At 46.0% G+C, this 115,343-nt stretch carries 82 protein-coding genes, 1 tRNA gene and 3 pseudogenes (1 of these 86 only partly in view); 57 read left to right on the top strand and 29 right to left on the bottom strand.

Annotated elements, in window-relative coordinates:
* Window positions 1–67: 67 nt before the first annotated feature.
* The 19 genes and pseudogenes from MUB35_RS05005 to MUB35_RS04915 all read right to left on the bottom strand — a co-directional run bounded on the left by MUB35_RS05005 (window position 68) and on the right by MUB35_RS04915 (window position 12,485).
* Window positions 68–1,249 (bottom strand): HAMP domain-containing sensor histidine kinase, encoded by a 1,182-nt coding sequence (locus MUB35_RS05005; protein ID WP_005334857.1) that lies wholly within the window; start codon window positions 1,247–1,249, stop codon window positions 68–70.
* On the bottom strand, window positions 1,237–1,911 hold the full coding sequence (locus tag MUB35_RS05000; RefSeq protein WP_005334858.1) for a response regulator transcription factor: 675 nt from the start codon (window positions 1,909–1,911) through the stop codon (window positions 1,237–1,239). The genes MUB35_RS05005 and MUB35_RS05000 overlap by 13 nt, the downstream gene beginning before the upstream one ends.
* A gap of 176 nt (window positions 1,912–2,087) precedes the next feature.
* A pseudogene (locus MUB35_RS04995) lies at window positions 2,088–2,195 on the bottom strand (TnpV protein); the annotation flags it as partial.
* A 150-nt stretch (window positions 2,196–2,345) separates the two neighbouring features.
* Window positions 2,346–2,882, bottom strand: a complete 537-nt coding sequence (locus MUB35_RS04990; protein WP_117528505.1) for a GNAT family N-acetyltransferase — start codon at window positions 2,880–2,882, stop codon at window positions 2,346–2,348.
* Window positions 2,851–3,387, bottom strand: coding sequence for a dihydrofolate reductase (locus tag MUB35_RS04985; RefSeq protein WP_117528506.1), 537 nt, complete (start codon window positions 3,385–3,387; stop codon window positions 2,851–2,853). The genes MUB35_RS04990 and MUB35_RS04985 overlap by 32 nt, the downstream gene beginning before the upstream one ends.
* 38 nt (window positions 3,388–3,425) lie before the next feature.
* Window positions 3,426–3,956, bottom strand: coding sequence for a GNAT family N-acetyltransferase (locus tag MUB35_RS04980; RefSeq protein WP_117528507.1), 531 nt, complete (start codon window positions 3,954–3,956; stop codon window positions 3,426–3,428).
* Window positions 3,957–3,986: 30 nt separating this feature from the next.
* Window positions 3,987–4,379: pseudogene (locus tag MUB35_RS04975) on the bottom strand (pyridoxamine 5'-phosphate oxidase family protein).
* A gap of 67 nt (window positions 4,380–4,446) precedes the next feature.
* Window positions 4,447–4,944, bottom strand: a complete 498-nt coding sequence (gene queF, locus MUB35_RS04970; protein ID WP_055214233.1) for a preQ(1) synthase — start codon at window positions 4,942–4,944, stop codon at window positions 4,447–4,449.
* A gap of 14 nt (window positions 4,945–4,958) precedes the next feature.
* Window positions 4,959–5,639 carry a 7-cyano-7-deazaguanine synthase QueC gene (gene queC, locus MUB35_RS04965; RefSeq protein ID WP_117528508.1) on the bottom strand — a complete coding sequence of 227 codons (681 nt, stop codon included), beginning with the start codon at window positions 5,637–5,639 and terminating at the stop codon, window positions 4,959–4,961.
* Window positions 5,602–6,225 (bottom strand): GTP cyclohydrolase I, encoded by a 624-nt coding sequence (folE, locus tag MUB35_RS04960; RefSeq protein ID WP_117836027.1) that lies wholly within the window; start codon window positions 6,223–6,225, stop codon window positions 5,602–5,604. The genes queC and folE overlap by 38 nt, the downstream gene beginning before the upstream one ends.
* Before the next feature lies 1 nt (window position 6,226).
* A complete protein-coding gene (gene queE / locus MUB35_RS04955; RefSeq protein WP_117836026.1) occupies window positions 6,227–6,895 on the bottom strand; it encodes a putative 7-carboxy-7-deazaguanine synthase QueE in 669 nt (222 codons plus the stop codon).
* A 35-nt stretch (window positions 6,896–6,930) separates the two neighbouring features.
* Window positions 6,931–7,350 carry a 6-carboxytetrahydropterin synthase QueD gene (gene queD, locus MUB35_RS04950; protein WP_117529282.1) on the bottom strand — a complete coding sequence of 140 codons (420 nt, stop codon included), beginning with the start codon at window positions 7,348–7,350 and terminating at the stop codon, window positions 6,931–6,933.
* Between the two features lie 282 nt (window positions 7,351–7,632).
* A complete protein-coding gene (locus tag MUB35_RS04945) occupies window positions 7,633–8,037 on the bottom strand; it encodes a hypothetical protein (protein ID WP_005334861.1) in 405 nt (134 codons plus the stop codon).
* 7 nt (window positions 8,038–8,044) lie between these two features.
* Window positions 8,045–8,341 (bottom strand): hypothetical protein, encoded by a 297-nt coding sequence (locus MUB35_RS04940; protein ID WP_005334864.1) that lies wholly within the window; start codon window positions 8,339–8,341, stop codon window positions 8,045–8,047.
* Between the two features lie 9 nt (window positions 8,342–8,350).
* Window positions 8,351–9,349 carry a DUF6017 domain-containing protein gene (locus MUB35_RS04935; RefSeq protein ID WP_117947869.1) on the bottom strand — a complete coding sequence of 333 codons (999 nt, stop codon included), beginning with the start codon at window positions 9,347–9,349 and terminating at the stop codon, window positions 8,351–8,353.
* Window positions 9,350–9,427: 78 nt separating this feature from the next.
* A complete protein-coding gene (locus MUB35_RS04930) occupies window positions 9,428–10,330 on the bottom strand; it encodes a ParB/RepB/Spo0J family partition protein (protein ID WP_118031502.1) in 903 nt (300 codons plus the stop codon).
* On the bottom strand, window positions 10,320–11,105 hold the full coding sequence (locus tag MUB35_RS04925) for a ParA family protein (RefSeq protein WP_005334870.1): 786 nt from the start codon (window positions 11,103–11,105) through the stop codon (window positions 10,320–10,322). Before MUB35_RS04925 ends, MUB35_RS04930 begins: the two co-directional genes overlap by 11 nt.
* 14 nt (window positions 11,106–11,119) lie before the next feature.
* A complete protein-coding gene (locus MUB35_RS04920) occupies window positions 11,120–12,085 on the bottom strand; it encodes a ParB/RepB/Spo0J family partition protein (protein WP_118031503.1) in 966 nt (321 codons plus the stop codon).
* Window positions 12,086–12,411: 326 nt separating this feature from the next.
* Window positions 12,412–12,485, bottom strand: a tRNA-Arg gene (locus tag MUB35_RS04915).
* Window positions 12,486–13,025: 540 nt separating this feature from the next.
* Here MUB35_RS04915 and MUB35_RS04910 point away from each other — a divergent pair.
* Window positions 13,026–15,368, top strand: a complete 2,343-nt coding sequence (locus tag MUB35_RS04910) for an InlB B-repeat-containing protein (RefSeq protein ID WP_186971192.1) — start codon at window positions 13,026–13,028, stop codon at window positions 15,366–15,368.
* A 70-nt stretch (window positions 15,369–15,438) separates the two neighbouring features.
* Here the strand turns inward: MUB35_RS04910 and MUB35_RS04905 are convergent, their stop codons facing one another.
* From MUB35_RS04905 to MUB35_RS04895, 3 genes are all read right to left on the bottom strand, one after another.
* Entirely contained in the window at window positions 15,439–17,190 is a 1,752-nt protein-coding gene (locus tag MUB35_RS04905) for an ammonium transporter (RefSeq protein WP_033143937.1), read from the bottom strand.
* Between the two features lie 214 nt (window positions 17,191–17,404).
* Window positions 17,405–18,820: an amidophosphoribosyltransferase gene (gene purF / locus MUB35_RS04900; RefSeq protein ID WP_033143936.1), complete on the bottom strand. Its 1,416-nt coding sequence runs from the start codon at window positions 18,818–18,820 to the stop codon at window positions 17,405–17,407.
* Between the two features lie 12 nt (window positions 18,821–18,832).
* Window positions 18,833–20,932 carry a glutamine synthetase III family protein gene (locus MUB35_RS04895; RefSeq protein ID WP_103731562.1) on the bottom strand — a complete coding sequence of 700 codons (2,100 nt, stop codon included), beginning with the start codon at window positions 20,930–20,932 and terminating at the stop codon, window positions 18,833–18,835.
* A gap of 500 nt (window positions 20,933–21,432) precedes the next feature.
* Here MUB35_RS04895 and MUB35_RS04890 point away from each other — a divergent pair, with 500 nt between their 5' ends.
* The 5 genes from MUB35_RS04890 to MUB35_RS04870 all read left to right on the top strand — a co-directional run bounded on the left by MUB35_RS04890 (window position 21,433) and on the right by MUB35_RS04870 (window position 30,412).
* Window positions 21,433–22,434 (top strand): Rpn family recombination-promoting nuclease/putative transposase, encoded by a 1,002-nt coding sequence (locus MUB35_RS04890; protein WP_244783581.1) that lies wholly within the window; start codon window positions 21,433–21,435, stop codon window positions 22,432–22,434.
* A 92-nt stretch (window positions 22,435–22,526) separates the two neighbouring features.
* A complete protein-coding gene (locus tag MUB35_RS04885) occupies window positions 22,527–22,727 on the top strand; it encodes a hypothetical protein (protein WP_148392044.1) in 201 nt (66 codons plus the stop codon).
* Between the two features lie 37 nt (window positions 22,728–22,764).
* Complete coding sequence (locus MUB35_RS04880; RefSeq protein ID WP_186971033.1) at window positions 22,765–24,396, top strand: CTP synthase; 1,632 nt, start codon at window positions 22,765–22,767, stop codon at window positions 24,394–24,396.
* Window positions 24,383–28,924, top strand: a complete 4,542-nt coding sequence (gene gltB, locus MUB35_RS04875; RefSeq protein WP_186971032.1) for a glutamate synthase large subunit — start codon at window positions 24,383–24,385, stop codon at window positions 28,922–28,924. The genes MUB35_RS04880 and gltB overlap by 14 nt, the downstream gene beginning before the upstream one ends.
* A gap of 3 nt (window positions 28,925–28,927) precedes the next feature.
* Window positions 28,928–30,412 (top strand): glutamate synthase subunit beta, encoded by a 1,485-nt coding sequence (locus MUB35_RS04870; protein WP_033140690.1) that lies wholly within the window; start codon window positions 28,928–28,930, stop codon window positions 30,410–30,412.
* A gap of 149 nt (window positions 30,413–30,561) precedes the next feature.
* On the opposite strand, the gene MUB35_RS04865 is transcribed toward MUB35_RS04870, so the two are convergent.
* Entirely contained in the window at window positions 30,562–31,827 is a 1,266-nt protein-coding gene (locus MUB35_RS04865) for a uroporphyrinogen decarboxylase family protein (protein WP_054353127.1), read from the bottom strand.
* Between the two features lie 210 nt (window positions 31,828–32,037).
* Between MUB35_RS04865 and recQ the strand changes: the two genes are divergently transcribed.
* From recQ to MUB35_RS04740, 25 genes are all read left to right on the top strand, one after another.
* The gene (gene recQ, locus MUB35_RS04860) at window positions 32,038–34,356 is read left to right on the top strand and encodes a DNA helicase RecQ (protein WP_186971031.1); all 2,319 of its coding nucleotides are present in this window, start codon (window positions 32,038–32,040) and stop codon (window positions 34,354–34,356) included.
* A 349-nt stretch (window positions 34,357–34,705) separates the two neighbouring features.
* A complete protein-coding gene (locus tag MUB35_RS04855) occupies window positions 34,706–35,140 on the top strand; it encodes a prepilin-type N-terminal cleavage/methylation domain-containing protein (RefSeq protein WP_054353128.1) in 435 nt (144 codons plus the stop codon).
* Between the two features lie 181 nt (window positions 35,141–35,321).
* A complete protein-coding gene (locus MUB35_RS04850) occupies window positions 35,322–35,636 on the top strand; it encodes a hypothetical protein (protein ID WP_033140688.1) in 315 nt (104 codons plus the stop codon).
* Window positions 35,637–35,803: 167 nt separating this feature from the next.
* Complete coding sequence (locus tag MUB35_RS04845; protein ID WP_033140687.1) at window positions 35,804–36,583, top strand: prepilin peptidase; 780 nt, start codon at window positions 35,804–35,806, stop codon at window positions 36,581–36,583.
* A 15-nt stretch (window positions 36,584–36,598) separates the two neighbouring features.
* A complete protein-coding gene (locus tag MUB35_RS04840; protein WP_033140686.1) occupies window positions 36,599–37,798 on the top strand; it encodes a type II secretion system F family protein in 1,200 nt (399 codons plus the stop codon).
* 14 nt (window positions 37,799–37,812) lie between these two features.
* The gene (locus tag MUB35_RS04835; RefSeq protein ID WP_033140685.1) at window positions 37,813–39,291 is read left to right on the top strand and encodes a hypothetical protein; all 1,479 of its coding nucleotides are present in this window, start codon (window positions 37,813–37,815) and stop codon (window positions 39,289–39,291) included.
* A complete protein-coding gene (locus tag MUB35_RS04830; protein ID WP_033140684.1) occupies window positions 39,288–39,989 on the top strand; it encodes a hypothetical protein in 702 nt (233 codons plus the stop codon). The genes MUB35_RS04835 and MUB35_RS04830 overlap by 4 nt, the downstream gene beginning before the upstream one ends.
* 11 nt (window positions 39,990–40,000) lie before the next feature.
* A complete protein-coding gene (locus MUB35_RS04825; RefSeq protein ID WP_207727852.1) occupies window positions 40,001–41,686 on the top strand; it encodes a GspE/PulE family protein in 1,686 nt (561 codons plus the stop codon).
* An 11-nt stretch (window positions 41,687–41,697) separates the two neighbouring features.
* Window positions 41,698–42,762 carry a type IV pilus twitching motility protein PilT gene (locus tag MUB35_RS04820; RefSeq protein ID WP_278247694.1) on the top strand — a complete coding sequence of 355 codons (1,065 nt, stop codon included), beginning with the start codon at window positions 41,698–41,700 and terminating at the stop codon, window positions 42,760–42,762.
* A 94-nt stretch (window positions 42,763–42,856) separates the two neighbouring features.
* Window positions 42,857–54,841, top strand: coding sequence for a prepilin-type N-terminal cleavage/methylation domain-containing protein (locus MUB35_RS04815; protein ID WP_033140683.1), 11,985 nt, complete (start codon window positions 42,857–42,859; stop codon window positions 54,839–54,841).
* Between the two features lie 24 nt (window positions 54,842–54,865).
* Complete coding sequence (locus MUB35_RS04810) at window positions 54,866–55,534, top strand: hypothetical protein (RefSeq protein WP_033140682.1); 669 nt, start codon at window positions 54,866–54,868, stop codon at window positions 55,532–55,534.
* A complete protein-coding gene (locus MUB35_RS04805; protein WP_033140681.1) occupies window positions 55,497–55,868 on the top strand; it encodes a hypothetical protein in 372 nt (123 codons plus the stop codon). Before MUB35_RS04810 ends, MUB35_RS04805 begins: the two co-directional genes overlap by 38 nt.
* Window positions 55,869–56,102: 234 nt before the next feature.
* On the top strand, window positions 56,103–57,080 hold the full coding sequence (locus MUB35_RS04800) for a hypothetical protein (RefSeq protein ID WP_244783582.1): 978 nt from the start codon (window positions 56,103–56,105) through the stop codon (window positions 57,078–57,080).
* Window positions 57,081–57,286: 206 nt separating this feature from the next.
* A complete protein-coding gene (glnA, locus tag MUB35_RS04795; RefSeq protein ID WP_033140679.1) occupies window positions 57,287–58,618 on the top strand; it encodes a type I glutamate--ammonia ligase in 1,332 nt (443 codons plus the stop codon).
* A gap of 18 nt (window positions 58,619–58,636) precedes the next feature.
* On the top strand, window positions 58,637–59,188 hold the full coding sequence (locus MUB35_RS04790; RefSeq protein ID WP_033140678.1) for an ANTAR domain-containing response regulator: 552 nt from the start codon (window positions 58,637–58,639) through the stop codon (window positions 59,186–59,188).
* 47 nt (window positions 59,189–59,235) lie between these two features.
* Complete coding sequence (locus MUB35_RS04785) at window positions 59,236–60,450, top strand: LL-diaminopimelate aminotransferase (RefSeq protein WP_033140677.1); 1,215 nt, start codon at window positions 59,236–59,238, stop codon at window positions 60,448–60,450.
* An 84-nt stretch (window positions 60,451–60,534) separates the two neighbouring features.
* Window positions 60,535–61,866 (top strand): aspartate--tRNA(Asn) ligase, encoded by a 1,332-nt coding sequence (gene aspS, locus MUB35_RS04780; protein WP_033140676.1) that lies wholly within the window; start codon window positions 60,535–60,537, stop codon window positions 61,864–61,866.
* 18 nt (window positions 61,867–61,884) lie between these two features.
* On the top strand, window positions 61,885–62,181 hold the full coding sequence (gene gatC, locus MUB35_RS04775) for an Asp-tRNA(Asn)/Glu-tRNA(Gln) amidotransferase subunit GatC (RefSeq protein WP_033140675.1): 297 nt from the start codon (window positions 61,885–61,887) through the stop codon (window positions 62,179–62,181).
* A gap of 13 nt (window positions 62,182–62,194) precedes the next feature.
* Complete coding sequence (gene gatA, locus MUB35_RS04770) at window positions 62,195–63,664, top strand: Asp-tRNA(Asn)/Glu-tRNA(Gln) amidotransferase subunit GatA (RefSeq protein WP_033140674.1); 1,470 nt, start codon at window positions 62,195–62,197, stop codon at window positions 63,662–63,664.
* The gene (gene gatB / locus MUB35_RS04765) at window positions 63,664–65,130 is read left to right on the top strand and encodes an Asp-tRNA(Asn)/Glu-tRNA(Gln) amidotransferase subunit GatB (RefSeq protein WP_033140673.1); all 1,467 of its coding nucleotides are present in this window, start codon (window positions 63,664–63,666) and stop codon (window positions 65,128–65,130) included. Before gatA ends, gatB begins: the two co-directional genes overlap by 1 nt.
* A gap of 156 nt (window positions 65,131–65,286) precedes the next feature.
* A complete protein-coding gene (locus tag MUB35_RS04760) occupies window positions 65,287–66,069 on the top strand; it encodes a hypothetical protein (protein ID WP_033140672.1) in 783 nt (260 codons plus the stop codon).
* A 15-nt stretch (window positions 66,070–66,084) separates the two neighbouring features.
* On the top strand, window positions 66,085–66,750 hold the full coding sequence (locus tag MUB35_RS04755; protein ID WP_033140671.1) for an MBL fold metallo-hydrolase: 666 nt from the start codon (window positions 66,085–66,087) through the stop codon (window positions 66,748–66,750).
* 136 nt (window positions 66,751–66,886) lie between these two features.
* Window positions 66,887–68,758, top strand: a complete 1,872-nt coding sequence (gene ftsH, locus MUB35_RS04750) for an ATP-dependent zinc metalloprotease FtsH (RefSeq protein WP_033140670.1) — start codon at window positions 66,887–66,889, stop codon at window positions 68,756–68,758.
* Between the two features lie 23 nt (window positions 68,759–68,781).
* The gene (locus tag MUB35_RS04745) at window positions 68,782–69,123 is read left to right on the top strand and encodes a nucleotidyltransferase domain-containing protein (RefSeq protein ID WP_103732289.1); all 342 of its coding nucleotides are present in this window, start codon (window positions 68,782–68,784) and stop codon (window positions 69,121–69,123) included.
* Window positions 69,110–69,520 (top strand): HEPN domain-containing protein, encoded by a 411-nt coding sequence (locus tag MUB35_RS04740; protein ID WP_033140669.1) that lies wholly within the window; start codon window positions 69,110–69,112, stop codon window positions 69,518–69,520. Before MUB35_RS04745 ends, MUB35_RS04740 begins: the two co-directional genes overlap by 14 nt.
* A 151-nt stretch (window positions 69,521–69,671) precedes the next feature.
* Here MUB35_RS04740 and MUB35_RS04735 read toward each other — a convergent pair whose 3' ends face one another.
* Window positions 69,672–71,003 carry a uracil-xanthine permease family protein gene (locus MUB35_RS04735; RefSeq protein WP_103732288.1) on the bottom strand — a complete coding sequence of 444 codons (1,332 nt, stop codon included), beginning with the start codon at window positions 71,001–71,003 and terminating at the stop codon, window positions 69,672–69,674.
* A 287-nt stretch (window positions 71,004–71,290) separates the two neighbouring features.
* Between MUB35_RS04735 and MUB35_RS04730 the strand changes: the two genes are divergently transcribed.
* The gene (locus MUB35_RS04730) at window positions 71,291–72,247 is read left to right on the top strand and encodes a 3'-5' exonuclease (RefSeq protein WP_033140667.1); all 957 of its coding nucleotides are present in this window, start codon (window positions 71,291–71,293) and stop codon (window positions 72,245–72,247) included.
* A gap of 75 nt (window positions 72,248–72,322) precedes the next feature.
* Here the strand turns inward: MUB35_RS04730 and MUB35_RS04725 are convergent, their stop codons facing one another.
* Complete coding sequence (locus MUB35_RS04725) at window positions 72,323–73,840, bottom strand: response regulator (protein ID WP_186971030.1); 1,518 nt, start codon at window positions 73,838–73,840, stop codon at window positions 72,323–72,325.
* A gap of 20 nt (window positions 73,841–73,860) precedes the next feature.
* Complete coding sequence (locus MUB35_RS04720) at window positions 73,861–75,603, bottom strand: cache domain-containing sensor histidine kinase (protein WP_103732287.1); 1,743 nt, start codon at window positions 75,601–75,603, stop codon at window positions 73,861–73,863.
* 294 nt (window positions 75,604–75,897) lie between these two features.
* On the opposite strand from MUB35_RS04720, the gene MUB35_RS04715 reads away from it, so the two are divergent.
* The 6 genes from MUB35_RS04715 to MUB35_RS04690 all read left to right on the top strand — a co-directional run bounded on the left by MUB35_RS04715 (window position 75,898) and on the right by MUB35_RS04690 (window position 86,591).
* Window positions 75,898–77,226: an ABC transporter substrate-binding protein gene (locus MUB35_RS04715; RefSeq protein WP_033140665.1), complete on the top strand. Its 1,329-nt coding sequence runs from the start codon at window positions 75,898–75,900 to the stop codon at window positions 77,224–77,226.
* Between the two features lie 82 nt (window positions 77,227–77,308).
* The gene (locus tag MUB35_RS04710; protein ID WP_033140664.1) at window positions 77,309–78,196 is read left to right on the top strand and encodes a carbohydrate ABC transporter permease; all 888 of its coding nucleotides are present in this window, start codon (window positions 77,309–77,311) and stop codon (window positions 78,194–78,196) included.
* Window positions 78,197–79,039, top strand: coding sequence for a carbohydrate ABC transporter permease (locus MUB35_RS04705; protein ID WP_018595299.1), 843 nt, complete (start codon window positions 78,197–78,199; stop codon window positions 79,037–79,039).
* Between the two features lie 4 nt (window positions 79,040–79,043).
* Entirely contained in the window at window positions 79,044–81,383 is a 2,340-nt protein-coding gene (locus MUB35_RS04700) for a glycoside hydrolase family 65 protein (RefSeq protein WP_186971029.1), read from the top strand.
* Window positions 81,370–82,239, top strand: coding sequence for an HAD family hydrolase (locus MUB35_RS04695; RefSeq protein WP_186971028.1), 870 nt, complete (start codon window positions 81,370–81,372; stop codon window positions 82,237–82,239). Before MUB35_RS04700 ends, MUB35_RS04695 begins: the two co-directional genes overlap by 14 nt.
* 26 nt (window positions 82,240–82,265) lie before the next feature.
* The gene (locus MUB35_RS04690) at window positions 82,266–86,591 is read left to right on the top strand and encodes a discoidin domain-containing protein (RefSeq protein WP_186971027.1); all 4,326 of its coding nucleotides are present in this window, start codon (window positions 82,266–82,268) and stop codon (window positions 86,589–86,591) included.
* A 60-nt stretch (window positions 86,592–86,651) separates the two neighbouring features.
* On the opposite strand, the gene MUB35_RS04685 is transcribed toward MUB35_RS04690, so the two are convergent.
* The gene (locus tag MUB35_RS04685; protein WP_186971026.1) at window positions 86,652–88,250 is read right to left on the bottom strand and encodes a D-alanyl-D-alanine carboxypeptidase family protein; all 1,599 of its coding nucleotides are present in this window, start codon (window positions 88,248–88,250) and stop codon (window positions 86,652–86,654) included.
* Between the two features lie 181 nt (window positions 88,251–88,431).
* Between MUB35_RS04685 and MUB35_RS04680 the strand changes: the two genes are divergently transcribed.
* The 18 genes from MUB35_RS04680 to rsmA all read left to right on the top strand — a co-directional run bounded on the left by MUB35_RS04680 (window position 88,432) and on the right by rsmA (window position 113,704).
* Window positions 88,432–88,809 (top strand): GntR family transcriptional regulator, encoded by a 378-nt coding sequence (locus MUB35_RS04680; RefSeq protein WP_186971025.1) that lies wholly within the window; start codon window positions 88,432–88,434, stop codon window positions 88,807–88,809.
* Window positions 88,806–89,687: an ABC transporter ATP-binding protein gene (locus tag MUB35_RS04675; RefSeq protein WP_186971024.1), complete on the top strand. Its 882-nt coding sequence runs from the start codon at window positions 88,806–88,808 to the stop codon at window positions 89,685–89,687. The genes MUB35_RS04680 and MUB35_RS04675 overlap by 4 nt, the downstream gene beginning before the upstream one ends.
* Window positions 89,688–89,689: 2 nt before the next feature.
* Entirely contained in the window at window positions 89,690–90,352 is a 663-nt protein-coding gene (locus tag MUB35_RS04670; protein WP_186971023.1) for a hypothetical protein, read from the top strand.
* Window positions 90,353–90,364: 12 nt separating this feature from the next.
* Entirely contained in the window at window positions 90,365–91,075 is a 711-nt protein-coding gene (locus tag MUB35_RS04665; RefSeq protein ID WP_054353152.1) for a hypothetical protein, read from the top strand.
* A gap of 273 nt (window positions 91,076–91,348) precedes the next feature.
* A complete protein-coding gene (locus tag MUB35_RS04660; RefSeq protein ID WP_033140652.1) occupies window positions 91,349–92,353 on the top strand; it encodes a LacI family DNA-binding transcriptional regulator in 1,005 nt (334 codons plus the stop codon).
* 83 nt (window positions 92,354–92,436) lie between these two features.
* Window positions 92,437–94,119, top strand: coding sequence for a sugar phosphorylase (locus MUB35_RS04655; RefSeq protein ID WP_103731356.1), 1,683 nt, complete (start codon window positions 92,437–92,439; stop codon window positions 94,117–94,119).
* Window positions 94,120–94,208: 89 nt separating this feature from the next.
* The gene (locus MUB35_RS04650) at window positions 94,209–95,531 is read left to right on the top strand and encodes an ABC transporter substrate-binding protein (RefSeq protein WP_054353153.1); all 1,323 of its coding nucleotides are present in this window, start codon (window positions 94,209–94,211) and stop codon (window positions 95,529–95,531) included.
* 77 nt (window positions 95,532–95,608) lie between these two features.
* Entirely contained in the window at window positions 95,609–96,496 is an 888-nt protein-coding gene (locus tag MUB35_RS04645) for a carbohydrate ABC transporter permease (RefSeq protein ID WP_018595312.1), read from the top strand.
* Window positions 96,483–97,328 (top strand): carbohydrate ABC transporter permease, encoded by an 846-nt coding sequence (locus tag MUB35_RS04640; RefSeq protein ID WP_018595313.1) that lies wholly within the window; start codon window positions 96,483–96,485, stop codon window positions 97,326–97,328. Before MUB35_RS04645 ends, MUB35_RS04640 begins: the two co-directional genes overlap by 14 nt.
* A gap of 19 nt (window positions 97,329–97,347) precedes the next feature.
* Window positions 97,348–98,412, top strand: a complete 1,065-nt coding sequence (locus MUB35_RS04635) for a zinc-dependent alcohol dehydrogenase (protein WP_018595314.1) — start codon at window positions 97,348–97,350, stop codon at window positions 98,410–98,412.
* 1 nt (window position 98,413) lies between these two features.
* A complete protein-coding gene (locus MUB35_RS04630; protein ID WP_018595315.1) occupies window positions 98,414–99,205 on the top strand; it encodes a sugar phosphate isomerase/epimerase family protein in 792 nt (263 codons plus the stop codon).
* 63 nt (window positions 99,206–99,268) lie between these two features.
* Window positions 99,269–100,312, top strand: coding sequence for a Gfo/Idh/MocA family protein (locus tag MUB35_RS04625; RefSeq protein ID WP_054353154.1), 1,044 nt, complete (start codon window positions 99,269–99,271; stop codon window positions 100,310–100,312).
* The gene (locus MUB35_RS04620) at window positions 100,300–102,669 is read left to right on the top strand and encodes a glycoside hydrolase family 65 protein (protein WP_244805817.1); all 2,370 of its coding nucleotides are present in this window, start codon (window positions 100,300–100,302) and stop codon (window positions 102,667–102,669) included. Before MUB35_RS04625 ends, MUB35_RS04620 begins: the two co-directional genes overlap by 13 nt.
* Complete coding sequence (gene pgmB, locus MUB35_RS04615; RefSeq protein WP_018595318.1) at window positions 102,666–103,307, top strand: beta-phosphoglucomutase; 642 nt, start codon at window positions 102,666–102,668, stop codon at window positions 103,305–103,307. The genes MUB35_RS04620 and pgmB overlap by 4 nt, the downstream gene beginning before the upstream one ends.
* Before the next feature lie 340 nt (window positions 103,308–103,647).
* Window positions 103,648–106,764, top strand: a complete 3,117-nt coding sequence (gene ileS / locus MUB35_RS04610; RefSeq protein ID WP_244805816.1) for an isoleucine--tRNA ligase — start codon at window positions 103,648–103,650, stop codon at window positions 106,762–106,764.
* A gap of 38 nt (window positions 106,765–106,802) precedes the next feature.
* Window positions 106,803–109,265 (top strand): glycogen/starch/alpha-glucan phosphorylase, encoded by a 2,463-nt coding sequence (locus MUB35_RS04605; RefSeq protein ID WP_033140647.1) that lies wholly within the window; start codon window positions 106,803–106,805, stop codon window positions 109,263–109,265.
* Window positions 109,266–109,882: 617 nt separating this feature from the next.
* Window positions 109,883–112,741, top strand: a complete 2,859-nt coding sequence (locus MUB35_RS04600; RefSeq protein ID WP_225305240.1) for a hypothetical protein — start codon at window positions 109,883–109,885, stop codon at window positions 112,739–112,741.
* A gap of 78 nt (window positions 112,742–112,819) precedes the next feature.
* Window positions 112,820–113,704 carry a 16S rRNA (adenine(1518)-N(6)/adenine(1519)-N(6))-dimethyltransferase RsmA gene (gene rsmA, locus MUB35_RS04595; RefSeq protein ID WP_103732240.1) on the top strand — a complete coding sequence of 295 codons (885 nt, stop codon included), beginning with the start codon at window positions 112,820–112,822 and terminating at the stop codon, window positions 113,702–113,704.
* 11 nt (window positions 113,705–113,715) lie between these two features.
* On the opposite strand, the gene MUB35_RS04590 is transcribed toward rsmA, so the two are convergent.
* Window positions 113,716–114,381 (bottom strand): HD domain-containing protein, encoded by a 666-nt coding sequence (locus tag MUB35_RS04590; protein WP_033140644.1) that lies wholly within the window; start codon window positions 114,379–114,381, stop codon window positions 113,716–113,718.
* Window positions 114,374–114,577: pseudogene (locus MUB35_RS30785) on the bottom strand (PhoH family protein); the annotation flags it as partial. The gene MUB35_RS04590 and the pseudogene MUB35_RS30785, both read right to left, overlap by 8 nt.
* Before the next feature lie 303 nt (window positions 114,578–114,880).
* Between MUB35_RS30785 and MUB35_RS04580 the strand changes: the two are divergent.
* Window positions 114,881–115,343, top strand: the 5' portion of a protein-coding gene (locus tag MUB35_RS04580; protein WP_103732238.1) for an ABC transporter ATP-binding protein. The gene runs 308 nt beyond the window's last position; only the first 463 of its 771 coding nucleotides appear in the window; it begins with the start codon at window positions 114,881–114,883; its stop codon lies off the right edge, out of view.

Here is a 115,343-nt window from a genome sequence, read left to right as displayed (position 1 = left end):
CCTTGTTATAGACATCATAAAATATAAATCACAACAAAAAGACAACAGTATAAAAAAATCGGACTGCTTATGCAATCCGATGAAATACTGCTGTTATTACAGCTCCACTCTGTTTTTCGTTTTCTATAAGTAACTGTCCGCCATGCTTTTCACAATACAATCTGCTGATATACATACCCATTCCTGAATGTTTCAAACTATCTTTCACATTTTGCTGATAAAAAAGCTCTGTTGCCTTTTGTTTGTCTACTGTAAATCCCACTCCATCATCCTTTACTCTGATTTGTAATTCAGAATAAGTAAGGAGAACTTCCATTTCCACTTTTGTTTTGGCATAACGAAAGGCATTTGACAAAAGATTTTCTATAACCTCTAAAATCACTTCCTTATCTCCCGAAAATTTTTCTGCTGTTTCCGAACATTCTAAATCGTATTGCTTTCCAAATTTTTTCTCAAACACATTCATCTCTGCACGTATGTCTGTTTCTAACTGCTTACTTGTAATTTTTTCTGCCACCAACTCCCTTGCATCTAAACTGCTCATCTTTCGCATTGTTTCCACAAATATATCCATACGTTCAATCTGTTTTTTGCTTTCATTTACCATATCTAGGGCTTGCTCCATATTTATCTCTTTCTTAGGGAGATATTCTGAAAGCATTTCCTGATACCCCTCCAGCACAGATAGTGGAGAACGTATATCATGTGCAATCGCTGTTCGCAAAGCCTTTTCTTCCTCAATCATTTTCCATAATTGATGGTTATTTTCTGCAAGCTGCTCCTTCATCCGTTCAAATTCTCTGCACAATCTTCCCATTTCATCTTTATTTTCATAGGTAATATGAAAATCCAAATTATTTCGACCAACTTGTTGTGATGCCAGTTCTAATTCTTCAATGGGATTTTTCAATTTATGCTTATAAAAAAGAAACACTGCTATGATATTGCCTACCACAGACACGATAAGTACTGTAAACGTCTGAAGGAAATCGCATATCTCTGATACATGATAATCAAATTTTTTCATTTCATAAGAATTCGGTCTCGGAACATCTGTCAAATACTTTCTACCTTCACCTTCTGCCATTTCAAAATACTTTTCTTGATCTACATATTTCCACCAAATGTCATCTTGTATAGTGGCTGCCATTCGCATAATCAATGCTGAAAGATAAAAACTAACTATCAAACTAACAATCATATACAAAACTATAGTTTTTCTCAACGAAAGATTTCTTATTTTGTCCATTTATATCCCATCCCCCATATCGTTTCAATATATTCATGCTCCGTATATTGATTGATTTTTTTACGAATTCTACGAATTAACTCTGTCACCACTCGGCTATCTCCTTCTGCATCGTATCCACTAATCTTTTCATAAATACGTTCCTTATCAAACACCATTTCAGGGTTCATGGATAAAAGTTCTATAATCTCATATTCTAATTTAGTAAGCCCTAAAGCATTTCCTTTAATATGTACGCATTTACTGGCATAGTCAATTACTAATTCCCCATAAAACCGTTGTTCTGTTTTTCTATGTAAACGTTCCTCACGTTTCAAATGGGCAATAATTCTGGCATCTAATTCTTTCAAACTGAATGGTTTTAAAACATAATCATCGCCACCAGACAACAATCCCATTACTCGATCCTGTTCTTCTACTTTTGCAGTCAAAAAAATAATCGGACAGGAAACCATATCTCTGATTCTTCTGCACACTTCAATTCCGTCCATTCCCGGCATATTTACATCCAATAAAATAATATCGGGATTTACACTTATCTTTTCCATTGCTTCTATGCCATTTTCTGCAATAATCACTGTATAATTCTTCAATGTAAAGTATTGATTCAACATTTTTAGCAATTCTCTATCATCATCAACCATTAAAATTTTATAGTTCATAAATTCCACCTCTGGCTATAATGCTATCTTTTCTTTATAGTATATCTTATAAAAAACAACAAATAAACAACAATTCCTAAAAGGCAACAGCCTTTCTAAACTGCCGCCTTTTCTCCTTCATTTTATTTCCATTATTGATAAACCATCTCTGTATCCACAATCTCCCTTGCACACGATTACATATTGTTCATTCTCGCTACCCATTCCATCTGATTTTCTGCCTTTAACTGTTCCGTGATCCCCTGTGCCTGTTTCATCTGCTCTACAATTCTTTCAAACCTTAAATACTTATAGTCGTCTGTATCCAAACAAACAAGCCGAAGTCGCACAACAACTTGAAAATCTTATCAACGGAACAACAGTCCCAGATACTATTATAAAAAAGGAAAAAGAGCTCCTTCGAGCTCTTTTGATTCAGTTCTGTAAACTTGAATTTACCGAATGACCTTTTCAAACTGGAATATTCCGTCCGGGAACTGCTCGTCCAGTTCTTCGGAGCACATTTCCGGATCATTCGGATCTTGGTGATATTTATTAAAAAACTCTACAATGTGGAAGCCGCAGCGATTGACATAAAAATGAATGTTGCGCTGCTCAAAATACGGAGTGACCGTTTCCCACACCTTCACTTCCGGGTACAGTTTTTCAACAGCACACCAAGCAGCATATCCGATACCTTTGCTATGGACAGCCGGAGAAACAAAAAGAAGATCAAGGTCACCTTTTTCGCCGTCAACTTTGATCACTATGCCGCCGACTTTTTGACCGTCCAGTACGATACGGTAGGCTTCTCCGCCGTCAATGGACTGCTCAATCGTATCCCGTGATATGATTTGATCCTCTTCCTCAAAGTGGTCATCTCTAAGTCCAAATTCTTCCATCGCACCATAATTAAAGGCTTCCTGATTATCCAAAATAAACTGTTCTCTATCGCTACATTCAAGAGGAAACAGCTGTACAATAGTATTCATATCTTTGCTCCTTAAAATTACGATTTTTTACTGCTACTTTTCGTCTATAAATCTTTCTTGTAAACTGTTCATTGTCCTCAGACATTTCTTCAATTGTTATATCAAAATCATTCTCATCAAATTCTGGGAAAAAAACATCCCCTTGCTCTATATTTATATTAATTTCAGTAATGTACATTACATCCACTAATGGTATAGCTTCTTTATATACTCCATAACCACCGGCTATATATACATCCTTTCCTTTCGCTAACTCGATAGCCTCTTTTACACTAGATGCTGTATGAATATTTCTTCCAACATATTTTTTACTTTTTGAAATAACTATAGTTTCTCTATTTGGGAGTGGATGACCGATTTCATCATATGAATTCCGTCCCATTACCACAACATTTCCTGTTGTAAGTTCCTTGAACTGTTTTTGCTCGCCCTTAATTTTCCATGGGATTTTTCCATTTTTCCCAATACAATTATTTTTTGAACGAGCTACTATTAAACCTATCATATGATACTCCCTCCTACAGATTCCATTCTCTTTGTCAATCATTCTACACTTCGAACCTTATCCAAATCAATCCAGTATCTTTGTTCCACAACACCATCAACCACGACTTCGTTTTCTAGTATTCCTCCATTGTTTTCAATGCTTTTAGCCGAACCAATATTTCCTTTATCACAAACCATCAGAACTTTATTTATTCCTAGCTTTCTACATTCTTTCAAAGCCAACGATATCATTTTTGTTGCAATCCCTTTTCTTCTCTCTGATGGGCGAACACCATCTCCTATGTGTCCACCATTTAATAACAATGCTTCGTTTAAATAATGTCTAATGTTTACAGCACCTACAACAATGTTTCGTTCTTCATCTAAGCAAAAAAATGTAGAATCAGGAACTAATCCCTCACTTGTGTCTCTTACTTCCAGATTGTTACAATAGTAATCAAAATCACTGTAATCTAAACGACCAATTACATATGGAATAATTTCTTCACCAGAATTATTCCACTCATCTAACATATCTACAATTTGATTACGATATTTATTTGTTGCTTTTACTAACTTAAGTTTCACAATAATACCTCCAGCACTAATCCTTTGTTATTAGAATTTAACTTCCTGTGGTTCATGTGTAAATGAACTAAATGTAGCTGTGGCATTTTTGAAATAGAATACTTCTGTATTACCATCATCTGCTGAGTACATATTCTGTAAAGATGGGTATGCATCAAGCATAGACTGTCTTGCTTCTCTTCTGTCATCTTCTACAAGTTCTCCAGCCACACGGAGCCACTCTCCATCCTTAAATGCACAGATTTCTACCTTTGGGTTTGCGTGAATCTGCTTTGAAACATCCTTGGTTTTACCTGTCTGAATATACAATTTACCTTCAAAAATATGGGCTGTTCCAAAAGGTCTAACTCTTGGCTGATCTCCTTCTACTGTTGCCAAATAATATGTTTCTGCTTCCTTTTAAAATTTTACTACCTGTTCCATTATGTAATCCTCCTATCTCAATTTTTATTTTGATAGGTTCATTATATCACTATTTTCCCTATTATTCTTATCTATTATCAACCTTTTCCGGATACATATCATGATTTGCCATTCTATTAAATGCGATTTCTTCCCATTTTGTTCCAGGCTTTCCATAATTACAGTAAGGGTCTATTGATATTCCACCTCTCGGAGTAAATTTTCCCCATACCTCAATGTATTTTGGATCCATAAGTTTTATCAAATCTTTCATAATTATGTTCATACAATCTTCATGAAAATCACCGTGATTTCTGAAACTAAATAAGTATAGTTTTAATGATTTACTTTCCACCATTTTAATGTTGGGTACATATGATATTGTAACAGTGGCAAAATCCGGTTGACCTGTTATGGGACACAAACTTGTAAATTCAGGGCAATTAAATTTTACAAAATAATCATTTCCCTGATGTTTATTCTCAAAAGTCTCTAACATCTCCGGTGCATAATCGCATGGATACTGTGTTTTCTGATTACCTAATAATGTTATGTCTGCTGTCTCTTCTTTGCTTCTTCCTGTCATAATTCTTCTCCTTTTTATTCCATTGCCGGATCTTTAATTCCGTTTAACTCAAACGCTTTAGCTCTGTCTATACATGTTCCACATTTGCCACAAGGTTTTTCTCCACCTTCATAACAACTCCATGTGTATTTATATGGCACATTTATCTCAAGTCCCTTTTTAACAACCTGATCTTTAGTTGCATTGATAAATGGTGCTACAACCTTAATCTGTTTTCCACTTCCAAGATATATCGCTTCATTTATTGCATTATTAAAATCGCTGCTACAATCAGGATATGCACTTCCAGCTGCATCATCTGCATGTGCTCCATAATATATCTCACTGCAGCCTTTTGAAAGTGCTATACTGGCAGCACTTGATAAGAATAATCCATTTCTAAATGGAACATATGTTGAAACAGGTGAACCATTTGTACTCTTAATCTGGTCATTATATGATTCTTTAGGTATTTCCTTATCAGAATGTGATAATAGGGAACAATCGCTATATTGAAAAATTTTTGCAAGGTCAAGATAAATATGTTCTACATTATAGTATTTTACAATTTTATCTGATGCTTCTATCTCTTTTGTATGTTTCTGACCATATGCTATTGATAATGCAATAACATTTTCTGGACCATATTTTTCTACTGCCATACCAAGGCATGTTGTACTATCTATTCCACCACTGAACAAAACCATTGCTTTCATTGTTAAATCTCCCTCTTAATGTTTGTGTATATGTTTTTGTGTTAGTTTTTTTAATTCCTCTTGCAGTCATGCAGCTGTGACATCCTTCAATAAGTACTGCTATATCTTCTGCTCCTGTAACCATCTGCATAATATCTGCAATATCACTTCCTATTCTTTCCTGAAGTTGTAATCTTTTCGATACCATATCTGCTATTCTTGCTATCTTACTAAGACCTATCACTCTTCCCTTTGGAATATAGGCAACCGTTACCTTCATATCATACATAAGTGCAAGATGATGCTCACAATAACTGAAAATATCTATGTCTTTTACCACTACCATATCAGAATTTCCATTTTGACTTTTACATTCCACGTTTTCGAACTCTTCTTCCAGTCTATCAAGTGCAAATGTTTTGTTAAACATATCTGCAATTTCTTCATTTGTATAATTCATTCCCTCAAAAACTTCTTCGTACATTTTTGCAACTCTTTTAGGTGTGTCTATTAATCCCTCTCGTTCAGGGTTATCACCCAGAGCTTTAAGAATACCAGCTATATGATATTCGATTGCTTTAGTATCTATTTTCTTATGCTTTTCCATGTTAGACTCCTTTTTTATCTGGTGACCATATTATTTTATGTAACTGAATCTGCATATTAACATCATTCATTACATTCTCTTTCATAAAATCAACTATTTCCTCTGGTTCTATCATTCCAAATACCGGACTTATATAAAGATTACATTTTCCATACAGATTATATTTTTCCATAATCTGCTTTGTCTTTATAAGATCCTCTCGGCTTCCTACTACAAATTTGACAGTATCATTGCTATTTAAAATATCAAAATTTCCTAGATTCATGGACTGTTCCATTCCACTACAGGAAAGCTTATAATCCATTGTAAAAGTTACATTTTCTTTATGAAGCTTACGGATTTTGTCAAGAAAAATGCTACCGTTAGTCTCTATTTCTACATTCAGATTGTTTTCTGCAAGAGCTGTTATAACTTTTTCAATATCGTCTCTTAATAATGGTTCACCACCGGTAAGAGTGACATTTTTCACTCCCGTTGATAAAACATAATCAAGTATTTCTTCTTCCGTCATGGGTTGATAAAGTGTATCTTGCTCATTGGCCCATTTGGTATCGCAATATTTACACTTAAGATTACAGCCTTTAAAACGTATAAAAACCGCAAGTTGTCCGGCTTTAGTTCCTTCACCATTGATACTTACAAATTTTTCAACCACTTCATATTTACTCATATACAACTCCTTTCAGATTAGAAAATTATTTATAATTATTCCATATAAGTTGCACTATTGACAGGAGTTTCATATACCGTTACAGCTTTCATGTTATATCCAAGTTTTTTTATTTTTTCATAAAAATACTTTGCCATATTCTCCGCTGTTGGACGAAAATCAAGTTCAATAATTCTGAAATTCTCGCTTTTTAAAGCTTCAAGTGTAGTTTCCTTCAATGAATTCTTTTCTATAATTAATGCGTGATCCATTGAGTCTGCAAGGTCTCTTAAATCTTTTTTCAATTCTCCAAAATCCACGTACATCCCCTTATGCTGAATGTCGTCCTTTAGTTCCTCAGCTTGAACTTCAAGAATAATCTTCCATCTATGTCCATGAAGATTGCTGCATTTTCCATCGTATCCTGCAAGAAAATGTGCTGAGTCAAAACTTGCCTCCGTTTTTAAAATATACATAAACCTTTTCTCCATTTGCTAATATTGCATAAAAAAACACGGATCCATCTGTACCCGTGCCTTAATAGATTATTTTTCTAAAAAATTCCAATTATAAATTATAAAAATAATAGCCCTGGTTTTATTTAGAGACAGGATGGTACAAACGAACTGTCTTATTAATATACCGTTCAATGATAGCAAATGATTCATAGCTTGTCAATTAAATACTCTTGGTTATCTTGCATCTACAAATCCCGATTTGCACTTCAAATCGTTTTCTTTATTCTATCATAGCATCCATTATTCCGCCATCAGTCTTTCGAACCAGGTATCCATGACAATGATAAACTGGCCTGCTCCTGGCAATTCTTGTAGCATTTCGTCAAGAGTTTTCTGTTTCACATATTTCTGCACATACACCCAACAGGCAATGCTACTGGCTTCTGATACAATGTCAGCTATGGTTTTGCGCATAAGCTCTTCAAATTCAGTAATTTCTTCTTTTGGGACAACATCATACAGTGTTGGTGCCTGATGACTTAATTTTACGCCATTTTCATTTGCATCTTTAAGCAGATTCTTAACTTTTTCTCTTGAATCCTCCGGTACTTTTATGTACTCCCACATAAATGCTACCACATCGGACGGTGTGTCTTTTTTAAGTGGTGGTAACTGAATATAATCATTGTTTTCGCTCATTTTCATATCCTCCTCACGATATAATAAAATCAATAATGCGTTCTCTTGTCATGTCCAGTACAGTATCTACGAACACTCCTGCAAAAAGGATCAGATACAGAATTACACTCAGCGAAAACAGAAATGCAACCTGTACCCAGTCATGGTAACAGTATGCAGTCGCTATAATCAACAAAGTGAATATAAACCCAAGGATCCCTCTGACAACCGCATAAGTCTGTACTGTCATCTTTACTGCCAGTCCGATCACAAAAAGGATCAGCCATACCGGCAGTAATAATATTTTCCCAGCAAGTTTTAAAATAAACATGTGCACCTCCTATCTTACCAGTCCTGGCATATCATGGTTCACCTCTGCCTGATAATACCCGTTCATCGTAGACGGTGCATTAAACAGGGATGCTAATAAATATTTCTTGATGTTCTTCACTTTGGTGGTGTTACCACGCATACAGTGTAAGACATACTCGATATGTGAATAGGTCAGCATCAGAAATTTTTTCTTCACCAGTGATGCCGGATACCAGTTGCTGGCAATCAATATCTTGTCATTTTTACACATCACAGTTTCTACGATCAGGTTCACGATTTCATCTACCTGTCGCATATCGTCATGATGGGTTACTTCCAGTGATTCATAATCAATGGTCTCTTTGACAAGGTTTTCATAAGCCTGATAATCCTCAGAGCGGTTATCGCTATCAAATCTTTTCTCATCCACAGATATGATAGGATTAGATTTATTATCATTCATTTCAGTATCACTAAGATTAGTATTATTAGGGTTTGAAATGTAAACTTCTTGAAGTTTGTTTTCGGGACTTCTAGAAGTTTGATTTTGGGACTTCATGAAGTTTAAATTGTAAACTTCTGCAGGCTCTTCATTTTCCACAGAAGTTTGTTTTTTAAACTTCTCTAATTCCTCTCCAAATTTTTTCTCATCTGTTTTCTCAGGCATAAAGGTTTTTACGTAGATAACATTCACCTTTCCAAATCCCTGCCTGCGTTTCTCAATCAGACCAATTCCTGTTTCGTCATCCAGCTCTCTCATGGATTTGATGGCTTTATTTCTGCCACAGTTCAGTAATTCCATGATATCTTCGATGGAAAAGTAGATATATGCTCTGTTTTTGTCGTCAAACCACTGATTTTTGATGGAAAGAGACATTCGATCCAACATCAGTCCATATAAAATTTTAGCATCGCTTGATAAATCTTTAAAATAGCTGTCTGTAAATAATGCTTTTGGTATGCGGTAGAAGCTGAACTGATCAGCTTCGGTACCGTAAAAATAATTAAATGTCATTTTTTTCTCCATAATTTCCTCCTTTCGTTTTCTGCTAAGAAGTCCTCTTTTTAAACTTCTTTGACTTTGTTTTCTTAGCTTTTTCTATCCTTAACAGGACTGTTCCTGCATCCATTTTTCTAATAATGATTCAATTACCTGTTCCATATCTTTGGCTGTATAATCATCCGGAAAATACTTTGTCAGTTTCTTTTCTGAGAAAGTAAGAGACCGGGATACTTTCTTTGCCATCACACAGTTATTGAAAATCGATAACATCTGAATCTGATTGATTGGTCCATCATTCAGCTGATTTCTGAGTGCTGCAATCTGTTTTGGTTTGATGAATCCGGTGTCGCTGATATATTCGTAGATCCATCCCTGTACTTCCTTATCGATGTAGGAGATATTGACAGCAACCGTAAACTGAAGCTTCTTGTTATCTACCAGATCAAGAAGTTCCGGAATAAGTTCTGTTAATCGTACAAATCTTTGAACCTGAGCTCTACTTTCCCCAACTTGCTTGCTCAAGACTTCATCTGATCTCAACTTCGTCTCATTTTGAGACAAAGTTAAATCTGTTCTGATTCCCTGCCTTTTCATTGCATCAAGTTTCATCTTGTAAGCAAAAGCTTTCTCACTTGGTAACAGTTCCTCTCGCTGAATATTAGCGTCCACCATAGCCACAATGGCATCATCATCTGATAATTCTCTTACGATTGCCGGAATTGTCGTCAGTCCTGCAAGCTGTGCTGCATGCATTCTTCTGTGACCGGATACCATTTCATATTCTTCATTTTCATCCATGCGAAGCAGTACCGGTGTCAGTATTCCATTGATCTTTACACTTTCAACCAGATCCTGCATCTTTTCATCATCCAGCACCTTGAACGGATGATTTTTAAACGGATGGATCTTACTGATTTCTATCTCCATTGCAGATTCTTCATTTACCACACCAAGCAGTTCATCAATACTTGCCAGTTTAATCTTTTCGCCACTTCTATTTTTCATTCTTCAAAACCTCCTGTGTTAAGTTCTTATATGCCTCTGCAACCTTTCCTTTTGGACAGTGCATATAGATGCTTTTTCCCTCTGCACTGGTCTCAGCAGCTTTTACAGACATCGGAATTACATTTTCAAATACCTCGATCTGACTTCCGTATGTTGTATGTACTCTTGATGCAATGTCCCTTGCGTAATTGGTTCTGAAATCTACCATAGTCAGGAGAATACCCTCAATCGCCAGTTTCCGGTTCAGTCTTTTCTTTACTGTAAGAATGGTCTTGATCAGCTGCTGAAGTCCTTTAACAGGCAGATATGCGGCCTGTACAGGTATCAAAACAGAATCAGAAGAGACCAGTGCATTGATTGTCATCATACCAAGACTTGGCATACAGTCGATCAGGATATAATCGTATCGGCCTCTTATCGCATCGATATATTCCTTCATGATCATTTCTCTGCTCATAACATTTCCCATCGTTACTTCCAGGGCAGAAAGCTCAATATTTGCCGGAAGTAGATCTACATTTTCCTGGTGATGTAAGATACCATCTTCCAGAGAGATTTCTTCTTCGTTAATGACATCCATCATGATCGTTGCCAGTGTGATGCGAAGATCATCTGGTTCCTCATATCCAAGACTTGCTGTTAAACTTCCCTGTGGATCCGCGTCGATCAGCAACACTTTCTTACCTTCTCTTGCCAGTCCAATGCCTACATTTACGGTTGTGGTGGTCTTTCCAACGCCGCCTTTCTGGTTTACTACGGATATAACTTTACACATGATTTCTTCCTCCTTTAACTTTCCCATGATTCTTTTTTCCATAATTTCAACAGTGCCAGTATTTCCCGCTTCATCATTGCCGGTGTATAAGAATTTGGAAAATACTTATGTAGCTGTTCGTTTGTGAAAGCCACTCTTGTGATTTCACCCTTTTTAACCTCACACATGATTTCTTCCATCTTTTCCAGTGACAACTGTTTTTCTTTACTCAGTTGCCGGATCCTCTGGGCCTGTGAGAGTGATGGGATTGCCTGTGCATACTCCATTGCTACAAGCAGTTCTCTTTGTTCTTTTTCGCTTAATGCAGCTATCTCTACAGCCGGACAAAAAGAAATGATCTCATCATCCAGTTTCTGCAACATTTCCGGTATCAGTTTTGTCAGTGAGATATAACGCTGCACTTGTTTTGGGCTATCACCACAATCTTCACTGATGATTTCTATTGCCCGCTTTCTTGGTGTTTTGTGGTCAACTTGGCTCTTTTTTCGACCACTTTTTCTTTTTAATACGTCATTCTTCAGTTTGTAAGCAAAAGCTTTTTCACTGTAGCTGATCCGTTCTCTGTGAAGATTGGAATCTACCATGCTCAAGATGGAATCATCTTCACTTAATACTCGGATGATCACCGGTACTTTACGGTATCCCAGTTTCTCCGCAGCATGTTTTCTTCTGTGACCGGATATGATCTCATAGTATCCATCCGGTACTGGTCTGACGATTAGCGGATTTAAAATTCCATACTTCTCAATGCTTTCCTGCAAAAGAAACATTTCCTTATCATCTTTTACCTGAAACGGGTGCTCTTTGAACGGACGAAGACGCTCAATCTCAATTTCTATGATTTTTTCTTCGTTTTCTCCTGATTGTCTGTTTGGCTCAGTCATCTTGACTCCTTTCCTCCAGGATTCAGGAAATAAAAAATGCCTGCCTGGAACTTTTATAGATAGTAAAGTTCCAAACAGACATTGCTGTTTGACCATTAGCTGTAGCTAATAGAATTGAATACTGTTTCAGCTAATTTATGTTTGCAGGTTTGGGAGAGATTGTTTCTTTTCCCGCCTTTTCTCTGATTTACATCCCCGAATAAGGGGTGACAACGGAGCGGAACCCAAATGTTAGCTGGACTTCTTAAAACCCATGTTTGCAAACCGGTAATTTTGATTAGCTGTCAGCTAACAAAAATCGGATTGCGTTAGCTGGAAATTGATCATTTTGAATGGAATTTTGTGTCACGAACGTGATTTGAAAATAACAAAAGCGTTCGTTGTCAGCTAATCCAGCTAACATTTTCGAACGCTTTGAAGCCCGTCGCCAAGAGGATTTGAACCTCCGACCCCTCGCTTAGGAGGCGAGTGCTCTATCCAGCTGAGCTATGACGACACATGCCGCAAACCCTTGATTTTACTGGGTTTCTAGGATTTTTCCCTTCGGCCATATATAAGATTATCAACTCTTTTTCGAGTTGTCAATCTACAGATTTTTTTGATTTGGTAACATTAGAACGTTCCCCCATTTGGGGAATGCTTTGTTGTCACCATTAGCATTTTTCAGAATAGATTCGAACTGAAAGTTGTTTTTCATTTTTTCCCTTTGGGGAATGCCTCGGCTTTCTCTTAGGAGGCGGTCGCTCTATCCAGCTGAGCTACAGAAACATAATATTTATGATATTTCCTTACGACCCTCTAATTTTATACTACCCAAAAGAAAAAGTCAAGATAGCATCCCTGTTTTTTTCTGGTTTCTTACGAAGATTTATAAAAATTACTGCCAGATATTGAACAGGATATTTGGGAAATATCGACAAAGTTTTCTTAAAGTTTATTAATATACTATTCATTGCAACGACGATTTGCTATAATAGTAATATAGAAAAGGAGTGGTTATTCACAGGCAGATAATGAATGAAAGAGGTGAAAGATTATGAAGCGTAAAGTGAAAAGAATGCTGGCGATGTTTCTTACTTTTATCATGGTATTTTCCATGGCAACCGTTTATGTTTCCGCAGCGGAAGAGGGGACGGGCAAGAGCACAGAGGCAGCAGGAAAACCGGAACTGTCCAAGAAGACGGCGGACAGCGTGACCCTGAAGACAAAAGAGGGGTATGTATACGGCATTCAGGAAAATGGAAGCACATGGAAATGGGCAGAAGATAAACAGTATGATAAGACGGCAAAGACAGTTTCATTTACAGGACTGAAGGCTGAGACGGAGTATGTATTTGCCCAGAAGACAAAAGATGCAGAGACAGTACAGGATGCAGATCAGCTGAAAGTAAAAACAGAAGCTGCAGCAATACAGGCGGAGACTCCAAAGCAGGAAGAGGTAAAGAATGAAACTCCAAAAGTTGAGGAAACGCCAAAGACAGATGATACAGATAAAAATGCAGAAACTAATAAACCGCAGGATGACAGTTTAAACACTGAAATTCAAAAACCTGAGGGAACAGATCAGACGAATACCGGTGTAGAAGGCAATAAAGTAAATGTGCCGGACGGGACGGAAAAACCAGACGAGACACAGAAACCGGATGATACCAACAAACCGGATGGCAGTGGTGATGTAAACCCACCGACAGATATGGGAAATACGCTGGATGAAACGCCGGCCATAGATAATAACACGGCAGTAAATCCACCATCTGACAGCCTCGATCCACCAAAAACAGACGGGGATAAAAAGGAAGAGCCGAAGGGAGATACCTCTAAGAGCCACCAACAGCAGAATAATGCCTTGGTAAATAAAGACAATGAGATACACAATTCGACAAATACCAATACTGACAAGAATACGCCGCAAAAAGCGGATACACCAGAGAAACCTCTTGTTGAAAAAGTGACAGACACAAGTGTTGTGCTGAAACCTGGCAGTGACGCCGACAAGTATACTTACAGTTATAAGCTGGCATTAAAGGACAGCAAGGCAAAAGAAGTGGAGCTGACCAATGATACCGGTGAGTTCAAGGACCTGAAGCCTGACACAGATTATCTGGCTTATGTTATGATCAAGGGTAACGATAAAGCTGATAAACCATATTCTGACAGTGACTGGAGTGTAGCAGCAGAGGTACACACATTAAAGGCAGCGGCAGATAAGCCGAAAGCAGCTCCGAAGCTTGCGGAAAAGACAGACACAACGATTAAACTTGATACCTCCACAGCAGACCTGGAATACGGCGTATATCTGGACAGCGGCGATATCAGTTGGAACAGTACAGGCGAATTCAAGGGACTGACAGCAGGCAAAGAATATAAGTTTGTTACACGTGTCAAATTTGACAAAGACAAACAGATGGAAAGCCCTGTCAGCGATGTTCTGAAAGTTACGACCAAAAAGGCAGCAGCAGCGGCTCCTGAAGCTCCGGTCTGCATCGGAAGGACAGAAAACAGCATTACCCTCAGAGCCGTAAACGGTCAGGAATATGCAGTGCTTGAAAACGGAAATCCTGTAAAATGGCAGGACAGCGAAGTTTTCAGCGGATTAAAACCAAACACAAGATATTCTTTTGTGACAAGAGTAAAATATAACCCCGATGAGGCAATGGAGAGCAAGGTGAGCAGCAGCTCATCCGCAAAGACAATTATCACATTCGAGGGTTCCAGCGTGACGGGCATCGAAGTAAACGGCGTCTATGACAAAAATGCTGTTGTAAATATTGCAGCAAACGGAAACGGCATGGACAATCAGAAACCGGAATCACAGGATACCAGATGGGTTCCTGAGAGCTGGAAATGGGGTGCTTCTGCAAAGGGTACCTGGAAAAAATCTCCGTATACCGCGAAGTTGACATTGAATAAAGCAGGAAAAATGGAACTTCAGGTAGTGTTCCAGTTGGAAGAGTATACAGAAAAAGGCTGGACAGATATGGCTGTTGAGAAGAAGACCATTACAGTTCCTTTCAGCGTAAAAGAACAGTATACGATCACTGCATCCGCAGGTTCCAATGGTAAGATTTCTCCTTCCGGCAGCGTTAAAGTTATGGAAGGCAATGACGCGACATTCACCATCACTCCAAACAAGGGATACCAGATTTCCCAGGTTACTGTGGATGGCAAGGCTGTTACCGTGAAAAACAGCAAGTACACATTTGAGGATGTGAGCGCAAACCACAAGATTTCCGTAACATTTAAGAAACTGACCAAGACAGTTCCGAAGACGGGAGATACCATGAACATGGCAGGCTATCTGATGCTGGCAGTTCTCTCCGCAGGCGCTGTATTTGCAGTAGTGGTTTCTGCTAAGAGAAAGAAAATGAACCGCAGATAATGAACAACAGGTACACGCAATAGTCCCGCCGGATGCTGTCCGGCGGGACTATTTTGTGGAAAGTTATATTTTACTCCTCAGGTGAAGTGTCCTGAAGTGCCAGGAAACCTTCCTCTCCTGTACGGATTTTAACTACATTTTCTATATCATATATGAATACCTTGCCGTCTCCAATCTGCCCGGTATGAAGAATCGTTTTTGCAGTATCAATCACTTTCTGGACAGGAACAAGACTGACGACAATCTCTATCTTGACTTTTGGAAGAAGATTCATATCCATCTCAACACCCCTGTAATAGGTGGTGGAGCCTTTCTGGATTCCACAGCCCAGTACGTTGGTGATAGTAATACCAGTCACTCCGATTTCATTCATGGCGTGCATAAAGTCTTCCAGCTTGCTGCGTCTTGTGATAATGACCACTTTTGTGAGTTTGTGTACTGTGGTTCCTTCTTTTGGAAATTCCCCTGGTACTTCGGCAGGTGCCTGCGTGGCAGAGGAGCCTTCTGATGCCGGGGTGTATTTTTTGGCTGTGCCCATGACGCTTGGAACTGTGCCCATGGAATCCTGTGTTACAAAGTCAGCGTAGCTGCTGGTAAGTCCGTGTTCCCTGATATCCAGTCCCGCAATCTCCTCATCAGCGGATACGCGGAGGCCGACGGTGTGTTTGATTGCCTGGAAAATAACAATCATAGTCACAACAACCCAGGCTGCAGTTGCAAGGAAGCCGATGAACTGTACACCTAACTGATGGAAACCGCCGCCAACTAAAAGTCCTTTGGCTTGCGTGCCTGCACCGTCTGAGAAAAGGCCCACGCAGAGGGTTCCCAGTGCACCGCACATACCGTGAACGCCGACAGCGCCCACAGGGTCATCAATTTTACAGATTTTATCAATAAATTCAATACCGAATACAACCACGAATCCGGCCAGAATGCCAATGACAGCAGCGGATGTGGGGGAAACGGTGTCACAGCCTGCCGTGATGGCTACAAGTCCTGCCAGCGTACCATTCAGTGACATGGAAACATCCGGTTTTTTATACATGATCCATGTAATGCACATGACTGTAACGGTCGCCACAGCAGCGGCAAGGTTGGTTGTGACAAATATTTTTCCGGCAGAGACAATGGCATCGCCCTCCATAGATACCGTGGAGGCACCGTTGAATCCAAACCAGCAGAACCAGAGAATAAAGACACCTAAGGCGCCTACAGTCAGATTGTGGCCCGGGATAGCTTTTGATTTGCCGCTTTTTGAGTATTTGCCAATACGGGGGCCAAGAATTTTGGCACCTACAAGGGCAGCAATTCCGCCTACCATATGAACCGCGCAGGAACCTGCAAAGTCATGGAATCCCATCTGTGCCAGCCAGCCGCCGCCCCAGATCCAATGACCGGAGATGGGGTATACCACCAAGCTGATGAGAAGGCTGTAAATGCAGTAAGATGAAAATTTGGTCCTCTCAGCCATGGCACCTGAGACAATGGTTGCGGAGGTTGCACAGAAAACAGTCTGAAAGATCAGGAATGCCCAGAACGGAACACCGTCCGGAAGCATGGCTGTGCCGTAATTGGATTCAGAGGCAATGCCTGCCACGGAACCGAAAAAGCCGCTGCGGGAGCCGAACATAATACCAAAGCCCACCAGCCAGAAGGCAGGGGTACCGATACAGAAATCCATCAGGTTTTTCATAATAATATTGCCGGCGTTTTTGGCCCGTGTAAAACCGGTCTCCACCATGGCAAAGCCTGCCTGCATAAAGAAGACCAGTGCGGCGCCTAAAAGTACCCAGATCGTGTTTACAGATGAAAAATCACTCATAAAAATATCTCCTTCCTTTTTCAAGTTTTTACATTTTCCTTCCCAGAATAAAAACAAAAAAGGTGCGTATTTAAGAGTTATGGGAGACTCTGAAAATACGCACCTTTGCATAAAGAAAAATGTGATATATGTAATCGGAAAATGACGGCCACGGGAAATGACCGCGCATCTCCGCAATTACTGTTGATAACAGCAGGAAACAGGTATAGATTATCTATTGTTTGTTGTCTGCTGTATGGCCTGTGATATCCATGGGATAATGGCTGTCAAAGCAGGCTTTGCACAGAGGCAGTTTTCCCACCATGGACTGCAGGTCCCGTGGGTTCATATAACCCAGGGAATCGGCACCGATCATGGCGCAGATCTCATTAGCTGTGTGGGAAGAAGCAATTAACTGTTTGTTGGATGGAATATCTGTTCCAAAGTAACAAGGATACAGAAACGGTGGAGAGCTGACACGAACATGAACGCTTTTTGCTCCGGCTTTTTTCAGCATACGGATGAGGTTCGCTATGGTTGTGCCGCGGACGATGGAGTCGTCAACAAGGATAATACGTTTATCCCGCACAACAGGTTCTAAAACATTTAATTTCAGCCGGACGCTTGATTCACGCTCTTTTTGTGTCGGTTTGATGAAGGTTCTTCCCACATAGCTGTTTTTATAAAAGGCTAATGCAAATGGAATCCCTGACGCTTCCGAATAGCCTTTAGCTGCCGGAATCCCGGAATCCGGGACGCCGGTCACAAGGTCTGCATCTGCAGGATATGCCGCCGCAAGGGCTGCGCCTGCACGGATGCGGGCATCATAGATATTGACGCCGTCCAGGGTACTGTCCAGCCGCGCAAAATAGATGTACTCAAAAATGCAGTGTGCATGAGTCTCCTGGCATAGCTGGCAGTTGGAGGTAATGCCATCCGCCGTGATGGTGAGAATCTCACCCGGACGGATATCACGGATAAATTCTGCGCCGATTGCAGAGAGGGCGCAGCTCTCGGAAGCAATGATATAAGATGAATCACGTTTGCCAAGGCAGAGCGGCTTCAGGCCAAGAGGGTCACGGACGCCTATCAGCTTTCTGGGGCTGGCAATGACCAGTCCATAGGCTCCGCGTATTTTTTTTGCCGTATGCAGAATTGCCTCTTCTACATTGTGAGTGCGGACTCTTTCCCTGGCGATGCAGTAAGCGATGACTTCCGAATCCGTGGTTGTATGGAATATTGCTCCGGTTTGTTCCAGTTCACATCTGAGGTCCTGAGTGTTCACCAGATTCCCGTTATGGGCCAGAGCAAGTGTTCCCTTAATGTAATTCAATACCAGAGGCTGCGCGTTTGAAAGAGTGGCAGCCCCTGTGGTGGAATAACGGACGTGGCCGATACCCAGATTACCGTGAAGCTTCTCGAGGATATCATCCTTAAAGACTTCACTTACCAGCCCCATTCCTTTGTGAGTATTCATGTTGCCTTTGGGACCTTTGGTATCACAAACAGCGATGCCGCAGGATTCCTGGCCCCGGTGCTGCAGAGAGCAGAGGCCGTAGTAAATGGATGACGCAGCATCCTCACCGTTTGGATTAAAGATGCCAAATACACCGCAGGCTTCTTTTATTTCCATATCTGACTGTAATTCCATGGGGCTGTCTCCTTAGACGTAAAATAACAGATGGTCATAGGTCGGATATGGAAGTATTTCATCAGGAATTTTTATTTCTGCTTCATTTGCAGCGTTCTTCAGCTCTTCCATTACAGGAAGAACTTCAGTGAGGAACAGGTCAGCCTGCTTCTGCATATCCACTGTAGATTCAGCTTTGGCGGTTGCCTCTTTTAAGGTGGTTACACCGGCTGCAATACGGTTGGAGATTTCAGTCAGGTTTGACACCAGGGCTTCCTCAGATGTAGTGGAGAGTTCCGCAAGCAGAGCTTTTTTATCGGATACCTGTTTGGCAGCAGCAGCGGCGTAGCGGTTGACTGCCGGGAGAAAATCTTTTATGAGCATTTCCTGCATGGTTTTGGATTCGATGGCAACGGTTTTGGAATAGGTCTCCAGAAGAATCTCATAGCGGGAGAAAATCTCCTCCCTGGTAAATACACCGTGTTTGATAAACAAATCCAGATTTTTATCGGCAATAAAGCGGGGAAGGGCTTCAGGTGTAGAAACCAGGTTGTAAAGTCCTCTGGATTCTGCCTCTTTTACCCAATCTTCTGTGTAGCCGTTACCGTTGAAAATAACTTTTTTATGCTTTTTGACTGCGCGTTTGATCAGTTCATGGACGGCATGCTCCATTTCCTCCGGCGCAGTGTCTTTCAGTTCATTGTAGAACTGGGACAGAGCCTCTGCCACAGCGGTGTTCAGAACCATATTGGGATTTGCCACAGACGCGGCGGAGCCCAGCATACGAAATTCAAATTTGTTGCCCGTGAAGGCAAAAGGCGAGGTGCGGTTTCTGTCTGTAGTGTCCTTGGTAAAGTGAGGCAGTACATGTGCACCGGTTTCCAACTGTACGGGATGGGCCTTTCCGAAGTAAGCGTCCTCCTCAATAGATTTCAGTACACTTTCCAGCTCATCGCCGATGAAGATGGAGACGATGGCAGGAGGTGCTTCGTTGCCGCCGAGACGATGGTCATTGCCGGCGCTGGCAGCAGATACACGCATAAGGTCTGCGTAGTCATCCACTGCTTTGATCACAGCCATAAGAAATACCAGGAATTGAATGTTTTCGGCAGGAGTTTTGCCCGGGTCCAGCAGGTTGATACCTGTGTTGGTTGACATGGACCAGTTGTTGTGCTTGCCGCTTCCGTTGATGCCGTCGAAGGGTTTTTCATGGAGAAGGCAGACAAGGCCGTGCTTCTCCGCTGTTTTTTTCATGATTTCCATGGTGAGCTGGTTGTGGTCAACCGCCACGTTGGCAGTATCGAAAACAGGGGCCAGTTCGTGCTGGGCAGGAGCCACTTCGTTGTGTTTTGTCTTGGCCGGAATGCCCAGTTTCCATAGTTCCTCATCCAGTTCATGCATGTAGGCGGCAATTCTCGGTTTCAGAGCACCAAAGTAGTGGTCCTCCATTTCCTGGCCTTTGGGGGCAGGGGCACCGAACAGTGTTCTGCCTGTAAAGATGAGATCCCGTCTTTTTTCGTAAAGCTCTTTAGGGACAAGGAAGTATTCCTGTTCCGGTCCTACCGTGGTGGAGACACTGGTTATTTCCTTGTTGCCAAGGAGATGGAGCATTTTAACGGCTTCTTTATTCAACGCTTCCATGGAGCGGAGCAGGGGCGTTTTTTTATCCAGTGCTTCTCCGCTGAAGGAACAAAATGCTGTTGGTATGTAAAGTGTGTTATCTTTGATAAAAGCTGGCGATGTAGGGTCCCAGTTTGTGTAACCTCTTGCTTCAAATGTGGCACGCAGGCCGCCTGAGGGGAAACTGGACGCATCGGGTTCTCCTTTTACCAGTTCTTTGCCGGAAAATTCCATGATGACTTCACCGCTTCCATTGGGTGATATGAAGCTGTCGTGTTTTTCAGCGGTATAGCCGGTCATGGGCTGGAACCAGTGGGTAAAGTGTGTGGCGCCGTTTTCTACGGCCCATTCTTTCATGGCTACAGCTACGGAATTGGCTACGTCCAGTTCCAGGTGGGTTCCATTTTGAATGGTTTTGTGAAGGGCTTTGTATACGTCCTTCGGGAGTTTGTTGCGCATCACTTTGTCGCTGAAAACCAGGCTTCCATATAGTGTGGGAATATCTTTTGGCATATTCACAGCACTCCTTTCGAGATTTATTTTGGGGTATAAATGAGCAAACAAAAAGGGCGCCTTGGATGGGGAATCCAAAGCGCCTTTGCTTTATGGTGAGTAGTATTGCATGGAAAATGGGAAATGTCAAGGGGTATTTGAAAAAAATATGCAGAACGGACGTCACCCGGGCGTGGGAGATGCCCATGCCCGGGTAACTGAGCGTTGGAAGGCGGAAGGAAAATTTTTGTGGATTTTTATGGGATTGACAGAGTGGGGGGAGGAAGGTATAATCGGTTTATCTGGAGAGCATTTCATTTAATCTGCGGCAGGTCTGCCGAAAAATCCAGAAAGTATAAAATTGTATATTGTCGGACGAAAGAGAAAAACGGCAGAAACTGCAGTGTGATGCAAAGTAAAAGTTGATATAAACTGTGTTTTAGTTTATATTATTGGTATAGGATACAGATATCCTGTGGTCTGGTGGTCTGCCTTTTACTTTTTGTCCGGGGAGGAGGTCTATGAAAGGAATTGTACTGACAGCCATGGATGACGAGATCTATGAGGTACTGTCGGATAACGAAATCTTTGCAGATTTATTTAATGGTGCCTTGTTTGGGGGAAATCAGATTATCAGGCCGGATATGCTGGAGCAGGAAAACGAAAAGAAAGTTATGCGTGTAGGAAAGGAAGGCGGAAGGCGGGTAATACTCAGACGAATTCGGGATGTGCAGAAACTGTCCGGACTTCGGGAGAGCTGCCTGGCAGTTGTATTGGCCGCAGAAGGGCAGAGGAATGTACATTATGCCATGCCGGTCCGCTGTATGCTCTATGATGCAATGGATTATACAAGGCAGGTAGAGCGTATGGTAAAAAAGAGAAGAGAGGAGGGAAAGCTGGAAAAGGGAGCAGAGTATCTATCCGGAATGAAGAGGGAAGACAGGCTGCTGCCGGTGATCACGATTGTATTTTATTATGGGGAGGAACAGAGCTGGGATGGGCCGCTGTGTCTTCATGATATGCTGGATATTCCGCCGGAGCTGGAACCGTGGGCAGCGTGTATCCAGGATTACCGGGTTAACCTGGTATGCAGCGGTACGGTGGAGAGCAGTCATTTCAGGACCGGACTTCGGGAGGTCTTTGAACTGCTTCCGCTTCTGAAGGATAAAGAAGGGATGAAAAAATTCCTGGAGACCAGAAAAAGGGAGTTCATGCATCTGGATGCAAAAAAAGGCTGGCTGGTGTCAAAGTTTCTGAATGTTCCTGCTTTGAAGGATTTAAAAGAAAATGAGAAGGGAGAGGTTAATATGTGTACTGCAATTGAGGAGATGCTGGAGGAAAGAGAAACGCAGGGAATTGAGAGGGGAATTGAGAGGGGTATTGAGCAGGGAGAAATACGAGTGAATCAGTTGATTGAAGTATTGCTGCGGCAGTCAGAACGGGATGAGGCTTATAAGCAAATCAAGAGGGCTGTTACGGATCGGGATTATCAGAAGAAGCTGTTTGATAAATATGGTATATAGGAGGATTTATATCCGGACCCACACGGGCTGTATGTCAAAAGGCATCTGCAAAATGAGAGGAGGCTGCAGAAAAGTCCTCCGGAGACCCTCTGATGAAAAAAAATAATTTGGGGATTTACAAACGCGGAGAAATGAGATATAGTAATTCCATAATTTTTGCAGTGTTTCATTTGAAGCAGGCAAAAAGGAATGGAAGAAGTAAAAAGCATATTGGAAAAATAACGACAATGGCGTCGGTAAACCTTATATATCAAGGTTACCGGCGCCTTTTTGATGTGTGGAAAATGTTGTAATTATTCCATAAGTCAGGCAACGCAGGAGGAAAATGTGATGGCAGTAAAGTATGTATTTGTTACAGGCGGCGTGGTGTCGGGATTGGGAAAGGGGATTACAGCGGCGTCACTTGGGCGGCTTTTAAAGGCCAGAGGATATCAGGTGACCATGCAGAAATTTGACCCCTACATCAATGTGGACCCCGGTACTATGAATCCGATCCAGCATGGGGAGGTTTTCGTAACAGATGATGGGACAGAAACGGATCTGGACCTGGGACATTATGAACGGTTTATAGATGAAAGTCTGGATAAGAACTCCAATGTGACCACGGGTAAGATATACTGGTCGGTTCTGCATAAGGAACGCCACGGAGATTACGGCGGCGGGACAGTGCAGGTGATTCCTCATATCACCAATGAGATAAAGGGATGCTTCTACCGAGCTAAGACACCGGATGAAGAGAGAATCGCTATCATTGAGGTGGGAGGAACGGCAGGTGATATTGAGAGCCAGCCTTTTTTGGAGGCAATCCGGCAGTTCCAGCATGATGTGGGACATGAGAACGCGGTTTTGATCCATGTTACCCTGATTCCCTATTTGAAGGCTTCCGGGGAGCTGAAGACAAAACCTACCCAGGCAAGCGTGAAGGAGCTTCAGGGTATGGGACTGCAGCCGGATATTCTGGTGTGCCGGTCAGAATATCCTATTTCCCGGGAAATCAAAGATAAAATTGCGCTGTTCTGTAATGTACCGGGAAGTCATGTACTGCAGAACCTGGATGTGGAATATCTCTATGAAGCACCTCTGGCAATGGAAAAAGAAAATCTGGCTCAGGTGGTTTGTGAATGTCTGCGCCTGCCCTGCCCTGAACCTGATCTGGATGACTGGAAAGCCATGGTTGAAGACCTGCGGCATCCGAATACAGAGGTTGAGATAGCCATTGCAGGTAAATATATACAGCTTCATGACGCCTATTTAAGTGTTGCGGAGGCGTTAAAGCACGGTGGTATCGCAGGGCATGCCAGCGTGAAGATCCGTTGGGTGGATTCTGAAGATATCACGGAGAACAGTTGTGAAGAACTGCTGGGCGGTGTGGATGGAATCCTGGTTCCGGGCGGTTTTGGAACCAGGGGGACAGAAGGAAAAATACTGACAGTGAAATATGCCAGAGAGAACAAGATTCCCTTTTTGGGAATCTGTCTGGGAATGCAGACCGCGATCATTGAATTTGCCAGAAATGTGCTCGGTTATCATGATGCCAACAGCATGGAGCTGAATCCTGATACCCTGCATCCGGTCATTGCGCTCATGCCGGAACAAAACGGAGTGGAGGACTTGGGCGGGACCCTGAGACTTGGGTCTTACCCCTGCAGGCTGAAAAAAGGAACGAAATCCTATTCCCTGTATGGGAAGGAGAAAATCACAGAGCGCCACAGACACCGCTATGAGGTAAACAATGACTACAGGGAGAGGCTGGAGGAGAAGGGAATGACATTGGCAGGCCTTTCACCTGACGGAAGGATCGTGGAGATGATTGAGATCACGGACCATCCATTTTTTATCGGAACACAGGGACACCCCGAATTAAAATCCAGACCGAATCATGCGCATCCCCTTTTTGCGGGACTTGTGTGTGCGGCTGTTGAATATAAGAAAGCAGAGGGATTTGACTATGAGAAAAGATGAAGGACTGTATCGGCAGCAATTTGAACACGACAACTGCGGTATCGGAGCCGTAGTGAACAGCAAAGGCGTTAAGAGCCACAAAACCGTGGAAAATGCATTGAAGATTGTGGAAAACCTGGAGCACAGGGCAGGAAAGGACGCAGAGGGAAAGACCGGTGACGGCGTCGGTATTCTGCTTCAGATTTCTCACAAATTCTTTGAAAAAGCCTGCAAAAAAGAGGGGATTGCGATTGGAGGAGAACGGGAATACGGAATTGCCATGCTGTTCTTCCCCCAGGATGAACTGAAATGCAACCAGGCAAAGAAAATGTTTGAGATCATTGTGGAGAAGGAGGGGCTGGAGTTTCTGGGATACCGCAAAGTGCCTGTATGTTCCCGGGTCCTGGGTCACAAGGCACTGGAGTGCATGCCGAATATAGTGCAGGCATTTATTAAAAAACCGGATCATGTGGAGAAAGGGCTTCCTTTTGACAGAAAACTATATATTGCCCGCCGTGTGTTTGAGCAGAGCAATGACAATACATACGTGGTGTCCATGTCCAGCAGGACCATTGTGTATAAGGGCATGTTTCTGGTAAATCAGCTTCGCACATTTTTCTCGGATCTGCAGGATACGGATTACGAATCAGCCATTGCCATGGTGCATTCACGTTTCAGTACCAATACTAACCCGAGCTGGGAGCGGGCACATCCGAACCGGTTTATTGTGCATAACGGGGAGATCAACACAATCCGCGGAAATGCTGATAAAATGCTGGCAAGAGAGGAGACCATGGCGTCAGATTATCTGAAGAATCAGCTCCACAAGGTGCTTCCGGTGGTGGACACCAGAGGATCTGACTCTGCCATGCTGGATAATACACTGGAATTTCTTGTGATGAACGGCATGGATCTGCCGCTGGCAGTCATGGTGGCTATTCCTGAACCCTGGGCTAACAATAATACGCTTTCCCAGGAGAGAAGGGATTTTTACCAGTATTATGCCACCATGATGGAGCCGTGGGACGGTCCGGCTTCTATCCTCTTTTCCGATGGCGATGTGATGGGCGCCGTTCTTGACAGAAACGGGCTTCGCCCGTCCAGATATTATATTACAAAAAACGGGGATGTTATTCTCTCCTCAGAGGTGGGGGTCATGCCTGTGCCGGAGGAGGAGATCGTACTGAAGGAACGTCTGCATCCCGGCAAAATTCTGCTGGTCGATACGAGAAAAGGACAGATTTTCAGCGATGATGAAATAAAGGAGATTTACGCAAAAAAACAACCTTACGGTGAGTGGCTGGACAGTAACCTGGTGGAACTGCACGACCTGAAGATTCCCAACATCCGGGTGGAGGAGTATGAAGGGGAAGAGCTCACCAGAATGCAGAAGGCATTTGGATATACTTATGAGGACTACAGAAAATCTATTTACAGCATGGCCCTGAATGGTTCTGAGGGGATCGCGGCAATGGGAACAGATACACCACTTGCTGTGCTCTCGCAGAAGCATCAGCCTCTGTTTAACTATTTCAAACAACTGTTTGCACAGGTGACAAATCCGCCGATTGACGCTATTCGTGAAGAAATTGTCACCAGCACCACCGTATATGTGGGAAAAGACGGAAACCTGCTGAAGGAGCAGCCGGAAAACTGCCAGGTATTGAAGGTTAACAATCCGATTCTGACCAATACAGATATGCTGAAGATCAAAAACATGAAGGTGGACGGCTTCAAGGTAGCAGTGGTGCCGATCACGTATTATAAAAGCACCCGTCTGGACAGAGCCATTGACAGGCTGTTTGTGGAGGTGGATAAGGCGTACAAGGATGGTGCCAATATACTGGTTCTCTCCGACAGAGGAATTGATGAGAATCATATGCCGATTCCGTCACTTCTGGCAGTCTCCGCAGTGCATCAGTATCTGGTAAAGACAAAGAAGAGAACATCCCTTGCCATTATTCTGGAATCCGGTGAGCCGAGAGAGGTGCATCATTTCGCAGCACTTCTGGGGTATGGAGCATGTGCGGTCAACCCCTATCTGGCACAGGATACCATAAAGGAGCTGATCAATAATAAGCTTCTGGATAAAGATTATTATGCGGCTGTGGATGACTATAACAATGCCATTCTGCATGGGATTGTCAAGATCGCTTCCAAGATGGGTATTTCCACCATTCAGTCTTATCAGGGATCTAAGATATTTGAGGCGATTGGTATATCAGAGGAAGTGATCGGGAAGTATTTTGCAGGGACTGTGAGCCGCGTGGGCGGAATCACGCTAAAGGATATTGCAGATGATGTGGAGGTGCGCCATTCCAAAGCGTTTGACCCGCTGGGACTGCCAACGAATCTGGAGCTGGAGAGCATGGGAATCCATAAGATGAGGAGTGAGGGGGAGAAGCACCGCTATGATCCCCAGACCATCCATATGCTGCAGGAATCCACAAAACGCGGTGATTACGAAATGTTCAGACAGTATACGGAACTGGTAGACAGGGAACAGAGCGGATATCTGCGGAGTCTGATGGACTTTCGGTATCCGGAAAAGGGAATTCCCCTTGAGGAAGTGGAAAGTGTTGACGATATCGTAAAACGCTTTAAGACAGGTGCAATGTCCTATGGATCTATTTCCGAGGAGGCACATGAGACTCTTGCTGTTGCCATGAATATGCTGCATGGCAAATCCAATACCGGTGAGGGCGGAGAGAGTGATGAGCGTCTGGACAGTGCGGGAAGTGCTGTGGACCGCTGTTCCGCGATCAAACAGGTGGCATCCGGGCGTTTTGGCGTTACCAGCCGTTATCTGGTAAGTGCAAAGGAGATTCAGATTAAAATGGCGCAGGGAGCAAAGCCCGGCGAGGGAGGACACCTGCCTGCAAGGAAAGTCTATCCCTGGATTGCAAAGACCAGGCATTCCACGCCCGGCGTAAGCCTTATCTCTCCCCCGCCGCATCATGATATCTATTCCATTGAGGATCTGGCAGAGCTTATCTATGACTTGAAAAATGCCAATAAATATGCCAGGATATCCGTGAAACTGGTGTCTGAGGCAGGTGTGGGAACCGTGGCAGCAGGTGTGGCAAAAGCCGGTGCGCAGGTGATCCTGATCTCCGGATACGACGGCGGTACCGGAGCAGCGCCGCAGAGTTCTATCCATAATGCAGGGCTTCCCTGGGAGCTTGGTCTTGCTGAGACTCATCAGACACTTCTTAAAAACGGGCTTCGCAACCGGGTTGTGATCGAGACGGACGGCAAGCTGATGAGCGGTCGTGATGTGGCAGTGGCAGCACTGCTGGGCGCGGAGGAGTTTGGATTTGCAACTGCCCCCCTGGTGACCATGGGATGTGTCATGATGCGTGTCTGCAATCTGGATACATGCCCTGTCGGTGTGGCTACACAGAACCCGGAGCTGAGGAAACGTTTTAAGGGCAGACCGGAATACGTGGTAAACTTTATGCGTTTTATAGCAGAGGAACTGCGGGAGTACATGGCAAAACTGGGTGTCCGTACACTGGATGAAATGGTAGGACGCACGGACCTGCTGAAAGTGAAGGAGAATGCCGAGAATCCAAAGGCTTCTCAAATTGATTTAAGTGCAATTTTGAATAATCCGTATATGAAAAAAGGCGCAAAGGTCACATTTGATCCGGCACAGGTGTATGACTTTAAGCTGGAAGAGACAAAGGATGAAAAGGTGCTGCTGAAAAAGCTGGGAAAAGCGGTTGAGAAAGGTGAGAAAGCCGGTGTGGAGATCCAGGTGACCAACACGGACAGGGCATTTGGAACTATTCTGGGTGCGGAGATCACAAGGCAGCATAAGGACGGACTTCCCGAGGATACCATAACTGTTTCCTGTAATGGAGCCGGAGGGCAGAGCTTTGGAGCATTTATTCCAAAAGGACTTACCCTGACGCTGTGCGGGGACTGTAATGACTACATGGGCAAGGGTCTGTCCGGTGGAAAAATTGTACTGTATCCGCCGAAAAAAAGAAACTATAAGGCAGATGAAAATATTATTACCGGTAATGTTGCACTCTATGGGGCGACCAGCGGAACTGCTTATATCGGCGGTGTGGCAGGGGAACGTTTTGCGGTCCGAAACTCAGGCGCCTGTGCTGTAGTAGAGGGCGTGGGAGAGCACGGCTGTGAATATATGACCGGTGGACGTGTGGTCGTGCTGGGAAAAACGGGCAAGAACTTTGCTGCAGGAATGAGCGGTGGTATTGCCTATGTGCTGGACGAGAAAAATGATCTGTACAAAAATTTGAATAAAGAAATGATTTCCATTGAAAAGGTGGAGACAAAGCCGGATATTCAGGAGCTGCACCATATGATCAAAGCTCATGTGGAGGCTACCGGCTCCGGGAAGGGACAGGAAGTGCTGGCGCATTTTCAGGAGTATCTGCCTAAATTCAAAAAGATCATTCCGGATGACTATAAAAAGATGACCACTCTGGCTGCGAGAATGGAAGAGCAGGGTATGTCGCCGGAACAGGCAAAACTGGAAGCGTTTAACGAGAATTTTAGTCAGAAAGGGGCAGAGTAAGTCATGGGAAAGCCTACAGGATTTTTAGAATATAACAGAGAAAATGCCCGGATGGAGGAGCCAAAAGAGAGGATTAAGCATTTCAGAGAATTTAAAAAATATCTGTCCAGAGAAGAACAGCAGAAACAGGGGGCGCGCTGCATGGAGTGCGGCATTCCCTTCTGTCAGTCAGGTGCTATATTGGGAGGTATGGCTTCCGGGTGTCCGCTGCACAATATGGTGCCTGAGACAAATGATCTGGTATATACAGGAAACTGGGAACAGGCATATCTGCGCCTTTCAAAAACACATAGTTTTCCGGAATTTACGTCCAGAGTATGCCCTGCGCTGTGTGAGGCTGCATGTACCTGTAACCTCAACGGGGAGCCTGTGGGGACTAAGGAAAATGAACACGCCATCATTGAGACGGCATATGAAATGGGATGGGTAAAGCCACAAATTCCAAAAGTGAGGACAGGAAAAAAGGTGGCTGTCATCGGAAGCGGGCCCTCGGGTCTGGCGGCTGCACAGCAGCTCAACCGGAGAGGACATCAGGTGACTGTGTTTGAAAGGAACGACAGAATCGGAGGGCTGCTGCGCTACGGCATTCCGAACATGAAGCTGGATAAGTCTGTAATTGACAGAAGAGTGAGGCTGATGGAGGAAGAGGGCGTTGTCTTCAAAACGGGCGTGGATGCAGGGAAGGATATTAAGGCGTCCGAGCTGCAAAAAGAGTATGACAGGGTTGTGCTCTGCTGCGGGGCTTCCAACCCCAGGGATATAAAAGTTCCGGGAAGAGATGCGGGTAATATTTATTTTGCAGTGGATTTTCTTACTTCCGTGACAAAGAGTCTGCTGGATTCTGATTTAAGGGATAATAAGTTTATATCTGCAAAGGGAAAACATGTGCTGGTGATCGGCGGCGGCGACACGGGAAATGACTGCGTGGGAACAGCCATCCGTCTGGGTGCGAAATCTGTGACACAGCTTGAAATGATGCCGAAGGCGCCTGATACAAGGGCTGACAGCAATCCCTGGCCCCAGTGGCCCCGCGTCTGTAAGACGGATTACGGACAGCAGGAGGCGATCGCTGTGTTCGGGCATGACCCCAGGATATATCAGACAACAGTGACGGAGTTCCTTAAGGATGAAAAAGGGGATGTGCAGAAGGCTGTGACCGTTAAGCTGGAGAGTAAGAGAGATGAGAAGACAGGCCGCATGAATATGGTTCCTGTTAAGGGGACAGAGGAGGTAATCGAGGCACAGCTTGTCCTGATCGCAGCGGGATTTCTGGGGAGCCAGAAGTATGTGACGGAAGCCTTTCGCGTGTCTGTGAACGAGAGGAGCAATGTGGCCACAAAGCCGGGCGAGTATGAGACCAGTATACCCGGTATATTCACTGCGGGGGATATGCACAGGGGGCAGTCCCTGGTCGTCTGGGCTATCCGGGAAGGACGGAAGGCGGCAGAGGCAGTGGATGCCTCGCTGATGGGGTATTCTAATCTGTAGATAGTATGTAAATGATTCTGTGAAACGCCGCACCGGGAACGGCAGTATACCCGGTGCGGCATTATATTTCTGCAGACTGCTGATTTTCTCATTTTTTTATTGTATCAGTGGGCCTGCTGTGTTATGATAAATGCATCTGAAAGGACGTTTTACTTCTTGCCGTAGGTAAGTACGGTGTCATACATCGCTTCTATATTTTCGCGTTTCGCATTGTCAATACTTCCATTTGTATCAAAAATATACCCGCCGCCTGGGGCACAGGTGTCTATGAGTGATTTGCAGGCGTCAATGACCTGCTGTCTGGTTCCGTGTTCCAGCAGATAAATGGACATGTTGCCGGAGATGCATGCCGTATTGCCCAGGACCTTTTTCGCCTGTGCCATATCCACACTCTCAAAGTGATAAATAACCTTGCCGGCCGGAACGTCCGCAAGCTGTTCCAGGCGGCTGTTGTATTTTCCTTCTGTGTAGATAAAAGGCGTGACACCCATATCTATGAGAGCGAGCATGATCTTTTTCAGCGGATTCCAGTAAAGTTTTTCATATTGTTTGGGGCTCATGAATCCGTCCATGCCTTTGTGGAGCGGGAAGAAGACACGTTTCACAGGGAGGGGAGCAGTTTTAAAATACCCGTAGGAGGCTATCTGTATGTCTGCCAGCATATCACAGGCCTTTTCTATCATGTCCGGGCATTCAATCTGGTCCGTAAGCGCTCCCAGGGTTCCCCTGTAATAATCCCCGATAATATCAAAGGGAGCTTCCCCGACTCCTGTCATCATAGGAGGGATTCCCATGGCTGCAATCCGGGCTGAGAGGGCATTGCTGGCCGCAGCAGCTTTTGCATCCTCTTCCCCAATCTTCGCCAGAATGGAAAACGCCTCCTGTACATCCGGGGAATAGAAGGAAGCCAGGGGTGTGGTGCTCAGTACAATGGAAGGAACAAAGTGAATGCCGGAAAGGCCCTTCAGATTGGGAAACGCGCGCGGGATGTATTTGCGCAGGGTAAATCCCATAAAATCATTGATAAACTCCGGATATTCATCCTGAGACATATATTCGTGTTCGATCACCTGATGGGTGGAAAAGTCAGGCACTCTTGTTCCGGGCCTTCCGGGCCAGTCAATCATGGTGGAACCGGCAAGTTCGTTGGACCTGCCGCTGGTGAATGCCAGGTGGATGTCTGCATCGGGCTGGAAATCCTGATAGAAGCGGAGGATACACTGAGATGCTTTTTCGTAGTCATACATGCTGTCACGGAAGGTACCGCCATAGAGGAAATAGGGAAGTGCGCTGTTGAAGGGGGCGAATGGAACCCTGTCACCTTCCTGCAGTGCAATGGCATCGTCTACCCTTTTGATACGTTCCCGGAACAAGTCCTGAGGGTTTTGTGATGATGAGGGTGTTTCATTAGTCATAGAGACTCCTTTCCCACATTTTATCTGCTTTTTGTGGAAAACCATGTCCATTTGGCAGTAGAATGTGTATAAACAGGTTCCGTGCAAAGTTTATAACTTTATTATAATAAATTGTATGGAAAAGTAAATGGAAACAGGCGTTTTTGCTTGCATTTTTACCGGCTGAATGATATGGTTTGCGGGCATGTACAGATAACAGGAGGATACAGTATGGATAAATATCAGATACTGAAAAAATATTTTGGTTACGATACATTTCGGGAGGGGCAGGAGCCGCTGATCGACAGTATTTTGTCCGGAAGGGACGTACTTGGGATATTGCCGACAGGTGCCGGAAAATCACTCATATATCAGATTCCGGCTATGCTTATGGATGGCATTACGTTGGTGATCTCGCCTCTGATCTCTTTAATGAAGGACCAGGTGGGGTCTCTGAATCAGGCGGGGATTCATGCGGCTTTTCTGAACAGTTCACTGACAACTGGCCAGTATTATAAGGCACTTGAGCTTGCCAGGCAGGGGAGATATCCGATTATTTATGTGGCACCGGAGAGGCTGGTGACAGAGGAATTTCTGGATTTTGCCCTTCATGCAAAGATTGCTATGGTGGCTGTCGATGAAGCGCACTGCGTTTCCCAGTGGGGGCAGGATTTTCGACCAAGTTATCTGAAAATCGTAGAGTTTATTAAGAAACTGCCCAAAAGGCCGGTGGTGAGTGCCTTTACTGCTACGGCCACCAGGGAGGTGCGGGATGATATTATGGATATTCTGTTGCTGGAAAATCCAAAGGTCCTGACCACAGGATTTGACAGACCCAACCTGTATTTTGGAGTGCAGTCTCCGAAGGATAAGTATGGAGTGCTGAAAAATTATCTGGAGATGCATCCGGGAGAATGCGGCATTGTGTACTGTCTCACCAGAAAAGGGGTGGAGGAGGTGTGCGGGAAACTTAAGGAAGATGGATTTTCCGTTACACGGTACCATGCAGGCCTTGGGGACGCGGAGAGAAAGAAGAACCAGGACGATTTTATATATGACAGGTATCAGATCATTGTGGCGACAAACGCGTTTGGTATGGGAATTGACAAGTCAAACGTGAGATTTGTAGTGCATTACAATATGCCGAAGAACATGGAGAGCTATTACCAGGAGGCAGGACGTGCCGGGCGTGACGGGGAGCCGGCGGAATGCATTTTACTCTATGGGGGACAGGATGTTGTGACAAACCAGCTCTTTATTGACAACAGCCAGGAGAACCAGGAGCTGGACCCGGTGGCCCGGGAGCTGGTGGCAGAGCGGGACAGGGAGAGGCTTCGTAAGATGACATACTACTGTTTTACCAATGAGTGTCTGCGGGATTACATACTGCGGTATTTTGGAGAGTATGGGGAAAATTACTGTGGGAACTGCTCCAATTGTCTGAGCCAGTTTGAGTCCGTGGATGTGACGGAGATTGCCAGAGCGCTTGTTGGATGTGTGAAAAGCAGCAGGCAGAGATATGGGGTAAACGTTATTATTGACACTGTACACGGTGCGAATACGGCAAAAATCAGGAATTACAGGATGAATGAAAATCCCAATTACGGGGAACTGGCAAAAGTTCCGTCATATAAATTGAGACAGGTTATAAATTATCTGCTGCTGAATGAGTTCCTCACGGTTACCAATGATGAGTATGCGATTGTGAAGCTGACGGCAAAATCGGAAGAGGTTCTGGGTGATGAGGCGCAGATCACTATGAAAATGGCAAAGGAACAGGAGCATCAGGCAAAGGAGAAGAAGGAGAAAAAGAGCAGAAAAGGAATTGCAGCCGGGCTTGCCGGAGCTGATTTTACCGAGGCAGATGAACAGCTCTTCGAGGTGCTGCGCAGTCTTAGGATGGAGATAGCAAGGGAGGAGAAGGTGCCGCCTTATATTGTCTTCTCTGACAAGACATTGACGCATATGTGCATTGTAAAACCAAGAACCAGGAGTGCAATGTTGACGGTTACCGGCGTCGGAGAATTTAAATATGAAAAGTACGGGGAGCGTTTTGTGGCATGTATCAGGGAGCATGTGCCGGATGACGGCGAAAATGAAGATGTGACAGGGGCAGGAATTGTTGGAGAGGAAGCGGGAATCTTTATAGAAAATAGTATGGATGATGAGGGGAAAGGTACTGAGAAAAAGAAGGGAAAGGCAAAAGGAAAACAGGAATTTTCTCTGACAAAAGATATGGAGCAGGCGTTTCCGTTTGCCGATAAGATGACACTCAGCGAGCTGGTTGCTAAGTTGAATGAACTGCGTGATGAAAGCACCATGAAGCGTCTGACAAATAAGGCGGTGCAGCAGAAACTGCTGGATGAAGGATATCTGGAAACATTTGGATTCCGGGGGATTCCCATGCAGCGTGCTTCTGAGAAAGGAAAAGAAATGGGAATCACTGCCGAGAGACGTGTAAGTGAAAAAGGAAATGAATATGATGTGCTGTATTATTCTGCAGAGGCACAGAAAACATTGCTGGAGATGATAAAGAATGGGTTAAAGTAAGGGGTAAAAATACGTCTTTTGTGAGTGGTTAGGGAATTTAATTAAGTTTGTTTAACCTCTTTCGCAAACAAATGACATGAAAGTATAAGAAATAAAGTGAATATTACAAATTTGCAAAAATTAAGAAATAATTAATTTGATTGTTAATGGTTTTGTTGACAAAAGTAGTCAAAAATTATATAATAAATTAATGCAGAAGTTCAGGTAATTGCGGCATATAAGCAGCATTTAACACAATATATATAGTACAGCCAGTTAATGCAGTTTTGCTGTTTTATCCGCGGATTTCACCCATAGTAAGGTGCAAGGTATGTGGGTGGCAAATAAAAAAAGATGGAGGGATTCACGGATGTTGAAAAGGTTGAGAGAAAATCGAAAGAGTAAAAAGGGTTTTACTCTGGTGGAATTGATTGTTGTTATTGTTATTATTTTGGTTTTGGCGGCGGTTATGGTGCCGAGTGTAACGAAATATGTTGCTAAGGCAAATCAGGCTAATTGTAAGTCTGATGCAGCGTCACTTTTGGTACAGCTTCAGGCAGATGTAGCAGAACATTATAGTGATGAAAAAAAGGCGACTGTAGCTTTTAAGTTTGTAGATGTTGGTGACATTAAAGTGTCAAGTACAGCGATAGCAAGTGTAACTGCTAATTCAAAGTCATATCACGCTGAAGAAAAAGATGGTGATATTACGAGTTTTCAATACCAAAACGGCAAATATTATATAACATGGACACCAGGTGCTGGTTGGGTAGGTAGTTGGGAAAATACGACAAGTACGGATTAAGAGTGCATGATTTGAAAATATGTCGTAAGAAGGAGGTTTCATAATTTAAATGAATATAGATTATGAAACACTCACCCAAAAAATAAAATTCCGCAGACTACTAAAAATTTCCCTACTAACGCTCCTAATCAGCATAGCTGTTCTTGCACCAGCGCTATGGTATTGGGAACAATCGATTCAAATGCGGTCTGCATTTAGAAGCGCCAAAAATGTGCTCCTGAACACAGAATTGCTCTCCATCCAATATAGTGGTTTGGAGGAGCCGCTTTTAGACAGTTCCCGTGAAAGCGGTATGTCAAAGGAAGCGGAAGAGGAAGTGAAGAGTTATTCCGGAGTGGAAGGTGAGATTCATCTCATCTCCTGGGATAAGGCCAAATGCCGTGTGCTGAGCATGACATATCAGGAGGGAAAGTATTTAGTTATCTACGAAGCAGATGACAAGGATTCCGGAACATGGACAATTTACCGGAAGACCCGACAATATGAAAATCAATAACAGGAGGGGATTTCGTTTGGTATAAACCAGGTGAAATCCCTTTTTGTCATTTACAGGCACACAGGCGCGATTTTGTTCGGAATTGTCTTTTTAGGAGGATGAATATTGATGTACAATAAAAATAACTTCATCCTTCTAAAAAAATAATTTGGAACAAAGAGGCTGATATGGATGTATATAATAGTTATCCGGCAATGATTGCTGTAGTGATATTCTTTATGGGAACCTGCATATTTTCTTTTCTGAACGTGATCATCTACCGTGTTCCCAGAAAAATGGATTTTGTCAAAGGACATTCCTTCTGTCCTTCCTGCCGCCACCAGTTGGGGGCTTTGGATCTGATTCCTCTGTTCAGTTATATTTTCCTGGGCGGAAAGTGCCGTTACTGTAAGAAGAAAATAGGTGCCAGGGATACGCTCATTGAACTGTTCGGCGGCGCGGCGGCCCTGTTCTGCGGCTGGTATTATAAGGAAAAACCGGCTGCCGGATTGACCGTGTTCCTGTTTTTCTGTATTCTGACTGTAGTGACATTTATGGATATGGACACCATGGAAATAGAGGACGGGTGCTGGATTGCCGTATACATACTGGCAGCGGCAGCCTGTTTTACAATGCCGGAAACATCTCTTATCTCAAGGCTTATAGGAATTGTCTGTGTAAGCGTCCCCATGCTTCTTCTGACTTTAGCCATACCGGGAGCTTTCGGCGGCGGAGATATGAAGCTGATGGGTGCCTGCGGCGCGTTTCTGGGGTGGAAGATCACACTGATATCCACAGTGCTGGCTGTATTGGCTGGTGGAATATGGGGAATCTGGCTGCTGATAGGTAAGAAAAAGGACAGGAAGGACCATTTTGCATTCGGCCCGTTTCTGTGTATGGGAATGGCTGTGGGAGTTTTGTATGGGGAACAGATTATTTCCTGGTATCTTGGATTTTTAATTCTGTAAATGGGAGGCCGCGTTATGGCACAATACAAATATAAGGCAAGAACTTTAGAGGGCAAGGTAATAAAAGGTATCATGACCGTGGCGGATGACACGGAGCTTCAGCAGAAACTGCATGAGCAGGATGCCTTTCTGCTGTCCGCCAAAGCTGTTAAGAGTTCAAAGGGGATGCGGCAGTTTAAGCCAAAGGTTCTGGCAGATTTCTCCAGACAGATGGGGACTCTGATTGCGTCCGGTGTTACTCTGGTCAGGGCTTTGAATATTATGGCGAACGGCGAATCCGTAAAGCCGAAGGAGAGAGGCGTCTATGAGGATATCCTCAGACAGATTCGCCAGGGTATTGCCCTTTCCGATGCTATGGAGGCACAAAACGGGGCATTTCCGCCTCTGATGATATATATGTATCGTTCCGCAGAGACCAGCGGTAATCTGGATAAAGTCTCCATGCAGATGGCGGAGCACTACGAGAAAAGCCACAAGCTCAACGCCAAGATTTCCAGCTCCATGACATACCCCAAAATACTGGGGGTTATGGTGGTGGCAGTTGTTCTGATCTTGACCAAATTCGTTCTGCCCCAATTTGCAGAGCTGTTCGCCCAGATGGATGAACTTCCCTTATCCACCAGGATACTGATGGGATTCAGTGACCTTCTGCAGGAACACTGGATTCTGGTATTGATAGCTGTGATCCTCCTGGTGGTCGGAGTCAGAGCGCTGATGCTCATTCCGAAAGTGCGTATGAAATGGCATAGATTCAAGCTCTGGGTGCCTCTGTTCGGAAAGCTGCAGAAGACAATCTGTACGTCCAGATTTGCCAGAACTTTAAGTTCCCTGTATTCCGCAGGTATCCCTATTGTATCGGCACTGCAGATTGCCAGAAAGACAATCGGAAATGATTACATAGATGCCCAGTTCGACCAGGTGATCCCCTTTGTGCGGGCAGGAAATAATCTGAGTGACGGCCTGGACCTGATTGATGGATTTGTAAGAAAATTATCGGATTCCATAAGAGTGGGTGAGGAGACAGGAAGCCTGGATTCCATGCTTTCCTTTACTGCGGATTCCATGGAATACGATGCAGATATGGCTATAAGCAAAATGGTCTCTTATGTGGAGCCCATCATGCTCCTGATCATGGGTGTAGTTGTGGCATTTGTTATGGTTTCCGTATTCAGTGCCCTTTACGGTTCTTATGACTCCATTGCAGGCATGTCTTAGAAAGGGGAAACAAAATGCTGACAGTCTATTTATCAAACAAATATATCAGGATCGTCACAGGCGAATCCTCCTCCGGAAAGGTTAATATCCGGGGGATGTACTATACAATAGATACCACAGGATGCCTGGTAAACGGCTCCATTGTGGATGAAGAAGCCCTGCTGGATATCCTGAAGGAACAGTGGGAAATGCAGAATCTGCCGAAAAAGGATGTGTATCTGGTGCTGGACAGCAGCCAGTTCAACTCCAAAGTTGTTCAGGTTCCGGTGATGAATGAAAAGAAAATGATGGAATATCTGAGCCGTGAATTTACGGATGTGGGGAGAATCTCCAATCCTGTTTACGGCTATTTCCCGTTGAATGGGACGGATAAAAAAGCGAAGATCAGACAGATATTTGCCATGACAGTGCCCAGGGACTATGCCCTGCAGTTCTCTCAGCTTTTCGCAAAGCTGGGGGTAAAGCTTTCAGGCATTGAATGTGCCAACGGAGCCATGATAAGGCTTCTGGAAAAAATGGTGCAGTTAAAGGGGAAGACCTGTATTGTCCAGTTTGTGGATGAGATGAACCTGACCAATGCGCTGCTGGTAGATGGAAAATATGAGACCTTTAACAAAAAACGTCTCTTCTCAGAACCGGGAACTCCGGGATACGCAGTGGAGACTGCCAGGGCAGCCAACAACCTGATGCAGTTCGCAAAAGCTCAGAATATCCCCCAGAAAATTACGGACGTGTACATTGCCGGACTGACAGATGAGGATTATGCGGTCTATGAGGACGGGATTGCCCAGATCAACCCGGAACTGGGCGTGGAACAGTTGGAGACGGGCGGAAGTTTTGTCTACTCAAAGACGGATGACCCGTATATCAGCTTCGCAAATTTTGCGCTGGCCATAGGCGGTATGCTGAAAACAGACCCCAGGGGCAATATTGTCACCCAGCTAAAATATACGCCGGAACAGATAGAAAAGAGAAAAGCGAGAAGAAAGATCACCATACCTGTGGGAGCCGTTGTGGGTGTGCTGGTACTGGCGTCCCTGATTTTTCTGGTGAGAAAGATCATGCTGGGCAGTGAACTGAAGGCGCTGGAGGAATACAATCAAAGGGAATCCGTACTTGAGGCCTGTGAGGAATATGATGCGGCTCAGGAGAGAATGTCCGCCATTTCTGCCATTCATACAGGCATGGAATCTCTGGGAGATGAGATTGGTGAGTATCCCCTTGTGGACAGCTCTGTAGAAGCTGTGATCACATCCTGCGCGGAAGGGCTTGTCTCCGCGGAGATCAGTTCTTATGATTCCACCACAGGAATTCTAAGCTTTAATACCAGTGCCGGGAATGTAGAGCAGATCAACCGGTTCATTGAACTTCTCATGGAGGAGGAGATATTTGCGTCTGTGGATTACACGGGATATTCACAGAACCAGGACGGAGACTGGAGTGTAAATGTAAACTGCACCATGGCTCCGGTACAGGGGGAGGCGGAAGAATGACACTGAAAGTGACGGAGAGAGATAAAAAAATTCTGATCGTGCTGGGAATCGTTCTCGTTATCCTTGGCCTGACAGTCGGCATTCTTATGCCGCTTGCGGAGGATACCCAGGAACTCAGTGAGAAGATCACAGAGGCAGAGATAGAGAAACAGGAAAAAGAGATGAAGGTGGTCTCGCTGCCGGGGATCAGAACCAGGGAGGAGCAGTCCCAGAAAGACCTTGCAGCTATGCAGGACAAATACTACCCGGTGATGAAGAGTGTGGAGATTGACCGTATGATGACCAATACTGCAGTGAACTGCGGCATTCAGGTCACCAATATGGACATTAAAATGCCGGATTTTACTGTTTACACCACGCTTCCCAATTACTCGGATCTTGTATACGGAACAGAGCAGGAAAACAGTGAAAATACCGCATTTGACGGCATGTATACAGCCAGCCTGACCATGAATATGACCGGTTCCAGAGAGAACCTGCAGGCCATGCTGGATGTGACGGTCAGCCAGAACCCCAGACAGAGAGTAACGGATTTTTCATGGCAGAAGAATCAAAAAGAGGGCAGCAGCGAATATACATTAAGTATGTCAGTTGAAATATATATGTACGAGGACGTTGAGACGTATGTGCAGAAACAGCTTTTAGGCGCTGTTCTTGGAGATGCGGAGGCAGAAGAGAGCAGTGAGACTGAGGAATAGTAGGAGTTAGCATGGACAATAATATCAGAAATGTTCGTATCGGAGATGTTTTAAAAGAATATGGATATGTCACAGAAGAACAGATAGATGCGGCACTGGCCTATCAGAAGGAACACAAGGGAGTGAGGCTGGGAGCTGCCCTGACAGATATGGGATTTATTTCAGAGGAGCAGCTTTTGGAGGCGCTTTCCACACTTCTGCAGGCGCGTATTATTGATATTTCCACCATAGAGGTGGATGTGGAGGCAGTACAGAAGATTCCGAGGCAGCTTGCGGAAAAATACGATATGCTGGCTGTAAAACAGGCCGAGGGCGTGCTGACCATTGTATTAAATGACCCGCTGAACTTCTACGCTATTGAGGATATCCGGCAGCTCACAGGCATGCAGCTTGAAATCTGTTTAAGCGGACTTTCCAGCCTCAGAAATGCCATAGGATACTATTACAGTGAGGTGGAAGCCAGAAAAGCAGCCAGTGTGGCGAACGAACAATTTGAGGATCTGGCACTCACGGATGAATTTAATATTGAGGAGGAGGGGGATGACGATACACCGATCATCAACCTGCTCAGCCGGCTGATCGACAGGGCGTATAATACCAATGCATCGGATATTCATATTGAGCCGTTTGAGGATAAGACCACGGTTCGTATGCGTATCGATGGTGTCATTGTTGAGTTTGTGACTCTGCAGAAAAACCTTCATGCTTCTCTGATCGCCAGGATCAAGATTCTGGGAAATATGGATATTGCAGAGAGAAGGATTCCGCAGGACGGGCATTTCCGTATGAAGGTTGCAGGGGAATATGTGAATATCCGTGTTTCCGTGATCCCTACCGTATTTGGGGAGAAGGCAGTGCTTCGTCTTCTGGCGAACAATTCCAACATTGATTATCCGGAGACCTTCGGTATGCATGAGGAGGATTATAAGAAGCTGAAATCCATGCTGGGGTCACCAAACGGGATCATTTATTTTACAGGCCCGACAGGGTCAGGCAAGACAACGACCCTTTATATGATACTTTCGGAGCTGTCAAAACGGGCGGTGAATATTTCAACCATAGAGGACCCGGTGGAGAAGAATCTTCCGAAGATCAATCAGATGCAGGTAAATAATCAGGCAGGACTGACATTTGAGGCAGGGCTTCGGGCGCTGCTTCGTCAGGACCCGGATATTATCATGGTCGGTGAGACCAGGGATGTGGAGACGGCATCTATTTCCGTGCGTTCGGCCATCACAGGACATCTGGTATTTTCCACTTTACATACAAATGACGCGTCATCCTCTGTCATCCGTCTGGAGGACATGGGACTGCAGCCCTATATGGTGGCAAACTCCCTGGTTGGTATTATAGCCCAGAGGCTTATGCGAAAAGTATGCCCCGACTGCGGGGAGGAGAGCATTCCCACAGCGGAGGAGAGGAGAATACTGGGAACGGATATTAAAAAAATCATGCACCCAAAGGGCTGTCCCCAGTGTAATTATACAGGTTACAAAGGCAGGGTTGCAATACATGAGGTTCTCATGATAGACAGACAGGTGCGGCAGATGATCATGGACGGTGCCTCCGCGGAGGCAATCCAGGATTACGCTGTGGAGAACCAGAATATGAAGACACTGAAGGATGCCGGCCTTAAGATGGTGGAGGACGGAGTCAGCAGTGTGGAAGAGTTGAGAAAAGTGGCTTACTATAAATAGCAGAAATGAAAATGGAGGATAAAAGAATGTACGACCTGAATCAGCTGATCATGATGGGAAGGGAAGAGAAGGCTTCTGACCTTCATATTTCTGCGGGAATGCCGCTTATGATGCGTGTCCACGGTAAACTGGAGCAGACATTGGTCCAGCCGGATGAACAGGAGACAGAGGTTATGCTGTACGGGCTTCTGGATGAAAACCAGAAGACACGTCTGGCAGAAGGGTATGATATTGATTTTGCCCTGGAGACACCGGACCACAACAGGCAGAGGGTCAATGTTTTCAGGCAGCAGGGAAAGATTGCCGCCACGATCCGTCTGCTGAACAGTCACATTCCCACATTGGAAGAACTGCATATGCCGAAGATTCTGTACAAACTGGCTGAGGAGCCCAGGGGCCTGATTCTGGTCACAGGACCTACAGGCAGCGGTAAGTCTACCACACTGGCCGCTATGATCGAACATATCAATCAGACCAGGGCAGAACATGTGATCACGATTGAGGACCCTATCGAGTACACGTATCAGAGCAAAATGGCCCTGATCCATCAGAGGGAGACGGGAAGAGATGTTGTGGATTTTGCCTCTGCACTGCGCAGTGCGCTGCGTGAGGACCCGGATATTATCCTTGTGGGTGAGATGCGTGATTATGAGACCATTATGGCAGCGCTTACTGCCGCTGAGACAGGACATCTGGTTCTGTCTACGCTCCATACAACAGGTGCGGCGCAGACCATTGAGCGTGTCATTGACGCCTGTCCGGCAGGCAGCCAGAACCAGGTAAGAACGCAGCTTGCCGGTGTTTTGAAAGGGGTTATCACACAGTGTCTTATGCCTGTGGATGACGGGACAGGAAGGATTGCGGGAACCGAGATCCTGCTGGGCACAGATGCCATCACGAACCTGATCCGTGAGAATAAGAGCCACCAGATGGGAAGTATGATGCAGTCCGGCGGTGCTACAGGAATGCATACGCTGAATATGGATTTGATGAGACTGGTGCGTGAAGGATATATAAAGAAAGAATCAGCGCTTCAGTATACGAATGATAAGAGGGATTTGGAACAGTATTTCTAGAGCGTGTTTCAGACGTATTTCAGACGTATTTCTGCACATGTGGTTCCCGGTGAAGACAGCGGGGGCGGGTTGGAATAAGGAATGAGTGGATTATATGGAAAAAGGGGTATTGCACGGGAATATTGATAAAAACAGAAAAGGCGGGAATAAAAACCAGGGTGGATATACGCTGGTTGAACTTATTGTGGTCATTTGCATTGTGCTGATACTGGCTGGAGGGGCAGTGTTTGGTGTGATGACGTGGATACGGTGGTCGCAGTTCAAGGAGCAGAATGAGTATGCGAAGACGCTTTTCAGTGCGGCGCAGAATCAGTTGACAGAGTACAGTGAGAATGGACGTCTTGATAAATTCCGGAGAGTGCTGGCCTCAGACGGCGGCTATAAAAACAAGGTTAATGTAAAAGATTTGTTTTACAGTGAAGAGGAAGGCAGTGAAGCCTATGAGAAGAGACTGGATCTTCTCTGGCCGGCAAGTGCCGGCAAGACAGACAAGGAAAAATACAGAGGTGAAATCTGTTATCTGAAGGGCAACGGGGAAACCTATAAGCAATATCAGGAGTATAAGGCCGGAAAGGGAGAAAAACCGGATGAGGAGATTCTTGCCCTTTACGACCTGCTTCTGCCCTATGTATATGACTCGTCTATTTTAAATGCGGCAGTCTGCGTAGAGTTTACTCCGGAAGAAGGTCAGGTTTTTTCTGTTTTATATAGTAATCAAAACGATGATTTTGAATATAACAGCAGTAATCATGCAAAAAGGGGAACTGTAGATATCACCAACCGTGAGACGAGTGTGAGAAAAGAGCGGATGGTAGGGTATTACGGTGTGGATTCCCTGGCCGTTGCAACTACGCCTAAGGCGGAACAGCCGTCAATCAAAAAGGTAAAGCTTAACAATGAGGGGACCCTTAACCTTTCCTTTATGGTAACAAATAAAGATGGAAATGCTGTCACGAATATGGATTACACAATCCTGGTGCTTGACAAAGATACAGACAATGATAAGGAAACACAGCGGCTTAAAATTGTACTGGATGGCAGAAAACTTACCAAAAAAGAGAATACGTCGGAACCTATAACATGCAGTGTGACCCGGTATGATACTGACGGGAAAGAGTGGACTACCAGTGATTACCCCATGCTTGCCTGGCTGGAGAATGAAAACACGGTACGTCTGATCCTGGACGCCGCAGATTTAAGTGCTGCCACCTATTATTATAATGAGCTTTATGGCAGCTACCAGGATAACCCGAAGACGACCCCGATTTTAGATAATCTGAAAAATACATATAGTTTTCACAGATTCTGTGTGGATACAGAAAACATACTCTGTAAAGTGAAGGGAGTAGGAAAAGATTATAAGCCTACGGCTGTGAGAAAAAGCAATGTATCCCATACATATTTTGGGGAATATACAAAAAAAAGCAGCAGTGGGACTGAAAAGGTCACATATACACTTAAAAATGCACGACATCTTTATAACGTACGCTATGTGGAGGATTTTACTCCTAAAAAAGCTGTGAGTGGTGCAGCGGACAGGGAGTGCACCTATCAGCTTGCAGAGAACATAAACTGGCAGAAATTTATTAAGGACGGATATCTGTATGATACAGATAATATTTACAAAAAGAAGGATTGGAATTCTCTTACGGCACAAGTGACGCCTGTCAAGGATACAGCCACGCCTTTTCCGTCAGTTGGGACCTTGAAAAGCACATCTGTTTTAGAAGGTGCAGATGAGAAGACAAATACGATCAGCGGACTGATCATAAAGGAAGATGCGAACAGCAGCACAGCTGTTTATGGTACTGAGATTAATAATGGCAAAGACGGCAAGAGTACAATACAGTATATAAAAAATGGTCCGGCTGGTTTGTTTGTAAAGAACGAAGGTAAGATCACCAATATGGTACTGGACCAAATCTCAGTGGAGGGAAGTGCTTCTGTCGGTGCTTTCTGCGGAGAAAACAAAGGCACTCTTGTGGATTTAACGGTTGCCAATTCGGATGCAAAAAATATGCCAAGCACTGTAGTGGGCAAAACAGATGTAGGAGGCATCGCAGGAAAAGATACAGGGTCTTTGCAGATGCGGTATAAAAATCTGGTAAATCGCGCATCTGTCAGAGGTGTAACTTATGTAGGCGGTATAATCGGGCAGTTGAAAGTGGAGAAGGACGATAAGACTGCTCTTATAGAATGGTGCAAAAATTATGGTGCAGTGGAAGCTGCGCCTGTTAACCTTGAGAAAAACCAGGATAAAAAGAAAATGCAGGAAATGCTTTCTCAGGCGAAATATATCGGAGGAATCGTGGGATTATGCAGCAACAAAACGAATAAGGCCGATAATCTGCAGGTGAGCAACTGTGTCAGTTCTCCTCAATATTTACAAGAAGACATGGAAGAGCTTTTTGCAGCAGATGAAAAGCTTCTGGAAAAGCTCAATGGCGTCTATGTGGGCGGCATTGCAGGATATAATGAAAACAGTAAGATCATCAATTGTAACACGGAACAGGAAAAAAACAAAGAAGGTTATATATTTGGTTATCAATATGTGGGGGGAATTGTAGGGTTCAATGAGAGCCTTGCAGAGGCAAACCTGGATGGTAAGGATGAAAGTAACCGGGGGGAAAAGAACACAAACGAAGCGAATGTGATCGGCTGTGATTATGTGGGAGGAATCTGCGGAATCAACGCGGCACGAAGCGGGGAAGATAACGAGTTTCATGTAGCAAATCCGGATTATACTCGAAACGAGGAAAAGATTGTAGCGAACTGGATAAATGAAGGTATTGTTGCAGGGTATGGGAACTATGTGGGAGGTATTACGGGACTGAACACAGGTATTGTGGAGAACTGCAGCAGTGAGGTAGCTGCTGATGATACCGCAAGGAATATTACAGATGCGGCCAGTCTGAAGGGAGATTATGTAGGCGGCATTGCGGGATATAATAACGGTAAGATAACATCAGGTACCGTTTCCGATTATCTGAATACAACCATTCGTATGGTATGCTACATAACAGGCAGGAATTACGTGGGCGGAATCGTGGGTTACAATGACGTGGACGCATCTGTGGAAAATTATGAACTGGAAGGCGGATTTATCAAGGGTACAGGTGTCTTTGTCGGAGGATATGCCGGATTTAATTCCTCTGTTGAACTGCTCAGAGATAATACGTTGAAATCCAATCCCAATGAGGTGACTGGCGGATATTGTGTCAGCGGTACCATTGGAGGGAATATTATTTCTACAGATGACCGGATCAGCACAGAGTTTACAACAGATAATTTCCTGGGCAAGGTTTATGCAACAGCGTTTACCGGCGGTTTTATTGGGTATAACAGAATTCTGCCTGATTATGATGAGGATGCGATAAGTTATATTAGAGATTTAGCTGCCCTAATAGCACAAGCTGTTTCAGGAGAAAAGAGTCTCAGCCAAAATGTCGAATATATTGATGAGAGTGATAGAGACGCCGAAGGAAATACAAGCGATGGCATGTTGACAATAGAAGGAGTCCAGGAACATGAGACGGAACAATCTATGCGTTTCGGAAGTTTGACCGGGCAAATCTATGTAGGCGGAGTTATAGGCTATAATTCCATTCATACACCATTGACCATAAAGAATGTAATAAATAAAACTCCTATAACAGCAGAAGATGCCATTGTAAACAATAAAGAATCCAAGAATGGAGAGCAGGATGACTTCCTATATTCCTATGCAGGTGGTGTGATTGGAAGAGCTGGAAAGTTAGTAGAGATTGATAATTGCCGAAACATGGATGTGGGAGATGTTGTGACCCAGGGCACTTATCTGGGCGGCATTTGTGAAGTCAACGAAGGCCTGATCAAGAACTGCAGTGTATCCAGTATCGGAACTGCAGGGCGCAGCTATGTGGGTGGAATTACAGGATTTAATAAGGGAGAAATAAAAAACTGTTCTTTTACAAACAAAACCATAACCGGAAATGATTATGTAGGGGGAATAGCTGCCCAGAATTACGGAACCATAAGCGGCACCTGGTTATTCGGCGGAATCATTAATGCATCCGGTTCTTATGTAGGGGGAATTGCAGGGGCAAACAGTGCAGAAGGGAGCATAATACTCATACAAGACGATGATTCCGTATCTGATACGAGTATGGCAACTGCAAATGCGGAAATCAAAGCTGGCGGAACTTACGTCGGTGGTATTGCTGGTTATAACGCCGGTCAAATTCAAAATAAAAGGAATGTTAATGATAGTGAAGATTTTGAATTCTTCACATTTACAGGCAGTATAATAGGCGATAAAATGGCAGGCGGATTTGTGGGGGAGAGTGTAAGTGAAAATCAGGTTATACAGAATGTGAAAAATGCTGCTACTGTAGTTGCCGGGAACGGAAATGCCGGGGGAATAGTTGGGATAACTTCAGGCGGGATTGACAATTGCTGGAACGCCGGGAATATTTCTGCAGCAAGTGAAGGTGATGCAGGTGGAATTGTGTCTGTAAATTATTCAGATATTAAGAACTGTTCAAATACAGGAACTGTTTCTGCAGCAAATGGCATGTGCGGAGGAATCACAGGAGAAAACAGCGGTATTATAGAGGATTCTTTTGTACGGGCAGGGAATGAAACGCTTATTTTTGAAGGTATGAAATGTGCCGGAGGAATTTCAGGTATTAATAAGGGTACCATATCCGCATGCAAGATTACCGGAAATCAGGGAATGCCCGTTATAATATCCAATACGGTAAACAGCAAAGTCAGTGATGTGGGTGCGGTGACCGGAATTAACTATGGTAATATATTGCTGACAGAAGACGCCGTGGTCTTATGTGAAGTGAAAACCTACACCTCAGGAAGCAGCATAGGCGGTATTGCCGGAAGTAATTTAGGAACAATTGCAAATTCAGGCATCAAAGATATTGAAAGTAATTCGGCAGTGGTCCGTGATACAAAGATTGGTTTTGCAGGAACAAATGCAAACTATGCCAATATTGGCGGTGCTGCAGGAGTAAATGATGGCAGTATAAATCGTTGTAATATTTCTGCAGATATAACAGGAGACCTGGGAACAACTGACACTGGATATGGAGGTATAGCAGGTGTAAATAACAGCAGTATATCAAAATGTGCCTACAGCGGAAATCTTCTTACCAATGGCTCAGCAGATAATATTGTAAATCTGGGAGGTATTGCCGGAAGAAATAACGCAGGCGGAAGTATCAGCAATTCCTATGTTGGATTCCGTGATAATACCCTGATTGAGACGGATAAAGACGCAAAAAAAAGTGGCGTCGGCTATGCAGGAGGGATTGCAGGTTGGAATGACGGGTATGTGGCAGACTGTGATAATTACTCCAATTCAACGAAGAATGTGCAGATAAATAACCGAAGCGGCCACACCGGCGGCATTGTGGGATACCAGACCAGCGGCGCGGCAGCTACGGGAAGCAGTGAGAAGGATATACTGTCTACAGGAGAAAACTGGAGTGTGAAAACAACAGCGTACTCCAATGATTTCGGAGTCGGCGGTATTATCGGGTACAGTGCCTCCGGTGTCAGTATGCAACATGTGACCAATTATGCGGCAGTAGTGGCAGGAGGAAATTCAGAGAATGTTACAGCAGGGGGGCTGATAGGGCGTTTGGAAAATAAGGACAGCAGTTCTATGACTGTCAGCTATTTTTCCAACTATGGAAATATAAGTGGTAAGCTGAGTGCAGGGGGAATCGGCCGGTTAAAGTATAAGGGAATCACTATGTCCAACTGTACCAACTATGGTAATATCCAGTCTAATGGCTCTGCAGCGGCGGGTATCATTGCAACATTTTATCAGACGGACCAAGGTGCAGCCGTAGTGTTTGATTCCTGTAAAAATTATGGAAATATCAGTGCCGGAAGTAATGCCGGTGGAATAGTGGGGTATGCCCATGATACAGCAGGAAATATCAAAGGAATCTATACAGACTGCGTGAATGAAGGGTGTATAACAGGTGGTACGGCAGGAGGAATACTCGGGAACGGAGATAAGCAGGATGCCAGTTTTTACCGATGCAGAAATTATGGAAACAATGGAAACACCAACACAAAAATGGCGGGAATTGTAAATAAGAAGTATACTTCTATGTTTGACTGCATCAGTATAGGTGATTCCAAGAATGTGGCAAATAGTTCATCAGGAAATATTACGGACTCTTACTATCTCGGAACAGGTGAACTGGAACCACCGCCAGTAGATGATAAGACAGTGTACATCAGCGAGGTATCGTCAAATTCTGCAATCAATAACTATCCGTCAGATAATCTTTGGAAAGAGATGGACGGAGAGGCTGCTGGTCAAAGAAGATTTAAATTTAGTAAAGTGAATAATAATAAGTTAACATTTAATTTCTACAAGGGATATCCTTTGACTAATTTTGGAGTATATTGGGCTAATGATGATACGAATGCAAACCCCAATATAGTCAGACAATATAAATTTAAAATATCCTGTAATAATGGGGCTTACTATTTGGGTCGGGATGGTAAATGGATCGCAGGAGAGAATAACGGCTGCGAGTTCATCGCTTATGGACAGAATAAACCAAATGCATCCTACTGGAGCACAAACTTAGATGGAAATACCATCATAAAAAATATTAGATTTGAATTTACAAGGATTATGGACGGTACAATTAAAGAGGGGGTTTTTAATGCTGAGGGCACTGAGAAAAATTATATCTGTGTTTACGCAGTAAGTGCATCCCAAGGAGATACAAGCGAAAATGGCTTTACTTCAACAGTGGATAGCTATCTTGAGAGTCTGAAAGGATATATCTCTGCTAAAACAAAACTGGAAGAGTGTCAGAAGGAAGAACAGACTGCAAAAGATGAATGGGGTAGAATGCAGGAGTATCTGAAGGACTGGACGGTTCAATCCACAACGCTGGACGGGAAAAAGGTACTGGAGGAAAATGGGACGTATATATTTAATAATTTAAGTAAGGACGTCAGCGGGCAGGACAGAAAAAGATATATCTTAGATAATAGATCCGGAGGAAATGGATTTTTGATAAAACTGTCACCGCCTGAATCTGGTGCGGAAAAAATAGACAGTCTGAAAATCCTGTGGGCAGGAAGCAGTAGTTTAGAGGACGACTATAATAGCGCCAAAGCAGAAGTACGCCAGTATTCTTACAAGGTAAAAATTAATTACAAAGACGGGACCTTCTCCGGAGATTCAGATAGTGACAGAATAAGCCTTGGAGATTTCTACGATCCCAACAAAGAAGTGGACCTTTCCGATTTGCTGACTAAAGAAAAAGAAGTTTCTTCAATAGAAATTATGATTTCAAAAGTGACCGGGAATAATAATGTCAAAAAAGGATTTGCATGTCTTTGGTATGTGGCACTCGGAAACACCGATTTTGTGGGAGAAGGGAACTTTACTGAGGAGAAGTATCAAGAGGCAAAAACCCAATATGAGGAGAAGGCAGCAGCCAGACAGAAAGCACAGGATGATTTCAATAAAGCATCCGAAGATCTTGAGAAAAGTCCAATATTTACAGGAAGTATAAAGAATGCCGGTCTGTGCAGTAAAAAATCAGAGACGGAAGATTCTGGAAAAGAGGATTCTCTTTTAGGATATAAGTCAATCGTTATCCAGAATGAGGATGGAACATATGAAATAAAAGGAAGTGAAGCTGTTTCCGAATCGCCGTTTAATATTACTGGTTTGAAACTTAACCCTGCCAGTGGATGGAATGATAAATCTTCGGATAAATCTCAAAACAGATATAAAGTGTACGAAGAAGTAGACCCTAAAATAGTGGAGTATTATCTTAATAAAACGCCGGAAAATCCCGATGATATAAAGGGCATCAGCATAGATAATACAGGGGGTGAACTGAAGATTACATGGGGCCATACCGGCAGGAAATACTATGCCGATCAGTTTGTATTTAGGGTGACAGATAAAAACAATGCGATTGTATCTGATACATTTAATAAACCGGAGGAAATTTCTTATGGCATAGAAAAGAAAACCATCAGAGTTCCTGAAGAATGGGTTGGATGCAAAATAGAAGTCTATATCAGGTCAATAGGCCGTTCCTATGTTGAGACAGAATATACGGAGGAAAAATATGGACCGGAAGTTATTGGGGTTATCCAAAAAGGAGCTTCTGCATGGGCAGGCAGCAGCAGAGAACTGCTCATGCCGCAGGCTGCACCGAAGATACATCTGGAATTGGGAGCCTATGATGTGAATGGAAAGGCAGGCTGGGATAAATTTGTTGCAGTTCTGGAGAATAAGGATGATTACAAGGATGACAAAGCAACAAAGATAAAGTTAACTATATTGAATAAAAATATAACGATTGATACTGAAAAAGGCATTTCAGAAGGCTTTGTCATTTCGAGCAATGGCAATAAGGTAATGACCTCATACGCTGAAGCAGTACCAGGTAAGTATGAAAAATCTACATCTGTATCTGTACAGTCGGCAATTTACGGTTGGGAGGCATTAAAAGATAATGACTATGTGAAAACAACCTTTCATGACTTTTATGGTGATCGTCCGGGAAACCTTTATAATCAGGTGATGATGGAGAAAATAGGAGATGTTACAGAATTGTACATGAATTCCGAGCTTCTTGTAAATGCTCCATTTGATTTAGAGAATGGAGAAATATTCCATTGCAATTTGACCCTGGCTTCCGGCAATTCCCATGTTGCAAGTAATGGAGTAGAGATGACCAGTAAGCTGAATCATCTTCCGGATAATTTATTGGACTATGACAGTATTACGGTTCGTACTTACCCATGGCGCAGCCAGTCCGATGTATGCTGGTATGGACATCAAGTTGCAGAAAATATAACAGAAGAGGAGCTGCTCCGGTATATAAAAGACAGAAATTCAGAGGATGAGAGTCTCTGGCTCAGAGACACTTCCAGAAATAATGAATCTGTTTTCGGCGAGGATGGCCTTGCAAATGGATATATACTGCGGCGGGATACAGACGGAAAATACGAAATTATTTACAGCAGTATCCTGGCATACGGCGATGAGCAGCATTACCTGAAACAGGTAGATCAGAAGAAGTACACCGTAGACCAGAATGCATGTAAAGTAACCGCTGAATCCTATTCTCATGATATACAGCCAAAGCCCGTTATAGAGAACATCATGCCGCTTCAGGAAGACGGGGTAAATTATACATTTACCTGGGATGTCGGTATTGGAGAGCAGGATGCGGTATACGACATTACATTAAAGGGTTATACCTCTAAGGAAGACAAAACAGGAGTTCTGCTTGGTACATCCACAGTAGATAAGAATACTCCCGGCAGTTATCAGGAATCGGAGAAAAGCTGGAGTGTCTCATTTGAAGACAAAGAGAGGACCTGGAATTATCCGAGAGTGAGTATAAGTATTGTTCGTGCAGGCACAGCCAATGCAGTCAGTGGGTCAACGATAAAGTTCCCTTCTGGTTCTGAAATGGAATTTGCAGTTCCGTTAAGGCTTTCCCAGATCTCAAAACCAGTCCTCCAGCTCCACACAAAGGAGGAGGGAACGGAGAAGAATTCTTTATTGTATGACACAGTCTGGAATGCGGTTCCGAAAGAAGAGCGTCCTCATACAGCCGCGTATGAAGTCTGCGTACAGCGGGCAGAAGGTGATGAAGGTGCGGTAAGCAGCTATACGGAAAAAGCAGGATTAGATGCCGCACTTGAAACAGCCGGGAAACTTTATGGAAAGAAACCGGAAGTAGATGTTACAGAAGGGGAACAGGAAAAAGTCTATAGCTGGGCGGAGAATGTTGACGGTAATAAAGTTGAAAAAACCATGGCTCTTATCTGGACTACAGAGGGCACCTATACATTAACAAAAAATCTTACGGAAATATGGACATTTGCTTCAGATGACGAAATGAGAGACAGCGATACATGGAGCAGAATACTTGATTTGAATGACTATGAAAGAGGTGAAATGATAACTGTTTCCGTACGGGCATGTGCGGACGAGACAACAACAGAATACCGTGACGGAATAGACGGTGTAGCCAGAGAAATTACACTTCCGAATCGTCTGACAGTGCCGGATACAGCAAATTTAACTGCATCACCGGAGTATATGCCTCATGAGGATGGAGTAAGAGATACGTTTGTCACTCTTCAGGAGTTTATCAGAGACGGAGTCACCTTGTCTATGTCAGATACAGGAGAGAATTATTACAGAGGAAAATACCAGATAGCAGCAGCAGTATTTGACGAGAGAGAGGCAGACGATGTGAGCGTAATGCCTGCCGGTGATGCGCCTTCAGAAGAGGATGCGGGAGGATACTGGAATTCCGGTGCAGTGGCAACACTGAAGGGCAAGGCAGCAGAGACTGCTATGACAGGAGATTTTGCAGACAGTACTTATACACTGGAAAATATCGACCCCGCATATGCCGGAAAATGGCTGAAGATCGCGCTTAGAAGTGTTTCAGACAGCAATATCAGTTCCTGGTGGTCAGACGAGGATGATACAACGGAGAATACGGTGAACTATCAATGGATCCGCATACCGCGTATCAGAGTGGAAGAACCTAAAATAACGGAAGGTGCAGCATCTGTCTATTATGATCTTACCAGTGGGAATTGTACACTGGAGTCAGTGCCGGAGTATGTTCCTGCCGTGCAGACAGAGCTGGATTTCAAACTGCAAAGTTATTCAGATGGTTACAGGATTCAGCGTATCCGCAAGGCCAAGGAATCGAACACGGATGAACTGAATGCTTACCGATATGATGCGGACTGGATCTATCTGGAGGACGACAATAACGGCGGTTATAATATTTTCTGCAGTACATCTGCAGATACACCGCTGGATATACAGTCTGACGGGGAAGAACCTGTATGCAGGGAAGATGAGACTGCAGTGTTTGTGCAGAATATTCAGGCAGGAGACACAGCAGTACTGCCTGTAAAAGAAGAGACAGTACAGAACATACTGGATAATCCGGTATCCACACAGATGATTCTCTCCTGGATGCCGAAGGAGGAGGAAAAGGAAGCTTACTTCCGTTTGATTCTTCCGGATGCGGAGACGATCATGGACTATGCAGATGAAGCCAATCTGTTTACTTCACAGGCATCTGTCCAGGCAGTCATATTGGGAGATGACCCGGAACAGGAGCGGCTGGCAGGTTATGAGAGTTCTGAAATTTCCAGTTGGTACAGGTATAAGCCGACTCAGATTGAGCAGGCAACCGCAGTCACAACGCTTTATGATTATTCTGACGCTGTTGAGGTGCAGAGTGGTGTATCTATAGAGGCTTCTGTATGGAAAGACACCGCCTATAAGCTGACTGAAAAGACAGCAGACGGATACAGTATATATCAGGTTAAAATTCTGGACAGTGATCAGGAGAGGGTGCTGGATCTTCGTAACCTCAGCGCTTATTATGATATAAGCAGTGAGACAAATATTCTGGCTCTGAAGGATGCAGTTTATGCACAATATGCAGGAAAATGGATCTCATTCAGGGAGGCCAGGGTTACAGAGGCCAATGGTGGAAATATCAGCAGATGGAGTGACTGGACAGTGCCCATAGTGCTGCCGAAGCTGATAGTCGAAAGTCCTGAGGTGACAGAAACTACGGCGCAGGCAGAATATATCCTGCATCGAACACAGGGAGATGATGTGCCGAAGCAGTTTGATGCCAGACAGTATAGCTGGTTATGCGAGAGAGGGATTCATGACAAAATAGAGGGATATCAGATACAGATCGGGCAGGGAGAGGATTCTTTCTATGCAGAGATTAAAAGAGACGAAGACAATATCTGGTATTACACCAGTCCCGCTGGCGAACAGATTGCTGTGACGGATACTCTTACTTTACTTCAGACAGAGAGTACGGTACAGGAAGGTGCGGAAACGTATACATTGTCAGCCGAAGTGATACTGAATCTGACACAGACAGAAAATGGCTGGCAGTTTACTGTGACAGTACCTGTACAAGAGATAAGTGTGAAGGAAGAGAACAACCGACTTAGTTTTACATTCGACTGTAATATGATTTTAGACCCAATTCCGGTAAACGATAATTACGAAACAAATTAATGCAGAACGAAGAGGAAATCAGATATGAGAAAAAAATCTTTAAAAAACAAAGAGGGATCCGCAATGCTCATTGCAATAGCTATTATGGCTGTATTGGTCATGCTCGGGCTGGCTTTGCTTCTGGTTTCCTTTTCTCTTCATGCAACGGCAAACCGAGAGCATGATGCGGCTCAGTGTAAGGAGATAGTCCAGACACTGAGCCGGGAATTGGAACGGCAGATAACAATCACAAGAGAGGATGCCTATGAGAAGGGAGCAGCCGAGAAGTACCCTTTCTGGTTCTACATCCGTGATAATGTGTGGCGGGAGGAAAAATGGCCTCCTTATGGCGAAGCAGAATACCTGAATGACCGTGCATTACGCCGTCTGCAGCTTGGGCAGAATAGTTCTGAGACCGGTGAAGTGGTAGAGAATGCGGCTGAATTACTGAAAAATACATATGTGGAAGCATACTGGACAAGGGAAGATAAGCTGGCGGACAAAGGAGAGGGGACTACTTTGGTGGTGACAGTTTCCTGTTCGGCCGGCAAATCTGAGAGTTCCATGACAAAGACCTATGTATTAAGCGTTGAAGAGATAGAAGGCAAAGCGCTCTCCGATGGGGAATTTGTACCAAAGAATCCAAAGATAGATGAAAAAGAAGGGTGGCAGTGGGATGAGGGAGATGAACTGCAGGAAGATTCAGGAGAATAAAGACGGCTCCACGATGATTGAAACACTGGTTGCCTTTCTGGTTGTTGTACTGGTGATTCTCATGTTTTCCAAGGTAGTATCTGTATCTTCGCAGGTACTGAACCGCACGCGGCAGATTATGAAGGAGAATGAAGCATTTAACGCGGAATATTATAAACTGGACAGTTCCGGCAAGGGAACCCGGCGTACCCCGGTGAAAAGTGATGTTGTCCTTTTTGAAGCAGATGAGGACGGGAAAAAAACAGGAGAAGAAATATCTCTTGGTAAAGATTCGGGTATGCAATATTATACAGATGGGAAAAGATACATGTATTCGTTTAAGGTAGCTGAGTAACGGTTCCGCGCAGATAACAAGAGGGGTTCTGGTAATATGAAATGTAATAAGGACAAAAAAGAGTACAGAAAAATACTTAACAGCAGACAGGGTGTCACGTTAATTGAACTTATAGTTACGTTCGCACTTATTAGTCTGTTTGTCATTCTTACCAGCCAAGCTATCTCATCTGCTATGAATGTATATTATCATATTCAGGGGATTAATATGGGCCGTCAGGTATCGGACACCCTGATGGATAAAATAACAGGCCAGATTTCAGGTGCACAGGCTACAGTAAATAAAAAAGAAACAAATGTTATTATTTCAAATGGTGAATATACAGAAAAAGAGAGTAAGAATGAAGACTCCTCATACTTATCTGTAGCAGAGGGTGAAAAGGGGACCATGGTTGATTTCTATAACCAGGGAAACAGCCATGTGACCATTAAAACAAAGGCGTTTAAGGATGAGTCTCCGGATGAAAAAAAACTTGTTATTTACTATTACCCGGTACGTGCATATGAGGAAGTTGACTGGGAATTTGACCAGAAAATGTATATGGGATACAGTATAAAAGATTTATCTTTTTCATGGGCAGACAGGAGTGAATACCCTGAAAATATTATGAAAGTAGAGCTGACGATTTCCGGGAAATACGGGGATTATTCTACTGTCAGATATGTAGAGTGCTATAATCTGGACAGCGGAAGTGAGTCGGAAGAACCGCCGTCTGGTGGTGGTGATGACGGAAAAGATGATGGAAAAGACGATGACGAGGATTACGAGGATGGAAACGGATCTATTCATCTGAAAAAAAACGGTAAAGATGTTCTAAATATAAAAGCAGGGAAAAAGAAGTACAAAGATTACTATCAAGAATTTTTAGATAATGGTAAAAAGGGATTTACGCTGCCGGCAGGTGTATTTAAAACCGGAGGCGAATACTATATCATCCCTAAACCTGTAGAAATATATGCTGATGATATGCCCGATAGTTTAGAGAAATTTATAACGCGGTATGGAAAAGATAAATGTTTGTATGTGAAGAAGAATGCTGAGATCTATACTACTGATAATTGGGATAATAGAGTAACACCGGGTTTGGGAGACATTTATTTTTATAATAACCGGTATTATCTATGCTACAATCAGGGTCCGACAAAAGATCCGGTTACAAATGTGGGGGCTTGGGCGGATATCACTGATTTTGTGAAAATAGGTAATAAATAATAGTTTCCCATATTGACAACCCCAACAACCCTTGCTATAATACCAACCATAAATAAAAGAACAAGGGCGTTCTTATTCGGAGGGTACTCTGGATAAACACGCCCTTTTTTCGTACCCAAAATTACACAACCACCCGCCCCCGCCTTCTACCAGGCGCCGGCCCCCGGGTTTCACCTTATCATCCTATCAAGAGAGGAGATACCACAATGCAAAATTACACCAGGGAAGCAATCCTGCGCATGGCGGAGGAAGAGGACGTGGAGTTCATTCGCCTGCAGTTCACCGACATGTTCGGAACATTGAAAAACATTGCAATCCCATCCAGCAAGCTGGAAAAGGCCATGGATAACCGCTGCGTCATTGACGCGTCTTCCATCGGCGGCTTTATCCGGAATGAGGAGGCAGACATGTATCTGCATCCCGATCTATCCACGTTTACAATCCTGCCGTGGCGGCCGCAGCAGGGAAAAGTTGCCCGTTTCATATGTGATATTTATCAGGAAGACGGTACACCCTATAAAGAAAGCCCGCGTTTCATTCTCAGCCGCGTTGCGGCCAAAGCTGCAGATATGGGCTATTCTCTGATGGTAAACCCGGAATGTGAGTTTTTCCTTTTTCACACAGATGACAACGGCATGCCCACAACCACAACACATGAAAAGGCCGGATACATGGATTTAAGTCCCGTGGATCTGGGTGAGAATGCCAGACGTGATATGGTGCTGACCCTTGAGGAGATGGGATATGAAATCGAATCCTCCCATCACGAAATATCCCCCGGACAGCATGAGATTGACTTCCAGTTCTCCGACGCATCGGAGACAGCTGATAAAGTAATGACCTTTAAGGTGGCTGTGAGAACCATAGCCAAACGCCACGGCCTCCATGCCACTTTCATGCCGAAACCGAAAGCAGGCGCCAATGGCTCCGGCATGCATGTAAACATGTATCTTATGAAAGACGGAAGAAATATTTTCTCAGACCCGGAAGATGAGCTTGGACTGAGCAGGGAGGGGTATTCTTTCCTGGCAGGAATCTTTGCACATATCAAAGGTATGACAGCCCTCTGCAACCCTCTTGTGAATTCCTATAAAAGACTGGCACCGGGATTTGAGGCGCCTTCAGACATTACCTGGTCGTCCAGGCAGCGTACTGCGCTGGTGAGGGTTCAGACCCAGCGGGAAGAGGGGGCAAGGCTGGAATTGAGAAGCCCCGATTCTGCCTCCAACCCTTACCTGGTATTCGCGCTGTGTCTGGCAGCGGGGCTGGAGGGAATGGAAAAGAATCTGCAGGCGCCAAAAGAACTGAAAGAAAATATCCGTAAACTCTCCAGGGAGGAGAAGGAAAACGCAGGCATTGATACTCTGCCGGAAAACCTGAGTGAGGCGCTGGAGGAATTTAACAAGGACCCGCTCATGAGAGCCGTACTTGGTGAGGCTTTTACAAAGTGTTATGTGAAGGCGAAGAAGAAGGAGTGGAAGAGCTACATGGAACAGGTTTCTGAATGGGAGATCGAACAGTATCTGTACCGTGTATAGAGGAACAGGAGGCAGTGCATGAGCATCATCATTATTGTTTTGCCAAAACCGGAAGATGCAAAGAAAATACGGAAAATCCTCATGGAGCATGGATTTGAAAATACCGTAGCATGTACAACTGCCGCTCAGGCTTTGATGGAAATCAATAAGTACCCGGCAGGGCTGGTCATCAGTGGTTATAAACTGCCGGATATGTATTATCGGGAACTGGCTGGCTCCCTGCCCAGATTTTTTGAAATGCTGCTCATAGGCTCTGCAAATGTGGTAAGTTCCGCTGAGTCAGGAATCATGGCAGTCACCATGCCGATTCGCATTTACGAGCTGGTAAATACTGTAGAAATGCTGCTTTACCAGCTTGAGCGAAGGCTGAAAAGGGAAAAGAAGAAGCCCAAAGCCCGCAGCCAGCGGGACCAGAACTATATTACCAACGCAAAACTCCTTCTGATGGACAGAAACCATCTCACAGAGGAGGAAGCGTACCGTTATATACAGAAATGCAGCATGGACAGCGCCACCAGCATGGTGGAGACAGCACAGATGATACTGACACTTATCTACGACGAAGTATAGTAACTGTTCAGCAGTCTGAGCAGTTAAATATAAAGGAGAAATGTGATATGTTTACGATCAATGATAATTATTTGAAGCTTCAGGGAAGCTATCTGTTTTCCAACATAGCGAAAAAGGTAGCTGACTATCAGCAGAAAAATCCAAATGTGGACATTATCCGACTGGGAATCGGTGATGTGACACAGCCCCTGGCGCCGGCAATTATCCGGGCTCTTCACAGCGCAGTGGATGATATGGCAAATGCGGAGACCTTCCATGGCTATGCGCCGGACAAAGGATATGATTTCCTGAGAAATGCCATAGCTGACAATGACTACCGAAACCGGGGCTGCGATATCGAAGCGGATGAGATATTTGTATCCGACGGCGCAAAGTGTGACTCCGGAAATATCCAGGAGATTTTCGGGCTGGACAATAAGATTGCTGTGTGCGACCCTGTGTATCCGGTATACGTGGACACCAATGTGATGGCAGGCAGAACAGGAAATTATAATCCAAACGCGCAGAATTATGACGGCATGATTTATATGCCCTGTGTGGAAGAGAATAACTTCGTTCCGGAGCTTCCGAAAGAGACACCAGATATTATTTATCTGTGTTTTCCCAATAATCCCACAGGCGCAGGTATTACAAGAGCGGAACTTCAGGAATGGGTAGATTATGCAAACCGCGTCGGCGCAGTGATCATTTATGATGCGGCATATGAAGCATATATAACAGAACAAGACGTACCGCACAGTGTGTACGAATGTAAAGGTGCGAGGCATTGTGCCATTGAACTTCACAGTTTTTCAAAAAATGCCGGGTTTACCGGTGTCCGTCTCGGATACACAGTAGTGCCCAAAGACTTAAAATGCGGCAGTGTGTCCCTGCATGACCTCTGGTCCAGAAGACACGGAACAAAATATAACGGCGCTCCCTATATTGTGCAGCGTGCAGGGGAGGCCGTCTATTCACCGGAGGGAAAAGAGCAGCTCAGGTCCCAGGTGGATTATTATATGAAAAACGCGAAGGTGATCTACGAGGGCCTGAAAAATGCAGGATACTCTGTATCCGGCGGCATCAATGCCCCGTATGTGTGGCTGAAGACACCGGGCAGGTTAAGCTCCTGGGAGTTCTTTGATGAACTTCTCCGAAAAGCAAACGTGGTTGGAACACCCGGCAGTGGTTTTGGTGCACATGGAGAAGGCTACTTCAGATTATCAGCCTTCGGAACCTATGAAAATACAGTGAAAGCGATTGAACGGATCACAAAGATGTGATCAAGAATATCCTGTCCCGAGGTATCTGGATTTTTCTGGATATCCCCGGGACTTTTTTATTTCTGGAAAAAGGAGAGATGTGATATGGAATTTGTGGAAGGCATCAGAGAAAAGGATACCCTGGAGCTTACGGAACTGCTGAAAAAGCAGGAGACAGACGGTGAAATCCTGGTGGAGGGAACCGTGCACAGCATTCGGAAAATGGGTGAGATCGCGTTTGTAATACTGAGAAAAAGAGAAGGCCTGCTGCAGACCGTCTGGGAGGAGGGAAAGACAAATATATCAATTTCGGATTTAAAAGAAGGAGACTGTATCCGGGCCACAGGCACAATACGCAGAGAAGCGCGTGCGCCTCATCAGAAGGAACTCCGCCTGTGTGCAGTCCGAATACTTTCATCACCTGCAGCGCCCCTTCCCCTTGCCATAGATAAGTGGAAGCTGAATACCTCCCTGGAGACAAAACTGAACCTGCGTCCCATATCACTGCGGAATATAAAAGAGCGTGCCCGTTTTAAAATCCAGGAGGGCGTGTGCAGGGGATTCCGTGAATTTTTATATACTCGGGGATTTACAGAAGTACACACACCGAAAATCGGAGCCAAGGGGGCAGAGGGCGGCTCCAACCTGTTTAAACTCAGTTATTTCCATAAACCTGCAGTTCTGGAACAGAGTCCGCAGTTTTATAAACAGATGATGGTGGGGGTTTTTGATCGGGTATTTGAAACCGGCCCGGTGTTCCGCGCGGAGAAACACAATACAAGGCGGCATTTGAACGAATATACCAGCCTGGATTTTGAGATGGGGTATATTGATGATTTTATGGATATCTGTGCCATGGAGACCGGATTTCTGCAGTACACAATGGAATTGCTGAAAAGGGAGTATGCGAAAGAATTGAAGATTCTGGGGGTGAATCTGCCGGAGACAAGGAAGATTCCTTTCGTTCGTTTTTCCCGGGCAAAGGAGCTGGCAGCAGAAAAATACGGAAGGAAGATTAAGAATCCTTTTGACCTGGAGCCAGAGGAGGAAGCGCTGATCGGACAGTATTTTCAGGAGGAATACGGTGCGGATTTTGTATTTGTTACGCATTACCCATCGAAAAAAAGACCGTTTTATGCCATGGATGACCCGGAGGATGAACGTTTTACCCTTAGCTTTGACCTTCTGTTCAGAGGACTGGAAGTGACAACAGGCGGACAGAGGATTCATGATTTCCATATGCTCACAGAAAAAATGGAGAAAAGGGGGATGAGCCGGGAGGGAATGGAGCAGTATCTGGATACATTCAAGTACGGCATGCCGCCCCACGGAGGCCTGGGCATCGGTCTGGAAAGGCTCACTATGCAGCTTTTAAGCGAAGATAATGTAAGAGAGGCCTGCCTGTTTCCGAGAGATATGAACCGCCTGGAACCGTAGAGAGAAGGAGAAAAGATTATGGCAAAACAGATTATAGATGACACAGTCATGGAAAATATAGAGATTCTGGCAAAGCTGGCCCTAACCTGCGAAGAACGGGAAAAGGCCAGAGAAAAAATGCAGGAAATGCTGGATTATATAGATAAATTAAACGAGCTGAATACGGAAGAAACGGAACCTCTTGCCCATACGTTTCCTGTGGAAAATGTGTTCCGGGAAGACGTTGTGACAAACGGTAACAGCCGGGACGCTATGCTCGCCAACGCGCCGAAGAGCAAAGACGGCCAGTATCAGGTCCCCAAAACTGTGCAGTAAGGAGGATAGACAAATGGAAATCAGAGAAATGACAGCTCTTACCCTTGGCTGTGCCATAAAAAGCCGTCAGGTAGGGGTCCGGGAAGCGGTAAAAGCCTGCCTGGATGAGATTGAAAAAAAGGACAGTACGCTCCACGCTTTTCTGGAGACAGATGAGAAGAAAATATATGACAGGGTAAAAGAGGTGGAAAACGGCATAAAAGCAGGGAAATACACAGGCCCTCTGGCTGGTGTTCCCATTGCGGTGAAAGATAACATCTGCACCAGAAACAGAAAAACTACCTGTGCTTCCAGAATTCTGGGAAATTTTATTCCTTCGTACGATGCGGAGGCTGTCCGCAGAATAGAAAGTGCAGGAATGATTGTTATGGGTAAAACCAATATGGACGAATTTGCCATGGGAAGTACCTCTGAGACATCTGCATACGGTATTACCAGAAACCCCTGGGATACCGAAAAAGTACCGGGGGGCTCCTCAGGAGGTTCCTGTGCGGCAGTGGCGGCAGATGAAGTGTTTGCAGCATTGGGAAGTGATACGGGAGGCTCCATCCGGCAGCCTGCCTCCTACTGCGGTGTGGTCGGCATGAAGCCCACATACGGTACCGTATCCAGATACGGACTTATAGCTTATGCCTCGTCCCTGGACCAGATAGGTCCTGTGGGAAAAGATGTCTCTGACTGCGCGGCACTGCTGGAAGCGTCTGCGGGATATGACGCTAAGGACAGCACGTCTGTGCTGCGCAAGGACCTGCAGTTTACCCGGTATTTGAGGCAGGACCTGCATGGTGTGAAAATCGGTATCCCCAAAGAGTATCTGTCAGAGGGACTTGACGAGGACGTGAAAAGATCACTGGCGGACGCAGTGCAGTTAATGACAAAAAATGGCGCTGTAGTGGAATTCTTCACCCTGGGACTGGTAGATTATGTGATTCCGGCCTATTATATTATTGCCTCTGCGGAGGCCAGTTCTAACCTGGCCCGTTTTGACGGCGTGAAATACGGTTACAGGGCAGAGGAGTTTGAAGGGCTTCACGATATGTACAAAAAAACAAGGGCGGAAGGATTCGGGGAGGAAGTCAGGCGCCGGATACTGCTTGGCTCTTTTGTACTGAGCTCAGGATATTACGATGCGTATTATCTGAAGGCGCTGAAGGTAAAAGCCATGATAAAGAAAGCATTTGACGATGCATTTTTAAAATACGATATGCTGATCGCTCCCGCAGCTCCATCCACGGCACCCGCTGTGGGAAGCAGCCTTGCTGATCCGCTGAAAATGTACCTGAGTGATGTCTATACTGCAGGTGTCAATCTTGCAGGCCTCCCTGCCATAAGTGTTCCCTGCGGCCTGGACAGCAGCGGTATGCCTGTGGGACTGCAGTTTATCGGGGATTGTTTTCAGGAAAAGAAGATCATACAGGCAGCATATGCTTATGAGAAAATCAGGGGAGAGTTCCCCAAAGCATACGGAAAGGGGGTAAAATAATGGCTAAGCGATATGAAACAGTCATTGGCCTGGAGGTTCACGTGGAGCTTGCCACAGCCACAAAAATATTCTGCGGCTGTTCCGCAAAATTCGGAGGAGCACCCAACACCCATACCTGCCCCGTATGTACTGGAATGCCCGGCTCTCTCCCGGTTCTGAACAGACAGGTGGTTGATTATGCACTGGCCCTTGGAATGGCTGCCAACTGCCGGATAAACCAAACCTGTAAATTTGACAGAAAGAATTATTTCTATCCTGACAATCCCCAGAACTACCAGATTTCCCAGCTCTATCTTCCCATCTGCCATGACGGATTTCTGGAAATCAGGACTGCATCAGGGAAAAAGAAAATCAGGATTCATGAGATGCATATGGAGGAAGATGCCGGTAAGCTGATTCATGATGAGTGGGAAGACTGTTCCCTTGTGGACTACAACAGAAGCGGTGTTCCTCTGGTTGAGATCGTATCCGAACCGGACATGAGAAATGCGGAGGAGGTTATTGCCTATCTGGAAAAGCTGCGTTTGATCTGTCAGTACCTGGGCGTTTCAGACTGCAAGCTGCAGGAAGGCTCCATGCGTGCGGATGTGAATCTGTCTGTCATGGAGGCAGGAAGCGGAAAACTGGGAACCAGGACGGAGATGAAGAATTTAAATTCCTTCAAAGCTATCGCCAGGGCGATTGAAGGGGAACGGGAACGGCAGATTGAACTTTTGGAAGAGGGAAAATGTGTGCAGCAGGAGACAAGGCGGTGGGATGACAATAAAGAAATTTCCTATGCCATGCGTTCCAAAGAGGATGCAAAGGATTACAGATATTTTCCGGACCCTGACCTGCCCCCGGTAGTGATCAGCGGGGAGTGGCTGGCACGGATAAAAGAGCGTCAGCCGGAGCTTCAGGAAGAAAAGGCAGAACGCTATGAGAAAGAGTTTGGCCTCTCAGCCTATGACGCCTCTCTTTTGACACAGTCAAGGCATTTGGCAGATTTGTATGAACAGACAGTCAGCCTGCTTCAGCAGAAGGAGGTTGCCGGTGCTCCGAAAAAGGCAGCCAACTGGTTTATCGGTGAAACTCTGAGACTGTTAAAAGACAGGGGAATGGAGACGGAAGACCTGCATTTTACACCCGGACATCTGGCAGATTTGATCGTGGTCTGCGAGAGAGGGGAAGTGAATAATCAGACCGCAAAAAAGGTGTTTGGGCGGATTTTTGATGAGGATGTGGAGCCTGTTTCTTATATTGAGGAAAATGGGCTGAAAACCGTTGTGGATACAGGAGTACTGGAGAGTATCGTGGAAAAGATCCTTGCGTCAAACCCGAAAACCGTGGAGGAGTACCAAAGTGGAAAAACAAAAGTTCTCGGCTTTCTGGTGGGCCAGGTTATGAAGGAGATGAAAGGAAAAGCAGAACCGCAGACGGTGAACCGGCTGCTGATGGAAAAACTGCAGCGCGGCCCTTCGCTATAAGACTTTACAAGTTTTTTCTAATCAATTATACTGTTTTTAAGACAATCCCCGGCAGTGAGCTCGTCTGCCGGGGATTTGTAATGGAACAGTTTGGTTGATGCATCTATTCAGAGAATGATTCGAGTCTTTGGATGGTGATAAAATAAGGAGGCAGATATGGAGATTAAGGAATTTCAGGCGAAGCTCAGTGAAGCACTGGGATTGGCAGTGGAAAATGGAAAGAAAATACATGCAGATACAGTGGAAGGGATTTTCGCAGGCAACGGCCTGACAGAGGGCCAGATGCAGAAAGTGTATGAATATCTGGCTATACAGGGAATCCAGGTAGACGGAAGAGGACCGGGAAGCGCAGCGGCAGACGGCCAAACCGGCAGCGAAGCACCCGTCACAACAGCCGCCGGTATCCCGGCAGACAGCGAAGCAGTACCTCTCACCCAGGAGGAAACAGAGTATCTGGAAGAATACGAGAACACGCTGAAGGATATTCCTCCCGAAAAGCCGGGAGAAAGGGAAATCCTTTTTGAAAAGGCTCTGAAACAGGAAGAGTCAGCAAAAAAGCGCCTGGCCGAATTATACATGACAGAAGTGGTGAAAACAGCCAGAGAGCTGAAGCAAGAGGAGATTTTCATTGGAGATATGATTGCCGAAGGGAACATCGGTCTTCTGACAGCTATTGAAATGCTGCATGAAGCAGGAGATTATCACACCTTTATGTGCGGCGAGATCAGAAATGCAATGCTTCTTATGGTGGAAGAGCAGACAGACCAGAAGCAGAGGGATGACATTCTCGTGGAAAAGGTCCGTGACCTGGAGACAAAAATAAAAGAGCTTCTGGAGGACGATGATGTCAAATACAGTGTAGACGAACTGGCCGCGTTCCTGGACATGGACGTGGAGGAAATCCAGGCCGTACTGCGCCTGACCGGTGAGGATAAATAGCACGGAGGTGCCCATATGGATATCACAAAGTATGAAGAAGGTTTTTACATTCTGGATGACGGCAGAGTGCGGGAATTCCTAATTACAGGTGAGGAGGAAGCCCTGCTCATAGATACGGGCTTTGCTGACTCCCGGACCGCGGAAGAAGCGGCAAAGCTGACAAACCTGCCGCTGAAAGCAGTTCTCACCCACGGAGATATGGACCACGCCGGAGGCCTGTCAGATTTTCATGAATGCTGGGTACATGCCGGGGATGCGCATATGATTCCACAGAATATATCTGTTCATGAACTGCAGGAAGGTGAGCATATCATTGCCGGCAATTATGATTTTGAGATCATTCACATACCGGGACACACTTACGGAAGTATCGCTTTGCTGGACCGGGACAAAAGGCTTCTCCTTCCCGGTGATACAGTTCAGAAATCAGGTCCTATTTTCATGTTTGGTGAAAACAGAAACCTGGATCTGTATATAGAAAGCCTTAAAAAACTACTGGGGTATGCAGACTGGGCGGAAGTGATCCTTCCATCCCATCACGGCTGCCCTGTTTCCCGGGAATATATCTCTTACTGTCTGGAAGATGCCATGGAACTGAGAAAAGGAACTTTGGAGGGAAAAGACCATCCCAGTCTGCCCTGCAGAAGCTACAGAGGAAAATGGACGGAGTTTTACTTCTGATATATGGAGCGGGTTTGGCAATTCATATATTTTTAATAGAATAAACAGACCTTCTTCATTGAATAATTGTCTGAAAAGTGGCATACTTAAAACAGAGATTTCCTGACAAGAGCAGGGAGTCACGGAGGAAAAATATATGGAAGTAAAAGACAAAAAACCAAAAAAACCAATCATGTTTTACTATGCTATTGTCATAGTTGTTCTGATTCTTCTGAACACGCTGCTGGTTCCTTCTATTGCGGAGAGAAGCATTAAGGAAGTCAGGTATGACCAGTTCCTGAGCGACTTAAAAGGCAGCAGGATAGATGAGGTAAGCCTTGATGATGATACGATTTATTATACGATAAAGAACGGTGAGAAAACCCAGGTTTACAAGACCGGAAGGATTAATGACCAGCAGGAAGTGGAGCGTCTGGACAATGCGAAAGTGAAGTTCGGCAAAGAGATTCCTAAAAAACAATCTCCCATCCTGACATTCCTTCTCTCCTGGATCATCCCGATCGCCATTTTCTTATTCATCGGCAACTGGCTGAGCAAGAAAATGATGAGTGGTATGGGCGGCGGAGCCGGAGCCATGAGCTTTGGCAAGAGTAATGCCAAGATCTATGTGAAATCTTCCACAGGCATCCGGTTTACCGATGTGGCAGGTGAGGATGAGGCAAAGGATCTGCTTACAGAGATTGTGGATTATCTGCACAATCCCGACCAGTACCGGGAAATCGGTGCATCCATGCCAAAGGGAGCCCTTTTGGTAGGCCCTCCGGGAACCGGTAAGACACTTCTGGCAAAGGCTGTGGCCGGCGAGGCCAACGTACCGTTTTTCTCCATTTCCGGTTCAGAGTTCGTGGAGATGTTCGTCGGTATGGGCGCGGCGAAAGTACGTGACTTGTTTAAGCAGGCAAATGAAAAAGCACCGTGTATCGTATTTATTGATGAGATTGATACTATTGGTAAGAAGCGTGACGGAAACATCAGCGGCAATGACGAGCGGGAACAGACTCTGAACCAGCTTCTGACGGAGATGGACGGTTTCGACGGATCAAAGGGTGTTGTGATCCTGGCGGCAACCAACCGTCCGGATTCCCTGGACCCGGCGCTGCTTCGTCCGGGACGTTTTGACAGGCGTATTCCGGTAGAACTTCCTGACTTACAGGGACGTGAGGAGATACTGAAAGTACACGCAAAGAAGATCAAGATATCCGACAATGTGGATTTTCGCGAGATCGCCAAGGCTGCATCCGGGGCATCCGGAGCCGAGCTGGCGAACATTGTGAATGAAGCGGCACTGCGGGCTGTCCGCGACAGAAGAAAATTTGCCACGCAGGCAGATATGGAGGAGAGCATTGAGGTAGTCATTGCTGGTTACCAGAAGAAGAACCGTGTGCTCTCCGAGAAAGAGAAACTTATTGTATCCTACCACGAGATCGGACATGCGCTGGTTGCAGCCATGCAGACGGATTCCGCACCTGTCCATAAGATCACCATTATACCGAGGACATCCGGCGCACTGGGCTACACCATGCAGGTGGAGGATGGGGAACATTTCCTTATGTCCAAGGAAGAACTGGAGAATAAAATTGCTACCTTCACAGGAGGACGCGCGGCAGAGGAACTGATTTTCCACTCTGTCACAACCGGCGCATCCAATGATATAGAACAGGCAACAAAGCTGGCCCGTGGCATGATCACCAGGTTCGGTATGAGCGATGAGTTCGATATGGTTGCCATGGAAAATGTGACGAATCAGTACCTGGGCGGTGATTCCTCCCTGTCCTGCTCCTTCGAGACCCAGACCATGATTGATAAAAAGGTGGTAGAGCTGGTCAGAACACAGCATGAAAAGGCATATAAGATCCTGAAAGACAATATCGGCAAGCTCCATGAGCTGGCAAAATACCTCTTTGAAAATGAGACTATAACAGGGGAAGAGTTCATGAAAATCTTAAGTACCCCGCTGCCTCAGATTCAGGAGAATCAGGAACCGCAGGCAATAGAAACAGCGGAATAGATGTTTTGTCAAGGAGGTGTAAAATGTTAGATGCAATGGAAAGACGGCTGAAGCAATATACAGAAGAGATTGCAAAGATATATGGCAAGCACCTGAAGTCTGTTATTCTATATGGATCTTATGCGAGAGGAGATTATACGGAGGATTCAGATATTGATATCATGATTCTGCTGGATTTGACAGATATGGAGATTAAAAGTTATAGACATGATTTATCCGATATGACGTATGACTTTAATATGGATTATGATTTGGATATTAAACCTATGGCAAAGAACGAGGATCATTTTAAAAAGTGGTTAAATGTGTATCCTTTTTATGCCAATGTGGAAAGAGAAGGAGTGAAGCTGTTTGATGCAGCATAACGGAAATGGGACCAGAGAAGATTTGGTCTTGTATCGCATTGAAACTGCAAAAAGTGATATCAATTCTGCGAAGATTCTGCTTGAAGCGGGCGAATTTCGAGGCGCTAATAATAGAGCGTATTATGGAATCTATCATGGGATCTCAGCTATTCATGCTCTAGATGGAAATGTTTACAAGAGGCATAAAGATGCGCTTGCAAATTTTAACAAAAATTATATTAAAACAGAAGTTTTTCCAAAGACCCTGGGCAGAAAAATAGCAGAAGCTGAAGAAATACGTCACGCCAGTGATTATGACGATTTTTATATTGCAACAAGAGAAGAAGCGGAAGAGCAGATTCTTACTGCAGAGGAACTGATTGACTGTATAGAAAAGTTTGTCAGAGAAAAATTCTAAACGCAGGAAACCGGCCTTCGCCGTTTATACCCGGAGCAGCATATCTGCTTCCGTGGATATAACGGCAAGGGCCGGTTTTTATTGTCGATTCGTAACTGTTGGGCCAGGTCTGCGCATTTACTGCGCTGACCGTGCATAAGGGCAGTTACGTTTATTCTTCTTTCGGCAGTATGATATTCAGCAGTATAGCGATCAGCGTTGCCAGTACCACCGGGCTTTTGCCGAAGATCATAGTCACCCAGCTCGGAAACGTAGCCAGTGCTGCGGATGCCTGTGAGATTCCCATTCCAAGGGCAGCCGCCAGGCCGACGATGGAGGTGTTTCTGTAGTTCATATCCTCAGAGGTGATCAGCTTCATACCTGTCATTGCAATGGACGCGAAGACAGATACCGTAGCGCCGCCGAGGACGCACTGGGGAATCGTGGTGAGCAGCGCGGAGAATTTGGGTATCAGTCCGGCTACGCCCAGGATAATGGCTGCCAGTCCCAGTACGCACCGGTTTACAACCTTTGTGGTTGCCACGATACCTACGTTCTGGCTGTAAGTAGCTGTGGGAAGGCCGCCGAATACGGCACCGATGATATTCATGACACCATAGCCCACAATACCGCCCTGCAGCTCCTTGTCACTGGGTTCTCTTCCGAGACCGCCCACTGTGGTTGCCGTGAAGTCACCGATCGCCTGAACGGAGTTGATGGCAAAAAGAAGGCCGATCGCCACACAGGAAGATACCTCGAAATTGATTCCGAAATGCATAACCTGCGGAAGCTGGAATACGCTGGCAGAGGCCACGCTGCTGAAGCTTACCATGCCGAAAAAGGCTGAGACCACGTATCCCGCAACCATTCCGATCAGGATGGAAGCCAGTTTTACGATCCCTTTACCAAAATGGTTCAGTACAGTTACAATGACGAGCGTAAAGATCGCCACAGCCCAGTTCTGCCAGGAACCATAAGTCTCGCTGCTGGTGCCCCCCGCCATATAGTTGATGGCTGTAGGGTACAGGGAGAGGCCGATGGTGAACACAACGGTCCCGGTGATCAGAGGCGGGAAAAACACCCTGATCTTCCTTACAAGCAGTCCGACTATGATGGCCACACAGCCGCCCACGATCTGGGATCCCAGTATGGTGGCGACGCCGTAGCCCTCTGCAATGGCCTGCATACTGGGTACATAGGCAAAGCTGACGCCCATGATGACCGGCAGGGAGGAGCCGATGTGGAATCCGCTCTTGCTGCCCAGCGGGAAAAGCTGGAGCAGGGTGGAGATTGCGGACACAAAAAGAGCAGCCTGGATGAGGATCACCTTGTCTCCCTGAGACATGCCTCCGCCGCTGACGGCTCCTGAAACAATGATGGCTGGTGTGACACAGCCGACGATCATGGCGACCACATGCTGCAGCGCCAGCGGCAGTACCTGACGAAACGCGGGAATGCCTTCCAGTTCAAAGATACTTCCTTTACCGATTTCCATTCCTTTCATTATGTAATTACCCCCATTTGATTTTCCGAAACATCTTGGCCCCATGGTCAAACTGCTGTCCCCGGAAACATTTTATGAAACACGGTATGTTAGATTACTATAATATTAGCAAATCAGCAGGATATAGTCAATGAAAATTACAAAAATTTTTAGATAATCTAAAATTTTTTGTATAACATGAATGAGAATGCCATGTTGCACCTTACAGAGAATAATGGTAAAATCAAAAAAGATGAAAAACCACGGGCTGCCGGGAACGAATATAAAGAGAGCTGCAGGACTTAATTATGAACTATATTGTATTTGATTTGGAATGGAATCAGTGCCCCTATGGTAAGGACAGGGAGAATAAAAGGCTGCCCTTTGAGATTATTGAAATAGGAGCCGTGAAGCTGGATGAGAACAGGAAAATGACAGACCAGTTCCATGAGATCGTCAAGCCTTCTGTGTACCACAGGCTGCACTACCGCACAAAAGAAATATTGCATATTGATAAGCAGACACTGGAAAACGGTGTTCCGTTCTCCAAGGCGATCCGCAGATTCCTGAAATGGTGCGGGGAAGATGTGATGTTCTGCACCTGGGGCCCCTCCGATCTGGTGGAGCTGCAGCGCAATATGAAATACTACAGGCTGACCTATCTGCTGGAAGGCCCGCTCCGCTACTACGATGTGCAGAAGCTGTTCGGAATCTCCTGTGAGGGTGATAAGACCAGCCGCTCCCTGGAATATGCCATTGATCACATGAAACTGGATAAAGGGGAAAATTTTCACCGGGCGCTCAATGACGCTGTCTACACCGCTGAAATCTTCGCCCGTCTGCCTATGGACACAGTGAGAAAGTTTTTCTCCATTGACTGCTATCAGAACCCCAAGTCAAAGAGTGAGGAGATCCATACGGTATTTGATGATTATTCCAAATACATTTCCAGGGAATTTCCCACAAAAGAGGATGCCATGAAGGACCGGGAGGTGGTCAGTACCCGCTGCTTCTTCTGCGGAAAGACCGCGAAAAAGAAAATACGCTGGTTTTCTCTTAATCCAAAGACCCACATGTGCCTGGCCTACTGTCCGGAACATGGATATTTCCGGGGTAAGGCAAGACTGAAAAGGACAGATGAGGGAAAGTATTATGTGGTCAAGACAGTGAAGCAGATCAGTGAGGAAGAAGCTGAGGAAGTAAGGATGAAGAGGGACGCGCTGAGAAAGAAAAGGCGTGCAAAGAGACACCAGGATTATTATTAGAGAGAAAAACCCCATCGGAAAGCTGCCGGTAACCGACAGCCTTCCGATGGGGTTTTATGTATGATGGGGCCAGCCTCATCCCCGGAATTCTTTAGGGGTCATCCCCACATACTTTTTAAATATGGCGGAGAAGTAAGCCGGATCATTGAATCCCACCTGTTCCGCAATCTCGTAAGTCAGTATGGATCTGTCCGAGAGAAGTTCCTTTGCCCGCTCGATCCGTTTCAGGTTGATGAAATCCGTTATGGTATGTCCGGTCTCCTTCTTGAAAGTCCGGCTCAGATAGGAGGGATTCACATGCACATGTCCGGCAAGCTGCTCCAGGGTGATAGGCTCCTTTAGATTTTCTGTTATGTAGGCAATGGAGTCTTTTACGGTTTTGCTGTAGCTTATTTCAGAGGCCAGGAGTGTTTCCCTCAGAATCTGGAGCAGGCTTTTCACAATACTTTCCAGCTCGAAAATATTGGACGAATTCTCAATGGAATGCAGCAGGTTGTTATCCGGCATTTCCAGGCCCTTTTCCAGCAGAATGTGGGTGCCGGTGTAATAAATGTGGATACAGAGGTTCTTCACATCACTGGATTTGGCAAAATTACTCTGCAGTTTGATAAAAATACTGTTTAAAATCTGTTCCGCCACGTCGAAATCCAGGCTGATGATGGCATTTTCCAGCTCATAGACAGACAGTGTCTCCCCGGCGGAGAGGGTATAATCCTCAGCGGTTCCCTGCTCCTGGTAAAAGGCAATGTTGTCCTGGGAGTAGAAGTTCAGCGTCAGCGCCCGGATGGATTCAAAGACCGCCACAGAATATTCCCCCGGGCTTGTGTGGTGGCTGCTGATGCCGATGGTCAGTTTCTGTTCATAGAAGGAATCCGCCATGGCTGTGATGTCACGGCAGTTCTGCAGCAGCTCCCGGGGAACGGCAGGGCATCTGCCGGTGCAGGCAGGGTAAAAATAGATGGCAATGATCAGGTTGTTATATCGGTAGCAGTAACTGTTTGATTTAAGCTTGATTATGATCTCCTTCAGGGCGGATATATTTCCGGCATAAGGTATAAACTGAAAGGCAGCTACATAATAGCTTTCCAGGGATATATTATATTCTTTCAGCCTGGCTGCCAGTGTGTCGGAGTAGGAGGCATCTGTGAGCTCCTGGAGAAGCTGGTCTATCATGAAGGCTACATCAGACTTCTTTGCCGTGTTTTTCTGCCTGGAGGCTATGATCTTCTTCTGCGCGCTCTGTACAGAGGCCACGACCTGTTCTATGGAGATCGGCTTGAGCAGAAAATCGCTTACGTTGTATTTGATGGCAGTTTTGGCGTACTCGAAGTCAGCATATCCGGTCAGGATTATGACCTTGATTTCCGGATAATGCTCCATCACATATTTGGCCAGGTCAAGGCCGTCGGATTCCGGCATGCGGATATCCGTTATAATAATATCTACCGGATTCTCTTTCAGTTTTTCAATGGCTTCCAGCCCGTCACTGGCGGTGTCCTGGATAATGCAGTCAATGGCTTCCCAGTTCACCACCTGGGTAAGTCCTTTTCTTATGGTGGTTTCGTCATCCACGATCATCAGGTGAAATATCATAATGTGTTTCCTCCGTACAGCTAATCAACTATTAATGGAAGTTTAAAAGAAATTGTGGTGCATACGTTCAACGTGCTTGTTATCTTCAGATGAGCCATTTCCCCAAAAAGGAGATACAGGCGCCTGTCCAGGTTGCGCAGCCCAATGTGGGTGTGTGATTCGTCTGAAGACGGACGGATATCGCAGATGTCGGGGATGGTCTCAAAACCGATTCCGTTGTCCGCCACAAGGATTTCCATGCAGTCCTTATGTTTGATCACATTGACCACCAGCTTTCCCTTGCCTTTTTTCGGCTCCAGGCCGTGGACAATGGAGTTCTCAACAAGGGGCTGGATACAGAAGCAGGGGACTTTGTAGTGCAGCAGGGAAGAGTCGGCCTGTATTTCCACGGATATTTTTTCCTCAAAACGCATTTTCTGCAGGTAGGTATAGAATTTCACATAGCGCAGTTCATCTTCCAGTTTCACATAGGTGAAATCCTTGGACACCACATTGGCCTTCAGCAGTTCTCCCAGGGAGATGACCATCTGGTATATCTCAGGATTGTTGGTCATCTGGGCTTTCCAGGCTATAGTGTTCAGGGTGTTGAACATAAAGTGCGGGTCCATCTGTGACTGCAGTGCTTTGATCTCCGCGTTTTTCAGCAGGAGCTGCTTCTCCAGATTATCTTTATAGTAAGTGTCCAGTTTATCCAGCATATGGTTGAAGGCATCCGCCAGGTTGTTGAACTCCGAATACATCTCCAGAGGCGGGAGGCGGTCCTTTTTGCCCTCGGCGATCTTATTGATCTGATAGATCATATTGTCAATGGGTCTTGTGACTGCGCGGCTGATGATGATGGAAATACACAGCACCAGTGTGACAATGACAGCCAGAACCAGCATGTAAGTCCTGAGTGTGTCATTGAGCTTTTCCAGCACCTGATTCCTGGGCGCGGCGACCACGGAGGTCATGTCCAGATTGGGCAGCTTCTCCGCTGCAGTCAGATAGGACTGTCCGCCGGCATCTATTTCTTCCAGATACGTTTCATTATTCAGAAAATCCAGTTTCCCGGAGATCTCATCCGCGCAGGGCAGACTCTGGCTGTCGGTGATCAGATTGATCTCATCATTGTACAGATAGATGAACCACTCCCGGTCAATGCCTGCGTTGTAGAAATCGATCAGGGTGTTTTTATTTACATTGATAATAATGGTAGCCACATACTCACCGGTATAGGAACTGAAAATATTTCTGACAAAATAGAGTACGGACGGTGTGGAGTCCTCCATCTTTATGTTCAGATTGGGGTCTGAGGTGGAGATGGACTGCAGGATATCCTGATTTGCCTTGATATTTACGGTTCCCGGCCCGGATGTGGCAAGGTAATATTCGGAGGGGCTTTGAAAAATGCAGACGCCGTTAATATAGTTCTGTTCCCACATATAAGTATTGATCAGAAGGAAACTCATCTGCTTTTCGATATCCAGCTTATTGCGGGAATCATCCACGGAAGGCTCTATGGCTTCTCTTATAATGGTGTTGGAGACAAAGAGCGCGTTCACATAGTCCAGATTGTTCACCTGGTCTGTGATGTTCTGGTTGACCTGGGAGAGCTCCTTCATTACCTGTTGTTTCTGGTTTTCAATCAGTATATTGGCAGTTTTTTTATAAAAGAAGATTCCGCTCAAGATCAGGGAAACAGCCAGTATGACGGTTATCACCAGGGTGATGTACATTCTCAACGTGCCTTTTTTCTTATTGATAAACAGGGGAATTGCCATAAAACATCTTCTTTCTGTAAGATTATTATTTAATATTATATCATAAACCACCCCGGTATTTTCGTGCTCCTGTAAAATGAGCAAAAATTTACAAGAATAGGTAAAAAATATTATAGATTAGCAGAAAGTAGTAGATTTTCTGTAATGATAGCAGATATGATGACAAGAAAGAGTAAAAAATAATGATGGAACGGGTAATTGTAGTCTATTCAGAAAAATCAGAAAATTTTATATAATTTTTACATCAGGAAGCTGAGTAAAAAACGAGTTCAGCGAAAAAAGGAGGAACTGTTTATGAGAAAGAAACTGGTAAGCGTGCTGCTGTGTGCAGGTATGATCGCATCTATGGCAGCCGGATGCGGCAGTAATGAGGGCGGAAACAGCAAACAGGAAGAGACAAAGTCATCCGATGGTAAAGTGGTGCTCAACGTGATCAATTACCACGTAGGTACAGACTATGCGGCTGAATATTATGATTACCTCTTCACGGAATTCCAGAAGACAGAAGAGGGCAAGAATGTAGAATTCAAATTCGAGGAGATTCCCACAACAGATGCATACAACCAGAAGATCAAACTGCTGATCTCCAGCGGTGACCTTCCGGACATTGTATTCAACGGTGGAAACAATATCATCAATCTGGCCGTGGAGTCAGGAAAGGTTCAGGATCTGACATCGTACTTTGAGGAAGACCCGGAGTGGAAAGCCCAGTTTGATGAGAGTTCACTGGAATTTAATTCTGTGGACGGCAAGATCTACGGTGTTCCTGTGTCAAAGGAGATATCCTATATCTACTATAACAAGGATTTATTTGAGCAGGCAGGTCTGGAAGCTCCTGATGTGGCGTATGAGACCTGGGATGACTTCTTCAAGGCATGCGATACCCTGAAAGAAAAAGGAATCACTCCTCTCGGAATGGATACCGCGGACCTGGGATGGCTGACAAACCTGTGGTACAGCGGACTGATCGGAACTGCAGGGGATACCGGCAATGAGTTCATGAATGCCATGTATCCTACAGATTATAATACTCCTGAGGTTGAAAAAGCCACCACAGATTTACAGAAAATGCTGGCTGAATACACCACAGCAGACGCAGTGGGCGGCAAATACGATACCATGGCAACTCATTTCTTCAACAGTGAAGTTGCAATGTTCCCCAACGGACCGTGGATGATCCCGGATATCAGAAGTGAAGAGAAAGCACCGGCAGGCTTCTACGACAAGGTGGGCATTATGCTCCTTCCGGAATACGGTATGGAAATGGTTCCCACACCGGGCGATATGGTGGGCGCAAAAGACCCAGAGAAAATTGAAGCGGCAGTTGCATTCCTGAAATTTGAGACATCCATTGAAAACCAGTTAAAGGGACTGGAAATGGCCGGCCTTCAGCCCGTATCCAGCCAGGTTGAAATCCCGGATTCCCTGAAGGATTCCGATCCTCTTATGGCGGAAGTCCTTGAGATCCAGCCAAAGGCAAAATGGACATATGGACAGAACCAGGCGTACTGGTACCAGAATGTTATTGACACATTCTCCACAGAACTTCCGGAGCTTGCCTATGCAAATATCACCCCTGAAGAATTCTGTACAAAACTTTCCGAAGCAGCACAGAAAAATTAACAGGAAATAAATAGCTTAAAATGGGGTTGTTGTACAAAATCTTACAAGGTACAGCAGCCCCATTTTCAGAAAGGGGATAACTATGAGCACAAAGAATAAAAAAGTATGGATTGCACTGTTTATTGTGCCGTGCATGATTTTATTCGTATTGATCTATGCAGCACCCATCGTTACGGTTCTGTACACGTCCTTATGTGAGTATACGGTTTCCACAAGCCCGGTACTGAAAGGACTGGAAAACTTTAAAACCATTTTCCAGGACAAGGATTTCCTGGAATCCATCAAGAATACCCTGGTATGGGTGGTTCTGCAGAGTACCTTCCATGTGTCTCTGGGATTTATCATGGCGCTTGTACTGCGCAGAAAACCCAAAGGCTGGAAGTTTGTCAGAACAGCCTATATGATACCGAATATCATTCCCACAGCAGCCACTGGTGTTATGTTCACACTGCTTCTGAACCCAACCTTCGGCGTGCTGAAATCCGTATACGGCATTTTCGGCCTGGATGCCGCTCAGATCCCCAACCTGTTCGGCAATTCCAAGTTCGCCTTCTGGACAGTGACCTGCACCTGGATTCTGTACTCAGGTTTCAACACCATTATATTCCTGGCAGAGATGGGCGCTGTGGACACAGCCATCTATGAAGCAGCCAGAGTGGACGGGGCAAAGCCGTGGCAGATGGACCGCTATATCACCATCCCCCTTATGAAGAATATCTTCGGTACCTGCGTAGTGCTGGCATCTGTGGCCATGGTATCTCAGTTCGATATCATCTATGTGACCACAAAGGGCGGACCGGGCAACTCAACTTTGAACCTGCCCACTTATCTGTACAAAGTAGCGACTCTGGAAAATAACTACGGCAAGGCCAACGCAGTGGGTGTGATCCAGATTGCCCTGGGACTGGTTCTGGTAGTCTTCATCCAGGCATTGTTCCGGGAGAAAAAAATGAAACAGGAGGGGAAATAAATGTATCATGAGTCAAAAGTGAAAAAAGGCCTTCTGGGTATACCGAAATATATCTTTATGCTGTTCTTCGTTCTGATCGCCGTAGGCCCCATGATCTGGGCTTTCCTAAGCTCCTTCAAGACTTATGCGGAGATCAATTCCTCCGCCATTGCGCTGCCGAAGAGCCTGAATCTGCAGAACTATAAAGACGCCTTCAAGTACGCGCCTATTGCAAAGTATTTCCTGAACAGTGTGCTGATCGTGGGTATCAGTGTTCTGGTGACGGTCTGTGTGGTTGCCATGTGCGCCTATGTGGTTTCCAGGTTCCGTTTCAAACTGAAGACAGTGATTGTGCTTATGATCTCCGCATCCCTGATGCTTCCGGCACAGGCTATCTCCCAGCCGCTTTTTGCTATTTTCAAAGCGCTCGGAATCTTCGATACAAAGCTGGGGCTGATTCTGGTGTATTCCGCAATGGGGATTCCCATGTCCTTCTTTGTCATGGTGAGTTATTATGAGACGATCTCCACTGCACTGGAAGAGTCTGCTTACATAGACGGAGCTACATTTTTACAGACATTTCTGCATATTATTCTGCCGCTGGCGAAGCCGGGCCTTGTGACCATTGCGCTGCTGCAGTTTATCAATACCTGGAATGAGTTTTATTTTGCTCTTATGCTCACAAGCGGTGACAGCGCCAGGACCGTGCCCATTGCCCTGAACTATTATATGGGAACCTTTGCGAACAACTATTCTGCGCTGTTTGCGGCAGTGGTCATGACGGTTATGCCGACGATCTTAGTGTTTATTATCCTGCAGAGGCAGGTTATGGAAAGCCTGACAGCAGGTGCAGTGAAAGGATAAATGTATGGATACCAACAAAAAACCAATTTACCCGGTGGAGCCCTGGAACATTACGGAGACTGAGTTCAGGGTTGAGAATAACTACAGAAATGAGACTACATTCGCCCTGTCAAACGGATATATCGGCACAAGGGGAACCTTTGAGGAAGCCTATGATTTTGACATTGATACAGGGCTGGAAGGAAACTTTATCAACGGGTTTTATGAGAGCGAGGAGATCCGCTACGGGGAGGCCAATTTCGGCTCCCCTCTCCACAGCCAGTCTCTTCTAAATCTGCCCAACGCAAAGAAGATCAGGCTGTACGCAGGCGGGGAGGAGTTCCATATACAGAAAGGCACGGTCAGTGATTACAGCCGTGTGCTGCGCATGCGTGACGGAATTCTGGAGAGAAGTCTGGTCTATACCACGCCCGGCGGCAAGCAGATGCGCATACAGATCAGCCGTTTTGTATCTTTCCGGTGGAAAAATATAATGGAGATCCGGTACTGTGTGACGCCTCTTAATTTCTCCGGGGAACTCACTTTTGTTACCGGAATTGAGGGAAATGTGGAAAACCACACCAGAAAGACCAACCCCATTGTGGATTATGGTCCTTTTGGGCGCAGACTGGAGCCGACGGCTGTGAAGGCGGACGGGGACAGCATTTACTATGAGGCAGTCACCAGGAACAGCCGTCTCACCGCAGCCTGCGGATGTATGCACCATCTGGAGGGGGCACCATATGAGGTCAGCGCCTGCAAAGAAGAGCTGGCTGTGTCCCTTACCTATACCGCTGCGGCAGAGCGGGGAGAGACGGTCTGTCTGGAAAAATATATATGCTACAGTTCCGACCTGGATATGGATAGAGAGGAGCTGGAGACGTATACCGGGAAAATGCTCCGGTGTGCCGCCGCTGCAGGATATGCGCAGGCGGAAAAAGAGCAGATCAGCTACATGAACCGATACTGGGAAAAGGCCGATGTGGTAGTGAAGGGGGATGAAGCCCTGCAGCAGGGAATCCGTTTTAATCTGTTCCACATCATGCAGTCAGCCGGGCGCGACGGAAGAACCGGAATGGGGGCCAAGGGACTCAGCGGTGAGGGATACGAGGGGCATTATTTCTGGGATACGGAAATGTATGTGTTCCCTGTATTTGTCTACACAGACCCTGAGATCGCTGCGCATCTGCTGGATTACCGCTACGGCACACTGGATAAGGCAAGGGCCAGAGCCAGGATACTGGGGCATGATAAAGGCGCTCTGTACCCATGGAGGACCATCAACGGGGAGGAGGCGTCCACCTACTATCCCCTGGGAACGGCTCAGTATCATATAAACGGTGACATTTCCTATGCCCTATGCCTCTATCTGGATGTGACAAAGGACAAAGAATTTTTCCTTGAAAAGGGAGCAGAAATGCTCATAGAGATGGCCCGGGTATGGGCAGATGTGGGAAGCTTTGCGGAATGTAAAGGCGGAAAATACTGCATCTGTGATGTGACAGGCCCGGATGAATATAATGTGCTGGTAGATAACAATTTCTATACAAACCTGTTGGCAAGGGAGAGCCTGCGGGCTGCCCTGAAGGCTGTCAGGTACCTCAGGGAACAGGAACCGGAGAGATACGAAAGCCTTGCCGGGAAACTGGATTTTGCCTGGGAGGAGACAGATTTGTGGGATAAGATCATTGAGAATATGTATTTCCCATACGATGAGAAGCGTCAGGTCTATCCCCTTGATGACGGATTTATGATGCGCAAACCGTGGGATGAGTCTAAGATCCCGCCGGAAAAAAGGGCATGGCTGTATGAAAACTATCACCCGCTGTTCATTATGCGCCACAGGATGTCAAAACAGGCGGATGCCATTCTGGGCATGTATCTGTACAGCAATCTGTTCACTGAGGAAGAGCTTAAGAGAAATTATGATTTCTATCAGGAGGTAACACTGCACCACTCTTCCCTTTCCACCTGTATCTTCGGGATCGTAGCCTGTGAGATCGGTTATTACGATGAGGCGTATACCTACTTCTCCCAGTCTGCCAGAATGGACCTGGATGACTACCACAACAACTTCTACGCGGGTATCCACGCTGCCAATATGGCGGGAACCTGGCAGGCAGTGGTAAATGGGTTTGCAGGGCTGAGGACCAATGACGGCACACTGCGCTTTAAGCCGTATCTGCCGGAAAAATGGGAGGGATATCAGTTCTGTATCGGTTATCAGGGCAGCACCCTCAAGGTGGAGATTGGAAGAAACGGGGCTGACTTTACCCTGCTTGAAGGAAAGCCTGCAGTCTTCTATGTAAACGGGAGAGCGTGCAGTATCAAAGAGGAAGGAGGTACCTGGCATGAAGAAATATAAAGCAGTATTTTTTGACTGGGACGGGACTGCGGTCTTTTCCAGGACAGCGCCTGTGGATCAGGTTGTTGTTCCCATGAAAAAGCTGTTGGCAGAGGGCGTGAAGCTGGCTGTCATAAGCGGCACCACCATCAATAATATCGGAGGCGGAAAGCTCCATGAATATTTTACCCTGAAGGAGAGGCAGAATCTGTTCTACGGTCTGGGCAGGGGGGCTTATAACTACCATTTTACGGATGACGGACGGCCCGAAGTCTTCTGCAGTCTTATCCCGGATAAAGAACTGATGCTCAGGATACACAGGGCGTGTTACAGGATCCATGAGCGGCTGCTCCAGGAGTTCGATTTTAAGACAGACATCGTATTTTCCCGGCCAAATTACTGCAAGATAGATATTCTTGTGGAAAATGACAGGAACGGGCAGTTGTTTTTCCAGGAGCACGAGCTTGACAGCCTGAATCAGACCCTGAAAGAGCACGGGATCGGTGATCTGAGACAGCTTATCCGCATGGCGGAGGAGATTGGCAGGGAGGAGGGATTATCCCTGTCAGCAACCACGGATGCCAAATACCTGGAGGTGGGATTGTCCAGCAAAAGCGACAATGTAAATGCTATCCTGGAGCGGCTTGGCACTGCGTGGGGCATTCAGGCTGAGGACTGTTCTTTCTGGGGGGACGAGTATATCGGGCTCTCAGAGGGACTGTTCGGCAGTGACAGCTTCATGATCACAGAACGGACCATGGCAGGGGATTTCTTTGACGTGTCAGAGGCACGGGGAGAGCGCCCCGAAAATGTGCAGGTACTGGGAGGAGGTGTGGAACAGTTTATCGGCTTTTTGGAAGCCCAGAGTAATTTATAATTAAGACAGGTTAAGAGGATGAAAGTATGAGGAGATTAGGAAAAAGAATTCTGGCGGGCATCGCTGCCTGCTGTATGGTCTGCACCACTATGCCGGAGATTCCGGTGTGGGCGGACGCAGAGGGAACTACCTATTACGTGGACCAGGACGGGGGGAACGATGATGCGTCCGGTACCAGTGAAGCGGAGGCCTGGTCCTCCCTTGACAAGATCAACAGTGTTACATTTCAGCCCGGCGACCGTATTCTCTTTCAAAAAGGAGATGTGTGGACAGGGCAGTTAAGTCCCAAGGGGTCCGGTGAGGAGGGAAATCCCATTGTCATCGGCGCTTACGGTGAAGGGGATGAAAGGCCCAGGATCGACGGCAATAACTGGTGCGGGGAAGACGGGGATGACCTGGAAAACAGGATCTTTAACTCGGCTGTCTACTTCTACAACCAGGAATACTGGGAGATCACATCCCTGGAAGTGACCAACAGAATACCCGGGGACAACCCGGATGACCACATTAAGAAGTACGGGATCCTGATCATGGGAGAGGACGCGGGGACACTGCGCCATATGTACTGTCAGAATCTGTATGTGCATGATGTAGTCTCACACCCCATCGGTCAGCAGGCCGGCATCGGGCGCGGCGGTATCATTTACATTATCAGGGGCAATCAGGTACCTACCAATTGGGATGATATTGTAGTGGAGAACAACTATGTCGGGCCGAATATCAACCATTACGGCATCAACTTCCTGTCCACATGGGGAAGCAGTCAGTTTCAGCACGAGAGCGGCATTCCGGACAGCGAGTATGCAGGTCAGAGGGTCAACAGCACCAATCTTGTGATCCGCAACAACTACTGCAAGGATATCGGAAACGCGGCGATTTGTCCCTCCGCCTACAGCAATGCCCTTATAGAGCACAACACCTGTGACGGCTGCAACAGCGGACCTAACGGAAACGTGCCGGTATGGTGGGAGAACGGTGACTGTACCGTGGTGCAGTTCAATGAGGTCTTCGGTTCAGGCGCGTCCAGCAGCAAGGAGGATTCCCAGGCATTTGACGCGGATGTGAACGCGAAACTGAATTATATTCAGTACAACTATACACATGACAACCCGTCAGGCGCATTTTTCGAGTGTGCCCTGGGGACAAAATACACTACATATATCCGTTACAACATCAGTGAGAATGACGGATGGGGAACCAACGTATACGGCGGCGGGGCTATTGTGACCCTGGGCGGATATTCCAGCGGAAGCGGAAATAAGATGTATGTGTATAACAATGACTTTTACCTCAGTGAAGGCCATGACAGCTATATCACCAACAACTGGGACCAGCAGCAGTTAAACGATGCGGACTTCCAGTTTAAGAACAATATCATTTACAGTGACGCCCAGTCCAAAGGCTGGAGTGAATGGTTTAAGGGCAGCGTGGACAACAATGCTTACGGCGGCACGGACCAGAATATCAGAAGAGCGGATGATGAAAATGCATTGGAAGTTAAAGCTTCTGATTTTGAGGATCTGGGAACAGCAGGCGCCGGAGTGGACGGGTTTAAGCTGAAAGAGACTTCCGGCTGTATAGGCACGGGAGCGCTGATACCGGATAACGGCGGACTTGACTATTTCGGCAATCCGGTATCCTCTGACGGATACCCCAATGTCGGCGCTGACAATAGTTTTGCTGAGATTGGTGCGCAGAATGCGGGAATCGACTTCGAGGACCGTCCTGAGGAGGAGACAGCACTTACAGGCTCCTACGCAGACTGTGATTTCCGGGAGGGATGGCTTACCGCACAGACAGGAAGCTCCAAAGAGCTGTACGGGGACGGACAGAGTACGGTATATAAGATCAGCCTTCCGGACAATAAGACCCTCAAATCCTTCCAGGCACACTGCTCAGGAAGCGCTCTGGTGAAGATCGGGGGCAATGGATATGAGAAGACATTCAACATTACAACACTGAAGAATACCTATGAACTCCAGATTCCATCTGCTATCAAGGAAATGACCGTCACTGTCAACTCCCCAAAAGGAAGCAGTGATGTAAAGTTTGACAACCTGGTTTTGGAGGATGCGGAGTATGCGAGATACAACCTGGCACTGAACCAACCCGCTTATTCAGATGGGAACGACCAGTACTCACCATCCTGCGGAAACGACGGGGATGAGGGAACCATGTGGGTACATGCAGGGGATGACCTGGACGGCTATTGGTTCGTGGATCTGGGACAGGATTATGACCTGTCTGATTTTGAGCTGGTGTTTGAACAGGATGAAGAGAATGCCTGGGGTTACACCATAGAGGCAGCACGTGATGGTGAGGAGTACTTTGAGGAACAGCCTATTTATGACGCGTCAGAAAATACAGATGGTTCCAGAGTGCAGACCGGAAGCTTTGAACCGGGTACTTCCTATCGGTTTATCCTGATCAGACTGACAAAATTCCCGGGGGATGACTACTGGCCCGGATTTGCGGAATTTAAGGTTTATGAGAGGGACAACAGTGAGCTTGACAAATCCGCTTTGACAGATCTGATCCTGAAAGTAAAATACATGCAGCAGGGAAATTATACAGATGAGTCCTGGCAGAATCTGATGAATGCACTGGAACAGGCAAAAGCAGATTTTAACGCGGCAGTTACACCGGAGCAGGTGGATGCAGCCATTTATGCACTTCAGGCAGCAGTGGACAGTCTGGATGAGCATACAGACGGCAATCTGGCACTGAATAAGCCGGTGACATCATCTGCGGAAGAGTATGCGCCTGCATCAAACGGCAATGACGGAAGCACAGATACTTTATGGATCGTAAACGGTGACGCTGTGGAAAATCTGCTTCCTCAGTGGTGGCAGGTGGATCTGGGCAGTGAGTTTGTACTCAGCAATTACCAGCTTGATTTTGAAAAGGACGAGGCAGAGGGATTCTGGCAGTACAGAATCGAAGGCTCAAAAGACGGAGAGAATTTTGATGTCCTGGAAGATAAGACAGAGTCCGAGAGCGGTATCCGTACGGAAACAGGTACACTGACATCTGCGGAGAGTTACCGTTATGTCAGAGTGGTTCTCACAGGATTCCCGGAATACGACGGTGCGGACTACTGGCCTGCATTTGCGGAATTCCAGGTATTCGGGCAGGAACCTGCAGAGCCGGAAGTGGATAAAGAGCTTCTGAAGGCGAAAGTGGAAGGTGCAAAGGCCTTGAACCCGGATAAATATACGGAGGAGAGCTACGGCGTCCTTCTGGATAAGATCGCAGAGGCGGAAGTAGTGATTGAAGACGATGAGGCAGCACAGGAGCTGGTGGACCAGAAATGTGATGAACTGCAGGCTCTTATCGATGCCCTTGAAGTCAAAGTGATCGAACAGGTGAAGAAAGACAGGCTTGCTGCAATGGCAGCGGGATGCAGGGAGGCTGATCCTGAACTATATACGGAGGAAAGCTTCCGGAACCTTACCGATGTACTGGCTCAGGCATCCGAAGCACTGGAAGAGACCTGGTATACCCAGGAGATGGTAGATAATATTTCAGCTCTTCTGGAGGAGGCCGTAAATGGTCTGGTACCGACAGAGGAGGTTTCAGCGGAGGACACGGCAAGGGATCTGGCGAAGATGAGACTGGCCCAGGCAGCAGCACTTGATACAACCCTCTATTCAGAGGAAAGTCTCGAGAAGATTGCGCTGCAGAGCAAAGCACTCAGCGATGCCCTGGAGAATCCGGAACTGACAGCTGAGGAGATCAACAGCCTGACAGCACAGCTTACAGCGGCTCTGTCTGAACTCACAGATAAGGAAGAGCCTGCGGAAGTTGACAGAGAGAAGCTGAATGCCAAGATCATTGAGGCAAAGGCTATCGAGCAGGGTGATTTTACAGATGAAAGTTATGGAAATCTGCAGAATGCCATAATTGCAGCCGAGGGCGTATACGCGGATGAGAATGCCACACAGGAACAGATTGATGAGCAGGTAGAACTGCTGAAAAATGCCATATCCGCACTGGAGAAGAAACCGGCAGAAAAACCGGATGATCCGGATGATCCGAAAGACCCGGAAAAACCCAGTGACCCGGAAGATCCTCATAAACCAGGTACCACACCAACGACACCTACGACACCGGGGGATAACGGCAGTGACAAACCGAAACCGCCTGCAAAACCGTCCGGAAGCGGACAGGGAAATAAGAATACCGGCACCAACAACAATGGAAGCGGCGCAAAAGGTACTTCCGGCGGCAGTAGTGTGAAGTCACCCAAGACAAAGGACGAGGCAAGGACAGGAATGTTTGCAGGTCTCTTTGCAGTATCGGCGGCAGGTATCATTGTATTGGAAATGAAAAAGAAAAGAAGCAGAAGATAACAGAAGGAAACGGGAAACCGGGGCAGCCAAACCATAGAGGGGAGGCTGTCCCGGTCTTTCTTATTTCTTCTTTTTTTTGTTCCTGGCCTTCTTTTTCCGGTGTCTTTTGATCTTAATGATAAGCAGTACAATATAGAAGATAACGGCTGACAGCAGGAAAATGAGTGCCGGATACTTCCACGTGGGCATGTTCCGGAAGTTATATTTAAGTTCCTGGAAGAATTCACCCAGGGAACTGGAAGAGGTCTTGGGTGTTCTTTCGGCAGACGCGCTGTCCGCGGTGTTATTCTGTGCGGCTGCCCCGGCTGTATTTGCTGTATTGGCAGGAGAGTCTTTGACCGCATCCAGGAATTCCGGCAGGGTGAGGGTCGGACAGACCTCTGCATGGCTTGTTGAGAGGAGCTGCTCGCCCAGATAATACTCTGTGGTCTGTATCTTTTTTTCCAGGGAAGTCTTACGGGTTAGTTTCTCAACAGGCAGGTCTGTCGGCAGGTCCGCTGTTGCGGTATCTGTAAAACGCGTCATCGTTTTAGCTTTGGTCAGGTTGTAGAGATAATGCTCAATGGGCAGGGGTTTCAGACATTCAACCTCCCCCTTCTGGGCAAGAACTACCTTGTGGAAATTGGAAAATCCGTAGTCTAAAAGTGCCGCGGTATCCGGATACTGATAGACGGCATTGTCGGCCAGGACCACAGAAATCAGGTACATGCCGTTTCTCTGGGCATATGTCACAAGCGAGTTTCCGGCATCGCTTGTGTATCCTGTTTTTCCGCCCAGACATCCATCGTAATGCATGTCACCGGATACCAGCATTTTGTGATGGTTGTTCAGCCAGCGTTCCTCGTCTGTGATGTTGGTCTTTGGCTCAATGTAGTATTCTGTTCCGATGATCTTGCGGAAGGTCTCGTTTTTAAAGGCTTCTCTGGCAATATTCGCGAGATCCCGGGCTGTGGTGTAATGTTCCGGGTCATGAAGGCCGTTGGCATTGACAAAGTGGGTGTTTTTGCATCCGAGCTTCTCCGCTCTGGCGTTCATCATATTTACAAAGTCAGGGATACTGCCGCCCACAAACTCAGCTACGCCGGATGAGACCTCATTGGCGGATGCCAGCAGGATAGCGTACAGGCTCTGTTCCATGGTAAGTATCTCGCGGGGCTTAATGCCGATATGAGTGCTGCCGGGTTCTATGCCGTTTACAGCCTCAGCCGAGAAGGTGACCTGGTCTGTCAGAGCGCTGTTCTCAATGGCAATCAGGGCTGTCATGATCTTAGTGGTGCTTGCCGGGTACCTCTTTTCGTCGATACCCTTGGCGTAGAGTATCTCCCCTGTCTCTGCATCCATAAGAATGGCGGTTTCCGCAGCTACCTGCGGGCCTGTGGGCCACCCCGGAAGCGCATCGGACTGGACTTCCCAGTTATAACTGTCCGGCGGCGCATTTGGATCCTTTGGTGCCTCGGCGGCATCTGCAGGTACGTTTGGGTCGGCCGAGGCGGCATTTGGATCGGCTGCTGCGGCATTTGGATCGGCTGCGGCAGCGTTTGGGTCAGCAGGTGCCTGCGCTGCGTTCTGGGCAGCTCCGTATACTGAGGCCTGTCCGCTGCCGAGAAGAAGGCAGGAGGCCAGGACCAGGGCATTTATCCATAGTTTGGTTTTTTTCACAATAAAATCCTCATTTCTTAAAGGCTTTATTTATTATAAGAGATTTTATTCGCGGTTACAACCCCTTTCCTGCAACAAAGGTGTTGACAAATAGGTTCATAAGTGCTATGGTTAATTACACAAGTAATGAACCGTATAACTAAGGCGGTCATAGATATTTTCCAGAAAGGGAGTGAGATGCTTGCAGGAACTATTGAGTCAGGAGAAGTCCATATATTTACAGATCAAGGAAATGATAGAAAACGATATTATCCGGGATATTCTGCTGGAGGAAGAGCGGGTGCCGAGTACAAATGAACTGGCGAAGCTCTACGCCATCAATCCGGCAACAGCGGCAAAGGGTATAAATCTTCTGGTGGATGAAGGTATTTTGTATAAGAAAAGGGGGATTGGAATGTTTGTAGCATCAGGAGCAAAGCAGGTAATCGTGAGGAAGAGAAAAGAGAGATTTTTTGATGATTATATCAGAAGCCTTCTGACAGAAGCGGCAAGCCTGGGAATCACCAAAGAAGAATTGATCGATATGATAGCAGCAGGAAAAGGGGAGGATGCAAAATGAGCGTAATGACATTAAAATGTGAGAATCTGGTAAAACAATATAAAGACAAAAGGGCACTGGACAATGTGAGCCTTACATTGGAGAAGGGAAAAATATACGGCCTGATCGGACGAAACGGCGCGGGCAAGACCACGCTTCTGTCAGTTTTGACCGCCCAGAATCCGGCCACGCACGGAACTGTCACATTGAACGGACAGCCGGTCTGGGAAAATGAGACGTCCCTGTCCCATCTCTGTTTTTCAAGGGAGATCAATGCCAATATGAATGCCGGAGGAATCGGCGCATTGAAAATAAAAGAGTATCTGAAAATGGCAGAGACATACATGCCTCACTGGGATAAGGAGATGGCAGAGCATCTGCTTGACATTTTCCATTTGGACCGGAAAAAAAGGATCTCCAAGCTGTCAAAAGGTATGACATCCATGGTCACCATAATCGTGGCACTTGCCAGCAAAGCAGATTTCACATTGCTGGATGAACCCGTTGCAGGGCTTGATGTAGTGGCAAGGGAACAGTTCTACAGGATACTGTTGGAGGAATATACGGAGACAGGGCGTACCTTTGTCATCTCCACACATATTATTGAGGAAGCAGCAGACCTTTTCGAGGAAGTTATCATTCTGCATGAAGGCAAAATGGTACTGAAGGAGAATACCCAGGAACTTCTGGAAAGCTGTGTACATGTAAGCGGCAGGGAAGAGGATGTGGATGCCGCGACAGCAGGACTTACGAAATACAGAGAGGAGACCATTGGAAGGAGCAAAAGCGTCACCGTAAAACTGGAGCCGGGCCAGAGAGTGGAAGCTGCAGACAGTGTCAGTGTACAGCCAATGAATCTTCAGAAAATATTCGTGGCGATGTGCGGCGGGGAGGTATAGAGATGAAGAAGTGGAGACTGTTCATGGAATGGGCACTGCAGGTTATAGGCATGTCTGTCGTAGTGGTTCTGGGTATGACAGTGCTGACCGGGGGGCAGATATGGCTGGGATTTTCAAAGGCATCCGGCGGGCGTATGGTATCTGATCTGCCTGTTAAGATGATGCTTGTCACGGTATTTGTATCGGCGGTGACGTCCTCCGGTGTGTATACCAGTTATATACCTGCGGGTATGTGCCTGAACTGCAGGCGGAAAGATGCTTTGATGGGAATGCAGATCATGAAGCTGGTAGTTGCGGTACTGATGTCTGCCATCACTTTATTGCTGGCGGCAGTCGGAGACTGGCAGTTTGTCAGGGGAAATACGGCTGAGGCACTGGAGATTCTGGCGGTCGCATTCTGCGCTCTGCTCCTTGTGACATCCGTGGGAGAAGTTGTGGGGCTCGTCTATCTGCGGTTCCGGAAGATAGGAATGATAATCATGGTTTCCTTTTTCGCCATCGGCGGAGGCGCCCTGGGAGCAATTGTAGCCATGAATATTAAGGACATCCGTTTTGACTTTAAATTTACGAATGTGCTTATATATACAGCCGCAGCTACGGCAGTCGTATGGATTTTGGATATTATTATTTCAAGACGCCTGCTGGAAGGCCTTGAGGCGCAGTAGAGGAGGGATATCATGTGGAAATCAATAAAGGAGCAGGTAAAAATAGAGGTCTGCGACATGAGAGTTTATCTGGCTCTGGAGGCAGGACTGTGTGCCCTGGGTATGGTTATCATGACCTGTGTGCATATGTTCGGCAATGAGGAGAGTTATTTCCCTCTGGGCAGCATGATAGCGGCAATCGCTGTTCTGTGTCTGATCATATTCGGAAATATATTCAGCCTGTGCATGGGATTTGATATGGCGGTCAGCATGGGAAAAACAAGAAAGCAGTATTACCCGTCAGCTATTATCGTATATTTTCTCATGACACTGGTGCTCTTAGCAGGTCTGTTTCTGCTTCTGCGTGTGGAGACAGCCATATACGGCGTGCTGCTTCCGGGGAAAATAAAAGAAAATATACCAATCATGACGAAGTTTACAGTGCCCTGGATCTTTGGAGGGGCCGCAGCTTTAAACGGTTGTGCTGCTCTGGGGGCGGCCATTGTACGACAGTTCAAAAGAGGAAGGGTCGTCATTCTGGCCTTCTGGCTGCTCGGCTGCTGGACACTGCCCGGTGCTGCAGAGGGCAGGGACAGTAACGTCATGAACCGTATCGGGATTGCGTGGGGACAGTGGTTCGGAGGATTTCAGACCTGGGCGCAGATCGGTATGATGGTGGGGGCCGGAGTTGTTTTGTGTGCGGCTGCGTATCTGATTTTCAGGAAACAGGCAGTGCAGTGGTAGGAGTTACAGACTCTGTAATTAGGATGATTGTGGAAACATCTCCTTTTACAGGGTCTGTTTTTGCGTTATAATAATACATATCAGGAAAATTCTGCAATGACAGGACAGGAATCCCTTCTCCTGTCTGTAACGCTGTATTGTGAATATTATATAAAAACAGCAATCTAAATACAGGAATAATAACGAAAAAAATATAAATACAGAAATCCTATTGACATTTATATGTTAATTTCGTAAAATGACAACGTAAGACAAATGGAGAATTAAAACAAGATGAAAAAAGCGACGATTATTGATGTAGCCAATGCCTGCGGCGTATCCATGAAAACAGTATCAAGGGTGATCAACAACAGCCCTAATGTCAGTGATGCGACCAAGAAAAAGGTCTTTGCTGCCATGAAAGAACAGGGATATCAGGTGAATATCCTGGCAAAGGGACTGAAGGGAAACCGTACGAATATTATCGTGGTTTTTGCTGACCGTCATCATGAGGAACATTTAAGCATCTGGCATAATATCATGCTGAAGCATCTGTTCTCTTATGCGAAGGACAGAAACATGAAGATAGTCCTTTCTCCGTCCAACAGTGAAAAGTTCGAGGAGGATGAGACCGACGGTTTCTATCTGATGGCAAGCGGTATAGCAGACGGCGCCATACTGCTGGAGAATATTCTCAATGACCCGCGGGTGGATTACTTTGAAAAGCATAACATACCGTATGTGGTATTCGGTGAGCCTGAGAATCCGGATGTTCCTTCCGTCAGCCTTGACAATTTTGATGTGGGCTATAATGGAGGCAGATATCTGATAGGCAGGGGATACAGCAAGATAGCACTGCTGATAGGCGAACAGAAATTCCTGTCCACTCAGCTCCGCATAGAAGGCTTTGAAAAAGCCATGTATGGAACAGGCGCCCAGTATCATATCTTTACAGGGATCGATACCGTGGAAAAGGCTTATCACAAGTCAAAGGAAGTCCTGGAGGAGTATGATATACAGGCATTCTTCGTATCCGGTGATGAGAGAGCACTTGGTGTCTACAGAGGGATATATGAGAAAGGCATGAGGATACCGGAAGATGTGGCTGTTCTTGGGATTGATAATATAACATTAGGCGAATTTTATTATCCTCCTATTTCCACTGTCGCTCAGGATTTTAAACAGCTTGCAAAATGCTGTATTGATTTTGTGGTAGGAGAGATAGAAGAAGGTAAAAAAGAGGATGCAAGAAAGATATTTAAATTTCCGACAGAGATTATTGAAAGAAAATCTACATAATACCATAAAAAAGGAAGGAGATACTTCCTTCCATAATGACAACGTTGTCTTTTAGTGACAACGTTGTCAGAAAGGAGAAAAATATGAACCTGGAAACAAAGGCAAGACAGAGGCTGGCCGTCATCTATAAAGACGACGGAAAAATAAGCGAAGCCTGGGACAAAATTTCCCGTCAGCTGCAAAAGTATCAGCCGGCGGAAGAAAAAGGAAAGAAGTTAACCCAGAGAGATAGTATTTTGATCACATACGGAGATACTATCACCAAAAAGGGAGAACCGGGTCTTCAGGTACTTCATAAATTTTTGGAAGATTTTGTGGGGGATGCGGTGACAAATGTACATCTGCTCCCAATGTATCCCTATACATCAGATGATGGATTTTCTGTGGTGGATTACAGAAGCATCAATCCGGAACTGGGTGACTGGGAGGATATATCCGCACTATCTGAAAATTACGGGCTGATGTTTGACGCGGTGATCAACCATATATCCAAAAGCAGTGAATGGTTCAGCCGTTATCTGGAATGCGAGGCACCTTACAGAGATTATTTTATCACCTGTGATCCAAATGCGGATTACAGCACAGTGACCAGGCCAAGAGCACTTCCTCTTCTGACGGCCTTTCACACAAAGGAGGGGGAAAAGCATGTATGGACAACCTTCAGTGAAGACCAGATCGACCTGAATTTTGAATGTCCCGATGTGCTTGCGGAGGTTCTCGATATTCTGGTCATGTACGCAAAGGCAGGGGCAAAATTTATACGGCTGGATGCCATTGGGTTTATGTGGAAACAGCTTGGAACAACCTGTATGCATCTGCCGGAAACACATGAGCTTATCAAACTCATGAAGGATGTGCTGCAGGAATACGCACCGGGCACAAAACTGATCACAGAGACAAATGTTCCCCATGCGGATAATATCAGTTATTTCGGCAATGGGGAGGATGAAGCTGATCTGGTTTACCAGTTTCCGCTGCCGCCGCTCACCATGTATTCCCTCTTAAAGGGAGATGCATCCATTCTCAGTTCCTGGATGGCAGGCCTCAAACTTCCAGGCAGCAGGGTAACATATTTTAATTTTCTCAGTTCCCATGACGGAATCGGGGTGAGACCCACTGAGGGAATCCTGAGTGACGAAGACAGACAGTTTCTTGTGGAGGCGGCTCTTAAAAACGGAGGCAGGGTTTCTTATAAAGATAACGGAGACGGGACCAAAAGCCCTTACGAGCTGAATATCAATTATCAGGATGCCCTGGCAGGACCCGATGAGTCAGACGAGGAACGGATTGGAAAATTCCTGGCAGCAGAGACTATTTTACTTTCCATGCAGGGTGTTCCCGGTATTTACATCCACAGCCTGCTGGGTTCCAGAAACGATTATTCCGGTATGACCACATCGGATATCCCCAGAAGGATCAACCGGGAGAAGATAGATTATGATTATCTGAAGCAGCAGTTAGACGGAAAGACAAACAGAAGCAGGATCTTTCATGAAATGCGCAGAAGACTCCGGATCAGAAACGGGGAGAGCGCATTTTCACCGGAGGCAGAACAGGAGGTCATGGACCTGGATCCGAGAGTTCTGGCACTGAAACGTGAGAACAGGGAAACAGGGGAGATCATTTACGCCCTGATAAATGTATCCTCCCATAATGTTGAACTGAATCTTCCGCACATCTGCGGAAAGGACCTGCTCTTTGATAAAGAGATACAGGAAAAAATCAGCATGGTACCATACGGTACAGTCTGGCTGAAGAAACAGTGATTGTTGCAGAAAGGCGGCGTCCGAATTGTTTTAAGACGGTCTTTTTGACACAAATAAATAATGAGAATTCAAAAAAAGGAGAAAAAATTATGAAGAAAAAAGCATTGTGTGTATTACTGGCAGCAGCCATGGTTTCCACCTTTACAGCAGGCTGCGGAAGCAGCGGAAGCGGCAAAGAAGAAGCGAAAGGTGACAGCAAAAGCGGTAAGGTAAAGATCCAGTTCATGCACCAGCAGGTAGAACAGGAACGGCAGGATGTGGTGCAGGCGATCATCGACGATTTTGAAAAGGAAAATGAAAACATTGAAGTGGAGTCCATCCCGGTAAATGAGGATGACTATGATTCCAAGATTGTAGCTCTCGGAGGAAGCGGCGAACTTCCGGCCATCATTGAATACAGCCAGGACCAGGCAAAAACAAGTGTGTCAAACCAGTTCACAAACCTGGACGCAGTGAAAGAAGTCATTGACCAGAAGGGAGAGGATTCCTTCTACGAAGGCGCGCTGGATGTGACAAAGACAGAGGACGGAAGCGGATATGTAGGTGTTCCAATCTGCAGCTGGGTACAGGGAATCTGGGTCAACACAGCGATGCTTCAGGAAAAAGGACTGGAGCTGCCGGAAAACTGGGATGATATCCTGGAAGTGGCTGCAGCATTCAATGACCAGGCCAACAAAAAATACGGCATTGCTCTTCCTACATCAGAGTCAGCCTTTACAGAGCAGGTATTTTCACAGTACGCTCTGTCCAATGACGCAAACGTATTTGACAAAGATAAAAATGTTACGGTAAATACACCGGAAATGAAAGAAGCAGTGGAATTCTACAAAGAGCTGGCATCTTACTCCATGCCGGGCTCCACAGAAGTTGCAGATGTAAAAGATGCTTTTGTCGGAAAGAACACACCGATGGCAATGTACTCCACCTATATTTTAAACGCAGTGAAGGAAGCCGGATTTGCTGAGGACCTGGCACTGGTTCTGCCGAACAAGAAAGAGCCTGTTTCTTACGGCTGTATCACAGTTCTGGGTATTGCTGACGGTATGGAGGACGCAGAAACAGATGCTGCCAAGAAATTTGTCTCCTTCCTTCTGGAAAAAGAGAATAATATCAATTGGCTGAACATGGCACCGGGCGGAATCCAGCCGGTATTAAAAGAAGTGAGTGATGATGCTGCCTACACCGATATGGAAGAGCGTAAGGCATTCGCAGGATTAAACGATGATATCGCAGCAGCAGTTGACAGCCTTCAGCTCTTTGGTACTGTTGACGGAAAGAATTTTACAGAGATGGGCGATGTGACAAACACAGGTGCTATCAGCAAAATGATCAACAATGTGGTTGTACAGAACGCTGACATTGACAAAGAACTTGAAACTGCACAGGAAGCAGTTGAAAAACTGATCAAATAAAGGAAAAGAGATGCTGTGCGGGCGGCGGACTGTCCGCCTGTACAGCAGCCTTTGATAAGAGCAGAAAGGGGAAAGGAATGAAGTCCAAAAAGAAAAAACTGGGCGGAAATGATACCAGATTTGCTTATGCCCTGCTGGCACCAAGTCTGATCCTGCTGGTATTGCTGATAGGCTATCCAATGATCTACAATATTGTGATCAGTTTCCAGGATGTGCCCATCAATCCCAGAATGGCGTCAGAGTTTGTGGGGCTTGATAATTTTAAGGCTGTATTTCAGGATAAAAGCTTCTACCAGTCCGTATTTGTCACCCTGATCTTCACCGTTCTGGTAACTGCAGTAAGTACCGCGTTCGGTCTGGCTATCGCAGTATTCATGAACCGGGAGTTTGTGGGTAAAAAGCTTGTAAATTCAATTATTATTCTGTCTTACGTGGTTCCGGCTGTGTGTCTTATTTTCGCATGGCGTTATATGTTCAACAATATTTATGGTATCATTAACTATATCATAGTGGATGTGCTCAAGCTGGCAGATGAGGTTCCGTTATGGTTTGACCAGCCGGCAAGTGCGTTTATCCTTGTCACTATATTTGCTATATGGAAATTCTATCCGTATGCATACATGTCCTTTGTGGCGATCCTGCAGTCTGTGGACAAGAGCCTGTATGAGGCTGCTGACATGGATGGAGCTACCTCATGGCAGAAGTTCCTGGCAGTTACATATCCTGCCATCAAACCAACACTGGTAACAGTAGTCAGCCTGAGGACAATCTGGGTATTCTACATTTATACGGAAGTATATCTCCTGACAAAACAGGTAAATGTACTGGGTGTATACCTGTACGATATGGCTTTTGCCACACATGATTTCGGCAAGGCAGCAGCCATTTCCATTGTATTGTTCGTGGTGATCTTCAGCCTTGTTATGCTGATCAGAAAGAAGGTGCTGAGAGTTGAAGAAGATTAAGAGAAAAACATTAAAAGAGATATTTTTCTATGTGAGAGTAGTATTGCTGGTTGTGATCCTGCTGTTCCCATTCCTCATCATGCTCAGCGTGTCCATAAAATCCACAGCGGAAACCATTGCGTATCCGCCGACGGTCATTCCGAAGACATGGACCTTCCAGCACTTTATTGATATTTTTGATCCGGGTATTTTCCCGTATCTGAAATACTTTGGAAACAGTCTGTATATTGCCCTGACGGTCTCCGTACTGGCTGTATTTCTGGGGATCCTGGGCGGGTATGCGCTTTCAAAGCTGAAATTCAAAGGAAAAAAGGGAATCAGCGAAATGTTTTTCCTGGTTTATATGTTTTCCGGGATTCTGCTTATCGTTCCCCTGTTCCGTATGCTCTCTGCCATCGGGTTAAAGAACAGCAGAGAGGCTGTAATTGTGTGTATGATCATCCAGACACTTCCCACAGCCATCTATATGACAAGAAGTTATTTTGACACTATACCGAAAGAGCTGGAGGAGGCAGGAAGAGTGGATGGCCTCAGCAAGATGGGCATTATTTTCCGCATCATTGTTCCGCTTTCTATTTCAGGACTGATATCTGTATTCGTTTACGCATTTATGATCGCATGGAATGATGTGCTTTTTGCATCCATATTCATTGACTCCCCGGATATGATGACGATTCCGATCGGACTCAACTCCCTGTTCAATACACCGGATTACGTATGGGGAAGAATGATGGCGGCATCTTTGGTTACCTCGCTCCCTGTAGTGATCATGTATGGATTCAGCCAGAGACTGATCAAGGGCGGCAGAACTGACGGCGGTGTAAAAGGTTAAGGAAAAGAGGAGAACTGACATGAAAAAATTAGTGGCTACAGCACCCAGAGTTGCTGAACTGAAAGACTATACAGACAGAGAGATAAACAGTAATGAAGTAAAGATAAAGGTGGAGTTTGCAGCTCCCAAACATGGCACTGAGCTGGCGGATTTCCGCGGCACCACTCCTTTTATTGACGGGAAATTCGATGAGGAGTGGAGGGTTTTCACAGAGCGGGGTGAAGATGAACCCAGAGGTATTGAATTTGGAGACCTGGCACTTGGAAATATGTTCGTTGGAACGATCGTAGAAAAGGGCGCAGATGTTACAGAGTATGAAGTGGGTGACCGCGTATGCTCCTACGGACCCATTAAAGAGACCCAGATCGTAAATGCAGTGGACAATTACAAGCTCAGAAAAATGAGTAAAGAGGCATCCGCGAAGAATGCGGTCTGCTATGACCCTGCACAGTTTGCGCTGAGCGGAATCCGGGATGCGGATGTTCGCCCGGGCGACCGTGTTGTGGTGATCGGGCTCGGCGCCATCGGACAGATTGCCCTGCAGTTTGCGGCAAAGATCGGTGCCACCACAGTGATCGGTATTGACCCCATTGCGAAGAGAAGAGAAATCGCAGAAAAACACGGTGCTCATTACACCATTGATTCCATGAGCTGCGACGCCGGAATGGAGATCAAGAAGCTGACAGATAAAAAGGGTGCTGATGTTATTATCGAGACAAGCGGTAATGTACATGCCCTGCAGTCCGCGCTGAAAGGTCTGGCTTATAACGGAACCATCGCTTATGTGGCATTTGCAAAACCATTCCCTGCAGGCCTGTGGCTTGGGCAGGAGGCACACTTCAATTACGGCAAGATCATTTTCTCTCGTGCCTGCAGTGAGCCGAACCCGGAATATCCGCGCTGGGACAGACACAGAATCGAAGATGTGTGCTGGGAGCTTCTTATGAACGGTTATCTTGACTGTGATGACATTATTTATCCGGTAGTACCCTTTGACAAATGCGCGGAAGGATTCTGCTATTACGTTGACCAGCACCCGGAAGAGAGCATTAAACTGGGTGTAGACTTTACAGGGAGGGAATAATATGCTGTTAGGAACACAGGATAAGGATTTTTTTCCGGAAGACCTGATTGAAAAATTCAAATTCGTAAAAAATATGGGATTTGAATGTTTTGAGATAGACGGAAAAGTGCTGACAGACAATGTAGAAACAGTAAAACAGGCCATTAAAGAGTCAGGTCTTCCCGTGTCCAGCGCCTGCGGCGGCTACAGAGGCTGGATCGGGGACTTTATAGAGGAGCGCAGGGAGAATGGTGTGGAGGATTTAAAAGAGATTATCCGTGCCTTGAAGGAAGTAGGGGGAACCGGTGTTGTGGTACCTGCTGCCTGGGGTATGTTCACTTTCCGTCTTCCGCCGATGGTATCTCCCAGAAGTCATGAAGGGGATGTTAAAGCTATTTTGAAATCACTTTCGGAGCTGGAGCCTGTGGCAAAGGAGAATGGGATCTACATTTACCTGGAACCTTTGAACCGTTATCAGGACCATATGCTGAACACCCTGCAGGATGCCATGGATATTATCCGCAGGGGCGGCTTTGAGATGGTCAAGATCACGGCTGACTTTTATCATATGGCGATCGAAGAGGATGATATTTCCCGCTCTCTTACAGAGTTCAGGGATGTGATCGGACATATCCACATTGCGGAGAACCACAGATACCAGCCTGGTACCGGGTCCATTGACTGGAACAGGCATATGCAGACTTTAAAGAATATAGGATATGAGGGCGCTGTTGTAAATGAAGGAAGAATCCGCGGGGATGATCCGCTGGAGGTATATCAGAAATCCGTTGATTTTATGAAGCAGTTTCTGTAAAAAACACCGCCGGCGTCTCAGGATGCCGACGGTGTTTTCTCTGCCCTCAAGAGGAGGATAAAGATGGATAAATTGAAAATGGCGATCATTGGTTCCGGCCAGATCGCCAGGGTGACACATATACCAAATTATCAAAGCATGGAAAATGTAGAGCTGGTGGGAATTTGTGATACCAACCCTGACGCTGCGAAGGCAGTGGCAGAGCAGTTTGGGATTGCGCGGTATTTCGGAAATCATCTGGAAATGCTGTCTGAGATTCAGCCGGATGCGGTGACAATCTGCGTGCCCAATAAATTCCACTGTCAGATCACACTGGACGCGCTGGAGGCAGGCTGTCATGTATTATGTGAAAAGCCACCTGCCATAACTGTTCAGGAGGCACAGGCCATGGAAAAAAAGGCGGAAGAAAAGAAGCTGCTTCTGTCTTACGGGTTTCATTTCCGGCACAGTGAGCAGACTGCATTTTTGAAAGAGAAGATTCTGGCGGGGGATTTTGGTACCATTTATAATACGAACGTGCAGTGGCACAGAAGAAGAGGAATTCCCGGCTGGGGTAATTTTACCAATAAAGCTATGCAGGGAGGCGGCCCGCTGATTGATATCGGGGCACATATGCTGGACTGTGCGCTCTATCTTCTGGGGTATCCGCAGATTTCTTACGTGTGTGCTTCTTCCAGTGACAGAATCGGAAAAAGAGGCGGCCAGGGCCTTATGGGAACATGGGACGGTGGACGCTTTACCGTGGAGGACGGACTCTTTGGGTTTATACATTTTGCTGATGGAACCAGTATGAGTCTGGAAACATCCTTTGCCATTAATATGAAAGAACGTGATCTGAGGAAAATACAGTTATACGGAGATAAGCTGGGCGCAAACGTATTTCCTCTTGAAATATACGGGGAAGAACAGGGACAGCTTACGGACAAAAGTTTTCCGTTCATGGAGATGAGGGACTGGCACAGAGACAGTGAGGAGAACTTTGTAAAAGCCTGTCTTGGCAGGGAGCCGCTGCTGGTCACAGCCGAGCAGGGGACATATGTTCAGCGTGTGATCGGGGCATTATACAAAGCAGCCGAAAGCGGCATGCCTTATATATGGCAGGAATAGCTGACGGACGGCTGACAGATGGGAGAGGAAGAGACAGAATGATTCACTATGCGATTGAAAAACAGGGCGGAGAGATCTGGCTCAGACAGAAGAAATACGAACCTCGTTTTGCTTTGAAGACAGAATCTGTGTTTGCACAGTGTAATGGATATATGGGTGTCCGGGCTTCCCTTGGCCTCCCCTCTCTGGATGGGAAGAAGGGGATGTTCATAGCCGGTCTCTACAACAGGGCCTATGAGGAGGAAGTTACGGAACTTGTCAACTGCCCTGATGTGACAGGCTATGAGCTGGTGCTGGACGGGGTGCCGGTGCTGCCGGACAGCCGCTGTCTTACAGAGTTTGAGCGGAAATTCAATATCCACACAGGAGAGCTGGTGATCACATCTACCTATGAACTGGAATCAGGCGCAAGCTTCTGCCTGACAGACCGCCGGTTTGCCTCCATGGAAAATGAGCATCTGTTTGTACAGAGTATCGGAATCACCATGCAGAAGGGATGCATAAAGAACGGCGGAATCTGTACCGGAATCGACGGACAGCAGACCAACAGCGGTGTGTCCCACTTTAAGAAGGTGAACTGCCGGGTGTACGACAGAAAGTATCTGCATGTGGAGGGATATCTGGAGGAGGATACACTGAGTATTCTGGAAGGGGTAAGTTATACCGGAGAAGAGGAGGAGGCTGTGTTTACCTTGAAACGAAGAGGGATCACCGGCAGATATTTCTTCAGTATTCCGGATGGAGGAACCTGGGAATTTACCAAATATGTCTATATCCAAAATGAAAAAGACTCTCTTGGCCTGGACAGGCAGAAGAAGCTGCTGGAAAAATGCAGTGAGGCAGGGTATGCAGATGTCTTTTTAAAGCATAAGAAAATAATGCAGGATATCTGGAGACAGGCCCGGATTGAGATTGACGGGGCCAGTCCGGAGGAAGAGGCAGCAGTCAGTTTTGCCCAGTATCATCTGCTGGGAATGATGCCCTGGCACAGTACAGACTGCAGTATTGCGGCAAAAGGACTCACAGGTGAGGGGTACAAGGGACATGTGTTCTGGGATGCGGAGATTTTTATATTACCGTTTTTCCAGTATGTATTTCCGCAGGCAGCCAGAAATCTGCTGGAATTCCGGTATAAAGGTCTGGACGGAGCCAGGGAAAAGGCAGAGGCATATGGTTACAAGGGCGCCATGTATCCCTGGGAGGCAGCCGTAACAGGGCGGGAAGAGACACCGCTCTACGCAGCGCTTAACATACATACAGGCAAGGCCAACAAAGTGTGGTCCGGAATCAAAGAGCATCATGTGACAGCGGATATTGCCTATGCGGTATGGCAGTATTACAGTGTTACCGGGGACAGAGCATTTATGGAGCGGTTCGGTTATGAGATTATTTTTGAGACGGCTTCTTTCTGGGTATCCCGGGGGCAGTGGGATGAAAAAAGACAGGCTTATGTGATCTGTGACATTATCGGGCCTGATGAATATACGGAACACGTGGATAATGACGCATATACCAATTATATGGCGCGCTACTGCTGCAGACTAGCCTCTGTTCTGGCCGAAAAGCTCTGTGCGGAGAGTCCGGATCTGTACCGTGAGCTGGACCGCCGTCTGGGGATGGATAGGAACAGAAAGAGCTGGGAAGAGTTTGCGGACAGGCTGTACGTTCCTGTTCCCAATGAGGAGCTTGTCATTCCCCAGGATGACACATTTCTCTCTAAAAAACGCATCCCGGATATTGAAAAATATAAAAAGTCTCAGATCAAACAGGCAGTCCTCCTGGACTACTCCAGGGACGAGGTGGTTGATATGCAGGTGCTGAAGCAGGCGGATGTGGTTATGCTCCTGAACCTGTTTCCATACATGTTCTCTAAAGAAGTGGTAAAAAAGAATGTTCTCTTTTACGAGGAGAGGACTATACACGACTCTTCTCTGAGTTACTGTGCCCACGCACAGGCCTGCGCTGCCATCGGTGAGACGGAACTGTCCTGGGAGTTCTTTAAAAAGTGTATGGTCATTGACCTGGATGACAATCCAAATGATACAACCGATGGTATCCACGCTGCTTCCCTTGGGGGAATCTGGAGTTGTGTGATCTTTGGATTTGCAGGCATCAGTTTTTCTGACGGAAGGCTGAATGTTTCTCCGCGGCTGCCAAAACACTGGAAGGAGATGCGTTTCTCTGTGAAGGTATATGGGCATGAAATAGATGTGAAAATAAACCGCCGGGAAGTTCTGCTGGAAAGCCGTGAGAAATTTGTGCAGCCTCTGTCTGTGCTGGTGAATGATGAAATATATACTCTGACAGATACCCTGTCAGTGAAGTGCAAAGACAAAGAGGAGGACATATGCGCATGAGAGCAGTGATTTTTGATCTGGACGGTGTTGTAGTGGACACCGCAAAGTATCATTATCTGGCATGGAGAAAACTGGCCGCAGAGCTGGGCTTTGTATTTGACGAGGCAAATAATGAGCGTCTGAAGGGGGTCAGCAGAATGACATCCCTGGAGATCGTGCTGGAGACCGGAAAGATACAGAATCTGTCCATGGAGGAGAAAATAGCGCTGGCGGACAGGAAGAACGGGTACTACCTGGATATGGTGTCCACTATAGATGAATCTGAGATACTGCCGGGCATACCTGCGTTTCTGGAAAGACTGAGAGCGGAGGGCTATAAGATTGCTCTGGGTTCCGCCAGCAAAAGCGGGGGCATGATTCTGAAAAAGCTGGGTCTTATGCCATTCTTCGACGCAGTGGTGGACGGAAACCTGGTGGAACGTGCAAAACCGGACCCCCAGGTGTTTACAAAGGCGGCTGAAATGCTGGGCGTACCTTGTAAAGACTGTGTGGTGATAGAGGATTCGGCGGCAGGGATCGCTGCAGCGGCAGCAGGCGGAATGAAAAGTGTGGGGATTGGAAGCAGTGAAATTCTGGGAAATGCGGACATCGTAGTGCCGGATACGGCAGAACTTCCCGGATTAGACCTGCCGAAATAGCCAAAATCACAGAAAATCTCCCATATCCCTTGACATTTTCTTCTCTATCTATTTATAATGAAATTTAATAAAGACAAAGACGATGATGGAGACAGTATTCTGCAGGAGAAAACCACAGCGAGCCGGGGAAGGTGCAAGCCCGGTATGAGTATCAGCAGAAGAATATCACTCCGGAGCCGCTGCCTGAAATATAAGTAAGGGATGCCGGATTTCCCCCGTTAAAAGGAACGCGTATGATAGTATGTGTAAGAGGTGGTTAAACGATAGCTGAGGCTTTCGTCCTGTTGCAGGGCGGAGGCCTTTTTTATATCCCCCAGGCACAGAGAAAGGAGAATAAGACATGTATCAGAAAGTCCCCACAAACATGAATTTTGTGGAAAGAGAAAAAAACATCGAGAAATTCTGGGAAGACAATGAAATTTTCAAAAAGAGCATGGAACACAGAAAAGAAGGTGAGACCTACACTTTCTATGACGGCCCGCCCACAGCCAATGGCAAGCCACACATCGGCCATGTTCTGACACGTGTTATCAAAGATATGATCCCGAGATACCGCACCATGAAAGGCTGCATGGTACCGAGAAAGGCAGGATGGGATACCCACGGCCTTCCGGTAGAGCTGGAAGTGGAGAAAATGCTGGGTCTGGACGGCAAGGAACAGATTGAAGAGTACGGTCTGGAACCATTTATCAACCACTGCAAGGAATCTGTGTGGAAATACAAGGGAATGTGGGAGGATTTTTCGGGAACTGTAGGCTTCTGGGCAGATATGGATAATCCCTATGTCACCTACCATGATGATTTCATCGAGTCCGAATGGTGGGCTTTAAAACAAATCTGGGACAAAGGCCTTTTGTATAAAGGATATAAAATCGTTCCCTACTGCCCGCGCTGCGGAACCCCGCTTTCCAGCCATGAGGTAGCCCAGGGATACAAGGACGTAAAAGAACGCTCCGCTATCGCCCGTTTTAAAGTAAAAGGCGAGGACGCATATATTCTGGCATGGACCACAACACCCTGGACCCTTCCGTCCAATGTGGCACTGTGTGTGAACCCAAATGAAACCTATGTAAAAGTGACATCCGGGGAATACACCTACTATATGGCAGAAGCACTGCTTGATAAGGTTCTGGGAGAAGGAAATTATGAGATCCTGGAGCGCTATACAGGAAAAGAACTGGAGTACAAAGAGTATGAGCCGCTCTTCCCATTCGTAGAACTGAAAAAGAAAGCATACTATGTTACATGCGATACTTATGTAACGCTGACAGACGGTACCGGTGTGGTTCATATTGCACCTGCCTTCGGTGAAGATGACAGTAAGGTGGGAAGAGCCTATGACCTGCCGTTCTTACAGTTAGTAGATGAAAAAGGTGAGATGACCGCAGAGACTCCGTGGGCAGGTACTTTCTGCAAAAAAGCAGATAAAGAAGTGCTGATTGACCTGGAAAAACGCGGCCTGCTGTTTGATGCGCCTGTATTTGAGCACAGTTATCCCCACTGCTGGAGATGTGACACTCCGCTGATCTATTATGCAAGAGAGTCCTGGTTCATCAAGATGACAGCCGTGAAGGAAGACCTGATCCGCAACAACAATACGATCAACTGGATTCCGGAAAGCATCGGCAAGGGACGCTTCGGAGACTGGCTGGAAAATGTACAGGACTGGGGCATCAGCCGCAACCGCTACTGGGGAACCCCGCTGAATGTGTGGGAATGTGAATGCGGACATATGCACTCCATCGGAAGCAAAGAAGAGTTAAAGGCAATGTCCGACAACTGTCCGGATGACATTGAGCTGCATAGGCCATACATTGACAATGTCACCATCCGCTGCCCGAAATGCGGCAAAGAGATGCACCGTGTGCCTGAGGTGATCGACTGCTGGTTTGACTCCGGTTCCATGCCTTTTGCACAGCATCACTATCCATTTGAAAATAAAGACCTGTTTGAGCAGCAGTTCCCGGCAGATTTCATCTCCGAGGCTGTGGACCAGACAAGAGGATGGTTCTACTCTCTGCTGGCTATCTCAACCCTGATCTTCAACAAGGCTCCGTTTAAGAATGTAATCGTGCTGGGCCATGTGCAGGATGAAAACGGACAGAAGATGAGCAAATCAAAGGGCAATGCCGTTGATCCGTTTGAGGCTCTGGATACCTACGGGGCTGATGCCATCCGCTGGTATTTCTATGTAAACAGTGCGCCCTGGCTGCCGAACCGTTTCCACGGCAAGGCTGTACAGGAGGGACAGCGCAAATTCATGGGTACCCTGTGGAATACCTACGCGTTCTTCGTGCTGTATGCAAATATCGACAACTTTGACGCTACAAAATACAAACTGGAATACGACAAGCTTCCTGTTATGGATAAATGGCTGCTGTCCAGGCTCAATACCCTGGTGAAAACCGTGGATGACAACCTGGCAAACTACCGCATCCCTGAGACAGCCCGCGCGCTGCAGGATTTTGTGGATGAGATGAGCAACTGGTATGTGAGAAGAAGCCGTGAGCGTTTCTGGGCAAAAGGTATGGAACAGGATAAGATCAATGCTTATATGACCCTGTACACAGCCCTTGTGACCGTTGCAAAAGCAGCAGCACCTATGATTCCGTTCATGACAGAGGATATTTACCAGAACCTTGTGAGAAGCATTGACAAGGACGCACCGGAAAGTATCCATCTGTGTGATTTCCCGGAATGCAATGAGGCGTGGATCGACGCTGAACTGGAAGAGAACATGGAAGACCTTCTGGAAATCGTGGTAATGGGCCGTGCATGCAGAAATGCGGCAAATATCAAGAACCGCCAGCCAATCGGCAAAATGTTCGTCAAGGCCCCATTCCAGCTCTCCGACTTCTATAAAGAGATCATTGAGGATGAACTGAATGTGAAGAAAATGAGCTTTACAGACGATGTGAGAGATTTTACATCCTACAGCTTCAAGCCTCAGTTAAAGACCGTGGGACCAAAATACGGCAAGCATCTGAACAGCATAAGAGCAGCCCTTTCCTCCATCGACGGCAATGCAGCCATGGATGAGCTGAAGGCCGGCGGCGAGCTGAAACTTGACATTGACGGTCAGGAAATAGTATTATTAGAAAGTGACTTACTCATTGACACTGCGCAGATGGAAGGATATGTTTCCGAATCAGACAATGACATCACGGTTGTACTCGATACAAACCTGACTCCGGAATTAATTGAAGAGGGCTTTGTGAGAGAAATTATCAGCAAAGTCCAGACCATGCGTAAAGAGGCTGGTTTCGAGGTAATGGATAAAATCAGAATTTCCCTTACAGGAAACCAGGTGATTGAGGGCATCTTCCGCGCTCACGAGGCGGACATCAAGGCAGAGGTACTGGCAGAAGACGTCAACTACAATGAAGTAAGCGGCTATACAAAGGATTGGAAGATCAATTCTGAAAGCGTGACATTAGGTGTGGAGAAGATTTCATAAGGAATCTTCCCGGCCGGTCAGTTCCGGAGGAGGAGAAAATGTTAGATAATAATTTCAAAAAAGAAGAGTTTAAGAAAAGCGTCAGGGAAAATGTAAAGATGCTTTACAGAAAGACCATTGAGGAAGCAAGCCAGGAGCAGATTTTCCAGGCAGTTTCTCTTGCGGTCAAGGACGTTATTATTGACAACTGGTTATTGACACAGAAGCAGTATGAAAAAGATGACCCGAAGATTGTATACTACCTGTCCATGGAGTTCCTTATGGGCCGTGCGCTGGGCAACAACCTGATCAACCTGTGCGCATACAATGAAGTGAAAGAGGCACTGGAGGAACTGGGATTTGACTTAAATGTGATCGAAGACCAGGAGCCGGACCCGGCCCTTGGAAACGGTGGTCTGGGAAGACTGGCAGCATGTTTCCTGGATTCCCTGGCAACTCTGGGCTACTGCGCTTACGGCTGCGGTATCCGTTACCACTATGGTCTGTTCAAACAGAAGATTGAGAACGGATTCCAGGTGGAAGTACCGGATAACTGGCTGAAAGACGGATATCCATTCGAACTTCGCCGTCCGGAATACGCCAAAGAAGTAAAATTCGGCGGATATGTAAAGGTAGTATATGACCCAGCCACAGGCAGAAACAATTTCGTACAGGAAGGTTACCAGTCCGTACTGGCTATTCCATACGACATGCCTATCGTGGGTTACAACAACAAGATCGTCAACACCCTGAGAATCTGGGATGCACAGGCCATCAGTGAATTCCAGCTTGATCTGTTTGACAAGGGTGACTACAGAAAAGCAGTTGAGCAGGAGAACCTTGCAAAGAATATCTGTGATGTCCTTTATCCCAATGACAATCACTATGCAGGTAAAGAGCTGCGTCTGAAACAGCAGTATTTCTTCATCTCCGCAAGTATCCAGGCTGCCATTGAGAAATTCAAAAAATCTCACAGCGACCTGCATGATCTGCCGAAGAAAGTTACCTTCCAGTTAAATGATACTCATCCGACCATGACTGTGGCGGAGCTTATGCGTATCCTTCTGGACGAGGAAGGCATGACCTGGGAGGAGGCATGGGAGATCACAACCCATACCTGCGCTTACACCAACCATACCATTATGGCAGAGGCACTGGAAAAATGGCCCATCGAGCTGTTCTCCAAACTGCTTCCCCGTATTTACCAGATCATTGAGGAGATCAACCGCAGATTCATCCAGGAGATCAACAATAAATATCCGGGCAATCAGGAGAAAGTCCGCAAAATGGCTATCATCTATGACGGCCAGGTCAAGATGGCACATCTGGCTATCGCAGGCGGTTACTCCGTAAACGGTGTTGCAAGGCTGCACACGGAAATCCTGAAGAAACAGGAGTTAAAGGATTTCTATGAGATGTATCCTGACAAATTCAACAACAAGACAAACGGTATCACACAGAGACGTTTCCTGCTCCACGGCAACCCGCTGCTGGCTGACTGGGTAACAGACCATATCGGAGACGGATGGGTGACAGACCTTTCACAGCTCTCCAAGCTGAAAGTATATGCGGATGACAAGAGAGCACAGCAGGAGTTCATGAATATCAAATATCAGAACAAGGTGCGTCTTGCAAAATATATTCTGGAGCACAACGGCATTGAGGTGGATCCGCGTTCTATCTTCGATGTACAGGTAAAGCGTCTGCATGAGTACAAACGCCAGCTTATGAATATTCTGCATGTGATGTATCTGTATAACCAGATCAAAGAGCATCCGGAAATGGATTTCTATCCGAGAACCTTCATTTTCGGCGCAAAAGCCGCAGCGGGATACGTGCGTGCAAAACTTACGATCAAGCTGATCAACGCAGTTGCAGATGTGGTGAACAATGATAAATCTATCAACGGAAAACTGAAAGTAGTATTTATTGAGAACTATCGTGTATCAAATGCGGAGATGATCTTCGCTGCAGCCGATGTGTCTGAGCAGATATCTACTGCAAGTAAAGAGGCGTCAGGAACCGGTAACATGAAGTTCATGCTGAATGGTGCGGTTACTATCGGTACTATGGATGGTGCCAATGTGGAGATCGTGGAAGAAGTGGGCGAGGAGAATGCGTTTATCTTCGGTCTGTCTTCCGACGAGGTTATCAACTATGAGAACCATGGCGGATATGATCCCATGCAGTATTTCAACAATGACCCGGATATCCGTAATGTGCTGATGCAGCTGATTAACGGAACGTATTCCAATGGTGACTTTGAGCTGTTCCGTGATATCTATGATTCACTGCTGAATACTAAGAGCAGTGACAGGGCAGATACTTACTTTATTCTGGCTGACTTTAAGGCTTATGCGGAAGCACAGAAGCGTGTGGAAGAGGCTTATAAGGATGAAGCGGGATGGGCTAAGAAGGCGCTGCTGAATACGGCATGCTCCGGTAAGTTCACATCCGACAGGACGATACAGCAGTATGTGGATGAGATTTGGCATCTGGATAAGGTTACGATTGATAAATAGAGATAGTGTTATCCTGATGAGTGCAGGGTGATGAGGTGAGGGAGCTGTCCTGATGAATTGAGAGGTTCATGGGGGGCGGCTCCCTTCTTGTGTTTAAAACCGGACGCCGGGTCTGGCCATAAGCTTCCCTGTACGGACGGGAGCAGAGAACTTCCGAGCTAACACGCAACCCGCACTAAGTTCATCGCCTTAGGGCTCTTCACTAAGTGCTTGCTAGCGTGTGGATCTCGTAAGATTCTCTAAGCGCTCCTAAACGCCCGTACAGGGAAGCTTATGGCCAGACCCGGCTGTGCGTTTATGCGGGAGGTGTAAGCAGTTCGATGTGGGACACGACATAGAATTCTGCTTGTGTCAGACGTTTACTTGCCGTTATCGGTTTAAAATATGGATAAAATACTGACATAATAGAAAATGTTAAAATAATTTCTGAATTTGATGATAAAATATATCTGACATGTAATAATTGGTGTATTTGTCAAAACTACGTGCCAATCATTTCTTTTGACATCCTTTTTGGTCTATGGTACACTGAAAATAATTATGGAGAAATATACCCTACCGTAATAATGTCTGAAGACTACTCGAAATTGAAGAATATACTAACAGAGGTGAAAACAGTGGACAAGAACGAATACCGTGCCAAGCTGGACGTGATCAACGATCTGGTTGACAGGCAGGACTATAAGGGGGCTCTGGAGATTGTCGATACGATTGACTGGCGCAGGGTGCGAAGTGCAAGAACACTCTGTATGGTCGGCGAGATTTATGAGGCGAATAAACGGTATGAAGACAGCCGCAGGCTGCTCATACTGGCACATCAGAGGGCACCTATAGGAAAAACAGTAATATACCGGCTGGTTGAGCTGGCAATCAAAATGGGGAATTTTGATGAGGCAGTGGAATATTACAACCAGTTTGTAGAAATCTCCCCGAATGATAACTCACGTTACATATTAAAGTACAAGATCTACAGAGGAAGACGTTCACCCATCCAGGAACAGATCGCAATTCTGGAAGAATACAAGGGACGTGAGTATACGGAGCGCTGGTCTTATGAGCTGGCAAGGCTGTATGCCAAGGCTGGTATGAAGGACAAATGTGTGGAAGAATGCGATGACCTGATTCTCTGGTTCAGTGAAGGCAAATACGTGATAAAAGCCATGGAGCTGAAAATGAAATATGCTCCGCTTTCTCCAAGCCAGGAGGAAAAGTACAGAAACCGTTATGTGGAACCGTCACCGGAGAGCGCCGCGGCAGCCGCAGCAGCTACAATAACCGCAGCCACACAGGCGGCTTCAAAGCTTGTCAGCCAGTCCGTGGGTACAGGAATTGCAGAACAGAATACAGATGAAATGCCCCATATCGAGTCAGTCCGCTCCAGGGCAACCGGAAAGGCACCGGAGGAAGTAACCGTATTTTCACCGATTCTGGAAACAACAGGGGTTTTACAGGATAAAATTGCAAAGGGTATCCGGGATGTATTCTCCGGCGGCCCGAAAGTAGAAGAGCCGGAGGCTGAGACAGATGCGCCGGCAGAATCTGCCGCAGATGATATACAGAGCTACGGCATGGAAGATGACACCAGGGATTACGTGGTAAAAGAACTGGAACCGGACAAACCTGCATCATCCAGCATCACACCTGCAGCCATGAAACAACCGGTATCAAGACCTGTCGAGGCACCGAAAGAGCCTGTCCGGGAGGTTGATTTGGACGCTATTCTGGCTGAGACAGCAGGAGAACTGGCACAGGCAGTCGCAAAGGTATCCGAAGGGGTAACACCGGCAGTTGAAGCCGTGGCCGAAACAGCGGCAAATGTGGCAGAAGACACGGTGATGCCGTCTGAGATATCGGCAGAATCCAATGCGGCAGATGCAGAAAACGATAGAAGTGAACCACAGCCAATATACGAAGCAGATCAGGAGCAGCAGCCGGTTTCAGAAGCAGTGGAGGAGCCGGTAAGAGAATATACGATCGGCTCACAGCCAACGGTTCCGGATGGGGAAGCTGCCCAGTCTGAACAGACAGTTTATGAGCCGGCTCAGCCACAGCAGACGGAAGCAGGATCATTCCAGGCTGAACAGGCAGCATATGAACCGGCTCAGCCACAGCAGGCGGAAGCGGGATCATTCCAGTCTGAACAGACAGCATATGAATCAGCTCAGCCCCAGCAGGCGGAAGCGGAATCATTTCAGGCTGAGCAGACAGCATATGAACCGGCTCAGCCACAGCAGGCGGAAGCGGAATCATTCCAGGCTGAGCAGACAGCACCGGAATCCCCCCAGTTTGACCAGGCAGTACCGGAGTCAGTTCAGCCACAGCAGGCGGCCCCGGAACCCGTCCAGCCAGAGCTGGAGCAGCCGTCCATGGAATCCATCATGGCAGAGGCAGCCATCACCTCAGAACCGGACGATTTAGAAGGCAGAACCATCGAAATACCGGTAGATGAAGTGAAAGCAGGACTTGGCGGTATGACAATAGATCTGCAGAAAGCCCTGGAGTCAGCAGTTATGGAGCCGGAGACAACGGCACAGTCCAAGAGCGCCGCGCAGCCGGGAGATTATGCACAGCCAGGAAAAGCTGACCGGTCTGAAAGTTTTGAACAGCCTGAATATCCGGAGGATGAATTGGTCCAGACAGTTGCTGAAGACAAGCGTATGCCTAAAGAGGCATCCATGTCTCCTGCAGGGACTGCCACAGAATCCATACTGAGACATCACCTTACCCCGGAAGAACAGAAACGTCTCTTCACTTACTTTGCCCCCATACCGGGCCTGACCCAGCAGATTACAGAAGCACTTGACATTGCACAGGAGTCTGCCTGTGAAAGGACATCAAAATCCGGAAATATAGTGATTACAGGACGCGAAGGTGCAGGCAAGACCCGCCTGTCAGAGGGCCTGATAAAAGCCATCTGTAAGGAGCGCCATATGGAAGGCGCCAAGATCGCATATTTGGATGCGGAGAAGATGAATGAGAAGGACCCGGCCTATGTAGTTGACAAGCTGGCCGGCGGCTTTCTGGTAGTGGAAAACGCTTCATCATTAAAAGCGGATGTGATAGAGAAACTTTCCAAGGCCATGGAATTCAGGACAAACCGTCTGACTGTTATTTTGGAAGACTTGAAGCCGGGCATTCAGAGCCTGGAGAAGACGTATCCGGAGTTTATGGAGAAATTCGATTCCCGCGTAGTCATTCCGGTATTTACCAATGACGAGCTGGTATCCTTTGCAAAGACATATTCCAAAGAGATGGGATACAAAATTGATGACATGGCTGTTCTGGCCCTGTACACCTTGATTGGTGACAACCAGGACGAAGACGATCCCGTATCAGTGGGACAGGTAAAAGAGATGATGGACAACGCGATCAAACGTGCCTCCAGAGGCGGAAGACGCCCGGGCAAAAAAGTGGCAAAACGCCACCTGGATGAGAGCGGACGCATTATGCTTTACGAAAAAGACTTTGATGTATAAAATAATCCCCGGCAGCGCATTGGAGTGTGTAAACTCCGGCCTGCCGGGGAACATTAAATTATGACGGGAGATGAAAAGATGACAGCCCCATACCTGGGAAATCCGAAAAGGACCATAGAGGTCCTGCAGAAATATGATTTTGTTTTTCAGAAAAAATACGGGCAGAACTTTTTAATCGATACCCATGTACTCGACAAAATAATAGATGCCGCACATATTACAAAGGATGACTTTGTGCTGGAGATAGGCCCCGGTATCGGAACCATGACCCAGTATCTGGCACAGGCCGCCGGAAAGGTATATGCGGTAGAGATCGACAAGACGCTGATTCCTATTTTGGAAGATACGCTTCAGGAATTTCCGAATGTGACCATATTAAACGAAGACATTCTGAAAGTCGATATCAAAAAACTGGCAGAGGAGCACAACGCAGGAAAACCAATCAAAGTTGTGGCGAATCTGCCATATTATATTACGACGCCGATTATCATGGGATTATTTGAAAGTGATGTGCCTATTGCATCCATCACGGTTATGGTGCAGAAAGAGGTAGCAGACCGCATGCAGGTGGGACCGGGAACCAAAGACTACGGCGCCCTGTCTCTGGCAGTCCAGTATTACGCTGATCCGTACATTGTGGCAAATGTGCCTCCAAACTGCTTTATGCCGAGACCGAAAGTGGGAAGTGCGGTCATACGCCTGACACGCCACAGAGAACCGCCTGTGGACGTAAGGGATGAAAAGCTCATGTTCCGATTGATCAGAGCCTCCTTTAACCAGAGGCGGAAGACACTGGCTAACGGACTGAACAATTCTCCGGAGCTGTCATTTTCCAAAGAGGAAATACAGCGCACCATAGAATCCTGCGGTTTTCAGGCCGGTATCCGGGGAGAGACACTGACGCTGGCGGACTTTGCGAGACTGGCAAATGCCCTTGCAGACGGAAATACCGCAAAAGAATAACAACGGCGGTATCAGCAGATCTTATTGCCGTTTGCCATCAGCTTGAATTTCATGCCCAGCATTTCCGAGGCCCGTTTACACATGAGCATACGCTGCATGAAAATCTCAAAGTAATCCATGATGGAACAAATCTCTTCATCCAGTTCAATATTGAGCTGGATGATTTTTTTATCCATATGAATGGAGAGTGCGGAGGAGATGGCAGCATAATTGACTCTGTCGTGCTTATCGAAATTTTCCCGTATGGGGTTGCGCACTCGGTTGCGGCGCACATCCGTCTTGTCAGCCAGAATGACAGCCGCGGAGACCGGATCTACAGCGCTGCCGGTTCCCTCATCGTGCTGACCGATGGCGCTTATGATCACTGCAGTGTCCCTTGGCGGAAGTTTATATTTTTGAAGAATGTGCATAGCCATAAGCGCACCGCTGTGGGCGTGGTCGCTGCGGTTGATACAGTTTCCCACATCGTGAAGGAGTCCGGCCACTTTTGCAAGCTCCACTTCACGCTTTCCATATCCAAGTTTTTTCAGTATTTTTCCTGCTGTCTCAGCAACCTTGACGGCATGCCGGCAGGAGTGCTCCGTGAAGCCCAGGACACCCAGGCTGTGATTGCCCTGTTCCATGTATGCTTTCACTTCTTCGGATTTCTTCAGTTCCTTATAAATATTTTCATTCATATTTCTTTTCTTTTACCCTTCTGACGGCATCTGTAGCCGGGTCAGAATGTTCGCATTCATCTGCTGTGAGGGTGATCTGACAGCAGAGCGGATTTCCTTTCATATATTCTTATGCAGAGCTGAGGCCATTAGTCCTCTCATCCGGAAAAGGATGGTCAATCTGGTTCGGGTCTCCCGGCAGGATGACCTTCGCTCCTCAGCAGCATTAAATTCTTCAGCCGCCTGACGGATTCTCTTGCGCGAGCGCCTTTTTCCCCTACTGCTTTCTGATCCACCCAGCTCCTTCAGTGTTTTTTTATCATACATCCATATAGGAAACAGTTCTATCATCCCATTGTTAAATCCACAGACAGTTTTTGTAAAACGGGACGTTCCGGCCTGCTTTACAGGCATTTAACGAAGAGCTTACGAAAACAGGATGGATGAAAAGACGAAAATGCAGTTTAATAGGCATTGTCAGCAGCAGCGCTGTACATGAAAGGAAAGGAGAATACATTTCATGTTAGAACTTCAGAATGTAAAGAAATCCTATGACGGGGTCACCATTTTGCAGAATATCAATCTTTGTATCGAGGAGGGAGAAATCGTCTCTATACTGGGCCCGTCCGGATGCGGCAAGACAACACTTTTGAACCTGATACTGGGCATTACGGATTTAGATGAAGGAAAGATCATATTTAACGACAAAGATATCACAGACGTACCTATGGAGGAACGCGGATTTAATATTGTATTCCAGGATTATGCCCTGTTTCCCAATTTAAATGTATATGAAAACATTACATACGGCCTCAGAAACAAACCGGACATATCCAGCGAGAAGGAAGTACAGGAATTCATTCATCTTCTGGGGCTTGAGGAGCATCTGGAGAAGAAGATAGAACAGCTCTCCGGAGGCCAGAAGCAGCGTGTGGCGCTGGCCAGAACCATGGTGATGAAGCCTAAGATCCTTCTTCTGGACG

Source organism: Blautia sp. NSJ-175 (genome assembly GCF_022867815.1).
GTDB classification, from domain to species: domain Bacteria; phylum Bacillota; class Clostridia; order Lachnospirales; family Lachnospiraceae; genus Blautia; species Blautia celeris.
The sequence above is the reverse complement of the archived record's forward strand: the minus strand, read 5'-3'. Positions and strand labels throughout refer to the sequence as shown.

Excerpts from the sequence above, each read along its gene's own strand:
- MUB35_RS05005 (WP_005334857.1), bottom strand. The coding sequence starts at position 1,249 with ATGGACAAAATAAGAAATCTTTCGTTGAGAAAAACTATAGTTTTGTAT.
- MUB35_RS05000 (WP_005334858.1), bottom strand. The coding sequence starts at position 1,911 with ATGAACTATAAAATTTTAATGGTTGATGATGATAGAGAATTGCTAAAA.
- MUB35_RS04990 (WP_117528505.1), bottom strand. The coding sequence starts at position 2,882 with ATGAATACTATTGTACAGCTGTTTCCTCTTGAATGTAGCGATAGAGAA.
- MUB35_RS04985 (WP_117528506.1), bottom strand. The coding sequence starts at position 3,387 with ATGATAGGTTTAATAGTAGCTCGTTCAAAAAATAATTGTATTGGGAAA.
- queF (WP_055214233.1), bottom strand. The coding sequence starts at position 4,944 with ATGACAGGAAGAAGCAAAGAAGAGACAGCAGACATAACATTATTAGGT.
- queC (WP_117528508.1), bottom strand. The coding sequence starts at position 5,639 with ATGAAAGCAATGGTTTTGTTCAGTGGTGGAATAGATAGTACAACATGC.
- folE (WP_117836027.1), bottom strand. The coding sequence starts at position 6,225 with ATGGAAAAGCATAAGAAAATAGATACTAAAGCAATCGAATATCATATA.
- queE (WP_117836026.1), bottom strand. The coding sequence starts at position 6,895 with ATGAGTAAATATGAAGTGGTTGAAAAATTTGTAAGTATCAATGGTGAA.
- queD (WP_117529282.1), bottom strand. The coding sequence starts at position 7,350 with ATGTATATTTTAAAAACGGAGGCAAGTTTTGACTCAGCACATTTTCTT.
- MUB35_RS04945 (WP_005334861.1), bottom strand. The coding sequence starts at position 8,037 with ATGAAAATGAGCGAAAACAATGATTATATTCAGTTACCACCACTTAAA.
- MUB35_RS04940 (WP_005334864.1), bottom strand. The coding sequence starts at position 8,341 with ATGTTTATTTTAAAACTTGCTGGGAAAATATTATTACTGCCGGTATGG.
- MUB35_RS04935 (WP_117947869.1), bottom strand. The coding sequence starts at position 9,349 with ATGGAGAAAAAAATGACATTTAATTATTTTTACGGTACCGAAGCTGAT.
- MUB35_RS04930 (WP_118031502.1), bottom strand. The coding sequence starts at position 10,330 with ATGAAAAATAGAAGTGGCGAAAAGATTAAACTGGCAAGTATTGATGAA.
- MUB35_RS04925 (WP_005334870.1), bottom strand. The coding sequence starts at position 11,105 with ATGTGTAAAGTTATATCCGTAGTAAACCAGAAAGGCGGCGTTGGAAAG.
- MUB35_RS04920 (WP_118031503.1), bottom strand. The coding sequence starts at position 12,085 with ATGGTCAAACAGCAATGTCTGTTTGGAACTTTACTATCTATAAAAGTT.
- MUB35_RS04910 (WP_186971192.1), top strand. The coding sequence starts at position 13,026 with ATGAAGCGTAAAGTGAAAAGAATGCTGGCGATGTTTCTTACTTTTATC.
- MUB35_RS04905 (WP_033143937.1), bottom strand. The coding sequence starts at position 17,190 with ATGAGTGATTTTTCATCTGTAAACACGATCTGGGTACTTTTAGGCGCC.
- purF (WP_033143936.1), bottom strand. The coding sequence starts at position 18,820 with ATGGAATTACAGTCAGATATGGAAATAAAAGAAGCCTGCGGTGTATTT.
- MUB35_RS04895 (WP_103731562.1), bottom strand. The coding sequence starts at position 20,932 with ATGCCAAAAGATATTCCCACACTATATGGAAGCCTGGTTTTCAGCGAC.
- MUB35_RS04890 (WP_244783581.1), top strand. The coding sequence starts at position 21,433 with ATGAAAGGAATTGTACTGACAGCCATGGATGACGAGATCTATGAGGTA.
- MUB35_RS04885 (WP_148392044.1), top strand. The coding sequence starts at position 22,527 with ATGAAAAAAAATAATTTGGGGATTTACAAACGCGGAGAAATGAGATAT.
- MUB35_RS04880 (WP_186971033.1), top strand. The coding sequence starts at position 22,765 with ATGGCAGTAAAGTATGTATTTGTTACAGGCGGCGTGGTGTCGGGATTG.
- gltB (WP_186971032.1), top strand. The coding sequence starts at position 24,383 with ATGAGAAAAGATGAAGGACTGTATCGGCAGCAATTTGAACACGACAAC.
- MUB35_RS04870 (WP_033140690.1), top strand. The coding sequence starts at position 28,928 with ATGGGAAAGCCTACAGGATTTTTAGAATATAACAGAGAAAATGCCCGG.
- MUB35_RS04865 (WP_054353127.1), bottom strand. The coding sequence starts at position 31,827 with ATGACTAATGAAACACCCTCATCATCACAAAACCCTCAGGACTTGTTC.
- recQ (WP_186971031.1), top strand. The coding sequence starts at position 32,038 with ATGGATAAATATCAGATACTGAAAAAATATTTTGGTTACGATACATTT.
- MUB35_RS04855 (WP_054353128.1), top strand. The coding sequence starts at position 34,706 with ATGTTGAAAAGGTTGAGAGAAAATCGAAAGAGTAAAAAGGGTTTTACT.
- MUB35_RS04850 (WP_033140688.1), top strand. The coding sequence starts at position 35,322 with ATGCGGTCTGCATTTAGAAGCGCCAAAAATGTGCTCCTGAACACAGAA.
- MUB35_RS04845 (WP_033140687.1), top strand. The coding sequence starts at position 35,804 with ATGGATGTATATAATAGTTATCCGGCAATGATTGCTGTAGTGATATTC.
- MUB35_RS04840 (WP_033140686.1), top strand. The coding sequence starts at position 36,599 with ATGGCACAATACAAATATAAGGCAAGAACTTTAGAGGGCAAGGTAATA.
- MUB35_RS04835 (WP_033140685.1), top strand. The coding sequence starts at position 37,813 with ATGCTGACAGTCTATTTATCAAACAAATATATCAGGATCGTCACAGGC.
- MUB35_RS04830 (WP_033140684.1), top strand. The coding sequence starts at position 39,288 with ATGACACTGAAAGTGACGGAGAGAGATAAAAAAATTCTGATCGTGCTG.
- MUB35_RS04825 (WP_207727852.1), top strand. The coding sequence starts at position 40,001 with ATGGACAATAATATCAGAAATGTTCGTATCGGAGATGTTTTAAAAGAA.
- MUB35_RS04820 (WP_278247694.1), top strand. The coding sequence starts at position 41,698 with ATGGAGGATAAAAGAATGTACGACCTGAATCAGCTGATCATGATGGGA.
- MUB35_RS04815 (WP_033140683.1), top strand. The coding sequence starts at position 42,857 with ATGGAAAAAGGGGTATTGCACGGGAATATTGATAAAAACAGAAAAGGC.
- MUB35_RS04810 (WP_033140682.1), top strand. The coding sequence starts at position 54,866 with ATGAGAAAAAAATCTTTAAAAAACAAAGAGGGATCCGCAATGCTCATT.
- MUB35_RS04805 (WP_033140681.1), top strand. The coding sequence starts at position 55,497 with ATGAGGGAGATGAACTGCAGGAAGATTCAGGAGAATAAAGACGGCTCC.
- MUB35_RS04800 (WP_244783582.1), top strand. The coding sequence starts at position 56,103 with ATGGATAAAATAACAGGCCAGATTTCAGGTGCACAGGCTACAGTAAAT.
- glnA (WP_033140679.1), top strand. The coding sequence starts at position 57,287 with ATGCAAAATTACACCAGGGAAGCAATCCTGCGCATGGCGGAGGAAGAG.
- MUB35_RS04790 (WP_033140678.1), top strand. The coding sequence starts at position 58,637 with ATGAGCATCATCATTATTGTTTTGCCAAAACCGGAAGATGCAAAGAAA.
- MUB35_RS04785 (WP_033140677.1), top strand. The coding sequence starts at position 59,236 with ATGTTTACGATCAATGATAATTATTTGAAGCTTCAGGGAAGCTATCTG.
- aspS (WP_033140676.1), top strand. The coding sequence starts at position 60,535 with ATGGAATTTGTGGAAGGCATCAGAGAAAAGGATACCCTGGAGCTTACG.
- gatC (WP_033140675.1), top strand. The coding sequence starts at position 61,885 with ATGGCAAAACAGATTATAGATGACACAGTCATGGAAAATATAGAGATT.
- gatA (WP_033140674.1), top strand. The coding sequence starts at position 62,195 with ATGGAAATCAGAGAAATGACAGCTCTTACCCTTGGCTGTGCCATAAAA.
- gatB (WP_033140673.1), top strand. The coding sequence starts at position 63,664 with ATGGCTAAGCGATATGAAACAGTCATTGGCCTGGAGGTTCACGTGGAG.
- MUB35_RS04760 (WP_033140672.1), top strand. The coding sequence starts at position 65,287 with ATGGAGATTAAGGAATTTCAGGCGAAGCTCAGTGAAGCACTGGGATTG.
- MUB35_RS04755 (WP_033140671.1), top strand. The coding sequence starts at position 66,085 with ATGGATATCACAAAGTATGAAGAAGGTTTTTACATTCTGGATGACGGC.
- ftsH (WP_033140670.1), top strand. The coding sequence starts at position 66,887 with ATGGAAGTAAAAGACAAAAAACCAAAAAAACCAATCATGTTTTACTAT.
- MUB35_RS04745 (WP_103732289.1), top strand. The coding sequence starts at position 68,782 with ATGTTAGATGCAATGGAAAGACGGCTGAAGCAATATACAGAAGAGATT.
- MUB35_RS04735 (WP_103732288.1), bottom strand. The coding sequence starts at position 71,003 with ATGAAAGGAATGGAAATCGGTAAAGGAAGTATCTTTGAACTGGAAGGC.
- MUB35_RS04730 (WP_033140667.1), top strand. The coding sequence starts at position 71,291 with ATGAACTATATTGTATTTGATTTGGAATGGAATCAGTGCCCCTATGGT.
- MUB35_RS04725 (WP_186971030.1), bottom strand. The coding sequence starts at position 73,840 with ATGATATTTCACCTGATGATCGTGGATGACGAAACCACCATAAGAAAA.
- MUB35_RS04720 (WP_103732287.1), bottom strand. The coding sequence starts at position 75,603 with ATGGCAATTCCCCTGTTTATCAATAAGAAAAAAGGCACGTTGAGAATG.
- MUB35_RS04715 (WP_033140665.1), top strand. The coding sequence starts at position 75,898 with ATGAGAAAGAAACTGGTAAGCGTGCTGCTGTGTGCAGGTATGATCGCA.
- MUB35_RS04710 (WP_033140664.1), top strand. The coding sequence starts at position 77,309 with ATGAGCACAAAGAATAAAAAAGTATGGATTGCACTGTTTATTGTGCCG.
- MUB35_RS04705 (WP_018595299.1), top strand. The coding sequence starts at position 78,197 with ATGTATCATGAGTCAAAAGTGAAAAAAGGCCTTCTGGGTATACCGAAA.
- MUB35_RS04700 (WP_186971029.1), top strand. The coding sequence starts at position 79,044 with ATGGATACCAACAAAAAACCAATTTACCCGGTGGAGCCCTGGAACATT.
- MUB35_RS04695 (WP_186971028.1), top strand. The coding sequence starts at position 81,370 with ATGAAGAAATATAAAGCAGTATTTTTTGACTGGGACGGGACTGCGGTC.
- MUB35_RS04690 (WP_186971027.1), top strand. The coding sequence starts at position 82,266 with ATGAGGAGATTAGGAAAAAGAATTCTGGCGGGCATCGCTGCCTGCTGT.
- MUB35_RS04675 (WP_186971024.1), top strand. The coding sequence starts at position 88,806 with ATGAGCGTAATGACATTAAAATGTGAGAATCTGGTAAAACAATATAAA.
- MUB35_RS04670 (WP_186971023.1), top strand. The coding sequence starts at position 89,690 with ATGAAGAAGTGGAGACTGTTCATGGAATGGGCACTGCAGGTTATAGGC.
- MUB35_RS04665 (WP_054353152.1), top strand. The coding sequence starts at position 90,365 with ATGTGGAAATCAATAAAGGAGCAGGTAAAAATAGAGGTCTGCGACATG.
- MUB35_RS04660 (WP_033140652.1), top strand. The coding sequence starts at position 91,349 with ATGAAAAAAGCGACGATTATTGATGTAGCCAATGCCTGCGGCGTATCC.
- MUB35_RS04655 (WP_103731356.1), top strand. The coding sequence starts at position 92,437 with ATGAACCTGGAAACAAAGGCAAGACAGAGGCTGGCCGTCATCTATAAA.
- MUB35_RS04650 (WP_054353153.1), top strand. The coding sequence starts at position 94,209 with ATGAAGAAAAAAGCATTGTGTGTATTACTGGCAGCAGCCATGGTTTCC.
- MUB35_RS04645 (WP_018595312.1), top strand. The coding sequence starts at position 95,609 with ATGAAGTCCAAAAAGAAAAAACTGGGCGGAAATGATACCAGATTTGCT.
- MUB35_RS04635 (WP_018595314.1), top strand. The coding sequence starts at position 97,348 with ATGAAAAAATTAGTGGCTACAGCACCCAGAGTTGCTGAACTGAAAGAC.
- MUB35_RS04630 (WP_018595315.1), top strand. The coding sequence starts at position 98,414 with ATGCTGTTAGGAACACAGGATAAGGATTTTTTTCCGGAAGACCTGATT.
- MUB35_RS04625 (WP_054353154.1), top strand. The coding sequence starts at position 99,269 with ATGGATAAATTGAAAATGGCGATCATTGGTTCCGGCCAGATCGCCAGG.
- MUB35_RS04620 (WP_244805817.1), top strand. The coding sequence starts at position 100,300 with ATGGCAGGAATAGCTGACGGACGGCTGACAGATGGGAGAGGAAGAGAC.
- pgmB (WP_018595318.1), top strand. The coding sequence starts at position 102,666 with ATGAGAGCAGTGATTTTTGATCTGGACGGTGTTGTAGTGGACACCGCA.
- ileS (WP_244805816.1), top strand. The coding sequence starts at position 103,648 with ATGTATCAGAAAGTCCCCACAAACATGAATTTTGTGGAAAGAGAAAAA.
- MUB35_RS04605 (WP_033140647.1), top strand. The coding sequence starts at position 106,803 with ATGTTAGATAATAATTTCAAAAAAGAAGAGTTTAAGAAAAGCGTCAGG.
- rsmA (WP_103732240.1), top strand. The coding sequence starts at position 112,820 with ATGACAGCCCCATACCTGGGAAATCCGAAAAGGACCATAGAGGTCCTG.
- MUB35_RS04590 (WP_033140644.1), bottom strand. The coding sequence starts at position 114,381 with ATGAATGAAAATATTTATAAGGAACTGAAGAAATCCGAAGAAGTGAAA.